Source organism: Salipiger pallidus (assembly GCF_014643635.1).
GTDB classification, from domain to species: Bacteria; Pseudomonadota; Alphaproteobacteria; order Rhodobacterales; family Rhodobacteraceae; genus Salipiger; species Salipiger pallidus.
On the sequence record NZ_BMJV01000006.1, the window covers coordinates 1 to 115,343 of the forward strand.

At 63.7% G+C, this 115,343-nt stretch carries 92 protein-coding genes and 7 pseudogenes (1 of these 99 running past the window's edge); 42 read left to right on the forward strand and 57 right to left on the reverse strand.

Annotated elements, in window-relative coordinates:
- Window positions 1-206: 206 nt before the first annotated feature.
- Window positions 207-893, reverse strand: coding sequence for an RraA family protein (locus IEX41_RS14215; RefSeq protein WP_229673241.1), 687 nt, complete (start codon window positions 891-893; stop codon window positions 207-209).
- Window positions 890-1,900: a hydroxyacid dehydrogenase gene (locus IEX41_RS14220; protein WP_188790934.1), complete on the reverse strand. Its 1,011-nt coding sequence runs from the start codon at window positions 1,898-1,900 to the stop codon at window positions 890-892. The genes IEX41_RS14215 and IEX41_RS14220 overlap by 4 nt, the downstream gene beginning before the upstream one ends.
- A 188-nt stretch (window positions 1,901-2,088) precedes the next feature.
- Here IEX41_RS14220 and IEX41_RS14225 point away from each other — a divergent pair, with 188 nt between their 5' ends.
- Complete coding sequence (locus IEX41_RS14225; protein WP_188790935.1) at window positions 2,089-2,985, forward strand: LysR substrate-binding domain-containing protein; 897 nt, start codon at window positions 2,089-2,091, stop codon at window positions 2,983-2,985.
- 442 nt (window positions 2,986-3,427) lie between these two features.
- On the opposite strand, the gene rsgA is transcribed toward IEX41_RS14225, so the two are convergent.
- Both rsgA and IEX41_RS14235 read right to left on the reverse strand, forming a co-directional pair.
- Window positions 3,428-4,432 carry a ribosome small subunit-dependent GTPase A gene (gene rsgA / locus IEX41_RS14230; protein ID WP_308421507.1) on the reverse strand — a complete coding sequence of 335 codons (1,005 nt, stop codon included), beginning with the start codon at window positions 4,430-4,432 and terminating at the stop codon, window positions 3,428-3,430.
- 423 nt (window positions 4,433-4,855) lie between these two features.
- Window positions 4,856-5,119: a hypothetical protein gene (locus IEX41_RS14235; RefSeq protein WP_188790937.1), complete on the reverse strand. Its 264-nt coding sequence runs from the start codon at window positions 5,117-5,119 to the stop codon at window positions 4,856-4,858.
- Between the two features lie 10 nt (window positions 5,120-5,129).
- Here IEX41_RS14235 and IEX41_RS14240 point away from each other — a divergent pair, with 10 nt between their 5' ends.
- Window positions 5,130-5,396, forward strand: coding sequence for a hypothetical protein (locus tag IEX41_RS14240; protein ID WP_188790938.1), 267 nt, complete (start codon window positions 5,130-5,132; stop codon window positions 5,394-5,396).
- Window positions 5,397-5,501: 105 nt separating this feature from the next.
- On the opposite strand, the pseudogene IEX41_RS14245 reads toward IEX41_RS14240, so the two are convergent.
- Window positions 5,502-5,717 (reverse strand): annotated as a pseudogene (locus IEX41_RS14245) (IS5/IS1182 family transposase); the annotation flags it as partial.
- Between the two features lie 5 nt (window positions 5,718-5,722).
- Between IEX41_RS14245 and IEX41_RS14250 the strand changes: the two are divergent.
- The 3 genes and pseudogenes from IEX41_RS14250 to IEX41_RS14260 all read left to right on the forward strand — a co-directional run.
- A pseudogene (locus IEX41_RS14250) lies at window positions 5,723-6,173 on the forward strand (transposase); the annotation flags it as partial.
- A gap of 432 nt (window positions 6,174-6,605) precedes the next feature.
- Complete coding sequence (locus IEX41_RS14255) at window positions 6,606-7,811, forward strand: AGE family epimerase/isomerase (RefSeq protein WP_188790939.1); 1,206 nt, start codon at window positions 6,606-6,608, stop codon at window positions 7,809-7,811.
- A 59-nt stretch (window positions 7,812-7,870) separates the two neighbouring features.
- On the forward strand, window positions 7,871-8,215 hold the full coding sequence (locus IEX41_RS14260) for a DUF2794 domain-containing protein (protein WP_188790940.1): 345 nt from the start codon (window positions 7,871-7,873) through the stop codon (window positions 8,213-8,215).
- A gap of 269 nt (window positions 8,216-8,484) precedes the next feature.
- On the opposite strand, the gene speB is transcribed toward IEX41_RS14260, so the two are convergent.
- From speB to IEX41_RS14275, 3 genes are all read right to left on the reverse strand, one after another.
- On the reverse strand, window positions 8,485-9,441 hold the full coding sequence (gene speB, locus IEX41_RS14265; protein ID WP_188790941.1) for an agmatinase: 957 nt from the start codon (window positions 9,439-9,441) through the stop codon (window positions 8,485-8,487).
- Window positions 9,442-9,538: 97 nt separating this feature from the next.
- Window positions 9,539-10,240, reverse strand: coding sequence for a DUF599 domain-containing protein (locus IEX41_RS14270; RefSeq protein ID WP_188790942.1), 702 nt, complete (start codon window positions 10,238-10,240; stop codon window positions 9,539-9,541).
- A 13-nt stretch (window positions 10,241-10,253) separates the two neighbouring features.
- Window positions 10,254-10,664 (reverse strand): CopD family protein, encoded by a 411-nt coding sequence (locus IEX41_RS14275; protein ID WP_188790943.1) that lies wholly within the window; start codon window positions 10,662-10,664, stop codon window positions 10,254-10,256.
- A 187-nt stretch (window positions 10,665-10,851) separates the two neighbouring features.
- Here IEX41_RS14275 and IEX41_RS14280 point away from each other — a divergent pair, with 187 nt between their 5' ends.
- From IEX41_RS14280 to IEX41_RS14310, 7 genes are all read left to right on the forward strand, one after another.
- A complete protein-coding gene (locus IEX41_RS14280) occupies window positions 10,852-12,288 on the forward strand; it encodes an FAD-linked oxidase C-terminal domain-containing protein (RefSeq protein WP_188790944.1) in 1,437 nt (478 codons plus the stop codon).
- A 105-nt stretch (window positions 12,289-12,393) separates the two neighbouring features.
- Window positions 12,394-13,518, forward strand: a complete 1,125-nt coding sequence (locus IEX41_RS14285; protein WP_188790945.1) for an FAD-binding protein — start codon at window positions 12,394-12,396, stop codon at window positions 13,516-13,518.
- On the forward strand, window positions 13,515-13,859 hold the full coding sequence (locus IEX41_RS14290; RefSeq protein ID WP_188790946.1) for a hypothetical protein: 345 nt from the start codon (window positions 13,515-13,517) through the stop codon (window positions 13,857-13,859). Before IEX41_RS14285 ends, IEX41_RS14290 begins: the two co-directional genes overlap by 4 nt.
- 14 nt (window positions 13,860-13,873) lie before the next feature.
- Window positions 13,874-15,226 carry a glycolate oxidase subunit GlcF gene (glcF, locus tag IEX41_RS14295; RefSeq protein WP_188790947.1) on the forward strand — a complete coding sequence of 451 codons (1,353 nt, stop codon included), beginning with the start codon at window positions 13,874-13,876 and terminating at the stop codon, window positions 15,224-15,226.
- Between the two features lie 92 nt (window positions 15,227-15,318).
- Window positions 15,319-16,101 carry a trypsin-like serine peptidase gene (locus tag IEX41_RS14300; RefSeq protein ID WP_229673242.1) on the forward strand — a complete coding sequence of 261 codons (783 nt, stop codon included), beginning with the start codon at window positions 15,319-15,321 and terminating at the stop codon, window positions 16,099-16,101.
- A gap of 71 nt (window positions 16,102-16,172) precedes the next feature.
- Window positions 16,173-16,916, forward strand: a complete 744-nt coding sequence (locus IEX41_RS14305; RefSeq protein ID WP_188790948.1) for a trypsin-like serine peptidase — start codon at window positions 16,173-16,175, stop codon at window positions 16,914-16,916.
- Window positions 16,917-17,229: 313 nt separating this feature from the next.
- On the forward strand, window positions 17,230-17,703 hold the full coding sequence (locus IEX41_RS14310) for an Hsp20 family protein (RefSeq protein ID WP_188790949.1): 474 nt from the start codon (window positions 17,230-17,232) through the stop codon (window positions 17,701-17,703).
- Between the two features lie 150 nt (window positions 17,704-17,853).
- Here the strand turns inward: IEX41_RS14310 and IEX41_RS14315 are convergent, their stop codons facing one another.
- Window positions 17,854-20,016 carry an esterase-like activity of phytase family protein gene (locus tag IEX41_RS14315; RefSeq protein ID WP_188790950.1) on the reverse strand — a complete coding sequence of 721 codons (2,163 nt, stop codon included), beginning with the start codon at window positions 20,014-20,016 and terminating at the stop codon, window positions 17,854-17,856.
- A gap of 103 nt (window positions 20,017-20,119) precedes the next feature.
- Entirely contained in the window at window positions 20,120-20,905 is a 786-nt protein-coding gene (locus tag IEX41_RS14320; protein WP_188790951.1) for a hormone-sensitive lipase, read from the reverse strand.
- Between the two features lie 82 nt (window positions 20,906-20,987).
- Here IEX41_RS14320 and IEX41_RS14325 point away from each other — a divergent pair, with 82 nt between their 5' ends.
- The 3 genes from IEX41_RS14325 (at window position 20,988) to IEX41_RS14335 (ending at window position 24,335) form a co-directional block, all read left to right on the forward strand.
- A complete protein-coding gene (locus IEX41_RS14325; RefSeq protein ID WP_188790952.1) occupies window positions 20,988-22,469 on the forward strand; it encodes an NAD-dependent succinate-semialdehyde dehydrogenase in 1,482 nt (493 codons plus the stop codon).
- Window positions 22,469-22,825 carry a hypothetical protein gene (locus tag IEX41_RS14330; protein WP_229673243.1) on the forward strand — a complete coding sequence of 119 codons (357 nt, stop codon included), beginning with the start codon at window positions 22,469-22,471 and terminating at the stop codon, window positions 22,823-22,825. The genes IEX41_RS14325 and IEX41_RS14330 overlap by 1 nt, the downstream gene beginning before the upstream one ends.
- Before the next feature lie 307 nt (window positions 22,826-23,132).
- A complete protein-coding gene (locus tag IEX41_RS14335) occupies window positions 23,133-24,335 on the forward strand; it encodes an aminopeptidase P family protein (RefSeq protein ID WP_188790953.1) in 1,203 nt (400 codons plus the stop codon).
- A 125-nt stretch (window positions 24,336-24,460) separates the two neighbouring features.
- Here IEX41_RS14335 and IEX41_RS14340 read toward each other — a convergent pair whose 3' ends face one another.
- Complete coding sequence (locus IEX41_RS14340) at window positions 24,461-25,015, reverse strand: hypothetical protein (protein ID WP_188790954.1); 555 nt, start codon at window positions 25,013-25,015, stop codon at window positions 24,461-24,463.
- 340 nt (window positions 25,016-25,355) lie between these two features.
- On the opposite strand from IEX41_RS14340, the gene IEX41_RS14345 reads away from it, so the two are divergent.
- Window positions 25,356-25,970, forward strand: a complete 615-nt coding sequence (locus IEX41_RS14345; RefSeq protein ID WP_188790955.1) for a DUF1523 family protein — start codon at window positions 25,356-25,358, stop codon at window positions 25,968-25,970.
- Between the two features lie 23 nt (window positions 25,971-25,993).
- Here IEX41_RS14345 and IEX41_RS14350 read toward each other — a convergent pair whose 3' ends face one another.
- The 5 genes from IEX41_RS14350 to IEX41_RS14370 form a co-directional block, all read right to left on the reverse strand.
- Complete coding sequence (locus IEX41_RS14350) at window positions 25,994-26,761, reverse strand: SDR family oxidoreductase (protein WP_188790956.1); 768 nt, start codon at window positions 26,759-26,761, stop codon at window positions 25,994-25,996.
- Window positions 26,758-28,266, reverse strand: a complete 1,509-nt coding sequence (locus IEX41_RS14355; RefSeq protein ID WP_373285647.1) for a GMC oxidoreductase — start codon at window positions 28,264-28,266, stop codon at window positions 26,758-26,760. Before IEX41_RS14355 ends, IEX41_RS14350 begins: the two co-directional genes overlap by 4 nt.
- Before the next feature lie 50 nt (window positions 28,267-28,316).
- Window positions 28,317-30,350, reverse strand: coding sequence for an acyltransferase family protein (locus IEX41_RS14360; RefSeq protein WP_188791269.1), 2,034 nt, complete (start codon window positions 30,348-30,350; stop codon window positions 28,317-28,319).
- Between the two features lie 192 nt (window positions 30,351-30,542).
- Complete coding sequence (locus tag IEX41_RS14365; RefSeq protein ID WP_188790958.1) at window positions 30,543-31,865, reverse strand: glycosyltransferase; 1,323 nt, start codon at window positions 31,863-31,865, stop codon at window positions 30,543-30,545.
- Window positions 31,866-31,876: 11 nt separating this feature from the next.
- Entirely contained in the window at window positions 31,877-33,277 is a 1,401-nt protein-coding gene (locus IEX41_RS14370; protein WP_188790959.1) for a hypothetical protein, read from the reverse strand.
- A gap of 288 nt (window positions 33,278-33,565) precedes the next feature.
- Here IEX41_RS14370 and IEX41_RS14375 point away from each other — a divergent pair, with 288 nt between their 5' ends.
- The 6 genes from IEX41_RS14375 (at window position 33,566) to IEX41_RS14400 (ending at window position 41,338) form a co-directional block, all read left to right on the forward strand.
- The gene (locus tag IEX41_RS14375) at window positions 33,566-34,801 is read left to right on the forward strand and encodes a glycosyltransferase family 4 protein (protein WP_188790960.1); all 1,236 of its coding nucleotides are present in this window, start codon (window positions 33,566-33,568) and stop codon (window positions 34,799-34,801) included.
- Between the two features lie 114 nt (window positions 34,802-34,915).
- On the forward strand, window positions 34,916-37,726 hold the full coding sequence (locus IEX41_RS14380) for a molybdopterin-dependent oxidoreductase (RefSeq protein ID WP_188790961.1): 2,811 nt from the start codon (window positions 34,916-34,918) through the stop codon (window positions 37,724-37,726).
- Window positions 37,727-37,828: 102 nt separating this feature from the next.
- Window positions 37,829-38,416 (forward strand): DUF6882 domain-containing protein, encoded by a 588-nt coding sequence (locus tag IEX41_RS14385; protein ID WP_188790962.1) that lies wholly within the window; start codon window positions 37,829-37,831, stop codon window positions 38,414-38,416.
- A 259-nt stretch (window positions 38,417-38,675) separates the two neighbouring features.
- Window positions 38,676-39,488 (forward strand): 4Fe-4S dicluster domain-containing protein, encoded by an 813-nt coding sequence (locus tag IEX41_RS14390; RefSeq protein ID WP_188790963.1) that lies wholly within the window; start codon window positions 38,676-38,678, stop codon window positions 39,486-39,488.
- Complete coding sequence (locus IEX41_RS14395) at window positions 39,488-40,357, forward strand: dimethyl sulfoxide reductase anchor subunit family protein (protein WP_188790964.1); 870 nt, start codon at window positions 39,488-39,490, stop codon at window positions 40,355-40,357. The genes IEX41_RS14390 and IEX41_RS14395 overlap by 1 nt, the downstream gene beginning before the upstream one ends.
- Window positions 40,358-41,338 (forward strand): nuclear transport factor 2 family protein, encoded by a 981-nt coding sequence (locus tag IEX41_RS14400; protein ID WP_188790965.1) that lies wholly within the window; start codon window positions 40,358-40,360, stop codon window positions 41,336-41,338.
- 45 nt (window positions 41,339-41,383) lie between these two features.
- Here IEX41_RS14400 and IEX41_RS14405 read toward each other — a convergent pair whose 3' ends face one another.
- On the reverse strand, window positions 41,384-42,148 hold the full coding sequence (locus IEX41_RS14405) for a WecB/TagA/CpsF family glycosyltransferase (protein ID WP_188790966.1): 765 nt from the start codon (window positions 42,146-42,148) through the stop codon (window positions 41,384-41,386).
- A 374-nt stretch (window positions 42,149-42,522) separates the two neighbouring features.
- On the opposite strand from IEX41_RS14405, the gene IEX41_RS14410 reads away from it, so the two are divergent.
- The 6 genes from IEX41_RS14410 to IEX41_RS14435 all read left to right on the forward strand — a co-directional run bounded on the left by IEX41_RS14410 (window position 42,523) and on the right by IEX41_RS14435 (window position 50,874).
- The gene (locus tag IEX41_RS14410; protein ID WP_188790967.1) at window positions 42,523-43,650 is read left to right on the forward strand and encodes a Gfo/Idh/MocA family protein; all 1,128 of its coding nucleotides are present in this window, start codon (window positions 42,523-42,525) and stop codon (window positions 43,648-43,650) included.
- Between the two features lie 34 nt (window positions 43,651-43,684).
- Window positions 43,685-44,638, forward strand: a complete 954-nt coding sequence (locus tag IEX41_RS14415; protein WP_188790968.1) for an NAD-dependent epimerase/dehydratase family protein — start codon at window positions 43,685-43,687, stop codon at window positions 44,636-44,638.
- On the forward strand, window positions 44,635-45,873 hold the full coding sequence (locus tag IEX41_RS14420; RefSeq protein WP_188790969.1) for a glycosyltransferase: 1,239 nt from the start codon (window positions 44,635-44,637) through the stop codon (window positions 45,871-45,873). The genes IEX41_RS14415 and IEX41_RS14420 overlap by 4 nt, the downstream gene beginning before the upstream one ends.
- Complete coding sequence (locus tag IEX41_RS14425; protein ID WP_188790970.1) at window positions 45,870-46,841, forward strand: glycosyltransferase family 2 protein; 972 nt, start codon at window positions 45,870-45,872, stop codon at window positions 46,839-46,841. The genes IEX41_RS14420 and IEX41_RS14425 overlap by 4 nt, the downstream gene beginning before the upstream one ends.
- Before the next feature lie 10 nt (window positions 46,842-46,851).
- Window positions 46,852-48,942, forward strand: a complete 2,091-nt coding sequence (locus IEX41_RS14430) for an NAD-dependent epimerase/dehydratase family protein (protein WP_188790971.1) — start codon at window positions 46,852-46,854, stop codon at window positions 48,940-48,942.
- Between the two features lie 234 nt (window positions 48,943-49,176).
- The gene (locus IEX41_RS14435) at window positions 49,177-50,874 is read left to right on the forward strand and encodes a CpsD/CapB family tyrosine-protein kinase (protein WP_188790972.1); all 1,698 of its coding nucleotides are present in this window, start codon (window positions 49,177-49,179) and stop codon (window positions 50,872-50,874) included.
- A 21-nt stretch (window positions 50,875-50,895) separates the two neighbouring features.
- Here the strand turns inward: IEX41_RS14435 and IEX41_RS14440 are convergent, their stop codons facing one another.
- Window positions 50,896-51,306 (reverse strand): winged helix-turn-helix transcriptional regulator, encoded by a 411-nt coding sequence (locus tag IEX41_RS14440; protein ID WP_188790973.1) that lies wholly within the window; start codon window positions 51,304-51,306, stop codon window positions 50,896-50,898.
- A gap of 103 nt (window positions 51,307-51,409) precedes the next feature.
- Between IEX41_RS14440 and IEX41_RS14445 the strand changes: the two genes are divergently transcribed.
- Window positions 51,410-52,156 carry an SDR family oxidoreductase gene (locus IEX41_RS14445; RefSeq protein ID WP_188790974.1) on the forward strand — a complete coding sequence of 249 codons (747 nt, stop codon included), beginning with the start codon at window positions 51,410-51,412 and terminating at the stop codon, window positions 52,154-52,156.
- 112 nt (window positions 52,157-52,268) lie between these two features.
- Here the strand turns inward: IEX41_RS14445 and IEX41_RS14450 are convergent, their stop codons facing one another.
- The 7 genes from IEX41_RS14450 to IEX41_RS14480 form a co-directional block, all read right to left on the reverse strand.
- The gene (locus IEX41_RS14450; RefSeq protein ID WP_188790975.1) at window positions 52,269-53,591 is read right to left on the reverse strand and encodes a GumC family protein; all 1,323 of its coding nucleotides are present in this window, start codon (window positions 53,589-53,591) and stop codon (window positions 52,269-52,271) included.
- Between the two features lie 182 nt (window positions 53,592-53,773).
- Window positions 53,774-54,430 carry a 4'-phosphopantetheinyl transferase family protein gene (locus IEX41_RS14455; RefSeq protein WP_188790976.1) on the reverse strand — a complete coding sequence of 219 codons (657 nt, stop codon included), beginning with the start codon at window positions 54,428-54,430 and terminating at the stop codon, window positions 53,774-53,776.
- A gap of 3 nt (window positions 54,431-54,433) precedes the next feature.
- Window positions 54,434-59,125 (reverse strand): MupA/Atu3671 family FMN-dependent luciferase-like monooxygenase, encoded by a 4,692-nt coding sequence (locus tag IEX41_RS14460; RefSeq protein WP_188790977.1) that lies wholly within the window; start codon window positions 59,123-59,125, stop codon window positions 54,434-54,436.
- Between the two features lie 7 nt (window positions 59,126-59,132).
- Window positions 59,133-60,143 (reverse strand): glycosyltransferase family 2 protein, encoded by a 1,011-nt coding sequence (locus IEX41_RS14465; RefSeq protein WP_188790978.1) that lies wholly within the window; start codon window positions 60,141-60,143, stop codon window positions 59,133-59,135.
- A 4-nt stretch (window positions 60,144-60,147) separates the two neighbouring features.
- Window positions 60,148-66,597: a type I polyketide synthase gene (locus IEX41_RS14470; RefSeq protein ID WP_188790979.1), complete on the reverse strand. Its 6,450-nt coding sequence runs from the start codon at window positions 66,595-66,597 to the stop codon at window positions 60,148-60,150.
- Between the two features lie 183 nt (window positions 66,598-66,780).
- Window positions 66,781-68,148 (reverse strand): oligosaccharide flippase family protein, encoded by a 1,368-nt coding sequence (locus IEX41_RS14475; protein WP_188790980.1) that lies wholly within the window; start codon window positions 68,146-68,148, stop codon window positions 66,781-66,783.
- Window positions 68,145-69,002 (reverse strand): glycosyltransferase family 2 protein, encoded by an 858-nt coding sequence (locus IEX41_RS14480; protein ID WP_188790981.1) that lies wholly within the window; start codon window positions 69,000-69,002, stop codon window positions 68,145-68,147. Before IEX41_RS14480 ends, IEX41_RS14475 begins: the two co-directional genes overlap by 4 nt.
- A gap of 147 nt (window positions 69,003-69,149) precedes the next feature.
- Between IEX41_RS14480 and epsE the strand changes: the two genes are divergently transcribed.
- On the forward strand, window positions 69,150-70,358 hold the full coding sequence (gene epsE / locus IEX41_RS14485) for an exopolysaccharide biosynthesis GT4 family glycosyltransferase EpsE (protein WP_229673245.1): 1,209 nt from the start codon (window positions 69,150-69,152) through the stop codon (window positions 70,356-70,358).
- Between the two features lie 33 nt (window positions 70,359-70,391).
- Here epsE and IEX41_RS14490 read toward each other — a convergent pair whose 3' ends face one another.
- The gene (locus IEX41_RS14490; protein ID WP_229673247.1) at window positions 70,392-73,454 is read right to left on the reverse strand and encodes a calcium-binding protein; all 3,063 of its coding nucleotides are present in this window, start codon (window positions 73,452-73,454) and stop codon (window positions 70,392-70,394) included.
- 326 nt (window positions 73,455-73,780) lie between these two features.
- Here IEX41_RS14490 and IEX41_RS14495 point away from each other — a divergent pair, with 326 nt between their 5' ends.
- Window positions 73,781-75,349 carry a 2-isopropylmalate synthase gene (locus IEX41_RS14495; RefSeq protein ID WP_188790982.1) on the forward strand — a complete coding sequence of 523 codons (1,569 nt, stop codon included), beginning with the start codon at window positions 73,781-73,783 and terminating at the stop codon, window positions 75,347-75,349.
- 70 nt (window positions 75,350-75,419) lie between these two features.
- Here IEX41_RS14495 and IEX41_RS14500 read toward each other — a convergent pair whose 3' ends face one another.
- Both IEX41_RS14500 and IEX41_RS14505 read right to left on the reverse strand, forming a co-directional pair.
- Window positions 75,420-76,436, reverse strand: coding sequence for a hypothetical protein (locus tag IEX41_RS14500; RefSeq protein ID WP_188790983.1), 1,017 nt, complete (start codon window positions 76,434-76,436; stop codon window positions 75,420-75,422).
- Between the two features lie 206 nt (window positions 76,437-76,642).
- A complete protein-coding gene (locus tag IEX41_RS14505) occupies window positions 76,643-77,629 on the reverse strand; it encodes a 2-hydroxyacid dehydrogenase (RefSeq protein ID WP_188790984.1) in 987 nt (328 codons plus the stop codon).
- A 138-nt stretch (window positions 77,630-77,767) separates the two neighbouring features.
- Here IEX41_RS14505 and IEX41_RS14510 point away from each other — a divergent pair, with 138 nt between their 5' ends.
- Entirely contained in the window at window positions 77,768-78,262 is a 495-nt protein-coding gene (locus tag IEX41_RS14510; protein ID WP_188791272.1) for an SH3 domain-containing protein, read from the forward strand.
- Between the two features lie 361 nt (window positions 78,263-78,623).
- Here IEX41_RS14510 and IEX41_RS14515 read toward each other — a convergent pair whose 3' ends face one another.
- The 7 genes from IEX41_RS14515 to IEX41_RS14545 all read right to left on the reverse strand — a co-directional run bounded on the left by IEX41_RS14515 (window position 78,624) and on the right by IEX41_RS14545 (window position 84,560).
- A complete protein-coding gene (locus IEX41_RS14515) occupies window positions 78,624-80,798 on the reverse strand; it encodes a xanthine dehydrogenase family protein molybdopterin-binding subunit (protein ID WP_188790985.1) in 2,175 nt (724 codons plus the stop codon).
- 1 nt (window position 80,799) lies between these two features.
- Window positions 80,800-81,750: an FAD binding domain-containing protein gene (locus IEX41_RS14520; protein WP_188790986.1), complete on the reverse strand. Its 951-nt coding sequence runs from the start codon at window positions 81,748-81,750 to the stop codon at window positions 80,800-80,802.
- On the reverse strand, window positions 81,747-82,385 hold the full coding sequence (gene paoA / locus IEX41_RS14525) for an aldehyde dehydrogenase iron-sulfur subunit PaoA (protein ID WP_188790987.1): 639 nt from the start codon (window positions 82,383-82,385) through the stop codon (window positions 81,747-81,749). The genes IEX41_RS14520 and paoA overlap by 4 nt, the downstream gene beginning before the upstream one ends.
- Window positions 82,386-82,482: 97 nt before the next feature.
- Window positions 82,483-82,857, reverse strand: coding sequence for a hypothetical protein (locus IEX41_RS14530; protein ID WP_188790988.1), 375 nt, complete (start codon window positions 82,855-82,857; stop codon window positions 82,483-82,485).
- A 370-nt stretch (window positions 82,858-83,227) separates the two neighbouring features.
- Complete coding sequence (locus IEX41_RS21775; protein WP_308421509.1) at window positions 83,228-83,416, reverse strand: cupin domain-containing protein; 189 nt, start codon at window positions 83,414-83,416, stop codon at window positions 83,228-83,230.
- Window positions 83,417-83,653: 237 nt separating this feature from the next.
- Window positions 83,654-83,911 carry an NAD(P)-binding domain-containing protein gene (locus tag IEX41_RS14540; protein WP_188790989.1) on the reverse strand — a complete coding sequence of 86 codons (258 nt, stop codon included), beginning with the start codon at window positions 83,909-83,911 and terminating at the stop codon, window positions 83,654-83,656.
- Between the two features lie 151 nt (window positions 83,912-84,062).
- A complete protein-coding gene (locus tag IEX41_RS14545) occupies window positions 84,063-84,560 on the reverse strand; it encodes an SDR family NAD(P)-dependent oxidoreductase (protein ID WP_188791273.1) in 498 nt (165 codons plus the stop codon).
- Between the two features lie 381 nt (window positions 84,561-84,941).
- Between IEX41_RS14545 and IEX41_RS21910 the strand changes: the two genes are divergently transcribed.
- Entirely contained in the window at window positions 84,942-85,121 is a 180-nt protein-coding gene (locus tag IEX41_RS21910; protein WP_373285648.1) for a MerR family DNA-binding transcriptional regulator, read from the forward strand.
- Window positions 85,122-85,259: 138 nt separating this feature from the next.
- On the opposite strand, the gene IEX41_RS14555 is transcribed toward IEX41_RS21910, so the two are convergent.
- From IEX41_RS14555 to IEX41_RS14615, 13 genes are all read right to left on the reverse strand, one after another.
- Window positions 85,260-85,685 (reverse strand): hypothetical protein, encoded by a 426-nt coding sequence (locus IEX41_RS14555; protein ID WP_188790991.1) that lies wholly within the window; start codon window positions 85,683-85,685, stop codon window positions 85,260-85,262.
- The gene (locus IEX41_RS14560) at window positions 85,682-86,776 is read right to left on the reverse strand and encodes an EscU/YscU/HrcU family type III secretion system export apparatus switch protein (RefSeq protein WP_188790992.1); all 1,095 of its coding nucleotides are present in this window, start codon (window positions 86,774-86,776) and stop codon (window positions 85,682-85,684) included. The genes IEX41_RS14555 and IEX41_RS14560 overlap by 4 nt, the downstream gene beginning before the upstream one ends.
- 6 nt (window positions 86,777-86,782) lie before the next feature.
- Window positions 86,783-87,547 (reverse strand): flagellar biosynthetic protein FliR, encoded by a 765-nt coding sequence (locus IEX41_RS14565; protein ID WP_188790993.1) that lies wholly within the window; start codon window positions 87,545-87,547, stop codon window positions 86,783-86,785.
- Window positions 87,544-89,625, reverse strand: a complete 2,082-nt coding sequence (flhA, locus tag IEX41_RS14570) for a flagellar biosynthesis protein FlhA (protein WP_188790994.1) — start codon at window positions 89,623-89,625, stop codon at window positions 87,544-87,546. The genes IEX41_RS14565 and flhA overlap by 4 nt, the downstream gene beginning before the upstream one ends.
- Window positions 89,626-89,861: 236 nt before the next feature.
- Window positions 89,862-90,680, reverse strand: a complete 819-nt coding sequence (locus tag IEX41_RS21565; RefSeq protein ID WP_229673251.1) for a DDE-type integrase/transposase/recombinase — start codon at window positions 90,678-90,680, stop codon at window positions 89,862-89,864.
- Between the two features lie 120 nt (window positions 90,681-90,800).
- Entirely contained in the window at window positions 90,801-91,118 is a 318-nt protein-coding gene (locus tag IEX41_RS14580; RefSeq protein WP_188790995.1) for a transposase, read from the reverse strand.
- A gap of 296 nt (window positions 91,119-91,414) precedes the next feature.
- Window positions 91,415-92,227, reverse strand: coding sequence for a DUF1217 domain-containing protein (locus IEX41_RS14585; protein WP_188790996.1), 813 nt, complete (start codon window positions 92,225-92,227; stop codon window positions 91,415-91,417).
- Window positions 92,148-92,606, reverse strand: coding sequence for a DUF1217 domain-containing protein (locus IEX41_RS14590; protein ID WP_188790997.1), 459 nt, complete (start codon window positions 92,604-92,606; stop codon window positions 92,148-92,150). Before IEX41_RS14590 ends, IEX41_RS14585 begins: the two co-directional genes overlap by 80 nt.
- Window positions 92,603-93,007 carry a flagellar biosynthesis repressor FlbT gene (gene flbT, locus IEX41_RS14595; RefSeq protein WP_188790998.1) on the reverse strand — a complete coding sequence of 135 codons (405 nt, stop codon included), beginning with the start codon at window positions 93,005-93,007 and terminating at the stop codon, window positions 92,603-92,605. Before flbT ends, IEX41_RS14590 begins: the two co-directional genes overlap by 4 nt.
- Entirely contained in the window at window positions 93,004-93,381 is a 378-nt protein-coding gene (gene flaF, locus IEX41_RS14600) for a flagellar biosynthesis regulator FlaF (RefSeq protein ID WP_188790999.1), read from the reverse strand. The genes flbT and flaF overlap by 4 nt, the downstream gene beginning before the upstream one ends.
- An 83-nt stretch (window positions 93,382-93,464) precedes the next feature.
- Window positions 93,465-94,760, reverse strand: coding sequence for a flagellin N-terminal helical domain-containing protein (locus IEX41_RS14605; protein ID WP_188791000.1), 1,296 nt, complete (start codon window positions 94,758-94,760; stop codon window positions 93,465-93,467).
- Between the two features lie 208 nt (window positions 94,761-94,968).
- Window positions 94,969-95,334, reverse strand: coding sequence for a flagellar protein FlgN (locus IEX41_RS14610; RefSeq protein WP_188791001.1), 366 nt, complete (start codon window positions 95,332-95,334; stop codon window positions 94,969-94,971).
- Window positions 95,327-95,587 (reverse strand): rod-binding protein, encoded by a 261-nt coding sequence (locus IEX41_RS14615; protein WP_229673253.1) that lies wholly within the window; start codon window positions 95,585-95,587, stop codon window positions 95,327-95,329. The genes IEX41_RS14610 and IEX41_RS14615 overlap by 8 nt, the downstream gene beginning before the upstream one ends.
- A gap of 108 nt (window positions 95,588-95,695) precedes the next feature.
- Between IEX41_RS14615 and IEX41_RS14620 the strand changes: the two genes are divergently transcribed.
- The 6 genes and pseudogenes from IEX41_RS14620 to IEX41_RS21570 all read left to right on the forward strand — a co-directional run.
- Complete coding sequence (locus IEX41_RS14620) at window positions 95,696-99,115, forward strand: flagellar hook-length control protein FliK (RefSeq protein WP_188791002.1); 3,420 nt, start codon at window positions 95,696-95,698, stop codon at window positions 99,113-99,115.
- A 10-nt stretch (window positions 99,116-99,125) separates the two neighbouring features.
- The gene (locus IEX41_RS14625; protein ID WP_188791003.1) at window positions 99,126-99,800 is read left to right on the forward strand and encodes a flagellar hook capping FlgD N-terminal domain-containing protein; all 675 of its coding nucleotides are present in this window, start codon (window positions 99,126-99,128) and stop codon (window positions 99,798-99,800) included.
- A 176-nt stretch (window positions 99,801-99,976) separates the two neighbouring features.
- Window positions 99,977-101,115: pseudogene (locus IEX41_RS14630) on the forward strand (IS3 family transposase).
- A gap of 168 nt (window positions 101,116-101,283) precedes the next feature.
- Window positions 101,284-102,153, forward strand: a complete 870-nt coding sequence (motA, locus tag IEX41_RS14635) for a flagellar motor stator protein MotA (RefSeq protein WP_188791004.1) — start codon at window positions 101,284-101,286, stop codon at window positions 102,151-102,153.
- The gene (locus tag IEX41_RS14640) at window positions 102,150-104,438 is read left to right on the forward strand and encodes a hypothetical protein (RefSeq protein ID WP_188791005.1); all 2,289 of its coding nucleotides are present in this window, start codon (window positions 102,150-102,152) and stop codon (window positions 104,436-104,438) included. Before motA ends, IEX41_RS14640 begins: the two co-directional genes overlap by 4 nt.
- A 214-nt stretch (window positions 104,439-104,652) precedes the next feature.
- Window positions 104,653-105,140: pseudogene (locus IEX41_RS21570) on the forward strand (transposase); the annotation flags it as partial.
- 89 nt (window positions 105,141-105,229) lie between these two features.
- Here IEX41_RS21570 and IEX41_RS14650 read toward each other — a convergent pair.
- Window positions 105,230-106,356: pseudogene (locus tag IEX41_RS14650) on the reverse strand (DDE-type integrase/transposase/recombinase).
- A 109-nt stretch (window positions 106,357-106,465) separates the two neighbouring features.
- Between IEX41_RS14650 and IEX41_RS14655 the strand changes: the two are divergent.
- The 3 genes and pseudogenes from IEX41_RS14655 to IEX41_RS14665 all read left to right on the forward strand — a co-directional run.
- A pseudogene (locus IEX41_RS14655) lies at window positions 106,466-106,878 on the forward strand (transposase); the annotation flags it as partial.
- A gap of 225 nt (window positions 106,879-107,103) precedes the next feature.
- Window positions 107,104-108,270 carry a nucleotide sugar dehydrogenase gene (locus IEX41_RS14660; protein ID WP_188791007.1) on the forward strand — a complete coding sequence of 389 codons (1,167 nt, stop codon included), beginning with the start codon at window positions 107,104-107,106 and terminating at the stop codon, window positions 108,268-108,270.
- Complete coding sequence (locus tag IEX41_RS14665) at window positions 108,270-109,286, forward strand: NAD-dependent epimerase/dehydratase family protein (RefSeq protein WP_188791008.1); 1,017 nt, start codon at window positions 108,270-108,272, stop codon at window positions 109,284-109,286. Before IEX41_RS14660 ends, IEX41_RS14665 begins: the two co-directional genes overlap by 1 nt.
- A gap of 23 nt (window positions 109,287-109,309) precedes the next feature.
- On the opposite strand, the pseudogene IEX41_RS14670 reads toward IEX41_RS14665, so the two are convergent.
- The 8 genes and pseudogenes from IEX41_RS14670 to IEX41_RS14705 all read right to left on the reverse strand — a co-directional run.
- Window positions 109,310-110,067: pseudogene (locus IEX41_RS14670) on the reverse strand (IS5 family transposase).
- Window positions 110,068-110,181: 114 nt separating this feature from the next.
- A complete protein-coding gene (gene kdsA, locus IEX41_RS14675) occupies window positions 110,182-111,006 on the reverse strand; it encodes a 3-deoxy-8-phosphooctulonate synthase (protein WP_188791009.1) in 825 nt (274 codons plus the stop codon).
- Complete coding sequence (locus IEX41_RS14680) at window positions 111,003-111,797, reverse strand: 3-deoxy-manno-octulosonate cytidylyltransferase (protein WP_188791010.1); 795 nt, start codon at window positions 111,795-111,797, stop codon at window positions 111,003-111,005. Before IEX41_RS14680 ends, kdsA begins: the two co-directional genes overlap by 4 nt.
- On the reverse strand, window positions 111,794-112,768 hold the full coding sequence (locus tag IEX41_RS14685) for a KpsF/GutQ family sugar-phosphate isomerase (protein ID WP_188791011.1): 975 nt from the start codon (window positions 112,766-112,768) through the stop codon (window positions 111,794-111,796). The genes IEX41_RS14680 and IEX41_RS14685 overlap by 4 nt, the downstream gene beginning before the upstream one ends.
- A gap of 72 nt (window positions 112,769-112,840) precedes the next feature.
- Window positions 112,841-113,062 carry a hypothetical protein gene (locus IEX41_RS14690; RefSeq protein ID WP_188791012.1) on the reverse strand — a complete coding sequence of 74 codons (222 nt, stop codon included), beginning with the start codon at window positions 113,060-113,062 and terminating at the stop codon, window positions 112,841-112,843.
- A 232-nt stretch (window positions 113,063-113,294) separates the two neighbouring features.
- Complete coding sequence (locus IEX41_RS14695) at window positions 113,295-113,441, reverse strand: hypothetical protein (RefSeq protein ID WP_188791013.1); 147 nt, start codon at window positions 113,439-113,441, stop codon at window positions 113,295-113,297.
- Between the two features lie 169 nt (window positions 113,442-113,610).
- Window positions 113,611-113,961, reverse strand: a complete 351-nt coding sequence (locus IEX41_RS14700) for a hypothetical protein (protein ID WP_188791014.1) — start codon at window positions 113,959-113,961, stop codon at window positions 113,611-113,613.
- 444 nt (window positions 113,962-114,405) lie between these two features.
- On the reverse strand, window positions 114,406-115,343 hold the 3' portion of the coding sequence (locus IEX41_RS14705) for a flagellar basal body P-ring protein FlgI (protein WP_188791015.1). 172 nt of this gene lie beyond the right edge of the window; the window shows 938 of its 1,110 coding nt (coding positions 173-1,110); its start codon lies beyond the right edge, outside the window; its stop codon occupies window positions 114,406-114,408.

Below are 115,343 nucleotides of genomic sequence, written 5' to 3' on the forward strand. Positions count from 1 at the left end.
ATTGAAGGTCGCAACCAGAGGCCGGATACACGAAGGAACTCGACCGCAATGCTGTTGCCAAAGTCAAAAAATCGCTTGCAGCCCCGGGGGCGTCCATACACGGGATATTCGGCCAGCGCGGCCCCTGCGGACAGGATCATCGCGCCTGCGATGGCGGTTTTCTTGAAGATGTTGAGCATGTTACTCCTCCGTTTCATGCGTGTGTTTCAGTCGTCGAGCAGGGCGCAGCCGCGTTCCTTGAGCGCGCGGTCGACCCAGGTCCGGTCGTTGGTGCCGGCCTCGATGTCTGCCATTTGTTTGATTTCTTTCGCAGACTTGTCCTGAGTGGCTTTCAGGATCGTCTCGGCCCCGTCGATCGGCACGCAGAGCACACCATCGCTGTCGCCGATGACGATGTCGCCGGGGTGGAACACCATGCCGTCGATGGCGATGGGCACGTTCACCTCTCCGGGGCCGTCCTTGTAAGGGCCGCGATGGGTGACACCCGCCGCCCAGGTGGGCAGGTTGGTTTCGCGGAAATTGTCCAAATCACGAATCGCGCCGTCAATGACAAAGCCGACAACACCTTTCTTGATTGCGTAGGCCAGCATCAGCTCGCCCATCAGCGCGTTGTCCAGCGCGCCGCCCGCATCGACGACGATCACGTCGCCGGGCACGGCCCGGTCGATGGCCGCGTGGAGCATAAGGTTATCGCCGGGGCGCGCCTTGACGGTCAGGGCGACGCCCGCCATGCCACCCGACGTGTGCATCGGGCGCAGGCGCGACCCGGCGGCTGTCATGCGCGACATGCTGTCAGACACGTTGGCGACGGGCAGCTTGGCGAATTCGGCGACGATCTCAGGAGCGGCGACGCGGTCGCGTTTGAGGATACGGAACCCGGTGGTCATGGTCATTTCTCCATACTGGCCGGCTCGGCCTGTGCGGCGGCCAGCAATTTTCGATTGATGATGCGTTCGGGAGCGACGGGCTGCCCGTCGAGGATCTGAAAGATCCCGCGCACGGCATCGACGCCGACCCGTGCCCCCGCTTGGCGGGTGACTCCCCCGATATGCGGGGTCAGCACGATGCGTGGCTCGGCAAAGAACGGATGGTCGGCCTCAGGCGGCTCAACCGCGAAAGTGTCGAGGCCCGCGCCCGCCAGATGGCCGCTCTGGATCGCGGCCAGAAGCGCCGGCTCGTCGATCAGCCCGCCACGAGCAGTGTTGACCACGAATGCGCCTTCCGGCATCCGGGCGATTGCTTGCGCATTCAGGATCTGCCGCGTCTGGGGGGTCAGCGGGCAATGCAGGCTCAGCACATTGGCCCCCGCTAGAAGCTCGTCGAAGCTGTCGCAGCGGGTGACGCCGAGTTCCTCGAAGGCGCTATCCGGCGCGTACGGATCGTAACCGATGAGGGTCAGCCCCAAACCCTTGGCCATGCGACCCGTGGCCTGTGCGATCGCACCCATGCCCATCAGCCCCATGGTGGATCCGGCAATCTCGCGTCCCGCAAAGCCCGGCTTTTCCCAGCGACCGTCCCGCAGCCCAGCATCAAGCGGCAGGATCCGCTTGGCGCAAGACAGAAGCAGCGCGATGGCATGTTCGGCAACGGACACGGCGTTGGCACCGGTCGCGACCAGCACTGGAATACCCCGATCGGCAGCGGCCTGGATGTCGATATTGTCGACCCCGACACCGTGCTTCGAAATCACCTTGAGCTGCGGCGCCGCGTCCATGACGGCGGCGTCAAGACGCCCCATGCGCGACACGATCCCTTCGGCGCCTGTCTTCTGAAGATACTCGGAAATCACCGCGCTGTCAGCATAGGGCGGGGTATGCACCGTCTTGTAACCGTGATCCTCCACCAGCTGGGCGGCGGACGGATCGAGGTCAGGCCCCGTAACGAGGATTGTCTTGCTCATCGCACATGTCTCCACAGCGTCCCGAAGCCTCGGGGCGCGCCATTTCGTGTCTCTGTTTTTCGATTGGCCCAAAGCGGTCTCCCGAACCTGCTATGGGTGTCCTCCTTGGTTGGGAACCGTATCGCCAAGAATGACTTCACAAAAGCGCGTATTTCTGGTTGTTAGATTTAGAAAAAGTGGATTTGACCATGGACACACGGCAGCTCAAGACCCTTATGGCGATTCAATCGCATGGCACCTTCGCGCAGGCGGCAGACCTTGTCGGCCTGACACCTTCAGCCGTCAGCCAGCAGGTTCATGCGCTCGAGGAGGAACTGCGCGTGACCATCTTCGACCGCACCAAAAGACCACCTCGGATCACGCCTGAAGGCCTCCAGGTCATTCAAATGGCGGAAGATATCCTGCGCCGTGCCGAGGACGCGAAGGCCAGTTTGCGCGGCGACCAGATCGCCGGGACGCTTATGCTGGGATCAGTCCGCTCGAGTGCGCTGAACCTGCTGCCACGCGCCATGGTGCAGATGCGCGGACGCTACCCGGACCTGAAGCCAAGCTTGCGAGTGTCCCTTTCCTCAACCTTGATCGCGGACGTGGCCGGCGGACGGCTCGACGCCGCTATCGTCGCGGAACACCTCGGAATTCCCAGCACCCTGCGCTGGAGCCCCTTCCTTCGTGAACCGCTTTGGCTGATCGTGCCGCGTGGCATGGAAGCGAGCGACCCAATCGAACTGTTGAACACGCGACCCTACATCCGTTTCCGAAGCGCCGTGCCGCTGGCGAACCTGATCGATACAGAGTTGTCCCGTCTCGGCGTTGTAACCAACGACGTCGCCGAAATTGACACCATCGGATCGATCGTCACAGGCGTCCGGCAAGGTCTGGGCATCTCGGTTGTGCCGCATGTTGCTCTGCAGGACCCCGAGGATCTGAACATCACGCGCATGGCCTTCGGCGTTCCGCAGGTGACCCGCCAGATCGGCATCGTCGAAAGGACTGCTGCGCCGCGTGCTGAAATCATCGCCCTTCTGCACGCAGTCCTCGCGGACCTCTGCGGTGACCACGGAGTGGTTAGGCCCACAAGATCCTGACCGTGGCCGCTTTGTCGATCACCGTAACGATACGCCAGGCCCCAGGTTCTTTGAAAGCGTCAGTTGACAGAACTGCACAGTGTGACTGTCACAGATCTCCAAACCTCTCACTGTGAATGCCATCACTTTGGACCGAGAGCAGTCATGATCTCAAGAGGCCGAAAACGGCCACCCGATCGTTACGCAAAGGTCCGCCTTGGGCCGTCAGGGTCCGCAGGCCTGGCGGACCAGGGCGAGGGGCCTGCCGCGCCGCCGCAGGTCCGCTCTGAGCCCTTTCATACGTATGTCGCTAATCTGATGAACTTCAGTATGGGCGGCAGCCGATCGCTATCCGACCGTCGCTACACTCCTAAGCGAGAAGTATCGGGTAGTTCGGCAAGCTGCTTTCGCAGCTTGCCTAGAGATCGCCGGATCATTCGGATCCGGCTTTTGCCCTCAGCGCCTACCACTTCTCTTTCTGTTGGATGGATCGGTGCATCTTGTGCCTTGACCTGTCATGCGCCTTGCGTTCGGCTAGGGTCGCCGAATTGAAGCGCTCTTCGGCAGCAAGTTTGCGCCACCGCATCATACGGGACATATCGAGAGCACCTTCGTCGAGGGCCTGCCGAATGGCACATCCAGGCTCACTCTCATGCTGACAATCCCTGAAACGGCACTGTCCCGCCAGGGTGACCAGATCGTCGAACAGCTCTGAGATGCCTGTTCCGACATCGGTGAGCTGAAGCTCTCGCATACCGGGCGTGTCGAGAACGGCGCATCCATCGGACGTGAAGTGGAGCTGCCGTCGCGTTGTCGTATGGCGGCCTTTGCTGTCGTCTTCGCGAATGCCTGCCGTCTCGGCCACACCCTTCTTCATGAGCGCATTTACCAGCGTCGACTTACCGACACCGGACGATCCAAGAAAGGCGATGGTCTGACCCGTGGCGCACCACGGCGACAGCCTGGCGACTATGTCGTCACGCAGAGCGTCGAGGGCTTCGACCAGCACCCGGTCGGAGATCGCGCGCGCCGCAGCGAGCTGGGGAGCAGGATCCACGCACAGATCGGCCTTGGTCAGCAGGATGACGGGGGTTACATCGGCTTCGAATGCCAGGGCGATGTAGCGCTCCAGTCGTGCGATGTTGAAGTCCTTGTTGCAGGACGAGACGATGAAGACTGTGTCCACATTGGAGGCGATCAGCTGGAGCTTGCGATCATGACCGGGCGCGCGCCGCTCGAACACGCTGCTGCGGTTCAACACTGTGCTGCGCGTGGGTGCGGTTCGGTCCAGCAAAAGCCAGTCGCCAACGGTTGTGTCGGGGATGGGCGGTATGATCGTGTCGATCCCGTCTCCCAGCAAACGCAGGCCAGTTCTGTGAACCTCACAAACGCGCGCGGGTGGCGTAGCGATGAGAGTTTCGACGTCGCACTGCTGGATGAAAAAGGATCTCCAGCCCAGTTTACGCAAGGTTTCGGGTCCTTGCCCGGACAAGGGTTTCGAGGCCGCGGACGGCAAGAAGCGAGAATAGTCTCGTGTCATTGTAGTGAGCTTTCGTGTTCGAAAGGCGGGGGATCCCGCTCTGCAAAAGTGCTTTCGGATAAGGATGCAAACCATTTGGCACCGTCCCGGTTCAGGCGGTGGATCCAACTCGACTGATTTTGCATCGGGAGGGCGCTATGCCTCCCCACTTTAACAGGTCATCAAACCTCCGTGACACTGGTTCGTCCTTAAAAGAAACAGGCCCCGCTTGCAAGAGTGGGGCCCTGAGCTGACAGAACAGGTCCCCAAGTCTCGGAATGCACCACCCGTGGCATAAAGCTGGGTTCTGCCGCGCCGCTTGCGTTACACTGCGAACGCAGCGAACGGCAGCTTTGTCCGCACACCGGACCTTCAGGACCGTTCGAAAACGGTCCTTTTCGCCGGCAGCAGAAACCGTTGAGTTTTGGCACATCCTTTGGTGCGGAGAATGTCCGGAAAGGTGACGGGTTTTCGATGCGGGCCGTGGTGCAACAGTACCGCGTGGCGAGTGGTCTGTTGCGAAGCGGTGTGATTTGATCCCCAGCACGGTGTCGGATTGGAGGCGGCTGGCGCGGCAAGCCAGAAACTGCGTGTCTTGGTGATCAGGATCGAAGCGATCGTCTTGATGCTGGTCATAGCAATATCCATGAAAAAGGCCGCCCGAATGGGCGGCCGAAATGCACTGGATCGGATGGTTCTGGCGTCAGTCGCCGGAAGCGTAGAGCAATGCGATGTCACGGTGGTGCAAAGCGCATTCGGGATCTTCGCGTACAAGGACCGCAGCCTCGGCCTCAAGGATGACATTGCAGCCGTTTTCGAAGCTGTATTGCCGCTGGCCGGTTGGCAGGACGCTTTGCACCGGGACTTCGTCCATCGGACGTTCGCCTTGGGGCGCGGGATCTGCGCAACCTGACACGAGTGCGCAGAATGGGAGTATCAGAAGGGCTGGTTTCATCATGAATCTCTCGTAATGCTGTCTGATCCAACTTGCGTTGCCGGGGTTTAGTTTCCTTCTAGGTCATGTTGATGAAAGGCGGACCCAGAGGCGGATAGATGTGATGTCGACGAAGCCCAGGAAGCTTTCAGCGGTTTTGTCGTATCGTGTGGCGACGCGCCGTGCGTTTTTCAGCTTGTTGAAGCACCGTTCAACAAGGTTTCGCAATGAGTACAGCGAGTGATCTACACCGACGCGCATCTTGCGTGATTTGCGCATAGGAATTTGGGCGAGCACGTCGGGGTCGTTTGCAGGAGATCTCCGGCAGCCACATCGGCGATGCGCAGATCCTACCCAACTTTCTCGCCCAAATCTCTGCGGTTCAGGCAATCGGCAGCGTCACGGCATATGGCGCCTACGACACGCGCAAGTATCATGATATTATTGCCGAGTGCGGCGCCGCTGCGGTCATCCCGCCTCGCAAGAATGCGAAACCGTGGAAGACGGTCGCTGACGGAGCCGTAGCGCGCAACGAGACCCTGCGCACATCCAAGTCTCGGCCGCGCCCTGTGGCGACGGTGGAGCGGCTACAAACACTTGAGACGCGTTGAGACGAAGATGCACTGTGAGAAACTGCTGGGCCAGCGGCTCACGGCAAGGGACTTCGACCGCGGGGTCGCCAAGCTCTAGGTCCGCTTCGCCGCCCCGAACGGATACACCGCTCTCGGCATCGCGATCACCGAGCCTGTGGGATAAATCTGTCCGAGGAAGGGTTTACCTCGACCATAAGCGGATTTTCACAAACAGAAGGCCCTTGAGGGGAGCACGAGAAAAGGCCGGAGAGAGGATAGGGGGGGGGATCGCGTCAGGGCTGTCCGACCTCGCGTGTCACGGGATCACTGGCGCGGACTGCTTGCAGCTGACCGCCGCGCCGCGCGACCTTGGTGATGAGCGCCCTCGTCGCCGGTACGCTGCGGTGGCATCACCAGATGTGCCAGGGTGAAACCGCGTTAGCAGTTTCGCCATTTGTTTCTCGAATGTTCTGCCAAACTTTAACGCCAATTTATTTGTTTTCATTAAGTAATCGCCAGTTTTAGATTCTGGCGCCTTTGGCGTGGGGATAGGAGTCCCTTCATTCGCACCACTTCCCCCTTGCACAAACGCCGCTCTCGGCGCAACGCTGCGGTCATGACCAGCCCGCTTTCAGATCCCTCCCGCATCGCCCGGCAGAAGGCTCTTGCCCTGCGTAACCTCGACCTCTTCCGCGCGAGCCTGCGGCCCGATGGCCACTTTGCCGCGCTGGACCGCGATGGCACGCCGAAGCCCGGCCCGCAGGAGCTTATCGCCATCAGCCGGCTGGTGCACAGCTACGCGCTTGGCCATATCGCCGGGGCGCCGGACTGCGAAACAATCATCGACACCGGGGTGCGGACCCTGTGGCGCACTCTTGGGGACGATCTGCATGGCGGATACCTTGCCGCGGTGGAGGGCGACGGCCCGGTGCGCTCGGACAAGCTGGCCTACGGCCACGCCTTCGTTCTGCTGGCCGCCTCGAGCGCCGAGGCCGCCGGCCACCCAGATGCCGCGCGCCTGCGCCAGGACGTGACCGGGGTGCTCGAGGACCGGTTCCTCGACCCGGCGCGGGGCCTTTACGAGGACGAGTTCCGGCGCGACTGGACTCGCTTCTCGCAATACCGGGGCATGAACGCCAACATGCACGCCACCGAGGCGCACCTCGCCGCCTTTGAGATCACCGGGGACCAGCGGCACCTTGACCGGGCGCAGACCATCCTGCGCTTTTTCGTGGACGAGATCGCCGCCACTCGTGGCTGGCGCCTGACCGAACACTACCACCCGGACTGGAGCGTTGACGAAAGCTACGAGGGCGATCCGATGTTCCGCCCGGCGGGCACCACACCGGGGCACAGCGTGGAATTTGGACGACTTTTGTTGCAGGCTTGGGACCTTGCAGGACGACCGAAGGATGACAGCGAGGCCAAGGCACGCGCCCTTATCGAAACGGCGTTGAAGGACGCATGGCAGCCCGGCGGCGGCATGGCCTACACGCTGGACTTCGACGGCACCGTGCTGCGCCCGGATCGTCTGTGGTGGCCCGTGACCGAAGGCATTGGCGCCGTGGCGAGCCTGTTGAAGCTAGGCGGCACGGCATCCGACCGGGAGTGGTACGTCCGGCTGTGGGACAGTGCCGAGGCGCTGTTCATCGATGACACCCACGGCGGCTGGTTCCCGGAAGCTCAGGGCACCGAAGCCAAGGCATCCTTGTTCGAGGGCAAGCCCGACATCTACCACGCGCTTCAGGCCGAGCTTCTGCCGCTGCATGACGGCCTGTCCGGCCATTACACCGGGCTGAAAGGTGTGCTCGGGTCCGAGTGAAACAGGCTGTTTGCACGGAAGGCCTTGATTTGTAGCAGGGTGAGGTTCAGCTTTAGGAAATGAACAGCCTTACGCCTTTCCCGGGGCCCGGCCACTCTCCGGATGTGGTCGCCTTCCACCGGACCGAGCTTAACGTGATACTGTCTCTCTACGGCCGTATGGTGGCTGCCGGAGAATGGCGCGATTATGGCATTTCAAGCCTGCGGGACGTGGCGGTGTTTTCCGTCTTCCGCAGGACCGCTGAACACCCGCTCTACCGCATCGAAAAGCGCCCCAAGCTGCGCAACCGGCAGGGCGAATACGCGGTGATCGGGATGGACGGGCAAATCTTGAAGCGCGGGCATGAGCTGCGCACGGTGCTGCGGGTTCTCGAACGCAAGCTGATCCGTCCCGTCAGCGACTGACTTGTTGGCGCAGGTAGGCCATAGAGCCGCCGGCAGCTTGAACGCCTTAAAGTGGCGCAAATCGGTTGGCTGGAGAGCGCCAAACCCAAGGGTGCGTAAATCGTCCCCCGGAAAGGTGGCTCCACACGTCAGCCCGGACGAACAACCGGACTTTCGGCCGGAAGGATATCGGAACCGGTTTCCAAAGTGACGCACGGACCAACGGCGGCACCGCAGATCCGAACCAGCCGCAGGAGGAGCGCCCGGGACCGCTGGCCCGGGCGCAGCGCTTACTTCGACAGCATCGCGCAGAGCAGCTCGAACATGATCGTCACGCCAAGGAAGGCGGTGCCGCCGGACTGATCGAACGGCGGTGAAACCTCGACCATATCGGCACCGACGATGTTCAGCCCCGCCAGCTCGCGCACCACCTGCAGCGCCTGGTAGCTGTTCGGGCCGCCGATCTCGGGCGTGCCGGTGCCGGGGGCAAAGGTCGGGTCCACGAAGTCGATGTCATAGCTGACATAGGTGTCCTCCTGCCCGACAATCTCGCGCGCCTCGGCCATCACGTCCTCGGGACCGCGGGCATGGAACTCCTCGACGGTGATGATCCGGATGCCGACGGCCTTGGCGAAATCGCGGTCCTCAAGATCGTACATCGGGCCACGGATACCGATCTGGACGACACGCTTGGGGTCGAGCAACTCTTCTTCCACAGCGCGGCGGAAGGGCGTGCCGTGAGTGAATTTCTGCCCGTTGAAGTAGCTGTCCCAAAGGTCCGTATGGCTGTCGAAATGCACCATCCCGAGAGGCTTGGCCTTGCCAAGGGCGCGCAGCACCGGCAGCGAGGTCAGGTGATCGCCGCCAGCGGTCAAGGGCCGGATGCCCGCCGCCACGACGCCCTCATAGAAGGCGGTGATGCGGGCCATGCTGTCCTGAATGTCGGCGGGGTTCGGCCCCACGTCGCCAAGGTCCGCACAGGCTGCGGCATCGAAGGGGCGCAGGCCGGTAACGCCGTGCTGGGCGCGGATCATGGTCGAGGCATCGCGCAGCTGGCGCGGGCCGTGGCGCGGGCCGGGACGGTTGGTGGTGCCGCTGTCCCATGGCACACCGATGAGGCCGACCTCGACGTCGCCAAAACGCTCGTGACCGGGCTGGACCAGCGGCAGGCGCATGAAGGTGGGCACGCCGGCAAAGCGCGGCAGGTCCATGCCGGAAATCGGTTGGAAGAAGGGGTCGCTGGTCATGGGAACCTCCGGGCAGTTGCGGTTTGCGGGACAGCAAATCCCTTACCAAGGGATTTGCAAGCCAAATGGTCCCCCACCCGCCAGCGGCCGCACGGGATCACTCGTGCGGATCGTCCTGCATCAGGATTTCGCGCGATTGGGAGGCAAATTCACGCCGCAGGATCACGATGAGCGTCACCAGCGTGGCGAGGATCAGCGCCTCGCCCCCCAGCAGCCATGCCGCCGAGGCGATGCCGAAATAGACCGAGCGCAGGCCCCGGTTGTAGCTGCGGGCGGCAAAGATGTTGATCTCGGCGGCCTTCGCGGCGCGGGCATAGGCCACCTTGGACTCATCGTTGGGGACCGATCCCATGACCACCGAGCAATATCCGAACAGCCGGTTCGACCAGACGAACTTGAGGAACGCGTTGGCTGCCAGCAGCAGCAGCAGGAACAGCTTGACCTCCCACACGAAGACCGGCGCGTCGGTGTCGGCGAAATCCCCCGCCACCCCGCGCAGCCGGTCCGCGTCCCCCAGAAGCGCGAAGATCCCTGAGATCGCGATCATCGCCGCCGAGGCGAAGAATGCCGTGCTCTGGCGCAGGGAGCCAACGATGTTCGCGTCGAAGATGCGCGGCTGGCGGGTGATGAAATGGTGCATCCAGCGGCGGCGGTAGCTTGTCATCAGCTTGGACACGGACATGCGGCGCGCTGGCGGGTTTTCGATCACCCACGAGCTGCCAAGCCAGCAGGCCAGTAGAAGCACCAGCGCGACGCCATCGATCACATCGAAATAGCCAAGGCGCACCATCCAGTTCACTCAGCCGTCTCCGTCAGAAGGGTTTGACCACGACGACCCAGAGCACGGCGATCACCCCGAGCACGCTGATCTCGTTGAAGATGCGAAGGAACATGTCTGATTCGCGGAACTCTCCGCGTTTGGCGCGGATCACCATGCGGCCGGTCCAGACGTAATGCGCCGCCAGCAGCGCCACCAGCGTCAGCTTTAGATGCACCCAAGGCGCCCATTGCCAGACGCTGCCCAGCCAAAGCCCCGTCGCCAGCGCGATCACTGCCAGCCCCGCCGAGAATCGGTAGAGCCGCACGGTCAGGTCCCCGAGCGGGCCGAAGGCTCCGGTGGCCGCGAAATCGCGCTTCCAGAAGATCAGGGCCCTCGGGACCGCGAAAATCGAGGTCATCCAGCCCATGACGCAGAGGATATGTATGATCTTGACCCAGTCCATGGGCCAGTAGTGCTATCGTTTTTGGGGCGGACGCAAGGCATGCCGTGCAACCGCCGGACAAACCGATGCGTGGTGGCCTCGGGAAAGGCTCTGGCCATACGTGTAAATTGGTTATATGAGTTTACCAATTGCCGTCATGCCCCATGGGCTGCGGCTGCTAGGGGTGTTTTCTGGAGGAGGACCACCGATGCAGATGCCCAAGCCCGACGCAGGGATCCTGGACCGCAAGGCGCGTATCGTCGCCCGCCTGCGCGAGGTGCTGCCCAAGGACGCGGTGATCGACGCCGAGGCCGAGGTGCGCGCCTATGAATGCGATGCGCTCACCGCCTACCGCTGCCCACCGCTCTGTGCGATCCTGCCCGCCAGCACCGAAGAGGTGTCCGCGGCGCTGAAGGTCTGCCACGAGGAAGGCGTGCCGGTGGTGCCGCGCGGTGCGGGGACCTCGCTTGCGGGGGGCTCGCTGCCCACGGCGGATTCGGTGATCCTAGGGGTGGCGCGGATGAACGCGGTACTCGAGACCAACTATCCCGACCGCTACATCCGTGTGCAGACCGGGCGCACCAATCTGTCGGTCACCGGCGCGGTCGAGGAGAACGATTTCTTTTACGCTCCCGACCCGTCGTCGCAGCTGGCCTGTGCCATCGCGGGCAATATCGCGATGAACTCGGGCGGGGCACATTGCCTGAAATACGGCGTGACGACGAACAACCTGCTTGGCGTCACCATGGTGCTGATGGACGGCACGGTGGTGGAACTGGGCGGCGCGCATCTCGATTCCGGGGGGCTGGATCTTCTGGGCGTGGTCTGTGGGTCCGAAGGGCAGCTTGGCGTGGTGACCGAGGCCACCCTGCGCATCCTGCGCAAGCCCGAGGGCGCGCGGCCGGTGCTCATTGCCTTCGGATCGAACGAAGTGGCCGGGGAATGCGTGTCGGACATCATCAAGGCGGGCGTGCTGCCCGTGGCGATCGAGTTCATGGACCGTCCCTGCATCGTCGCCTGCGAGGCCTTTGCCAAGGCAGGCTATCCCGATTGCGAGGCACTTCTGATCGTCGAGGTCGAGGGCTCTGAAGCGGAGATCGCCGAGCAGCTGGGGCTCATCACGCAGATCGCGCGGCGGCATGATCCGGTGGAATTGCGCGAGGCGAAGGACGCTGATGAGGCGGGCCGGATCTGGCTTGGCCGCAAGAGCGCCTTTGGGGCGATGGGGCAGATCAACGATTATCTCTGCCTCGATGGCACGATCCCGGTATCGGAGCTGCCCAAGGTGCTGCGGCGCATCCGCGAGCTGTCGAAGGACTTCGAACTGGAGGTCGCCAACGTGTTCCATGCGGGGGATGGCAACATGCACCCGCTGATCCTGTTCAACGCCAACCAGGAAGGGCAGCTGGCCCTGGCCGAGGGGCTTGGCGCCGAGATCCTGAAGCTGTGCGTCGAGGTGGGCGGGTGCCTGACCGGCGAGCATGGGGTGGGGATCGAGAAGCGTGACCTGATGTCGGTGCAATACCGGCCTGCGGATCTCGAGGCGCAGATGGCGGTGAAGGACGTGTTTGACCCGGCGTGGCTTTTGAATCCGGCAAAAGTGTTCCCGCTCGAGGCCTCAGCATCGCGGCGTGAGGTGGCGTGAGGTTGCCGCGATGACGGGTTGCGCCGCGTTTGCGGCGCCGCGTGAGGGGGCTCTGCCCCCGTCCCTTCGGGACTCCCCCGGGATATTTTACGTCAAAGGAAGAGCATGAGACCTGCGAGCATGGCCGAGCTGGCCGAGGAAATCAGGAATGCGGGCGGGCCCCTGCGGGTGCGTGGCGGCGGCACACGCGGCCTTGGCGGCGCGCCTGGTGAGTTGCTTGAGACTGGTGGGCTGAGTGGTATCCGGCTTTACGAGCCGGGGGCGCTGACGCTGGTGGTCGGCGCCGGAACGCCGCTGGCCGAGGTCGAGGAGGCGCTGTCTGCCGAGGGGCAGCGGCTGGCCTTCGAGCCGATGGATCATCGTGGATTGCTCGGCACGTCTGGCGCCCCGACTGTGGGCGGCATGGCGGCAGCGAACGTCTCGGGGCCGCGCCGGGTGCAGGCCGGGGCCTGCGGGGATTTCATGCTTGGGGTGCGCTTTGTCGACGGCTCCGGGCAGGAGGTGTCGAACGGTGGGCGGGTGATGAAAAACGTCACCGGGTATGATCTCGTGAAGCTGATGGCCGGGAGCCATGGCACGCTCGGTGTGCTCACTGAGGTGTCGTTCAAGGTGCTGCCGACGCCTGCTTCCGTGGCGACACTGGTGTTGCCGGGGCTTGGCCTCGAGGCGGCGGTGGAAGCCATGTCCCGGGCGCTTGGCTCCCCCTTCGACGTGAGCGGCGCAGCACATCTGCCCTCTGGCGCAGATGGTACGGCGCAGACGCTGGTGCGGGTCGAGGGGTTCTCGGAGTCGGTGGCCTATAGGTCCGCGCGGTTGTCGGAGATGTTTGCCCCTCTCGGGCCAGTCGTGGAGCGCGATCCCGACCTGTGCGACGCGCTCTGGCGCAGGGTACGCGACGTGGAGCCGTTCCACGGGCGACCCGGCGACGTATGGCGGATCTCGTGCAAGCCATCGGATGCTCTGGCGGTGGCGACGCGCATCAGCGCCGAGGATCTGCTGCTGGACTGGGGGGGCGGGCTGATCTGGGCGCTGGTGCCCGAGGGCACGGACCTGCGCGCCCGGCTGGCCCCCGAGGGCACGCCGCGCCTTGGCGGTCATGCCACGGTGGTGCGCGGCGGCGCGGGCCTGCCGGTGTTCGAGTCCGAGCCTGCCCCGGTGGCCGCGCTCAGCGCGGGGCTGCGCAAGCGCTTTGACCCGCGCGGCATCCTCAACCCCGGGCTCATGGCATGAGCCGCGAGACGGTCATCGTCTTTGTCCTGTGCTTTATCGCCGGGCCGCTGCTCTTCGCGCTGATCGTGCAATTGGGCCGGTCGCTGGCGCTGCTGCTGGCGGCAGCGCTTGGCACAGTGATGGCGGCGGTGGCAGCGTTGGTGCTGCAGGCGGACGGCCACGCCGCGCTCTCGCTGCTGACGCTGTGGCTGGCTTGGGTGCTGGCCGTCTCGGCTCTTGCCATTGCGCTGCGGCGCCGCGTGGCCCCGTCCGGCCCGCGCCGATGGGTGACCATCGCCGGACTGCTGGCAACCACCCTTCCCTGGTTCGGGCTTGCGCTGGCCCGGACGATGCTTTCCTGACGACAGGTTTCTTCATGCAGACGAACTTCACCGACGCGCAGCTTGCCGATCCCGGCACCGAACGCGCGAACGAGATCCTCCGGGCCTGCGTGCATTGCGGCTTTTGTACCGCCACCTGCCCCACTTATCAGGTGCTTGGCGACGAGCTGGACAGCCCGCGCGGGCGGATCTACCTCATCAAGGACATGCTCGAGAACGAGCGGGTGCCGGACGAGACCACCGTAAAGCACATTGACCGCTGCCTGAGCTGCCTTGCCTGCATGACAACCTGCCCGTCGGGGGTGCATTACATGCACCTTGTGGACCATGCCCGCGCCTATATCGAAAAGACCTACAAGCGCCCCCTGTCGGACCGCGCCCTGCGCTGGCTGCTGGCACGCATCCTGCCCTATCCCACCCGCTTCCGCGCCGCGCTCGCGGGGGCCAAGCTGGGGCGGCCCTTTGCGCGGTTCATGCCCGACAAGCGCCTGCGCGCCATGCTCGAGATGGCGCCGAGGCGCATCCCCGCGGTCAGCCGCAATGATGACCCGCAGAGCTTTGCCCCCACCGCGCCGCGTCGCCGCCGCGTGGCGCTGATGACCGGCTGTGCACAGAAGGCGCTCAACACCGACATCAATGATGCCACCATCCGCCTGCTGCGGCGGCTTGGCTGCGAGATCGTCGTAGCCAAGGGTGCAGGCTGCTGCGGCGCGCTGACCCATCACATGGGGCAGGAGGATCTCAGCCACGGCTCGGCGGCGGCCAACATCCGCGCGTGGTGCGCCGAGATCGACGGGGATGGCCTTGATGCCATCGTCATCAACACTTCTGGCTGCGGCACGACGGTGAAGGATTACGGCCACATGTTCCGCAACGATCCGCTGGCCGAGGACGCCGCGCGGGTGGCGGGGCTGGCGCGTGACGTGTCCGAGCTGCTGACCGAGCTGATGCCCGAGGCGGACGTGCAGTCGCGCAACCTTGCCAAGGCCGAGATCGCCGGGACCGACATGGCCAGCGCCGCGCCCGCGCCCGAGGGGCCGATCCGCGTGGCCTACCATGCCGCCTGCTCGCTCCAGCACGGCCAGAAGATCAAGACCCACCCCAAGGCGCTTCTGGCCGCAGCGGGCTTCGAGGTGGTCGAGCCCGCCGACAGCCACCTGTGCTGCGGCAGCGCGGGCACCTACAACCTGATGCAGCCCGAGATCTCGGGGCAGCTGAAGGAGCGCAAGGTGCGCACCCTCGAGGCCAAGAGCCCCGACATCATCGCCGCCGGGAACATCGGCTGCATGATGCAGATCGGGTCGGGCACCGGCGTGCCCGTGGTGCATACGGTCGAGCTTCTGGACTGGGCAACCGGGGGGCCGAAGCCGCGCGCACTGGCTGAATAAGGCGGGGGCCTTTCACCACCGGTCTGGTGGGCACGCCCAACTTTTGACAAAAGATACGGGTACTCACTGGACCGGAAGTGAAGGATTGCCCCGTGCGCGTACTGCTTTTGATCGTGTCCCTGTTTTTCTCGACCGCCGCAGCCGCGCAGGGAGGCCTGTTTTCCATGCAGAGCCGCGAAGACGGGCGACAGTGGGAAGCGGTTGGACGGCTGGAGCTGGCCGGCAAGGCCTTCTGCACCGGGGCGCTCATCGCGCCGGACCTGGTGCTGACCGCGGCGCATTGCCTTTACGATGCGGGCACCGGCGCAGCGGTTCCGGTGGACCAGATCCAGTTCCTCGCCGGGTGGCGCAACGGCCGCGCCGCCGCTTACCGGAGGGTGAAGCAGGCGGTGGCCCATCCGGATTATGAATTCGAGGCAAGTTCGCGCACCGACCGGGTGCAGAATGACCTTGGACTGATCCAGCTGCAGCTGCCCATCCGCAACAGTGCACTTGTGCCCTTCGGTACCGGCCCCCATCCCGAACGCGGCGCCGAGCTGAGCGTGGTGTCCTACGCCCATGACCGTTCGGAAGCGCCGTCACTGCAGGGGATGTGCCAAGTGCTTGACCGGCAGACGCGCATGCTCGTGCTGTCCTGCCCGGTGGATTTCGGCAGCTCCGGCTCGCCCGTCTTCGACACCGGAGAGGATGGCGTGCCGCGCATCGTGTCGGTGGTGTCGGCCAAGGCCGAGGCCGGGGGGAACGAGGTGTCGCTCGGCACCCAGGTGGAAGGATCGCTCGAGGCCCTGCGCGGCGCGCTGGAGGGGGATTCCGTCCGCCATGCGCTGGACGCCGGGGACCGGCGGGAAACGGGGGCGAAATTCATAAAACCCTGAGCATACTCGCCTGCGCCGCGATTGCGCTGGTGCCCGTCCGGGCGCTTGCGCAAGATGTCGTCTATGATGTCATGGACAGCCGCGGCACCCTGCTGGGCTGGGAAGCCGTGGGCCGCGTGGATCTGCCCGGAGGCTATTGCACCGGCGCTCTGGTGGCCAGCGACGTGGTGCTGACCGCCGCCCATTGTGTGCATGACCGCATGTCCGGCGCCCCCATTTCTCCCGAGGGCATCACCTTCCGCGCTGGCTATCATCATGGATCCGAGATCACCTCGCGGCGGGTGCTGCGTTGGGTCACGCCGCCCGAGTACGAGACCCATGCCAAGACCCCTGAGGGGATGCTGAACGCCGATGCGATTTCCACGGATGTGGCGCTTCTGAAGCTCGACAGTCCTGTGTCCAGCGCCGAGGCCGACCCGTTCCGCCTGCTCGAGCGGGCGGCGGACGGATCAGAAGTCAGCGTCGCCTCCTATGGGCAGGGTCGCGACCAAGTGCTGTCACGCGAGGCGGATTGCAACGTGCGGACGCGCTACGCGCAGGGCATCTACGGCTTTGACTGCACGGTGACCTTCGGGTCCTCCGGTGCGCCGGTATTCTCACGCGAAGACGGGCGGATGCGGATCCTCTCAGTGATCTCGTCGGTCTCGAACAGCGGTGAGTCCTTCGGCCCCGACATCACGGCGCGGGTGCCTGAGCTGAGCCGGCGCCTGAACCGCGAAAACGCCCGCCCCGTCTCTGGCACCGGGGCACGGCGCATAACCGTCGGTGGTAGCGGCGATCGCGGCAGCATCGGCGCGCGTTTCGTGAAGCCCTGAGCGCTTCCGGGGCCTCACCCGGTCATGCCGCCCCCCAAATATCCACTCCTGCGCTGCCTGCCTGACGCGCCAGCCGGGCCTGCGCCTGTTCACAGGCCAATGACGTGGCAACTGGCCCTGTCCAAGAGGCTCGCGCACGGGCCTGCCTGCCCAACCTGTCAGGCTCGCCCGTGGCGGCTCTTGAAACCTCTTTCCGGCCTCCCCAGATCCAGTACTGACCGGGGTGCCTGTGACAGGGCCCGGGTCGATCCCTGCGCCTGTCCCACTGCCGGGAAGGCGCGACACATATGGTTTCGCTCAATGGAGGATTCCCATGCGACATTTCGATCTTGCCCCGCTCTACCGGGCCACCGTCGGTTTCGACCAGATCGCCGACCTGATGGACCGGGCGCTGGCCAGTGACGTGGCCCAGAGCAGCTACCCCCCGTACAACATCGAGAAGACCGCCGACGATGCCTGGCGCATTTCCATCGCCGTGGCCGGTTTCTCGGAGGCCGACCTGTCGGTCGAGCTGAAAGACCAGCAACTGGTGGTTGCCGCGCGCCGTTCCGACGACAGCGAAGAGCGCACCTACCTGCACCGGGGCATCGCCACCCGCGCCTTCGAGCGCCGCTTTACCCTTGCGGACCATGTCCGCGTGCTGGGCGCCAGCCACGAGCATGGCATGCTGCACATCGACCTCAAGCGCGAGGTGCCCGAAGCGCTGAAACCGCGCCGGATCGAGATTGCCCGCAGCGGAACCCGCGCCATCGAAAAGGACGTGGTGGACGCCGAAAAGGTGAACTGAGTGCCTGATCCCCACCGCTGAACCAGCGGCAAGCCCCGGCCAAGGCCGGGGCTTACTTGTTTGTTGAGTGGGGGCGCTGCCCCCGTCGCCATGCGGCGCCTCCCCCGGCGTATTTCTCAAGAGAAGAAACCGGAGAAGGTGCCCTGTGGCTCAGTCTTCGAGCTGGAAGGACCAGAAGAACGTCTCGCCCGAGCTGTCGTCGACGCCGTCATTGTCGGTGGAGACCCAGGCAGTGCCCTCTTGGGTGATGGCGAGGCCTTCGATCTTGTCAGTGATGTAGCCATTCCACTGCGCGAGGTCGGGGATGAGATCGCGGACCTCTTCCTTAGAGACCACCGGAAGCTCGGAACCGAGGGTGGCGGGGGTCATCTCGGCGGCGGGTATACGGTAGATCTTCTTGGTGACGGCGTCCGCGCCGATCTGGTTGTCCCGTTCGATGACATACACGAAATCGCCGTGGGCGGTTATTTCAGACAGGCCGGTCCAGCCCTGTGCCGGCGCGGCCTTGGGGTAGAGCACGGCGCCCCATTCTCCGGTCTCGGGGGTGTAGGACACCAGTTTCACGTGGTTCTCCGGATCATCACCCCATTCGCGCTGCACTGCCATCCAGAGCGTCCCATTCAACATGGTGACGCCCTCGAAACCGTAGCGCTGCTCACCTGCGAGAAGCTCGGCGGGAAGGCCGATCTCCTGCTGGATCTCACCGTTCGCATCCACATGATAGAGAGCATGCGGGATCAGCCGGTCGGTTCGGCCCTCGGAGGCGAGCCAGAAGCCGCCCTGCCCGTCGGTGGTGATGCCCTCGAGGTCGAGCTTCTGCGCCGGGTGTCCCGCGCGAGTCACGTCGGTGGCCGCGGTGATGCGGGCCGGGGTCTGCGATGTGTCGATGGTGAAGATGCGCGGCTGGAAGCCGTAGAAGCTGTCGTTCACCGCATAGACCATGCCGTCATCCCCGGCGACCATGCCCGAGATCGCGCCCCAGCCGATGAGCTCGTCCGCCCCTTGCGAGGTCAGCGTAGGGTATTGCGCCGCGCCTTCGGCGTATTCGTAGATCATGACATGGCTGCGGATGCCGCCATCTTCGATCAGGTCTTCCTCGTTCGCCGTGACAAAGAGGCCACGCGACGGAATGGCGACCGCGCCTTCCGGAGCGATGCCCGAGGGCAGCAGCTGGGTCAGAACCGGGGCGGCGGGGTCGGTCATGTCGTAGACGCCGACCATCGAGGCACGCTCTGCCAGTACGAAGAGGTAGGGGGTGCCGTCAAAACGCGCAAATTCCATGCCCTCAGGTTCGGCACCCTTCGCATCCGACCGCTTGTCCGGGTAGTGGCCCGCCTCGATGATGGCATGTTCGAAGCTGGCGCCGCTGTCGTAGACCTCGGTCCCGTCCTTGGCGAAGACGGTGAAACCACGGGCGCCGCCGTCCATGTCGCCCTCGTTTGCAATGGCGAAGTGGGTATCGTCGATCCACTGCACGCCGTCTGGCTCGCGCAGGCGGCCCGGTTGGCTTTCGGTGAAGATCAGCGCTCCGCGTTCGTCAGTGGCGTCGATGCCGTCGAGGTCCGTGGCCCCGGCCGAGAAGTGCGACAGCACCTCGCCTGCCTTGTCCAGCACTACGATGTGGTTGTTTTCCTGCAGGGTGACGACGATCTCGCCAAGGGCGTTCACGTCCACGAATTCGGGCTCGGGATCCTCGGGGGCGATCGTAGCAAGGCCGGTCACGTCCGCCTTGACGAGGCTGTCGCAGTCCGCCGCACCGTCAACCACGTCAAGGATCGCCACGTAACCGCCGGGCATCTGGCCGACGCGGCCATCGCCGAGATCCTCGTCGCGCTCGTTCTCAATGGCGACGGTGACGAAGCTGCCGTCATGCGCCATGGCAGTGCTGTCAGGCTGGCCGCCAAGGTCGCACTCGCTGGTGATCTCGCCGGTGGTGGCGTCGAGAGTCACCAGCTTGCCCGAGGGATTGGTGAAGCTTTCCGAGGTGTTCACACCGGCAAACACCGATGTGCCATTCACGAAGACCGATGTCGGCTCGCCGCCCATCTCCGTGTTGCCCAGCGGCTGCGGGTTGGCCGGATCGGTGATGTCGATGCGACCGATGACACCGAGGGGGCTGTCGGAATAGACCAGCGTGTTGCCATCCTCGGTGGCGTAGATGATCTCGGCCGAGGTGCGGCGGGTGCGGTCCTCGCCCTCGGCCATGTTGGCCGGGGTCGCGAAGGACGCGATGCGGTTGAAGGTCATCTCGGCGCTGGCCGCATGGGCCGAAAGCGCCAGCACCGAGGTGGCGCAGAGCGTGCGAAGCATCATGGAACTGTCCCAACTGATTGTTCAGCGTGTTATGACGCGGTCCTTGCTCATGGCCGCATGACCCGTGCGTGACAGGCCCGTGACGGATTTACGAAACGTCCCCTCAGCCCAGAAGCGCATTCAGCATGGAGCTGCCGGGCGTGCCAAGACCGTCGATTACGTCGAAATGGTGCCGCCCGTCGTCGATGACCAGCGTTGCGTCCCATGCCTCGATGAGCCAGCGGGCCTGGTCGATGAAGGCGGGGCGTTCGTCGGCGCCGACCCAGACCGTGACAGGCACGGTGGGTGTGGCCATGGCGATCGGGCTTTCCCCCCATGCCTCGGACGCGTCGAGGTGCAGCGTGGCGTTCATGTCCGTGTGCAGCAAGGGGCGCAGGTCCGACAGGGGCGAGATCGGCATGACATGGGCGATGCGCGCGGCCACGTCATCGGGCAGCACCCCCGGCGCCGGCATCCGCGCCACGAGATGCCCGCCGGCGCTGTGCCCTGCAAGGCGGATGGGCCCGGGCACCTCGGCGGCGATGGCGGTGACGGCGGCGGCGATCTGGGCCGTGATCCCAGAGATACGGACATCGGGGCAGAGATCGTAGGACGGCATCGCCACCGCCCAGCCCGCCGCCAGCGAACCGGCAGCAAGGTGGGACCAGACCTCGCGCCCGAACTTCATCCAGTAGCCCCCATGCACGAAGACCACGACGCCGCGCGCCGTGCCCTCGGGCAGGAACAGGTCGAACCGCTCGCGAGCGCTCTGCCCGTAGGCCAGCCCTTCGCGCCTTCGCGCCCCGGGCAGCGCTGCGCGGAACTGCGCGGCCGCCTCAGTCCAGCGGGGCGGATAGGTCTCTGCTTGGGCGATGTACGGCCCATTGGCGTAGGCGTCGCTCAGATCCATGGCTTTTCTCCCTGCCGGCGCTAGACTTCGTTCCTGACTGATGATCTGCCAACGGCAGAAACACAACCGACAGGAGGCTTCCATGCTGGATCAGACCGAGACCAACCTTCCCTCACTCCTGGATGACCCGAGCCTGCTGCAGACCAAGGCCTACGTGAACGGCGAATGGATCACCGGCGCCGATGGCGAGTTCGAGGTGACCAACCCCGCTCGCGGCGATGTCATCGCCCGGGTCGCCAACCTCAGCCGTGCGCAGGTTGCCGGTGCCATCGATGGCGCCTACCTCGCTCAGAAGGCATGGGCCGCGAAGACCGCGAAAGAGCGCAGCCAGATCCTGCGCAAGTGGTTCGATCTCATCATGGCCAACCAGAAGGACCTCGGCACGATCCTCACCGCCGAGATGGGCAAGCCCCTGACCGAGGCCATGGGCGAGATCGCCTACGGCGCCTCCTTCATCGAATTCTACGCCGAAGAGGCCAAGCGCATCTACGGCGAGACGATCCCCGGCCATGCCCCCGACAAGCGCATCATGGTGATGAAGCAGCCCATCGGTGTTGCCGCATCCATCACGCCTTGGAACTTCCCCAACGCGATGATCACTCGCAAATGCGCGCCTGCGCTGGCGGCGGGCTGTTCCTTCGTGGGCCGGCCTGCGTCGGAAACGCCGCTCTCGGCGCTGGCGATCTGTGTGCTGGCAGAGCGCGCGGGCATTCCGGCGGGGGTGCTGAACATGGTGCCCTCGGCCAGTTCGTCCGAGGTCGGCAAGGAATTCTGCTCCAACCCCAAGGTGCGCAAGCTGACCTTCACCGGCTCCACCGGCGTGGGCCGGATCCTGCTCGCGCAGGCTGCCGATCAGGTGATGAAATGCTCCATGGAGCTGGGCGGCAACGCGCCCTTCATCGTCTTCGACGACGCCGATCTCGATGCGGCTGTGCAGGGCGCGATCATGTGCAAGTTCCGCAACAACGGCCAGACCTGCGTTTGTGCCAACCGCATCTACGTGCAGGCCGGTGTCTACGATGAATTCGCCGCCAAGCTGAAGGAAGCGGTGTCGAAAATGAAGGTCGGCGACGGCCTCGAAGAGGGCACCGACCTTGGCCCGCTCATCACCTCGAAAGCGATCAGGAAAGTGCAGGAGCACCTGGCCGACGCCAAGGAAAAAGGCGCCGAGATCATCCTTGGCGGCGCCGAGCAGCTGCAGGGGCCGGGCAACTTCCTGAGACCCACCATCGTCACCGGCGCGACGCGCGAGATGCAGTTCGCCACCGATGAGACCTTCGGCCCCCTCGCCCCGCTTTTCAAGTTCGAGGACGTGGACGAGGTGATCGAGTTGGCCAACGACACGATCTTCGGCCTTGCCTCCTACTTCTACGCCAAGGATCTCAGCCGCGTCTACAAGGTGGCCGAGGCACTGGAATACGGCATCGTTGGCGTGAACACCGGCATCATCTCGACCGAGGTCGCGCCCTTCGGCGGCGTCAAGCAATCCGGCCTTGGCCGCGAAGGCAGCCACCACGGCATCGAGGATTACCTCGAGATGAAATACGTCTGCCTCAGCGTATGATGACCACGGTTCCGGGGGCACGCGCCCCCGGCTCCACCCCTGACATGGACAGCCTCATCGCCGCCGCCCGCACCGGCGCGGGCACACCGTGGCTTGCACGGCTTCAGGCCGAGGAGCTTGCGCGGCATGCCCTGTCCCTCGGCCTTGGCGTGCGGCTGATGGAGGCCTCGGCCCACACCCTGCACGAGCCGCCCCGCGATGTGGGCTGGGAAATCCTTGGTGCCGATCCTGACGGGCAGAACTGGGATGACCACCACAACCCTGCCCGCGCTTTCAAGCTGTTCGAGGCCAAGCTCGCTGCCGCCCGGCGCGCTGGCGCGCGCCTGCAATACAAGCTCTGGCTCGGGCAACCCTGAGCCAAGAAGGCGCCCCAGCCTCGCCAGTCGTCACTCTGCCACTGGCACCATGTCCGGCCCTGCGCAGCGCCCGCCCCTCCTTCTCTTGAAAAATACGCCCGCCGAAGGCGTCCCCATCCCTCCGCCAGAACAGAGTCACGATTGCCGGGCGAGACCGAATCTGACATCTTTCCGGCAGGGTCGGCGATGGCGTCGCCGCAGCCAACACTTGGCAGGCCCATCACAGCCATCCTGAACGCCGGGATCTTGCTTTGCCACCGCGGCAGGGTCGGACCGGACCCTCCGCCTTTCCAAAGGAGGCCCGTTCATGGACCGTCCCGCAGCCTACAAGTTCCACCAGGGCGACCGCACGCTGCCCTTCGCCGCATCCGAATACGACGCCCGACTTGCCGGCCTGCGCGCCGCGATGGACGAGGCGGGCGTTTCAGCCTGCGTGCTCACCTCGATGCACAACATCGCCTATTACTCGGGCTTCCTCTACTGTGCGTTCGGGCGCCCCTATGCACTGGTGGTGACCGAAACCGACAGCGTCACCGTCAGCGCAGGCATCGACGCCGCACAGCCGTGGCGGCGCAGCCACGGGGACAACATCACCTACACCGACTGGGCCCGGAACAACTACTGGCGCGCCATCCTGTCGATCACCGGGCAGGGCGGTGTCATCGGTTACGAAGCCGATCACCTGAGCGTGGCGCAGCGCGAGCTGCTCGAGGACTGGCTCGAGCCGGTGGTCACCATCGACATCGCCCCCGCCACCATGCAGCAGCGCATGCACAAATCCCCCGCCGAGATCGCCCTCATCCGACAGGGCGCGCAGGTGGCCGACGTGGGCGGCTACGCCATCCGCGATGCCATCAGCGTCGGCGCGCGCGAGATCGACGTGGCCATGGCCGGACGTGATGCCATGGAGCTGGAGATCGCAAAGCGTTTCCCGCAGGCCGAGTACCGTGACACCTGGGTCTGGTTCCAGTCGGGCATCAACACCGACGGGGCCCACAACCCAGTGACCTCGCGCCGGATCGAACGCGGGGACATCCTGTCGCTCAATACCTTCCCGATGATCTCGGGCTATTACACCGCGCTGGAACGCACGCTCTTCGCGGGCGAAGTGGACGCCGCGTCGCTGAAGATCTGGGAGGCCAATGTCGCGGCGCATGAATACGGCATGTCGCTGCTGAAGCCCGGTGCGAGCTGCGCGCAGGTGACCGAGGCGATCAACGGCTTGCTCGCCGAGCGGGACCTGCTGCAATACCGCACCTTCGGTTACGGCCACAGCTTTGGCGTGATGTCGCATTACTATGGCCGCGAGGCCGGGCTGGAGCTGCGCGAGGACGTCGACACGGTGCTGGAGCCCGGCATGGTGATCAGCATGGAGCCGATGCTCACCATCCCCGAGGGTCAGCCGGGCGCGGGGGGATACCGCGAGCACGACATTCTCGTGATCACCGAAGACGGAGCCGAGAACATCACCGGCTATCCCTACGGGCCGGCGTCGAACGTCATCGGCTGAGACAACCCATCCAGCGGAGGGCTGACGCCCGCCGGAAGAGCGCAGGGCTGGCGCCCTGCGCCGTCAGGGGGCCAGCCCCCGTCCCTGCGGGCCTCCCCCCGGCGTACTTGGCAAGAGAAGAAGGGTCAGGAACCGAAGCCGGCCATGGCTTCGAAATCCATTGCCTCGAGCAGGGTCTTGCGGGTCTCCGCATCCGGGCCATCGAGCTGGATCAGGATGCGGTTGGCGACGAGGCCCATGGTCTGGTCGTCCTGAATCGCAAATTTCTGGCGGCCGATACGGTCGGTCCGGAGCCCCATGGCGCCAGCATTGGTGATTATCGCTGACATGCTCGCCACCATTGGATTGTCGGCAAACATCTGCAGGCTGTACACGTCGCCGTCGGGCGATGTGTAGGCAGCCTCGGTGGCGACGCCTCCGCCCATCATGGCCATGGCCGCGCCCGCGTCGGTGTCGATGTCCCGGGTCCAGCCCTCGGGCGCCTCCGGCAGGTAGCCTGCCAGCGCGTCGGTTTTCAGCTCCACCAGCCTCGCGCGGGCAAAATCGAGTTCATCGAGGGCGTATTGCACGTCACCTTCCTCGTAGGCGGTGATCGCCGATTGCAGCGTCTCGGTGATCTCGTCGGCGGACGCCGGGGCGGCGAGGAGGGCCAGGCTGAGCGTTGCGGCAGGGCGGAACATGGGCGAACCTTTCACTGGGGCATTGGTCCCGGCAAGCATGGCGCAAACTCCGGATCTTCCTCCAGGTGAGGAATTCCCCACTGTTTCACCCTGCCGGCGCTGCCGATGGCCCGAAAGTCGACCGATGCTGCCTCCCTCTCGGGCCGGTCACTGCGGCAGGCCGGCGGTGTGGAACAGTCACGGAGTTGTCCGTGGAAAGGTGCGCTCTGCCTCCGGCGACGTGCCCGTTAAGGGCCCTGCGGCCATTTCGCCGACAGTTTGGCATCGGCAGCATCCGGGGCGTGTAACTTTGCGCCTGATGACCTATATGAGGGGCAACGCCGAGTTATCGAGGGTCGACATGCGCTACGTGAAATGGGTTGTCATCGTGTTGTTCTGGTGCGTCGTGGCCGCCTTCCTGCATTACACGCTGCCCCAGCACGACATCGCACGCATCACCGACACCTACGAGCGGCGCGTCGATCCGGGCAACAACAGCCTGTTTTGGGCCGGAGCTTCCAGCGGTGACAATGCCGCCGTGACCGGGCGGGACGTGTTCTTCGTGCAGACGCGGCTCGCCGATGACGAGGTGATGGTCTACCGCAACGAGGACACCGGCTGGGGCTGGCCGCCGTTCTTCAAGTTCGACACCGCCAACGTGCAGGCCGAGGCAGCCGACTTGCGGTCCACCTCGGCAGCGCCGGAATGGGTCGCGATCAAGCACTACGGCTGGCGCAACGAACTGTTCTCGATCTACCCGAACCTGGTCAAGGTGACGCCCGTGGCCGGGCCGGATGCGCGGATCATCCCGTGGGGCAACATCATTATCCTGACCCTGCTCGTCGCGGTCGCCTGGGCGATCTGGGTGCGCTGGCGGCGTTTCCGCCGGGCGCGGATCGACCCGATGCTGGGTGACATGGGTGACAATTTCGACAGCGCGGGCGGACGTCTTCGCAGCATGTTCCGCCGATCCTGACAGCCGCCTGCCCTGCCTTCGTGTCAGGCGAGGCTGCGCGGACGGCGGCGGCGCATCAAGGCAAGGTCGCGCACCCTGCCCTTGATCCCGCGCGGTGGCAGCACCTCGGTCGCCATCTCGAACACCGCCCCGGTGAGGGCGGGATCGCAACGCAGGGCCAGCTCCACCCCCCATTTCGCTGACACCTCCGGGGGTACGCCGTCCGGAATGCCCATCCCGGTCTGCAACATGCCGGGCATCCAGTCACCGATGACGATGCCGGGGAGGCGGTCCGCGATATCCGCTATCAGTGCACGGGTGAAGATCCGCGCCGCACCCTTGGACACCGAGTAGGCCGACGCCCCCGGCAGCGGCGCGAGGTCGGCAAAGGTGGCGACGTTCAGGATACGGCCCATCCCGGTCCTGGCCATGCTGCCGAGCGCCGCACGCGAGCAGGCCACCACCCCGCCGAGGTTGATCGCCACCGTGTCCATGTAGCTCTCTGCCGTCTCCGACAGGATGTCCCGGCGCGGGTAGACCGCCGCGTTGTTGATGAGCAGCGCGATGGGGCCGTGGTCTGCATCGATCCTCGCGAATGCCTCGGCCACTGCGGCGCCGTCGCTCACGTCCAGCGGCAAGGGATGGAAGAGCGCCCCGGCCTCGGTGGCGGTGTCTTGCAACGCCTCGGCACGCCGCCCGGTGCCAACGACGGTAAAGCCCTGCGCCGTCAGTTCCCGCGACAGCGCGCGGCCAAGGCCGGAACCGGCGCCGGTGACGATGGCGACGCCGCTTTGCGGGGTGAGGCGTGTCATGCGGGCTCCTTAAGGATGGCATCCGCCACGCGCAGGGCGTTGGCGGCGATGGTCAGGCTGGGGTTCACCCCCATGGAGGTGGGCATGAAGGACGCATCCGCCACCCACAGGTTGCGCAGCCCGTGCGCCCGGCAATCCGGGTCCAGCACCGATGTCGCGGGGTCGCCGCCATAGCGCAAGGTGCCGCTGGGGTGGCCGAAGTTCAGCTCTGGCCCCATGCCGACAAAGACCCGGCGCTGCCCCCTGAAGGCCTTGCTGATTGCGCGGCGGAAGGCGCGGCGGCGGGCCAGCAGCTCGGGGTGCAGATCGTAGCGGATCGCGAGCCGCTCCGGCTGGGTGGGGTCATGCAGCACCCGGTTCTCGGCGTAGGGCAGGTCCTCGAGCAAGCCGACGAAGATCTGCGCCGAGCCGAAGACCTTCGCGGCCAGTGCGGCGGGGATGCGGGTCAGCTGGCCAAGCCCCGGCACCCGGGCGAGCGCCGAGCGGGCCAGCATCATGTTGAGGAAATGCACGATCTCACCGTAGGAGGCGCGGATGCCCATGGCCTGAATCATGCCCAGCCGCGCACCGTCCCGGTGGTAGAGGTCGCGCAGGGCGATGGCCTTGGTGGCCCCTGTGTCAGGGGTGCCACGCGGCGGCCAGAGGGCAACCATCTCGTTGAGGTGGAACATCAGGTTGCGCCCCACGAGGCCGGACCCATTGGCCATGCCATGCGGCCACGCCTCAGAGGCTGAGGCGTGCAGGAGGCGCGGAGAATTCAGCGCCCCGGCGGCAAGGATGACCTGCGCGCCACGGAACACCTGCAGCGCGCCGCCCAGACGCACCTCGACCCCGGTGACACTGTCCTTGCCGATCAGCCGCGTGACCTCGGCACGCTCGATCAGCGTGGCGTTGCCTGTGGCAAGTGCCGGCTCCACCCCGGCAGAGCGTCCGTCCATCTTGCAGCGGCGCGGGCATTTCGTGCCAAGACAGGCAAGGCAGCCCTCAGTCCGGTCGATGGCGGTGTGGGCGTGGTAGGGATGCAGCCCGGCGGCGCGCATCCGGGTCATGAGCGCCTCTTCCACAGCGTTCAGCGGTGGGGGTGGGTCCATGGGCAGGGGCGGTTCGGGCGACAGCGGGTCGGGGGTGCCATGCAGGCGGTACATCCGCGCGGCATGGTCGTACCATGGGCGCATCGCGTCATAGCCCACCGCCCAGCCTCCAGTGGGATGAGGGCGGCCTTCGGTATCCTCCAGATCGTGACGTTCAGGGCGTTCCAGCGCCGCCGCGTAGAATACCGACGAGCCGCCCACCCCGGCACCAAGCGGCGCGTGAAGGCTGGTTTCCCTCCCGTCCACGATGGCGTGCAGTGGCGTTGGCCAAAGGCCCCGTGCCAGCCGCGCCTCGGGGAGTATCGTCTCCGACAGGCCATTGCGCTCGGCCCGGTGGCCCGCCTGACCCAGTTCGAGGAACAGAACCTTGCGCCCGGCTTCGGCCAGAGCGCGGCCCATGGTGCCGCCGCCCATGCCGGTGCCGATGACGATGGCATCCCACTGCACCCCGGTCGCCGGATGGCTCACGAACCAGGGCCTTCTTCCAGCGCAAAGGCCGGGGCAAAGACCGGGGCCATAGCGCGTGCGGCAGTGTTGGTGACGTGGTTGTTGTCGAAATACCAGCCCGCCCCGTCATGCAGCGCCCGGCAGGTGCCGTCCGAACAGATCCACGGCCATGGATCGAGCAGCGTCACTGCTCCAGCGGCGGCCATCGCGCGCCACGGCGCCTCGGAGGCGATGACACGCTGGCTCAGGGCTGCCGCGGGGATCTCCGTGGCCGTGTCGGGTTTGCGGGCCAGCGGCCAGCCCCGATGCGCGGCCTCGCGTGATGCGAGGCGGCTGTCGTATTTCGTGATCTCGGGGGGCTGGCGCAACACAAGAACCTCGTCGAACCAGTCGAGCAGGTAGAGCACCGTGTCCTCGGCGGCTTCGGCGACCGTGTCCTGCTGCAGTTCGCCCACGCGGGTGGGTGCCATGGCGGGATGGACGGCGATGGTGTTGTGCGCATCGAGCCCGACACCCGAGCCGTTGGCATAATAGGCCCATCGGCCGATCAGCAGCACCTTCTCGAGGCTCGGCAGGCGGCCGAAGCTTTGCTTGATCTGCAGGTTGGCATTGGTGCAGGCGGCATCCTGCGCGAGGGTCGCGGCGCTTTCCACTTTGCGGATGTCGAACAGCGGGGGGCAACCGGCACGCCAGATGACAAGGCCGGGCACCCCCGCCTCCTGCGCGGCAAGATCAAGCCCGGCATGGAAGGCACGCACGTGGCTGTCGCCCCAGACCAGCACGCGAGGGGCGCCCTCGGGGCCGATGGGGCAGGTCTCGATCCCCATCAGGGGGCCTTCGGTTGGCGTGGTGCAGCGGCTCCAATCTTGCAGGAAATCGGCGGAGGCGGCGATGTGGGGCTGGGCCTCGGGGCCGAACCGCTCGGGCATGCCGTCCTTCAGGTACACCACGGCGCCAAGCCCCAGCGCCACGACCGAGGCGGTCACGGTGCCGCCCAGCAGCACCCAGCCCGGCATCCGCACCTGGCGCACAGGGAGTTCCACGAACCGCCAGGACACCCACGCAAGGCCGACGCTGAGCGCCATCCACAAAGCCGCTTCCAGCAGGTTCGCATACTCTCCGCGCAGGTAGACCGACAGCACCAGCACCGGCCAGTGCCAGAGGTAGAGCGAATACGAGATCCGCCCGACGAACACCGCCTCGGGCATGGTCAGCAGCCGGTTCACCGGGTTGCGCCCGGCACCGTTGGCCAGCAGCAGCACCGTTCCCAGCACCGGGAAGACCGCCAGAAGCCCGGGGAACAGCGGCCCCGACGGGATCAGCAGCACCGACGCCAGCACCAACGCCAGACCGATCCAGCTGAGCGCCGCGAAGCCCCGCCAGCGCCGCCCGGTCTCGGCCCCCCAGATCGCCAGAAGCACGCCGGACAGCATCTCCCACGCGCGGAACGGGAAGAGGAAGAAGGTCACCGTCTGATACTCTGCCGTCAGCAGGATGCAGCCCGCGAGCGACGCGATCCAGCAGCCCACGAGGGCCACGATCATCGCCCGATGGCTGCGTCGGAACAGCAGGATGAACAGTGGCAGGAAGATGTAGAACTGTTCTTCCACCGCCAGGGACCACGTGTGCAGAAGCGGCTTTTCGTCCGACGCGCTGTCGAAATAGCCCACCTGCCGGAAGAACAGCACGTTCGACAGGTAGACCGTGGCGGCGATGGCCTGCTTGCCGAATTCGCGGAATTCGAAGGGCAGCAGCAGCGCCCATGACAGGAGGCCCGTGACCGCCAGCATGGCAAAGAACGCCGGGGCAAGACGGCGGAATCGGCGCAGGTAGAAATGCTTCAGCCAGATGGTGCCGGTGGCGCGGTACTCCCGCCAGAGGATGCCGCCGATCAGGAACCCCGAGATGACGAAGAACACGTCCACCCCGACAAAGCCGCCATCGAGACCGGGAAAGCCGAAATGGTACAGCACCACCGCCAGCACCGCGACGGCGCGCAGCCCGTCGATATCGCTGCGGTACGGCAGTGGGCTATGCGGCCTGTCGGTCATGTGGTCCATGTCGTGCACGTCTTGACTGGTTTCATCGTGATCCTCCGGTTTCTCCGGATCGGGGCTGCGGGTCGGCCTTCAGCCGCCCGTATTCGTGGGTGTCATGGAGCGGCGATCTGCGCCGCGGCGCGCTCCATGGTCGGACACGGCCGGAATGGCCGGGTTTTCAGGCGACAATATGCCCAAGTTCGGTCAATAACCGAGCTCCTTCAAGGGTGCCCCGGACAGCAGCGCGTCATAGATGGCCCGGGTCTTGCGGCCCTTGGCCGACCACGGGAACAGCCGTTCGGCATAATCCTGTCCCAATTGCGCGCCCGCCCGCATCCTGTCGGGGTCCGTCAGGCAAGCCTCCATCGCGGCACGAAGGCTTCGGGTCATCTCGTCCGGGGGGGCCAAGGGAATGCACGCCCCCCGCCCCTCTGCAGCAAGGTCACCCGGCGCTCCGTAATCGGCGACCAGCGCGTACATGCCGCAGGCCATCGCTTCGATCACCACCCCTGCCCCAAGCTCGCGGATCGACGGGAAGACGAAAGCATCACAGCGGCGCATCATGTCCGCGACCTCGGCCTGGCTCTTGCGGCCGTGCAGGGTCACACAGCCTTCAAGACCGTGTTCGGCGATCACCGCCTCGATGCGGGCGCGCTCGGGACCGTCTCCGACCATGTGAAGATGGTGCTGCTGCAATGACCCGGATGCGGCAAAGACCCGCACGGGCAATTCGGGAAGCTTGTAAGGGACGAGCCGCCCGGCATAAAGGAAATGCACCTTGCCGTCCGCACCGCGCTGTCCCGCCAAAGCCGCACCCTGCGCATGGAAGATCGACGGATCAAAACCGATTTCGGGGAAGGACACGATGCGGTCCTCTTCGACACGCGACAGGTCCCGGCGGGTGTGGGAAAAGGCACAAAGGACCGCCGCCGCATCGTCATAGGTTGATCGGGCATAGGGCAGGTACTTGTAGAGATCGCGCAGGCGGCGCAGCTTTTCCTTTTCGCGGGCCTGCTCTTCGGCGAAGGCCGCAGGCCAGTCGAGATTGCCGTTCAGCGGCCCGATCACGAAGGGCTGTGTCACCTTGTGCGCCAGCCAGCTGGGAAGGGTGGGTGACATGGGCGTGATGCGGTGGACGACGTCGAACCGCGCCATATGGCCTTTGAAGTGGCGCCAGACTCCGTGTTCGAAGGCAAGGTAGGGCAGGTAGTTGAAAATCATCGAGGTGGACCACGCCACCTCCTCGCCGCCGCGCAGCCAGCGGGCGATGCGGAACATCGGGGCGGCGATCCATTCCGTGTCGATGTAGACGACATCCAGATCCGCGCCCGTGGCCGCGGCGGCCTTTTCGATGTTCTCGCGGTTGCGCACATGTGTCGCGACGGTCACATCCGCCAGCTTCGCGATCTCGAGCGCGTACTTGTACCCGACGATGGGCAGGGACGGCCATTCCGGATTGCATTCGTCCGCCAAAAGCAAAACGCGCGGCCGATGCGCCGCCGTCTGGTCACTGCTCGCCCCCTCCATGCCGTCACCTCTCACAATATCGATTTCCAGCCCTGCGCCTTGACCGGGCTCACGCGCTGTTGCCGGGGCGTGTCCTTCAGGGACTCGGCATATCCGGTCAGAGACCCGGCGATCATCCAGGTCAGGGGCGTCAGCGTGGCATTCGGCAACATGTCAAACACATTGATCGCCAGCATCAGCGAAAGCGGTGCAATGAAGGGAGAAATGGTGTCAGCCGGTGCAGACCGGGCCGCGCGCCACAGCATCACGAGGGGCAGCAGCAGCAATCCGAATTCGGCCAGAAAGCCCACCCAGCCATAGATCCCGATCAGGATGATCCAGCGCCCGTCGGTCACCGTCAGGATGATCCCCGTCACCGGATCAAGGATATGGTTGCGCCCCCAGCTGCCCCAGCCGAAGACCGGTTTCTCGTAGGCGCGATCCAGCAGCGTGTTCTCGTTCATGAAGCGGAACTCGAGGGAGCCCGCCCGGTCGTCATCCACCGCCGCAGCGGCGGCAATGATGCGGTCCTCGGGGATCACGTGAAGACCCTTGAGGATCGGGTACCCCATGGCCAGTGCCCCGATCAGGATCGCGATGCGTATCTGCTGCAACCGGCCCAGAACGGCCACCATGGGGATGAGCGCCACCGCGAAGATCAGCGAGCCCAGAGATTTCGCCGCCACCAGCACAAGCGTCAGGTAGCAGGCTGCCGCAAGGGTCTTGATGGTGCGCAGCCGATCATCCAGCCGCCACAGCGCGAACGCAGCCACCGCCGAGGTCATGATGAAGAACGCCACCCACAGCCCATGGTACAGGAACACCACCGGTCGATAACCGTTGGCGCGGATCGATTGGCCGAACAGGTGCTGGTAATAGCCGTAGATCCAGCGATTCAGCTGCGGAGACAGCCGCATCTCGACCACCATCAGCACCGAGTAGATCAGCCCGCAGACCATCAGCGCCACGAGGAGGTAGCGCTGCGCGCCCCCGTCCGCGAGATATTGCCGTGCCAGCAGGAACGGCAGGATCAGCAGAAACTGCTGCAAGGTCAGCGCGATGGCATCCTTGATGCCAAGCCCGGGCAGACCGATCTGGCCGAAAACCACCGGCTCGGTGTTGGTGAAGGCCGTCATCACCGGTGAAAAGATGAACGCCGCCAGCAGCACCCGTGCCACCAACGACTGCGGCAGGATCGCTCCCTGGGGGCCGTATTTCCACAGGCAGAAGGCAAAGGCAGTCAGCGCCGGAATGTTGTGCTTGTGCAGGGGCGGAGCAAGCGGCAGGTCGAAGACCGCGGGCGGTTCGGGCAGGAACAGGTAGCCCAGCATGATCGTCAGGATCAGCGCCCGGTCCACCGGCAGGCGGCGGAACAGCGCGATGCTGATGAACGGCCATGCGGCCAGCATGAGAAAGGCTAGAGGGTTCGGCATCCTGTGGCGTCGCCTGGTACTTTGGTCCGGCGAGGCCGGTTACGGGTCACACGGCAGTCCGCAGGCCCCCCAGGCCCGACTGCCCGCAGACCTTAGCAGGCTCACCTGCCCCTGTCCCCGAATTCACCGGGGCGCCAGACCAGAAAGGCGCATGTGTTGGCAGAATTGGCACAAACCGTCGAATGGCCCCGCAATCACCCTTCACCCGCCTGCACCGGGCCATTTAAATGCCCGATTGCCCACAAACACTTGGCAGCGGACCGGCAAATTGTGAAGGTAACGATTGTAATGGCCGACTCGCGTCTCAAGATTGCCTACCTGTGCGATTTTTCGCCTCTCGATCCGCACATGTACTCGGGCGGCAATCGACGGATGCATGACGCCCTTCAGCAGCACGTCGGTGACGTGACAATCCTGCCGCAGGGCTGGGGCCTGGCGGAACCACTGCGCCGTGCCATCGCCCGGATGCCCTTGCATATGGCGCTTAGGCTGCGCTGGCGCGCGCATCTCGCCCTGGCACCCCTGATCGCGCGCAAGGTCGAAACCGAGCTCAAGCGCGACCGTTACGACGTGCTGTTCACCACCTATGCCTTCCATGCCCTGAGCCGGGTAAGCCCCCCCTACCCGATGCTGACCGCATTCACCTCTGACGCAACCCAGACCATCTATCGCAATTCCGAGGTTGGACGGGCCCACCCCTCACGCTACCCCGGGGGACGCCTGCTCGATGCATGGGTTGAATCGCGCGAGCGCGAAGTGTTCCGCAACACCGACCTGCTGCTCTGGCCATCACGCTGGATCAAGGACGAGGCCGACGCTCTCTACGGGCTCGACCCCGACCGGAGCCTGGAGGTGCCGTGGGGGGCCGGGCTGAAGGACGCGCCCCCGGAGACCACCGTGCCGCCTCTGGGCCGCGACCATCCGCTCGAGCTGCTGATCGTGGGGCGCGACTGGTTCGCCAAGGGGGGGCCTACCGCCTTGGCCACGATGACTGCCCTGCGCGCTCGCGGCATCGACGCGCGCCTCACGGTGATTGGCTGCGTGCCGCCGTCTGAGCTTTGGTCGGACCATGTCACCGTGCACCCACAGCTCGACAAGACCGTGCCAGCCGAACTGGCCCTGTTCGACGATGCCTTCCGCCGGGCGCATTTCCTCATGCAGCCATCCTATGAAAGCTATGGTTTCGCCTTCTGCGAGGCTTCGGCCCATGCTCTGCCCGCGCTCTGCCTCGATGTGGGCGGGGTGCCGGTGCGGGACGGGATCAACGGACACGCCCTTGCCCCCGGCAGCGAGGCCACCGCTTTTGCCAACCTGATCGAGACCTACATCGACGCGCCCGAGCGCTACCGCGCGCTGGCCTGCACCGCCCGGCATGAATTCGACACCCGCCTCAACTGGGATGCCTGGGGGCGGAGCGTGGCGGGCAGCCTCCATGCGGCGCTCGCCAAACGCGACGGGCCCACGCAGGCCGAGCCCCCCTGCTCTGGCAGCTGCCCCGGCCCAATGGTGCACCCCGCCGAGTGACCGCACCTGGGTGGGATTTGCATCCCCGACGGCATGAGCGTCATTCGGCGCCCTTGCACCGAGACCTCTGGTCAGGGCCCCGACTTCGCTCTAGTTTTCCCCGACGGAGGAGCCATGAGCCCAGACCCGCAGATCGAGCTGTCACCAAAGATCGCGGACGAGGTCCGCAAGACCACCTGCTACATGTGCGCCTGTCGCTGTGGCATCGACGTGCATCTGAAGGACGGGCGTGTCAGGTATATTGACGGCAATCGCGATCACCCGATCAACAAGGGTGTGCTTTGCGCCAAGGGCGCGGCGGGGATCATGCAGGTCACTTCGCCTGCCCGCCTGCGGGCGCCCCTGCGCCGCACCGGACCGCGCGGGTCGGGACAGTTCGAAGAGATCACTTGGGACGAAGCGCTGGAAACCGCCGTCTCGTGGCTGAGACCCCTGCGCGACGCAGCGCCGGAGAAGCTTGCCTTCTTTACCGGACGTGACCAGTCCCAAAGCGTGACCGGCTGGTGGGCACAGCAGTTCGGCACCCCCAACTTCGCCTCGCATGGCGGCTTTTGTTCCGTGAACATGGCGGCGGCGGGCATCTACACGCTTGGCGGCTCGTTCTGGGAATTCGGCACGCCGGACTGGGAGCACGCGAAGCTTCTGATGATCTTTGGTGTGGCGGAGGATCACGACAGCAACCCCATCAAGCTCGGCCTCGCGAGGCTCAAGGAGCGTGGGGCGAAGGTGGTATCGGTGAACCCGGTGCGGTCGGGCTATGCGGCGATCTCAGACGAATGGGTGGGGATCACGCCGGGCACCGACGGGCTGTTCATCCTGTCGCTGGTGCACGAGCTCCTGCGCGCCGGGCGCATCGACCTCGAGTTCCTCGGGCGGTTCTCCAACGCGCCGGTGCTGATCGACAGCGACCCGCGCTCACCCACCCATGGCCAGTTCCTGCGTGACGAGCGCGGCAAGGAGCTGGTCATCGACCGCCGCACCGGCAAGGCCGCCCCCTGGGATGGCGAGGGTGTGGAGCCCGACCTGCGCGGCCGCCTGCGCCGCGCCGGGGTGACCCATGTCACCGTCATGCATCACATCGCGGAACGCTACCTGTCGGCCGAGTACGCCCCCGAGAAAGTCGCCCAGCGCTGCGGCATCCCGCCCGAACAGATCCGCCACGTGGCCGCCGCGCTGGCTCGCGCTGCCTTCGACGAGCCGGTGGTGCTCGACCGGCCATGGACCGACTTCCGGGGCAAGCGGCACGACACCATGCCCGGCCGCCCGGTGGCGATGCACGCCATGCGCGGCATCTCGGCCCATGCCAACGGGTTCCAGACCTGCCGGGCACTACACCTGCTGCAAACCCTTTTGGGCGCGGTGGAAACACCCGGCAGCTTCCGCTTCAAACCGCCCTACCCCAAGCCTGCGAGCGCCCACCCGCGCCCCCATTATCGCCACACGCCGGGCCAGCCGCTGGATGGCCCACACCTTGGCTATCCGCTTGGCCCCGAGGATCTGGCGCTTGCGGAAGACGGCAGCCCGGCGCGCATCGACAAGGCGTTTTCATGGGAGAACCCGCTGTCGGCGCATGGGCTGATGCACATGGTGATCTCGAACGCCCATGCCGGGGACCCGTACCCCATCGACACGCTGTTCCTCTACATGGCGAACATGGCGTGGAATTCGTCGATGAACACGCGCGGCACGATCCGGATGCTGACCGATGCGGACGAGGACGGCAATTACGTCATCCCCCGCGTCATCGTCTCGGACGCCTATTCCTCCGAGATGGTCGCCCACGCGGACCTCGTGCTGCCCGACACCACCTACCTCGAAAGGCACGACTGTATCTCGTTGCTCGACCGCCCGATTTCCGAGCCGGGGGCGGCGGCGGATGCGATCCGCTGGCCGGTGATCGAACCGGACCGCAACGTTCGGGCCTTCCAGTCGGTGCTGCTCGACCTCGGGGCGCGGCTGGGCTTGCCGGGGATGACCGACGCGGACGGCAGCCCGACCTACAGCGATTACGCCGACTACATCGTGAACCATGAACGCAAGCCGGGGATCGGGCCCCTCGCGGGCTGGCGCACCGGGACGAACGGCATCGGCCACGGGCGCGGCACCCCCAACGCGGCGCAGCTGGATCACTACATCGCGGCGGGTGGGTTCTTTACCGCACACATCCCGGACGAGGCCGCCTACTACAAACCATGGAACCGCGCCTACCAGGATTGGGCCATGGGCTTTGGCCTGCTTGATGCCCCGTCGCCGGCGCTGATCCAGCTCTGGTCCGAACCGCTGCGCCGGTTCCAGCATGCCGCCGAAGGGCACGGTGACCGCCAGCCCCCGGATCACCTGCGCGGGCGCATCAAGGCCACCTTTGATCCGCTCCCCATCTGGTACGCCCCCCTGTCGGACGCCTTTGAGGATCCGGCGGAATATCCCATCCATGCCATCACCCAGCGGCCCATGGCCATGTACCATTCCTGGGGCAGCCAGAACGCCTGGCTGCGGCAGATCCATGGGCAGCACCCGATGTACCTGCCGACCTACTGGTGGGAGAGGCTCGGGCTGTCGGACGGCGACTGGATCCGTGTGATTTCGAGCCATGCAGAGATCACGGTGCCCGCGGCCCACATGGCCGCGCTCAACAAGGACACGATCTGGACATGGAACGCCATCGGCAAGCGCAAGGGCACATGGGCACTGTCCGAGGGCGCGCCCGAAGCGACGAAGGGCTTTCTTTTGAACCACCTCATCCACGAATTGCTGCCCCCGCGCGGCGATGGCCACCGCTGGGCCAATTCAGACCCGATCACCGGGCAGGCGGCTTGGTTCGATTTGCGGGTACGGCTGGAACGATCTGTCCCGCCGAAGGAGAGCCTGCCAGTGTTCGGCCCCGTGGCCTCGCCCGTGGGCCGGGGAAAGGACAGGCGGCCGTGAAAGCTTGCGTTCATACCTGCGGCGAGACTTTCCCCCGCATCGCCGCACTCGCGCCGGAAACTCCGGGCAGGTTTGCTGCGTGTATTGAGTGGGAGAGCAGCGATGGCACAGTTCAGCAAGATTCAGATTCACAAGCGGGATGCGACGGCGGGACGCTACTGCGGAGAGGGCATCTGGGGCTGGTGCCGCGAGTCCTGCTCAGCTTTCGAGCTTCCGAAGGGCGAAGGCTTCATGGCGCTCACCCGGCGCATTGCGGCGGAGTTCGACGCGACCCTCCCCGAGCTTTACGACCTCTACCACCTGTCGGACCAAGAGGGCACCTGGGAGGTCTTTCCCGAACAGGGGCTGTTCAAGGTCACAACCGGTACGGGGCGCAGCTGGTACGCGCCCTATGGCCTCGTGGCGTCGTGGAACCGCGAGACGCACAGCTGGCTCTGGGGCTGGGGCATCCCGGCAAACCACCGCGTGCCCCCGGCGGTGCTGACTGTCCCCAGGCGCCTGCGCGAGACTGGCGCCATCCGCGGCTGGCGGGCGCTTACCGAACCCGCGCTTCTGGTGAACCAACACGAGGCATGGCAGCTGACGCAGCTGGCCGCCGATGCGTCCGACATGCCGCTGGTCTACCGGGCGCAGGTCAACGCGGTGAACCTGCACTTCTTCGCCATCGGCACGCCCAGCTGGTCCAGCTGACACGTGGCCGAGCGACACAACACAGACCAGAGCCAGGTATTCTCACGCCTGACAAACAGACCCCAGACAGACTGAAGCCAGCCCAACTGCCACTCGACCAATCGTCACTGGCCGTTTTGGCGCTGGGCGAGGTGTCACCGGGCAAGGTGTCACTGAAAGGCATACGGCCAGACCATCCACCATCGGCCGGCGGTTCTCCGTACCGTCTCGCATCAGCGTTCTTGGTCCCGTCCCGGTCATCGCAGAAGGAGCGCGCCGGATGACGATGCTCCCCCGTCCCGAAGACCGCAGCGGGCGCAAGCTTGGGCTGGTGATCGACCTCGACACCTGCGTCGGCTGTCATGCCTGTGTCATAGCCTGCAAGGGCTGGAACGATCAGGCCTACGGCGCCCCCCTGTCGGATAGCGATCCTTACGGCGACGCGCCCTCGGGCAGTTTTCTCAACCGGGTGCACAGCTACGAGGTCGCGCCCGACCCGCAGGCAGGCCCCGGTCCGCCATCAGGGCCACCGCCCGACCTGCGCGGCGGGCAGACCCCGACCCGGCATGTGCATTTCCCGAAGTCGTGTCTGCATTGCGACGATGCGCCCTGCGTGCCCGTCTGCCCCACGGGTGCCAGCTACAAGCGGGCCGAAGACGGCATCGTGCTGGTCAACGAGGACGCCTGTATCGGCTGCGGCCTCTGCGCCTGGGCCTGCCCCTACGGCGCTCGCGAAATGGACCCGAGCGCCGGGGTGATGAAGAAATGCACACTCTGCGTGGACCGCATCTATAACGAAACCCTCCCCGAGGAAGACCGCGAGCCCGCCTGCGTGCGCACCTGCCCCGCCAAGGCCCGCCATTTCGGAGACCTCGGCGATCCCGGCAGCGCTGTGTCGCAGCTGGTGGAGGACCGCGGCGGTGTGGCCCTGATGCCCGAACTTGGTGCCGCGCCGGTCAACCGCTATCTCCCCCCGCGTGAGCGAGACACGTGGGCCGGCGAAACCGACGTGCTTGCCCCCTGGCTCGAGCCGGTGGCCGAAGAACCGCAGGGCTTTCTGGGCTGGCTCGACCGGACCTTGGGCAAACTCTGATGAATCCGGCAAAATCCCTCATCTCGTTCACCACCCTGTCGGGGCTCGGCTTCGGACTGCTGTTCTGGCTGGGGGTCGATCCGTCGCCGCCCACGGGCTGGATCGCGGCGGTGTTCTTCGTCATCGCCTTCGCCCTGACGCTGGGCGGGCTCGCGTCCTCGGCCCTGCATCTGCGCCGTCCCGAGCGGGCGCTGAGGGCCTTCACCCAGTGGCGCAGCAGCTGGCTGTCGCGCGAGGCATGGCTGGCGGTGGCTGCGCTGATGGCGTCTGGCGCGCATGGGCTGGCGCTGACCCTCGGCGCGCCGATCCTGCCGCTGGGCTGGCTGGCGGCGCTTCTGGCGTTGGGCACCGTCGGCGCGACGGCGATGATCTACACTCAGTTGAGGACGGTGCCGCGATGGCACCACTGGTCTACCCCCGTCCTGTTCCTTGCCTTGGCGCTCACGGGGGGCGCGCTATTGTCCGGGCGCATCGTGATCGCGTCGGTGCTGCTGGCCGCGTTGGCTGTGCTGCAGGTGTGGGTCTGGCATGATGGCGACAAGCGCTTTGCCCGCAGCGGCACGACGCTTGGCACGGCGACGGGCCTTGGATCTCAGGGCACACCACGCGCGTTGTTCCCGCCCCACACCGGTGACAACTACCTGCTGTCCGAGATGGTCCATGTTGTGGGTCGCCGCCATGCCCGCAAGCTTCGCGTCATCGCCATCCTGTTGATGTCATTGATACCGATAGTGCTGCTGCAACTCCCCATGCCGCATGTTTTCGGCCTCATCGCCCTTGTGTCCCACGTGGTAGGCGTGCTTGTCTCGCGATGGTTGTTTTTCGCAGAGGCCGAACACGTCGTCGGGCTCTATTACGGGAGGCGCTGAATGCCCTTTCTTGCCGGGTTCGATGCCCGTTGGCAGGATGCCGCAGAATATCTTGACGCGCTGCGTCGCGACCTGTCCGAAGGGCGGCGGCTGGATCTTGTCCCCGATTACCTGTCTGACGACGTCGAGGTGCAGGACGGCGCCACCGTGCTTGCAGGCCCCGAAGCCGTGGGCACCGCCATCGCCGCACGGCTTGCCACGCTGCCGGGGCTAAGGATCACGCCCGAGGAAACGCTCTGGGCACCCGCCTCGCAAAACGCATTCGTCGCCTCGCAGCGCTTTCAGTGCCAGTCGCGGCATGATGGACAGGGTCTATATGCTGCGCCTACCGGTAAAATCATACGCTACATGCAGCTTTCAGACAGCCTCTGCGCCTGCGGACGGCTGAAGGCTCAATGGACCGTCCGCGACGAAGAGGCAGTGCTGAAGCAGATCGGCGTTCCCCTTGAGGATGCCGCCCGCTGGCGCCTTGCCACACCGCCCGGCTCCGAGCCCACGGCAGGCACCCCCGGCACCGGCAACGATGACGCGTGGGGCCATACGCTGGGCGATCTCATCTACCGCATCATGGGCGGAGAGCTGTCGGTGATCGCGCGCCATTATGACCCCGCGGCCGAGCTGTTTCACCCCGGTGCCACCATCGGCAGCGGCCCGCGCGAGGCCGAGGCGTTCTGGATGGGACTGCGCGCCGCCTTCCCCTCGGCCCGGTTCGACGTTCTTCACCTGCTGGGCGCGGACGAGCCACTGTCCCCGCCCCGCGCCGCTATCCGATGGGAGCTGACAGGCTGCCACGATGGCCATGGCGCCTTTGGCCCGCCCACCGGGGCGATGGTGCGCGTGCTGGGCATCACCCATGCGGAATTCGGGCCGAACGGACTGCGGCGGGAATGGACGCTGTACGACACGCCCGGCATTTACGCGCAGATCCTGCGCGCTGCCGGGTCGGCCGATGACGTCCCGCTGGAGCAGGACGAGGGCTGAGCCACTGCTCTGCCGACAGTGCTCTGCCCGTCTGTGCATCGCCTGTCAGTGCTGGGGGGCGCGGAACCGCTGCATCACCGCACTGGCCATCTGGCCCGGCAGGATGGCCATGCATTTCGCATAGCGTGGCCCAAGGCGGCGCGGGCTGTTGACCGCGCGCCACAGCCATTCCAGCGCATGATGCCGGACCCATTCCGGCGCACGGCGCTGCGTGCCCGCGAAGAAATCGAGCCCCGCGCCGATCGAGGCAAAACCCACCGTCGGTGCCAGCCGGCGCCCGGCGGCGGCGAACAGCTCTTGCTTGGGGGCACCCAGCGCCACGAAGCAAAGCCCGGCGCCCGAAGCGTTGATCTGCTCGAAAAGCTTCTCGGCCGCCGCGCCCTCCGGGTCGAAGCCCATGGGCGGCGACACCGTCAGCACCACCTCAAGGTCACGCACCTCACGTTCGAGGTAGCTCTTGGCGGCCTGCAGGGACTGCTCGGTGCTGCCCACCAGAGCCACGGTCGCGCCCTGCCGGGCGGCGACCCGGCACAGCGGCAGGATGGCGTCCGATCCGGGGATGAGGTCGACGGGGCGCTTTGCAAGGCGCGACATCCACACGATGGGATTACCATCCGCGGTGATCAGGTCATGGGCCTGGTAGGCCCGTCGGAAGGCAGGTGACGCGCGCATCTTCACGAGGTGGTCGAGATTGAGCGTCGCGAGCGCGAACCCCTGCTTCTGAGCCAACCGTTTCGTGACGAGGGCCTCAAGCGCCGACCATGTAGGAACGTTCACCGAAACCCGATTACCAAATGACCTGAATTCCATACGCCCAGTCTTTCCTCGCGCCCCCGCGCCAGTCTCAGGACGAGGATATAGCAGCCCGAAGGACTTTGTGGCGATCTTTTTGAAATTTTGTGGCAAAGGCAGTCCATAAGGGAAACAATCCAGTCAACTTTATGAAATTTCCTCCGGAACAGGGTCGAAACGCACTGCGGTCTTCGATGCGCCTGAATATCGTCATGTTTAAATGGTGAGTCGAAATCGCCCGGTCGCCGGCAGTTTGTCGGGATTGTGGCAAGGCAGAGGCAGGCCAGATACTGGGCAGACACTGGGCAGAGACTCGCCTCAAGCCGGGCAAAACGCCCCGACCCCGCGCAGGCGGGCGGAGTAACAATGCGCGAAGCGCGGAAAGGGGCGTCATGCGCCGGATAGCGATACTCGGGTGCGGTTTCGTCGCCGACCTCTACATGCGCTCGCTCGCGGCGATGGACGGGATCGAGGTGGCGTTGGTCTATGATCACGATGCGCCGCGGCTCGACCGGTTCTGCGCGCACTGGTCCCTTCCCTCCTCCGGATCGCTGATAGAGTTCCTCGGCAGCGTGCCGCCCGGCGCGGTGGTTCTGAATCTCACCAACCCTTCGGCCCACTACGAGCTGAACCGCGCCTGCCTCGAGGCCGGGCACCACGTCTATTCCGAAAAGCCGCTGGCCTTGGAGGTCTCCGAAGCGAAAGAGCTGCACGCCCTGGCCGCCCAGCGCGGCCTGCTGCTGGCCTCGGCCCCCTGTTCGGTGCTGGGTGAGGCGGCGCAGACCCTCGGCCATGCCATCCGTACCGGCACCGCCGGCACGCCCCGCGCCATCTACGCCGAGCTTGACGATGGCTTCGTGCCCCAGGCCGCCTATGACAAGTGGCTGTCAGAAACAGGTGCGCCGTGGCCCGCCGATGACGAATTCCGGGTCGGCTGCACGTTGGAGCACGCAGGATATTACCTTGCATGGCTGATCTCGTGGTTCGGCTCGGTCCGTACGGTGGTCGCCGCAAGCGCCGAAACGATCCCCGACAAGACCGGCAGTGGCCCGATGGCTCCGGACCTGTCCGTCGCCACGCTGTTCTTTGAAAACGGCCCGGTAACACGGCTGACCTGTTCCACCGTCGCGCCGCATGACCATTCCATCAAGGTGATCGGCGACAAGGGCGTGCTGCGCTGCAATGCGTCCTGGGACAATGCGGCCAAGGTCACCTACGCCCGCCGCTTGACCGTGCGGCGCCGCCTGATGGAACACCCGTTCCCGTCGCGCGTGCGGCTTGGCAACCGGACCACCCATCCAAAGGTGAAGCGCTGGGGTGCTGCCGCGATGAACTTCATGCTTGGCCCGGCCGAGATGTTCGACGCACTGGAGAAGGATCGCCCGTGCCGCCTGTCCGCCGATTTCGCCCTGCACATGACAGAGGTTACGCTTGCGATGCAGAAAGCCGGGGAAACCTCCGGGGCGCAGGCCATGACCACCCGCTGCGACGCCATGGAGCCGATGCCATGGGCCATGTAGCGGGCCATGCAGGGCGCGACATGAAGGGGCGGGCATGACCGGACGCGTCCTCATCACCGGGGCCAGCGGCTTCATCGGGCGCGCCTGCGTGGCCGAGGCACTGTCGCGGGGCCTCGAGGTGGTGGCCGTGGTGCGCGGCAGCGCGCCGGATTTGGGGCCGGATGTCACCGTGCTGCGCAGCAACCTCTCTCTACCCGGTTCGGTCAACCTCCTGAAACCGGCGCTGAAGGGCTGCACCGGGGTGATCCACGCCGCCGCCCATCTTGGCGGAGACGAAAGCGCCATCGAGGCCGACACCCTCACCGCCACCGGCAACCTTCTCGCGGCCCTGCCGCAGGACATGCGGCTGGTGCTGGTAAGCTCCATTACCGTCTATGACACCGGACGGGCGCAGCCCGGTGACAGCATCACCGAGGACTGGCCGCTTTTCCTGCCCGGACAGGCCCCCGATGCCTACGCCAACGCCAAGCTGGCGCAGGAAGCGCAGGCCCGCCTGCGCGGTGCTCCCCTGTGGATCCTGCGGCCCGGCGCTGTCTGGGGGCCGGGGCGGACATGGCATGCCCTGAACGGCGTCGACGCAGGCCCGCTGCACCTGACGCTGACCTCGGGCGGAGAGCTGCCCATAGCCCACGTAACCCGCACCGCCCATGCGCTGGTGGCCGCCGCGCTGACCGATCCCGGCGAGGTGCGGGCCATCAACGTCATCGACGACGACCGCCCCACCCGCGACCGCTTTGTCACCGCGCACCGCGCCGCCACCGGCTGGCCCCGGCTTGCCCTGCCCCTGCCATGGGGCGTATGGGCGGCGCTGGCACGGGCGCTGGTTCCGGTGGCCCACAAGGTGCCCGGCCTGCTGCGCGAGCCGGTGCTGAAGGCACGGATCATGCCCCTGCGCTGGCCCAACACCGCCCTGCGCGAGGCCCTTGGCGGGGCCGACACCGACCGGTTCGAGACACTGCTGCACGCCAGCCAGAAGGGGCCGCAATGAGCCTGCCTAAGCTTGCCTACCTCACCGGGGAATACCCCCGCGCCTCGGACACCTTCATCCAGCGCGAGGTTGCCGCCCTGCGCGCCCTCGGCCACGAGGTCGTCACCTGTTCGATACGCACCACCGGGGCAGAGCACCTCGTCGGCCCCGAACAGCGCGAGGAACACGGGCGCACCTTCAAGGTGCTGTCCGCCGCCAAGAGCCCCCTGCGGCTGGCCCGAGCGACCCTGCGCTTTGCCCTTGGCAGCCCGGTGCGCTTTGCCCGCAGCCTCTGCCTTGCGTGGAAAACCGCGCCCAGGGGCGTCAGGGGCCGGGCCTACAACCTCATCTACTTCCTCGAGGCGGCGGTGCTGGCGGACCGGCTTAAGGCGGAAGGGGTCGCGCATCTGCACAACCACATCGCCAAGGCGTCCTGCACCGTGGCCATGCTGGCGTCAGAGCTGTCGGGCATCCCCTACAGCTTCACCATCCACGGGCCGGACATCTTCTTCGAGCCCTACCACTGGCGCATCGACGAAAAGACCGCCCGCGCCAGCTTCGTGGCCTGCATCAGCGATTACTGCCGGTCGCAGCTCATGGTCTTCGCGGACCCGGCGCATTGGGACAAGCTGCACATCATCCACTGCGGCATCGACCCGGACCGCTACGCGCCCTCGGCCCACACCGGCCAGACCCTGCTGTTCGTCGGGCGGCTGGCGGGGGTGAAGGGCGTGCCCATCCTGCTTGATGCAGTGGCCGCGCTGAAAGACCGACACCCCCACTTGCGCCTTGCGCTGATCGGGGACGGCCCGGAACGCGCCGCGCTCGAGGCGCGGGCCAAACCGCTCGGGGAAACCGTGGTCTTTCTCGGCTACCAAAGTCAGGACGCGGTGGCCGAGGCGCTGTCGCAATCGGATGTCTTCGTCCTGCCCAGCTTTGCCGAGGGCGTGCCCGTGGTGCTGATGGAGGCGATGGCGGCGGGCGTTCCGGTGGTCGCCACGCAGATCGCCGGCATCCCCGAGCTGGTCAGCCACTGGGACAGCGGCATCCTCGTGCGTCCCGGCGACGTGGAGGCACTGACCGAGGCCATCGACCAGATGCTTGCCAGCGCCGACCAGCGCCGGGTCATGGGTGCCGTGGGCCGGGCCACGGTGGAGAGCGAATTCAACATCCGCACCGAAGCGGCGCGCCTGTCGCAGCTGTTCTGCAACTATGCGGACAAGCAGGCCCCGGCGACACGCGAGGTGCCGGAATGACCCTTCCGCCAGTGGACATCGTGCTGATCGGGCGCAACGAAGGCGCGCGGCTGGTGGCCGGGCTTGCCTCGGTGCTGGCGGACGGCACGGCGCGGCAGGTGGTCTATGTCGACAGCGGCTCCACCGATGACAGCGTGGCCGAGGCGGTACGGGCGGGCGCAACGGTCGTGCAGCTCGACATGTCGATGCCCTTCACCGCGGCGCGGGCGCGCAACGAAGGCTTTGCCGCACTGGAGGCTCCCGAACTGGTGCAGTTCATCGACGGCGATTGCACGCTGGTGCCGGGCTATCTGGAAAAGGCCCGCGCTTTCCTTGCTGAGCATCGCCGGATTGGCATGGTCACCGGTTGGCGGTCGGAAATTCACCGCAACGCCTCGCTCTACAACCAGCTGGCGGATTTCGAATGGCACCGCCCGGCGGGCGAGATCATGGCCTGCGGCGGCGACATGCTGGTCCGGGCAAAGGCTTTCCGCGCGGTGGGCGGGTTTGACCCATCGGTAATCGCCGCCGAGGACGACGAGTTCTGCACCCGCCTGCGCAAGGCCGGCTGGCAGCTTCACCGCATCCCCGAGGACATGACCCGCCACGACGCCGACACCCACCGCTTTTCCCAGTGGTGGAAACGGGCCATCCGCACCGGCCACGGCTTTGCGCAGGTGAACGCCCTGCACCCCGACTACTTCGCGACAGAATGCCGCCGGGTGATGATCTACGGCGCGCTGTTGCCGCTGGTCTTCGTCGCAGGCCTCATGATCTATCTCCCCGTAGCCCTGCTGGCGCTGGCGGCCTACGCCTTCAACTACGCGCGCACGACCCAAGGCCTCATCCGCGAGGGCCTGCGAGAGGGCGAAGCGATGCGGCACGCAAGCCTCATCACCCTGTCCAAGATCCCCAACATGATCGGCCTTGCCACCTACCACTGGCGCAAACGCCGGAACGCGCAGATGCGCATCATCGAGTACAAGTGAGAGGTTTCCCATGTCCGATACGCGCGTAGGCCTGATCGGGGCCGGTTACATCGCCACATGGCACGCGGATGCGCTGAAGGCGACGCCCGGGGTGCGGGTGGCCGCGATCTGTGACGTCTCGCAAACCGCGGCGCAGGGCATGGCCGACGCCTATGGCGCACAGCCCTTCACCTCCGTCGAGACGCTGATCGACAGCGGCACCTGCGACGCGGTGCATATCCTGACGCCCCCGCATCTGCACAAGCCGCTGGCAATCCAGTGCCTTGAGGCCGGGCTCCATGTACTGGTGGAAAAGCCCGTGGCCGAAAGCGCCGCAGACACAGCCGACATCCTTGCCGCCGCCGAAGCTTCGGGCAAACGCTTCCACGCGGGGCACAATTTCCTTGGGCTGCCGTCCTATGTGCGGATGAAGCAGATGATGCGGGACGGCGCGCTTGGCCGCGTCTCCGCCTGCGAGATTACCTATGCCCTGCCCCTCGGGCCGCTGCGGGCGGGGCCGTTCAACCTGTGGCTCCTGCGCGAGCCGAAGAACCTGCTGCTCGAGGTGGGGCCGCACCTCGTGGCCTTCGCCGTGGACCTCTTCGGCACGCCCGAGGTGAGTTTTGCCGAGGCCACCAAGCCGGTGATGCTGCCCGGAGACGACCCACGCCCGCAGGCCTTCCGCATTCTTGCCAAGGCAGGGGACGTGGACATCACCTTCACCGTGTCGCTGGTGGAAACGCAGGACGACCGGTCGGTGACCCTGCGCGGTTCGTCGGCGCGGGCGCGGCTGGATTTCGCCTCGGACGTCCTGATCGTCGAACGCGAAAACACCTCGGACCTCGTGGTGAACCCCCTTCGCAAGCAGCTCGACTTGTCGGCGCAGCACCTGAAGGCGGGGGTGAGGAACGCCTGGACGCAGGGCACATCCCTGAACCAGAAGGGGCCCTATGCGCTCAGCTTCCGGGGGATGGATGCGGCGATCTACGATCTTGGCAAACCGCAGGATCCTCGGTTCTCCGGGGCAAGCGCCGTCACCGTCATGCAGGTGATCGACGACGCACTGGCGCTGATGCCGCCCCAGGTGCTGGCGGTGAAGACCCCGGCGGTGAAGACGCGGGAGACGAAGCCCACCGCCATGGTGATCGGCGGCACCGGCTTTATCGGGCGGGCGCTGACCCGGCGGCTGGTGGCCGAGGGCCGGGACGTGCGCGTGCTGTCGCGCGGGCGCAGCGGGCCGTTCCCGGATCTGCCCGACGAGGTGGAAACCATTGGTATCAGCCTCCATGACAAGGACGCGCTGACCGAGGCGATGCAGGGCATTGACGTGGTCTTCAACCTTGCCAAGTCCATGGACAAGACATGGGCCGATGCGCTGGTGAATGACGTGGGCGTCTCCACCCGCATCGCCATGGCCTCCGAGGCGGCGGGGGTGAAGCGCCTCGTCTACACCGGCACCATCGCCAGCTACGACATGTCCGAACGGTCCGGGCAGATCACCGAGGATACACCCTTCGGCGATCTCGAGCAGCGCAACCTCTACGCCCGGTCCAAGGCCGAATGCGAGCGTCAGCTCATGAAGCTGTACAGCGAACGCGGCCTGCCGGTCACCATCGCCCGGCCCGGCATCGTGGTGGGCCATGGCGGCCCGCTTCAGCACTGGGGCATCGGGCGCTGGCATGGCGCGGGGGCGGTGCGCATCTGGGGGCCGGGGGACAACATCCTGCCCTTCGTGCTTGTTGATGACGTGGTCGACGGACTTGTCCGCATGGGCGACGCGCCCGAAGCAGTGGGCACCAGTTTCAACCTCGTGGGAGAGCCGATGATGACCGCCCGCGATTACTTTGACGCGATCAACGAGTCCCTCGGCGCGCGCATCCGTGTCACGTCGGGCAACCTCGTGGCGTTCTACCTGTCGGACGCAGTGAAATATGGCCTCAAGAAATACGCCCTGCGCAAGCGCGGCGTTGTACGCCCGTCGCTGGCCGACTGGAAGAGCCGCGCGCATTTCACCCCCTTCGTGAACGACAAGCCCAAGCGCCTGCTGGGCTGGCAGCCGGAATCCAACCGGGCGCGGTTCGTGCAGGAGGCGATCGGCAAGGCCAACCTGATGGGGTTTTGACCGGTCGTGGGATGTGGCGGGGTTGTAAACAATCCCCTAATACAAACCTTATTCCTGACAGATTCCTCTGCTTTACAAAGACCTGAGGTTAACGATCATATCCGGCTGTTATGTACGCCGGAAGTTGGGCAGACAGATGCTGATGAACGCATTACAATTCGCTCCGGGTGGCTCCTCCCGTCGACCGAAGATGGAACGGACGTCGTCTGACCTGCGGGGTACGGAGGCATGAACATGATTGAACGCCGCAAGTTCCGTCGCAGGAACCGCCCCTTGGACGAAGACACCCACGACCCTCAGAACGACGCCCCGATTCCGCCGCTGGAAACGCGCGAGGAGCGACTAGCCCGGCGCAACGCGGAAGCCGATGCAGAGGCGTCGCTCCCGGCGCAGCATGACGAGATCACCGCCGAAACCGAGCCGACCGCCGCGGCACAAGCCGCGGAGACGGACGCGTCCCCCAAGGCGGACACCGAAACAGAATCTGACCCTGCGGCGGAGCCCCAGACCGCCGAGCGCGACGCCCAGTATGCCGCCATCCGCGAGGCCGAGAAGGCACGCCGCACCGACCAGGCCCGCAAGGCGCTCGAAACACGCCGCGCCACCGCGGCCCGCGCCGCGCTGGAGGCACGACGCGCGCAAGAAGCCCTTCAGGCCAAACGTGATCGCCTGGCCGGAGAGGACCACGCCGCAAAGGAACAGCTTCTCACGCAGGAGGCCCAAGCCGCCGAGGAGCATCGCCTCGCGCAAGAGGCTCAAGCTGCCGAAGAACAGCGTCTCGCGCAGGAGGCCCAAGCCGCCGAAGAACAGCGTCTCGCGCAGGAGGCCCAAGCCGCCGAGGAACAGCGGCTCGCGCAAGAGGCTCAAGCCGCCGAAGAACAGCGTCTCGCGCAAGAGGCCCAAGCTGCCGAAGAACAGCGTCTCGCGCAAGAGGCTCAAGCCGCCGAAGAACAGCGTCTCGCGCAAGAGGCTCAAGCCGCCGAAGAACAGCGGCTTGCACGAAGGCTCCGCGAGACGGACGAGTCTCGCCGTGATGAAATGCCGTCTGTGCGGACAGCGCGCAGCACCGAGGCCAAGCTTCGCAAGATATTGACCACCGAGCCGCGAAACGAACAGCCGGCGTCCCAAGCTGCCGACGATCAGGACGAGCAGCAGCCCGGCGCGAAGCCATCTGCCTTCCCGCTCGTCTCAGTGGAGGATGAGATCCGACGCAACTGGGATTGCCTAGGTCGGTTCTCGGTCGACGCCGGCCACCTTGAACGCAACCGCATCGTGACCGCCGGGCGTGACGATCCGGCCCATGCCGCCTTCGACGTGCTGCGCACACGGCTGCTTCAGGCACTTTCGGAGCGGGGCTGGAAGCGGGTGGCCGTGACCTCTCCGTCACAAGGCTGCGGCAAGACCTTTACCGCTGCGAACCTTGCCATCAGCCTGTCCCGGCAACAGAACTGCCGGACGCTGCTGCTGGATTGCGACCTGCGCCGCCCGACTCTGCACAAGGTCATTGGCGTCGATGCGCCCGGATCCATGGGCGACGTGCTGCGCGGCCGGACCTTTCCGGAACAGCACCTGTTGCGGATGGGGGAAAACTCCATCCACGCGGGCGACAGCATCGCCTTCGGCTTCAACGGGGTCGCCGAACCCTATGCATCGGAGCTGCTGCAATCCCCCGAAGCCGCCGCCGCGCTGGACAGAATGGAAGACATGTTCAAGCCCGATGTGGTGCTGTTCGACCTGCCACCGGCGCTTTATTACGACGATGTCATCGCTTTCAAGGCCCGGTTCGACGGGGTGCTCCTGGTGCTCGGCGGCGGGCTCAGCACCCCAAAGGAAGTGCGCGAGGTCGAACGCCGCATGGGCGAAGACACTCCGCTGCTCGGCACCGTGCTGAACAAGGCCGAAGGCACGACGCTCAGCAAGTACACTTACTGAACCGTACCCATCGCGGCCCGATCAGACCTGCCCGGCCTCCTGCCGGGCGGTATAGTCCTGCCGCGCCCGGTCGATGGTTTCGAAATTGGCCTCGGCCCAGAGCCAGACCCCACAGAACGCCTTGCTGAGACCCAGACCAAGCTCGGTGAGCCGATATTCCACCTTGGGCGGCACCACCGGGTAGACCGTGCGCGTCACCAACCCGTCGCGCTCCATCGCGCGCAGGGTCTGGGTCAGCATCTTCTGGCTGATGCCGGTGCAGGCCTTTGCCAGCTCGCCAAAGCGGCAGCACTCCCGTTCGGTCAAAATCTCGATCAGCAGCATCGTCCACTTGTCAGCAACCCGGCCGATGATCTCTTCCACTAGCTGGTCTACTGCCGGATCCGTCCGGGGCAGATCCTGCAATTCGCGCCTCAGGCCGCTGTCGGTCATCTCCCATACTCTCTTTTCGGTAAGTATAAATCTTTCGGGTGCCTTCTTTCCCAAGGCTAGCACGGGGGACATGTTCCAGCCAGCACAAGCAAAGGACCGCACCATGACCTTCACCGACAAGACCATCCTCATCACCGGCGGCAATTCCGGCATCGGTCGCGCGCTGGCCGAGGCGCTGCAGGCGCAGGGCAACCGCATCATCATCACCGGCCGCAAGCAGGCCAGTCTTCAGGCCACGCTCGAGGCCAACCCCGGCATGGCCGGATTGGAACTGGACGTCACCGACGATGCCGCGCTGGCCGCGTTCCCCGATACGCTTCTGGAGGCGCATCCCGATCTGGACGCGGTGATCCTGAATGCCGGGATTATGGAGGCCGAAGACTACACCACCGACCCCGTCGATCTCGACAGTGCCGAACGGATCATCGCCACCAACTTCACGGCACCGATCCGCCTCACCGCCGCACTGCTACCGCATCTGCGCGGCCGCCCCGAGGCGGCGATCCTGACGGTGTCCTCGGGGCTGGCCTTTGTGCCCAAGGCCTCGACGCCGGTCTATTCCGCCACCAAGGCGGCGATCCACTCTTGGACCCAGTCCCTGCGCCACCAGCTGCGCGACACCTCGGTTGCGGTGCACGAGATCGCGCCGCCGCTGGTGGCCACCGAGCTGACGCCGGGCCAGTCTCAGGTGGCCGCCGCCATGCCGCTGGATGCCTTCATCAAAGAGGTCGTGGAGATCCTGTCCCGTGACGCCGTCCCGGACGAGGTACTGGTGTCACGCGTCGCCTTCCAGCGCAACGCCGAGGCCGAGGGACGACACGCCGAAGCCTTCGCCGCCATCAACGGCTGACCTCTGCCCCAATCCGGGCCCCGGCCAACGAACGCAAAGAGGCCCGGCCTGTCCTGGGCCGGGCCTCCTTTTTCGGTCGGACGGTGCGCTCAGCGCAGGCCGCCCGACACTCTCAGCGCAAGCTCCCCGGTGCGACCCGCTGGAACAGGCCACCAAGCGGAAGCGTATCGCCGATGACCCGCACGAGCCCCCAGACCGCGAGGAAGACAAGACCGAGGCTGACAAAGATGCCAAGCCCACGACGGCGGCGGTCCCGACGGGTGCGAATCTCGGGGATCGCGACCACCGGCTGCATCCCGAGGGCGCGCTCGAGCTGGGCAGCGCTTCGGATCACCGGGTTCGACAGCTCGGCGATGAAGGCGATGGCCAAGCCTGCGATCAGGCTGCCCACGGCACCGGCGGCCAGCAGCTTCTTGCGGCTTTTCGACGACGTCACTTCAGGCACCAGAGCGGTTTCGAGCACCTCGAAACGATCCATGGACTGGCGATCCTCAAGCATCTGCCCCATCTCGGCATCGGCCTTGCGGCGGGTGATGACGCCATACTGCTCCTGCAGCTGCGTCAACTGGCGCTCGAGGCCCGACAGTTCACGCTCGACCTCGGGGGCGCGACGGATGGTTTCCTCGATCTCGACGATGCGCTGGCCGACCAGCTCTTTCTGCTCGCGCAGGAGGGTGATCTGGCGCGACAGCACCTCGGCGCGCTGCCGCGAGGAATTGGCCTCCATGGCGACGATCTCGCGGTCCAGTTCCAGTTCGTTGTCCTGCAGCGTGGCCAGCTGGTCGCGCAGGCCGGTGACACCGGTGGGCAGGGCGTTGGCGTTCTGTTGCTTGTAGTCGGCGATGCGGGCCGCCATGCCATCGATATCCGCCGCAACGCGGGCTTCTTCGGCATCGAAGAAGCTCAGCGTTTCGCGGGCACGGGTGACTGACCGGTTACGGGATTGATCGATCACGGTGTACATCAGTTCGTTGGCGACATCCGCGGCCTTCTGCGCATCGTCCAGCGTGACCGTGATCAGTAGACCCGACGGCACTTCCTGCGTGGTGACATAGCTTTGCGGATTGGCACGGATCTGTTCGATACGAGCGGATTCGCGCATCCGGAAGACACGTTCGTTCAGCGTCATGTCCGGGTCGGAGGTGAAGAGATCATGCTTGTCCATGATCTCGACAAGGTTGTCGCGAGACATCAGGCGTTGCTCGATCAGGCGCACGCGGCGGGCGGCATCCTGGTTCAGGGCGGTGGTGCCAGCCATGGTCTCGGGAACCCGGCTTTCCTCGATCTGCACAACCGCGGTCGCTTCGTAGAGTTTCCCCTGGCTCGCGGCGAACCACAGTGAAATGGCGCAGCCAAGAACGAAGATGCCAAGGATCAGGACGGCACGACGACGCAGCGCGGAGAGCACTTCGCCAAAAGACTGGAACTGGTTCATCATACTGCTCCCGCAACGTGTAGCCCCCACCTTGCGTCGAAGACTGCCCACACGAGCGCCGCCTTCCTGACACAATCTAGCCAAGCTGCCCCAAAGTTGCCACGAATTATGCCTCATTTGACGGAAACAGTCCGTTCTCGATTACGGGATCACGGTCACATTTTCGCCATTACTCCAAGAGCTTAGCGCACCAAGCAGGCAGAAACCTGAATATCTTCAATGACTTGCTGAGCCATCGGGAATTCAGCGTCAATTCCGGGCCCGACGTCCGTGGTCATCCGCATCAGAGATTGGGGCAGGAATGAGGCCATAGCATCGAATCCAAAGACGCATTTGGTCCGGGGAAATTGGGCTTTGTAGGCCGCTTCCTTCGCGCCGAAGATACGCGTGGCCGCCCTGGCGCGGGGCAGATCAAGGCGGGAGAGCTCTTCTTCCGAAGCGATTTCGGGAATCGCGTCGGAGGGCAGATCGGTGTCCGGCTCGAGGTCGATGCCGATGGCCTGCCAGTCACGCGCATGCCCCACCACCGCAAGACAGAGCCCGCCGCCATGGCTGATGCTGCCAACAACGCCGTCGGGCCAGCGCGGTGAGCGGTCGGGATTCATGGGGATCGGCGCACCGGGGAGGCCGATCGCGGCCATGGCGCGGCGGGCGGCTATCCGGCCACCGGCGAACTCGGCCAGCCGTGCGGGCACCGCCCGACGCAGGGCGGCGCGCTCTTGCGGGAAGAGCGCCCCGGGGTCGTTGGTGGGCAGAGCAACGGCAAAGCCAAGGCCCGCGAAAATGCCCGTGTCGACCAGCGCCCGTTCGAAGCGGCTGGCCCTGTGCTCGGTCGCCATGGCTCAGGCGCTGCGCCTGGCCCGCATTTCGCGGCGGCGGGCCATGGCCTCCTGACGGGCGCGGGCCCGGTCGTTGGCGGGCGCCTCTGCCGGAGCCGGGCGCGGTGCGGGGGCCTTCTGCGGCGGCGTCGTCGTGGCGACAGAGGGCGTGGGCGCGGACACCGGGTTCGGCAGTTTCGCGGGAGCAGCCGGCCCGGATTGCAGCGCCGCAACGCGCGCGGTCAGGTCCTCGAGCACCGGGAAGCGGAAGATGTCGGTGATCGACAGCGCCTTGGCCCCCAGCTCATCGCGGATCGCCCGATGCGCCTGCACCGCCAGCAGCGAATGGCCGCCAAGATCGAAGAAGCTGTCTCGCCCCTCGATGTCAGCCACGCCAAGCACCGACGCCCAGACCTGGGCGATGCGCATCTGAAGTGCGCCCACGTCCTCGGCCGCGCCTGTCTCATCCCGCGCGGGCTGTGCCGCCAGAGGCATCGCGCGCGCCTGCCCCGAAGTGGCGGGCGTCGCTGGCGGCCACGCGACCCTTGCGGATGTGGCGGCCTTGGCCACGGGTTTGGGCAGCGCCTTGCGATCCACCTTCTTGTTCGGGGTCAGCGGGAAGCTGTCCAGACGCATTACTTGCCCCGGCACCATGAAACGCGGCAGATCTGCCGCCATGCCGGCCCGCAGCGCCGCCTCGTCGAGGTCGTTTTCAGCGGTGTAGTAGCCCACCAGCCGGATGTCGCCCGGCGTGTCTTCGCGGGCGGCAACGACCGCTTGCGTGATGCCGGGCTGGGCCTCCATGACGGCCTCGATCTCGCCCAGTTCGATGCGGAAGCCACGCAGCTTCACCTGATGATCGACGCGGCCTATGAAGTCGATCCGCCCGTCCATGCGACGCCGTACCAGATCGCCGGTGCGGTACATCCGGCCTGTGTGGAACGGGTTCGGCACGAAGCGCTCAGTCGTCAGCTCTTCGCGGCCCCAGTAGCCGCGGGTCACGCCCTCGCCGCCGATCCAGAGCTCGCCGGGCATGCCGACGCCCACCGGCTGCAGGTCATCGTCCAGAACGTAAAGCTGCTGGTTCGCGAGCGGCTTGCCGATGTTCACCACGCCATCCCCGGCCTGTGCCACCTCGGTCGAGGACCAGATGGTGGTCTCGGTGGGGCCGTACATGTTGGTCACGCTCGCATCGGTGATCCGGCTGAATTCCTGCACCAGAGCGCCGGGCAGAGGCTCACCGCCAAGGAACAGGTGCCGCACCTTCGACAGGGCAAACCGCGCCTCGTCGTTCATGGCGATCATGCGGGCCATGGACGGGGTGCATTGCAGATGCGTGACGCCATGCCGGATGATCTGCGCCGCGATCGAGAAATCGCCCGCATCCAGCTCCGGCGCGGTGTTGGCGGCCTTGACCACCTGCGCCAGCGGCTTCAGCCCCTCCATCACCTGCGCGCGGGGGATGCCGTAGTCGATGAGGCAGGCAATCTCGCCCACGCCGATGCGCTTGAGCTCTTCCGTCCGCTCCAGCGCGTCCTCGATGGTGCCGAAAAGGCCGCTGTCGTTGAAATAGCGCTCGAAGGCGAAGTCGAGGATCGCATCAAGATCCTCGGGCGTGACGCTTTCGAGGTCGAGCTCGAAGGGGTTGTTCACCCCCTCGGGCCGCTTGAAGGCCGGGAAGGCCCAGGCGTATTGCTTGATCAGCCCCGCAGCTGAGCGCAGGTAGTCCTTCATCGGCTCGCGGGCGATCTCGCGCGCCTCGTCGCGGGTGGCGGCAAGGCAGGTGTGCAGCATTAGCGACACGGTGAAATCCGCCGGATCATGCCCGGCCTCGCGCAGCGCTTCGTGGTAGATGCGGATCTTGCCGGCCACCTCATCGATACTCTGGCCCAGCAGGTGAGTGAGAACGTTGCAGCCTAGCCGCCCCGCCTCTTTCCAGGTTTCGGGGTTGCCCGCGGTGGTCACCCAGATCGGCAGCTCGGAGGACACCGGGCGCGGCTGTGTCACCACCTCGTGCAGCGTGCCGTCCTTGCGCGGGAAGGCCACCGCCTCGCCGCGCCACAGGCGGCGGACCTCGTCAATGGAGCGGGTCAGCGCCGCCTTGTTCTCGGGCGGGGTGTTTTCCGGGCGCAGGACGAAATCGTCCGGCTGCCAGCCACTGGCCATCGCAAGCCCGGTGCGCCCGTTGGTGAGGTTGTCGATCACCGCCCATTCCTCGGCGATGCGGGCGGAATGGTGCAGCGGCGCCACCACGGACCCGGCGCGCACGCCGATGTTGCGAGTCACGGCAGCCACGGCGGCGCCGGTCACCGAAGGGTTCGGATAGGGACCGCCAAAGGCGTGGAAGTGCCGCTCCGGCGTCCAGACCGCGCAGAACCCGTTGCGGTCGGCGAACTGCGCCCCTTCCAGCAGCAGGGCGTATTTGTCCCGGCCCGCGCCGTCGTCATTGCCCCAGTAGTAGATGGAAAACTCCATGCCGTGATCCGACAGCGGCATCGGCCCCGCCGATATGAGCGTGCGGTCCTCGTCCGAGGTCAGCACCACCTTGAAGCCGCGCGCCGTGGTGTAGAACAGCTCGAGCACCGAGATGTCGAAGGACAGGGACGTCACCGCCAGCCACGTTCCCGCCGGATCGTGGGGCACGTTGTCGTCCATCCCGAGGTAGAAATTCACCACGTTGCGGTGTTCGATCATCACCCCCTTGGGGGTGCCGGTCGAGCCGCTGGTGTAGATGACATAGGCCAGATCCTCGGGGCCCGAGGTGGGGCCAACCGGCGTCCACGGCGCCTGCGACAGGCGCGGGTCGCCGTCGAGGACAAGGATCTGCGCGTCATGGTCCGGCAGGTCCGGGACAAGGCCGGACTGGGTGACGATCACCGGGGTCCTGCTGTCGGCGATGTAGTGGCGCAGGCGGTCCGCGGGATAGCTCGGGTCCAGCGGCAGGTAGGCCCCGCCCGCCTTGAGGATGCCGAGCGCCGCGACCATGAGGTCCACCGACCGGCGGGTAAAGAGGCCCACCACGGTGCCCGCCCCAACGCCCATGCCGCGCAGCACATGCGCCGCCTGATTGGCGCGGGCATCAAGCTGGGCATAGCTGAGCGACTGATCCTCGAAGACCAGCGCGATGGCGTCGGGAGTCTTGGCCACCTGCGCCTCGAAGGCGGCCTGCATGGTGAGGCTGCGGTCATGATCGCGCGCGGTGTCGTTCCAGTGGCTCAGAACCATGTCACGCTCTGCCTGCGGCAGCATCGCCTCCGGCGCGGTGGCAAGCAGCTCCAACCGGGCGGCAAGCAGCCCGCCCTGCGCCTGCGGCATCCGCCCGGTGTCAGTGTGCAGGGATGCGCCGGTGCCGGTCAGCTCTACCGTCACCGCGGTGCCGGGGATGTGGCCCGCACCGACGCTCAGGCCGATATGCGGCACGGTGGGCGCACCGGCAAGCGCGGGGTCACGGGCGGGAAGGTCTGTGGCAAAGCCCGCACGGCTCTGCACGGCGTTGAGGTCGAGCCCATCAGGCGTGACCCGCAGTGGCATCCATGGCGAGATGACGCCGGTTGCAGCGCTTTCAGCCAGCGCGGCATCCGCATAGGCGATGTCCGCAGCCTCCTGCCCGTCCACAGCGCCCGCAAGCCGCAGCGCCCATGCTGCCACGAGCGCCTCGGGGGCGGCGGGTAGGGTCAGTGCGTGGGTGACGATCTCGCCCCCCGGTTTGCCAAGGCCCTGAACCTCGGCCGGGGCCAGATCCGCCAGCCGCCTGCGCCAGAATGTTTCATGTGGAGCGGCGGCGCGAATGGCAGCGTCGATCTGCGCCCGCTCTGCCTCGGGGATCAGATCCAGCGTCTCGCCGGGGCGCGCCACCTGCGAGACCAGCGCCAGATCGCCGCAGACATGGGTGAAATGCGCCAGCCGGATCGCGCCGCTGCCGCAGGCCACGGTGAGGTGATCGTCCGTCGCCTCGAGGATCTCGCCCGGAGCGCCCTGCCCCTCCACCACCTTGGCCTCGTGCACCAGCCAGAGTGTGCCGTGGCTGCGCAGCTTGGGCGCGGAGAGCGGGTTGGCATAGCCGCCATGATCCAGCGCGCGGACCATGCGGGCCAGATCACCGGCAGGCTTGGTGAAATCCAGCAGGCCATGCCCCGAGGGCCGGTCCGCCAGCGCGTGGTAGCTGCGGAAGCTCAGGTCTTGCGGCACCCGGCGCAGGCCCGACTCCAGCTGCTCCATCAGGTCGCCAAAGCTGTCGATGGCGGCGGCATAGGCCTTGGTGTTGAGGGTCAGCGCCGTGTCCGCGCCGGTTATGTCGAAGCCGCGCGACACGAGGATGTCGCCCTCGTCCACGCCACCCTCGATCATGTGCCAGGTGATGCCGTGGCGGGTTTCCCCGGCCAACAGCGCCCAGACCGGAGCGTTGAGCCCCGCGTGGCGCGGTAGCGGCCCGTCGTGGAAGTTGATCGCGCCCTTGCCGGGCATCTGCAGCACCGCAGCGGGGATGATGTCGAGGTTGGCGATGGACAGCAGCCAGTCGAACTTGAGGCCCGACAGGCGCTCCGCCAGCCCCTTGCCCGGAGCGATCACGAGAAGGCCGTAGCCTTCGGCCCATGTGGCGATGCCCTCGTTGCGGGTGACGACCGCACGAATGGGATGCCCCGCCGCGATCAGCTTTTCACCGCATTGCACGAGCAGGGATTCGTTACCGATCAGAACACTGGAAAACTGGGCCATGTCGCCTTTACCTCACCTGAACCTCGGCGGCGGGGCGGCTTGCCCCTTCCGCATCGCGCCTGCCCGGCAGAGGCCGGAAGAACGCCTTGAAATCGTGCCAGAGCAAGTCCCGCAGGAAATGGTCCGGGTCCGCCTTGGGCTTTCGCTGAACCACCCGGCGCAGGCGCCACAGTGCCCCGCCCGCAGCATGGGCCAGCGTCGCCAGCATTGCCGTGCCGCGCCCGTGGGATTTGCAGTAGTAATACCACCGGCTGTCGAGCCAGAAGCCCGGCACCCTGTCCCAGCGCTTCATTCCCGTGGACACCGAGCCGATATGTGCCACCCGGCTTTGCGGGATGTAATGCGTCTCGTACCCCGCCCGCGCGGCGCGCAGGCAGAGGTCGGTTTCCTCGAAATAAAGGAAAAACGTCTCGTCAAAGAGGCCGATTTCGTCCAGCACCCCCTGCCGCATCATCAGCGACGCCCCCGCCAGCCAATCGACCCGCTGCGCACTTGCCGGCATGTCGAGCCAGACCCGATGCCGCGCCAGCAGCCGCGAGAGCGGGCCGAAGCGCGCCGATTGCTCAAGCTCGGAGGCGGGCGACGGGAAGCGGAAGGCGGTGTGGTGGGGCGTGCCGTCCTCGCCGTGGATGTAGCTGCCCGCAAACCCGGCTTCGGGGTGGGTTTGGAGGTACTCCAGCAGCATCCGCAGCGCATCCGGCGCGGGGAAGGCATCGGAGTTCAGAAGGTAGACGTAATCGGGGACGGTCCCGTCCGACATCGCCGCGCGGATGCCGGTGTTGTTGCCCGCGCCATAGCCGCCGTTGTGGCCCGACTGGATCAGCCGGATGGGGGCGCCCTGCGCCCATGGCTCGGAAAGCGCGGCCTGCATCGCCTCGAAGGACCCGTCGCCGCTGTCGTTGTCGACGATGACCAGCTCGGCATCGAGCCCCTCCATCGCCGCAAGCGCCGCGCGGACGGAGCGCAGCGTCATCTCCGCCGTCCGGTAGTTCAGCGATACGACCAGAAGCTTCGCCATGCACCTACTCCGCCGCCCGGTGGCCGGGGAAGTCGACGACCTCGGCCCCGTTCATCTGCGCCTCGGCCCCGGTGATCGCCTCGCGCATCAGCGCGGCAAGCACCCGAACGTTGGGCTCGAGCACCATGGAATCGTGATCGCCGGGCACCTCGTGCACTTCGACATGCGGGACGAACTGGGTCCAGTCGTTGTCATGCATGACATAGGCGCGTTCTGAATTCACCATGCGGCCCCCAGTGACCTGCCACTTGCCCACCAGAGGCGGACGGTAGAGCACCAGCCGGCCATCCCAAGGGGTCACCTCATAGGCGGTCACGGCGGCAAGGAAGGCTGCCTCGATCTCGGCGTTGTGGAAGCTGTGCTGCGCCCCTGTCTCGCCGGTGTCGCGGCGTTTGGCGATTTCCCAGCGGATGCGGTTGCGGGCCCAGATCAGCGGGTAGAACGGTCCCTTTGCCTTGGCCTCCTGAAGCTGGATCAACAGCCGGTCGCGCGGCTCGAGCGGGCGGCGCACCGGTAGCGGGGTATCAAGGAGAACGCACAGCGCCACCTCTTCCCCTGCGGCTTCAAGCTGCCGCGCGATCTCGAATGCGGTGATGCCGCCGCCCGAGAAACCGCCGACCATGTAGGGGCCATGGGGCTGCACCTGCCGCATCTCGGCGATGTAGTCGCGAGCCATCTCGGAGATGCTGTCATGCGGATCTTCTGCGCCATAAAGCCCCCGTGCCTGAAGGCCGTAGAAGGGCCGGTCCGCCCCTAGCAAATGCGCAAGATGGCGCAGGTTCAGCACGTTGCCGAACATCCCCGCGACAAGGAAGAACGGGGTTCGCGGCCCACCCTCGCCGTCGTGCATGGCGACGATGTGGCGGAATCGCCGTTCAGGTTTCGGGGCCTCGGTCGCCCCCTCCTCAGGCGCATCGGTGTGGCCAGTCTCGGCAGCGATGAGCGCGGCGCATTTGCGGATCGTCGGAGCCTCGAACAGGACCGAGATCGGGAAGTCCACGCGGAAGGTCTTGCGCACCATGGCAAACAGCCGCACCGCGATAAGGGAATGCCCGCCAAGGTCGAAGAAGCTGTCCTCGACACCTGGGTTCTGCACACCCAGCAGATCCTCCCAGAAGCTGGCGAGGGTGCGTTCGATGTCGTTCTCGGGCGCAACGAAATCGCCTTCGAGCTGCGGGCGGTCGAACTTCTGCGCGGTACCCGCATCCTCGGACGAGGCGGCGGTCTGGCGGGTGAGCTGCGAAAGGTCCATGGACGACACCACCACCTGCGCATCCCCCAGCCCGAGCGCGCGGTGGAAGGCCTCCACGCCCTCGGCGGGCAGAATGCCTTGGCTGAGGTTGTGCGCCAGACGCTCCTCGGAGGCCGAGAGGGGCTGCGCGGCGTCCCTCGGGGCGTCGGTTTCCAGCTCTGCGGCGGTGAGGCGCGGCGCGGCCTGCAGCACATCCGCCGAGGCCAGCTTGTGGATGGTGAAGCCCGAGAACTCGACCAGCACGGTGCCGTCGGGATCAGTTAGCGTGATGTCGAAGCTGGCCGAAGCCGCATCGGCGCGGTTGTCGGCGGCATTGCGGACCCAGGACACGATGCGATCCGTCAGCGGAGCATGGACACGGACGCGGGAATAGCTCACCGGCACCCAGAGGTGAGTGGGCTGCCAACCCTCGATCAGCTCCATCGCCCAGCCGGTCGCGATGTCCAGAAGCGCCGGGTGCAGCAGGCAGCCATCTCCCTTTGCGCTCTCGGCAAGAGACAGGTCCGCGATGCCTTCGCCATGGCCAAGGGCACGGGAATCCAGCACTTTCCAGCGCAGACCGAAGGCAAGCTGCACCTCCTGCGCCGCCGCCAGCTTGCCGCCCTGCGCCACCACGGGCGCGGCGCAGCGGGCGCGGATCGCAGCAAGATCCAGCGGCGCGGGCCTCTGCATCGGCAGCAGTGCAAGCCGCGCCTGCGCACAAAGCGCATGGCCCCGCTTGCCGCCCAGAGTAGCATCCGCCAGCAGATCGAAGCCATAGCCTTCGTCCCGCCGGGTCAGCCGCAGGCGCACGTCCCGCGCACCGCCATCGGCCACCCGCAGCGGGCGGAGGAAGGCCATGTCGCGGATCTCGAACCCCTGCGCCTCGCCCTGCGCCCGCAGCGCCTCGGCAGCAAGGGACAGGTAGCCGGTGCCGGGCAGAAGCGCGTCTCCGGCGCGGGTGCGGTGTTCGTTGATGAACCAGTCCGCGTCGGAATAGCGCGCGGTGAAGAGGCGATTGCCCTGAGCGTCGAAGGTCTTGTCGTCCAGCATCGGCACGCCTGCGGGCTCGATCGGCGCTTTCGGCACCTCGCCCTTGCGCGCCGCGACGGCCTCGGCGGCCATGCCGACCTCGTTCCAGATGCCCCAGTTGATCGCGACCACGCGGGTTTTCCCGCCCGCCCGCGACCGGGCGAAGGCGTTGAGGTATTCGTTGGCGGCGACGTAATCCACCTGCCCCGCAGGCGCTGTCACGGTGGAGGACGAGGCAAAGAGCACCATCCAGTCGGCGGTGCCATCGGCGAACACCTCGCCCAGCGCCTCGGTGCCGTGGATCTTGGGGGTAAAGACGTTCTCGACGCTCGACGGCGATTTGGTGAGCAGCGGGCCGTCGTCGATGACGCCCGCACCGTGGATCACCCCGGTGATGCGGCCAAAACGGGCCTCGGCCTCGGCTTTGACCTGCGCGAGGCGAGCCTTGTTGCAAACGTCCGCGGCGGCGATCATCACCTCTGCGCCCGAAGCCTCGAGGTCCTGCACCGCTCGGATCCGGCGCGAGGTGGCATCCTGGGGCGCGTGGCGCGCAAGGTAGTCGTCCCAATGCGCGCGCTCGGGCAGCGCACTGCGGGCCACCAGCACGAGGTTCGCACCCTTCGCGGCCATGTCACGCGCCAGCGCAAGGCCGATGCCGCCAAAGCCGCCGGTGATGAGCACGGTGCCGCCCTGTGCCACTTCGGGCACCGGCGGCAGGGCGACGGGCTTCATGGCACATTCAAACCGCTTGGCCCCGCGCAAGGCGGCGATGGCATCGGAGGGCTCGGAAAGCAGCTCTTCGAGCGTCTGGCTGGTGAGCGCCTCCATCTGCGCCTCATACACCCCATGGGCGCGGCGCTGGCGCAGCAAGCCCGCGGCCTCCTCGACAGGCAGCTCGAGGTCCAGCGTCGACACGCTCACCCCAGGCAATTCGCGCGGGATGACGCGGGCGGGACCGGCGAGGGTCGCCTTGGCGGGATGGGGCAGCGCCTCGTCCCGGACGCGGGCGGCGCCGGTGCTGAAGACCGTAAGATGCAGCGGGCGCGGCAGGTTTTCCTCGGCCAGGGCCTGCGCGAGGAAGAGCAGCGCATAGAAGCCCTGTTCCTGCACCCGGTGGAAGAAGCTCGATCCGGGGCGGTGGCTTTCGCCTTTGGTCACCAGCCAGAAATGCGCGATCCGTGTCGGCACATGGCCCTGCTGAGCCAGATCGCGCAGCAACAGGTCATAGCCTTCGCGGCCTCTCTCGGGGGCGATGATGTAGGACGTATTGGACAGCCGCGTGAAGCTGTCGCCGGGGCGCAGTTCGATCACCGTGTGACCGGCGGCGGTGAGGCGCGCGGCGGCGCGGGCGGCGAGCCCGGCTTCGTCCATGAACATCAGCCAGGTCTGCGGGTCGGCCTCGGACAGGCCATGCTCCACATCCACCTCGACCTGCGCGGCGCGGGGGCGCCAGACCGGCTTCCAGCCCCAGCCCTCCACGTCGTCGGTGCGGGTGAGGAACTGCGGCGCGCTGTCCGTCTGCGCCTTGCCCGGCGCGATGAAATAAGGGGCGCGCTGGAAGGCATAGGTGGGCAGCACCACGCGGTTGCGCGGCGCCTCGCCCCAGACCTGATCCCAGTCGAAGGATGCGCCCAGCGCCCAGAGACGGCCCAGCACCTCGAACATGTGCTTGTCGTCGGCAATAGCATCGTCGCGGTGGCGCAGGGAGGACAGCACCTGCTGCCCCGGCACGTCCGGATGCTGCCGCGCCAGCGCTGACAGCGCCTTGCCCGGTCCGACCTCGAGGAAGATGCGGTTCGGTTTCGCCAACGCGCCGATGCCGTCGGCGAACATCACCGCGCCGCGCAGGTGTTCCACCCAGTAATCAGGCGACATCGCCTGTTCCGGCGTCATGAGCTGGCCGGTGCGGTTCGAAGTCAGGGGGATCTGCGGCGCATGGAGGTCGATCGTACGCAGGTAATCGCGGAACTGCTCCAGCACCGGCTCGAGCATCCGGCTGTGCGCCGCGATGTCGATGGCGATGCGCTGGCAGTCGATGCCGTCCGCCTTCAGCCGCGCCTCGAGCCGGTCAAGCGCCGCGACGGGGCCGGAGGCCACGGACAGCTCGGGGGCGTTCTCGGCCCCGAGGTCGAGGTCATCGCCCAGCCGGGGCCGCAGCTTGTCGGCGGGGAGGTGCACCGACAGCATCCCGCCTTCGGGCACGCTGTCCATCAGCCGCCCGCGCAGGGCAACCAGACCGATGCAGTCCTCGAAGCTCATGACGCCGGCGACACAGGCGGCGGTGTTCTCGCCCATGGAATGGCCCGACAGCGCGGCGGGCGTGATCCCCCAGCTTATCCAGAGCTGCGCCAGCGCATATTCGGTGATCATGATGAGCGGCAGTTGCAGTGACGGGCGCTTCAGCGCCACATCGGCCCCGGCCACGTCGCCCTCCGGCAGCCAGAGGGCGCGGATGTCCGCGTCCGAGATGCCAGACAGCACCTCGAGGCCGCGGTCCATCCAGTCGGCAAAGACCGGCTCCGTCTCGTAGAGATCGCGGGCCATCCCGGCATATTGCGCGCCGCCGCCGGGGAACATGAAGGCCACGTCCGCCCGTTGCAGCGCGGTATGGGTGTGGACACGGCGGGGCGCGTCCTCCTCGAGCAGGCGGGCGGCTTCCTCGTGGGTTTCGGCCACCACGATGCGGCGGCGGTCAAAGGCGCGGCGGCCCGTCTGAAGCGTCCATGCGATGTCCGCAAGCGGCTGCTCGGGGTGGTCGCGCAGGTGCTGGGCAAGGCGCTTGGCCCCGTCATCCAGCGCCGCCTTGCTGCGGGCCGAGAGGGTGAGGATCTGGAACGGCCAGTCGCTTTGTCCCGAAGGCGCGCGGTCCGGGGCCTGCTGCAGCACCACATGGGCGTTGGTGCCCCCGACGCCAAGCGAGTTCACCCCGGCGCGGCGCGGATGCGTGGTCTGGGGCCATGGGGTTAGCCGGTCATTCACAACGAAAGGCGAGCCGTCAAAGCCGATTGCGGGGTTGGGCGCCTCAAAGCCCAGGGAGGGCGGCATCTCCGCATGGTGCAGCGACAGCGACGCCTTGATGAGGCTTGCCACCCCCGCCGCCGTGTCGAGGTGGCCGATGTTGGTTTTGACCGACCCGATGCGGCAGTGGCCCACGGCGTCGGATGTCTCGCGAAACGCCTGGGTCATGGCGGCGACCTCGATGGGATCGCCAAGATAGGTGCCGGTGCCGTGGCATTCCACGTAATCCACCGTGTCCGAGGTGACGCCCGCCACCGCCTGCGCTTCGGCAACGGCCTGCGCCTGCCCGTCCACCGACGGCGCAAGGTAGCCCGCCTTCTGCGCCCCGTCGTTGTTGACGGCGCTTCCCTTGATGACGGCCCAGACGTGATCGCCATCGGCAATGGCATCCTTCAGCCGCCTCAGTACCACCACGCCGGCCCCCGAGCCAAAGACCGTGCCCTGCGCGCGGTGGTCGAAAGCATGGCAGGCCCCGTCCGGCGACAGGATCTCGTTCTCCTTGTTGAGATAGCCCCGGTTCTGAGGCAGCTCGATGGTGGCGCCGCCCGCCAACGCCATGTCGCATTCACCGTTCAGCAGCGCCTGCACCGCGTAATGGGTCGCCACCAGCGAGGTGGAACAGGCGGTCTGAACGTTGATCGACGGCCCGTGCAGATCAAGCACGTGACTCAGACGAGTGGTCATGAAGTCCTTGTCGTTGCCAGTGTGGCGCAGCAGGAACATGCCCGTATTCTCGACCAGATCCGGGTTCGAACAGATGTTGAAGTAGAAATACGACCCCATGCCGCAGCCGGCAAAGACACCCACCTGCCCACCGAAGCTTTCGGGCACATGCCCGGCGGTTTCCAGCGCTTCCCACGCGGTCTCGAGGAACTGGCGATGCTGGGGATCCATGATTGCCGCTTCCTTCGGGGAAAAGCCGAAGAACTCCGCATCGAACATCTCGAAATCGTCGAGGGAGGCTGCGAAGGGAACGTAATCCTTGTGGCGCATGAGGCCCGGATCCTCGCCCGCCTCGCGCAACTCTTCCTCGGTCAGGCGGCGGATCGACGAGCGGCCCGCCCTCAGGTTGTCCCAGTACTCCGAAATGGTCTGCGCCCCAGGAAGATGCGCCGCCATTCCGACTATGGCGATATCGTTCTCGGACATATCCGACAGAGGATAAGAACTCATGACCAAGTACCCCGTCACTGAAGTATTAACGCTTGGGTAACCGTTGAATACGGGAGAATTAGGGCGGTTTCTGGGACTTCTCCCAGGGGTCGCCATGTTTCAAACGGAATGCACGCGCCACTCTAATGGCAGGTAGCGGAATACACCAAACAAGTTGAAGTGTCTGCAGACTGGACCTGAAATCTATCCGCCGAGTGCGGCCAGGTCCATGATCTCTGACTTGTTCACAAGCACCGCGAGTGTGGCTAGCGCCACGGCCGCAGCTGCGAAGACCGCGTCATGCAGCGGATCCCACGCCCCCATGCGCCGGGCCAGCCAGACCACAACGGGGTAGGCCAGCACGTAGGCTGCCCCGATGCCCAGCAGCGCCCCGAACAGCCCCGCCATCTCGAGCCCTACGAGGATGCAGCCCACCATCAGCACCGCTCGCGCCAATGCGAGGACAAAGAAGGTCCGGCTGTCGCCCGCCGCCAGCGCTGCCTGATCATAGGTCTGCACGATGATCTGGGGCATCTGCACGCAGGCGACGATGACCACGACACCCCCCGCCACTTGGTAGCGCGGATCATAAAGCAGGTTCACCAGAACATCCCCCACGGCGGCAAAGACCCCCACCAGCACGATCAGGACCGAGGTCACGAGAAAGCGCATCTTGCGCAGCCTCAGGAAGTTGCGGCGGTTCTCGCGGGGCGGGGTCTCGCGGTAGATGGGGATAAGGATGCGGCGGGTCACCATGCCCCCCAGCAGCATGGGGAAGGAGGCAAGGAAATAGCCGATATTGTAGATCCCCAGCAAGTCGAGACTGAGGTACTTGCCCATCAGGATCTTGTCCGCCTGGCTGAAGAAGAAGCCGCAGACCGTAGACAGGAAAATCCACTTGCCGAAAGTCACCAGCTCGCCCAGCGCCTCGCGCTCCCAGCGCAGGCGGTTGGGCGCGCCCGGCAGGAACAGCCAGGTCAGGGCAACCTCGAGCACGGTCGCAAAGATCCCGCTCAGCACCAGCGCCCAGACCGACCCGGTGAGCCATGCCAGAAGCACCGCGGCCCCAATGCCGCTGACCTGCGTGGTCATGTCGAGCAAGGTCATCCGCCCGATCAGCAGGTGCCGGTTGGCGGTGTCCACCTTGGTGGGCCGGAAGCCGGCGATGAACAGGGCAATGCTCGCGGTGGGCAGGATATGGAGCAACTGCGGCTCACCGTAGAACTGCGCCAGCGGCCACGACAGCGCGCAGCCGGTGAGGAACAGCCCGAAGCCGCGCAGCACCTGCAGCGTCCACGCGGTATCGAGGAAGGCGCGATCATCACCACGCTTGCTCTGCAGGATCGAGGTGGTGGTGCCCACGTCGGAAAACTGCTGAAGCCCCATCATGATGACCGACACCAGCGCCATGAGGCCGAAGGCCTCGGGGAACAGCAGGCGGGTCAGGATGAGGTTCGACGCCAGCCGCACGCCCTGGCTGAAGCCGAAGCCACCGATGGTCAGCAGCGAGGACCGCATGGCCCGCGCGGAAAGGGAGGTGCCGGAAAACCGGTCGGCCATGGCACTGATCATCGGCTGCGGCTCCAGTCCGCGCCGGCGGGTCTGCGGCGCACGGCAAAGGCTACCCCGGAATAGACCGCAAAGGCCAGCGGGTTGCGCAGGGCAAGCGCCAGCTTGGCACCGAGCGGAAAGGCGGGCTTGTCATCATTGCCGAGAAGCTCTGGGAAGCGCTGTTCGATCTCGTGAACGCCCCGGTCCTGCCGGCCCCGCACCTTGACGAGGTTCGCAAAGCCCTCTGCGATGGGCCAGTCATAGGTGGCAGGAACGCGGATGCGTTCTTCGGGGGCAAAGTTCAGGCGCACGAAGGTGTCGTCTGAGATGATCTCGGGGAAGGCCCCCCAGCGGGCGCGACCGGCGGCGTTCACCGCGAAGATGCCGCAGCCCGGCACGCCCGAGGCCATGAACGGCACCCTCCGCCAGACCGCGGCATAGGCGCGCGACACCGGCCCGCGGGCGGTGATCCGCACGGTGCCACTGGCATAGCGTGGGGCTTCGGTGGACAGGGCGGTGTGCAGCTGCGACAGCAGCGCGGGGCTTACCGTGACATCCGCATCAAGATAGACGCGGACCGGCGCGGCAGCCACCGCATCCCCGGCATCAAGCGCCGCAAGCTTGCCTCCCTCGGGGCGGTCGATCACCTGAAGCCGCCACCCCCGGTCGGCAAAGGCGGCGATCTCGGCGCGGGCACGGTCTGCGGTGTCGTCCTGACAGCCGTTTGCAACGACAATCACCTGCACTGGAGACGGGTCATTCCACGCGGATCGGCCCAAAGCGCGAAGGCAGCCACCGATGAGCTCCGCCTCGTTATTTGCAGGTAGTATCACCGAAACGGCGGTCGTTCCGGGATTCTCCGAAGCACCAATCATGATTCGTACCAAAGCCGCCACACATGAGCGATTTCATCGCCCGAACGCCGGCTGAGTGCCAGCAAACTATGGTCAAATTAAGAAAGAGCATGGAAGTTACCCCAACCTCCGGACACGAAACCGGGGAGTCAAACGGCGGGGGAATGCGTGTCGCAGCGACTGCGGATCGGTTATCTTGTGCCCCAGTTTCCGGGGCAGACGCATATCTTTTTCTGGCGCGAGGTGCAGGTGCTCGAACGGATGGGCCACACGGTCGATCTGCTTTCGACGCGCATGCCGCCTTCGGGCCTGATCTCGCACGACTGGTCGCAGGATGCCATCGCCCGGACCACCTACCTTGGGGACGTGAAGCCCTTGGCGGCGCTGCAGGCGCTGGGCGGGCTGCTGCCGAAGGGGCTTCCAGTCTGGATCGCCGCCGAGGGGCCGCGCTTTGGCAGGGATGTCGCGCTGGTACTGGCGGCGGCGCAGGCGCTGGTGCGGCACGCCCGGGCGCGTGGGCTCGATCACGTGCACGCCCATTCCTGCGGCCGCGCAGCCCTCATTGCCGCGCTGGCCCATCACCTTGGCGGGCCGACCTATTCGGTGACCCTGCACGGCCCCCTGTCGGACTATGGCCCGGGACAGCGCTTCAAGTGGCGCGGTGCAAGCTTTGCCACGATCATCACCCGGAAACTGCTGCATGAGATGCAGGAGGAGATGCCCGAGGCACTTCCCGAACGGCTCCTGGTGCGCCCCATGGGGGTCGACACCGACGTTCTGCGCCGCACCGAACCCTACGAGCCGCCGCAGAAGGGCCGGCCTGTGCAGCTGTTCTCCTGCGGGCGGCTCAACGTGGTGAAGGGGCATCAGGACCTGATGTACGCGGTGCGCCAGCTGCTCGACCAGGGCGTGGACGTCCGGCTCGAGATCGCGGGCGAGGATGACGCAGGCGGTGATGGCTTCCGCAAGGAGCTCGAGGCGCACCTGCGCAAGCTGCGACTTCAGGACCACGTGAAACTGCTGGGCGCCATCGATGCGGGCGAGGTCAAGGCAAAGCTGCTGGCGGCGCAGGTTTTCGTGCTGGCATCGTGGCATGAGCCGCTGGGCGTGGCCTACATGGAGGCGATGGCCTGCGGCGTGCCGGTGATCGGCACCGATGCGGGCGGCGTGCGTGAGCTGATCGAGGACGGGCACACCGGCAAGCTGGTGCCGCCCAAGGATCCCACCTCGCTGGCACGCGCTATCAAGGACCTTGCGCAGAACCCCGAAACCGCCACCCGGCTCAGCGCCGCCGGTCGGGACCTCGTGCAGCAGAAATTCCGGGCGAGCCTCGGCGCGGAAACCCTCGTGGACGAGATCCTAAGGCTCCGCAGCTGAGCCGGGAGCAAATTCCCTTGCAGGGACTTTGCGTCAAAGACCGTCGGTGGACACCCGCGCCTCTGGGCTGTCAGCGAACCCGAGGGTCTCGACCGAGAACATAGACACCGGCCCCTCCGGCCCCTCGGCGATGAGGCGCTCGCTTTCACGGGCAAAGCTGTAGTCCGCCTGCGTTCCCGGCAGGACCGCATGATCCGTGCCCGCCCCGCCGTGCAGGTGGTCGCCGCCACCCCCGGAGACAAGAACGTCATCCCCCGGCCCGCCAAGCAGGATGTCGACCGCAGCGCCCCCCTCCAGGGTCTCGCTGCCACCGCCCGCACGGCGCAGCACACCCCCTACGAAGGCCTGCGGATCACGCTCTTCCCAGCCCGAGGGGCCGGTGGCGTTGTAGTTCGCCAGCATGTCCCAGCGGGGGTTGGAATCGCTCAGGTGCCGCAGCGCGCCCCAGCTGCCCCATTTCGATGGCTTGGCCACGTCCACGAAAGCACTGAACAGGGTGCCCCCGTTCGATGCCCACCCGGTCAGCAGCGTCTCGTAAAGCTTGGCCATCTCTGGGGTATAGTTGAATTCCTCAAAGAAGGCGGCAAGCCGTTCATCCTCGACCCGGGCCGCCTGCGCGGTGACATGGGTGCCTCCCTCGTACATCACCAGCCGCAGGCCCGCCGCCTCCGCAGCCCCGGCATGGTAGGGAAAGATCTCGTCGGTCAGCTCGGCCAGCGAGCCGTCCATCAGCGCCAGCGCCACCGGCGCAATCGCCCCGTCGAAACGCCGCGCCTTTACGTATTCCCGCAAGGCCACCCGTTGCAGCCCCTCGGCCTCGCCCTGAGCCACGGCCTGCGCCTCGGACCTGTCGAGCCAGCCGTCGAGCTGCGCCGCCATTTCCTCGCCGCCCATCTCGTAGCCGAAATACCCGGCAACGGCGTAGGCATCGAATTCCTCCACCGGCATGTTGCCAAGGGTAAGGTAGGCCAGAGGCGCAACGAGGATGTTCTCTTCCAGTCCCGGCCAGCCCGTGTGGGTGGACACCACCCGGACCAGCCGGTCCTTTGAAGCGTCTGCGAAGACATCCGACCAGATCCGCATCACCTGTGCCGACCGCATTGCGTAAAACTGCATCCATCCCGCCTCGGACCGCCCCCAGAGCGCATCGGCCTGCGCCTCGGCCCAGGCGGCCTGCGGAAAGATGTGGTTCCAGACCTCGTTGGAATACTCGACATAGGCCTTCAGGCGCGGATCAAGCCGCGCCTCCACGTATTCAGCGAAGTTTCGGATATAATCGTCATCGGCCATATGAGGCATGGTAAACCACGGATCCGCACCGACCTGGTTGGCCAGGTGCACCATGACCTCCACCGGAGCCCCCCAGGCGGACCATGTGTAATCAGAAACCCTTGGGCGTTCATCCCAGCTTTGGATCGGAGAGCCGTTGGTGAACATCCAGTCCATGAAGCGCAGGCTGCGCAGGTCACCGATACGCGCGATCCACTCGGGGTTGAAGATCACCCCCGCCTCGTAGAGCGGCCACTGGTCCTCACGCACCACGACGATATTGCGGATCGGATCGTCGGGATCGATGGCGCTGATCGACAGCCCCACCGCCCCGTCGCCTGGACTGTAGAAGAATTCAGCCTCGCCTTCCCCGTACCGCACCCGCCGGGCAAGACCGGCCAGCTCGAGATCACCGCGCCCGTCCCAGCTCACCCGGTAGGTGCCGCGCAGGTGCTCGGACTCCTCGGGCTGGTCGGTGAGGATCAGCGCCTCCAGCCGTTCGACCCCCTCGGGGATGCGCAGCGGCCAGCCATCGTCATCAAGAACACCGTCCGCGCGCATCTCATCGATGCCGACCCCACCCCATTGTCCGGGAAGGTGACCGGTCCATTGCCGGGCGGTCTTCATGATGTCGACGAAGGGCATCTGGGTCGACCAGTCCGAGATTCCGTCAAGCCCCATGCCCAGCGCCGGCAGGCCCTCGGGCACAGCCCCGGGATCGGGCAGCGCCACGAGGCCGCGCGGCGGCAGCGGCTCATCAGTGACGGAGGCAGAGGCGGTCTCCGTGCCGGCCGCCCCCGCTTTGGCCACCTCTTCGGCGCCGGTTTCGGTGACGCTGTCGGAAGCGGCGGCACCGACGTCTTCACTGTTCCCTTCACTGGCCCCTGCTTGCCGCACGGCGTCACCGGGCGCGGCGGCGCTGTCGAAGACGCCGGAAGCCGAGACCCGATCCCAGATCAGCGCGGCAACGTCGGGCCAGGCGGCGGCCACCTCCGGCGCGATGCCGTCGGGCACCGCGAACTTAGCAGGCGGCGGGGTCTCGAAAACCGACGCATAGGCGATGGCCCCCGCCAGCAGATAGAGGGTCGGCGTGCCGTGGGGGTCCGCATCCACGTAGAGCGCTTCCGGCTCGACCTCGGCAAGCGGGCCACTCTCGGCCAGCAGGGCCGAAAGGATCCGCGCCACCGGGATCATGCGGATGTCCGCGTCAGGGCGGGCCTCGCGCAGGTTGGACAGGTAGGTGTCAAACCACGCGGCATAATCGCCGGTGCCGTTGTCATGGTACCTGCGGTACTCCCGGCGGGATGGGGGGAAGTCGCCGGGCATCTCGGCCCAGCCTTCATAAAGGTAGACCGGCGTGTCGGGCATCCGCTGCTGCAGCCAGTCCACGAGGGTCAGCGTGGCACCAACGGGGCTCTGGTTCGTGGGGTTCTCCCCTTCGAAGGGCGCATCCGGGGGCTGGTACTGAATGAAGTTGGCGGGGGTGATGAAAACGCCGCTCCAGCCCGCGTCACCGAAGGCCCCGCGCCCGGCGTCCCAGTGCCCCGGCACACCCGGAATCGACCAGTTCGGCCGTGGCGGCAGGGCCGAGGCGAAGTCGCGCAGGAACCCCCACTGACCTTCGAGGGCAAAGCGCTTGCCATCCGCCTCGGCCAGCCGGGCCATCCAGTAGGGCGCGTTGGAATGTGCCTCGTCTCCGAGGTAGTGCACGAGGCTGTTGCCGAAGGCGTAGATCGCCGCCTCATCTCGTTCTTCAGCCAATGCCGCTGACGAGAGCATAACCGGGGCCAGCACCATGGCCGCCGCCCTCAACACCTGTCGGATCACGATTGTCTCCCCGTCCTGTATCGCCCCCTGTCAATATGGACGAGCCGGCGCACGGCTCAAGCCCTGCGACAGCGCCGCATGAGAAACTCCGCGGTTTCCCTGATTTTGCGGGTTTTCAAGAGAAGAATTGCGCGTATAGTCCGGCCCATGATGACTCTTGGCCATATCGCTCTGACGGACCGTGCAACCAGCGCGGCTCTTGCGCTTGGCCTGCGTCTTCTCCTAATCCGCCTCTGAGCGCGCAGTCCCGGCGCGATCGCTCAGAGGAGGCACCCGTTTCGCGCCGGCGAAACCCACAGGACGAAGACCATCAGGATTCATAAGACATGACCGATCAAGCCAAAGACCGCGTGTACATCTTCGACACGACGCTCCGCGACGGCGAACAATCGCCCGGCGCAACCATGACCCACGACGAAAAGCTCGAAATCGCAGAGCTTCTCGAGGATATGGGGGTCGATATCATTGAGGCGGGCTTCCCAATCGCCTCCGAAGGCGACTTCCGCGCCGTCAAGGAGATCGCCGAGCGTAGCCGCAACGCCGTCATCTGCGGGCTCGCGCGGGCCCAGCCGGCCGACATCGACCGCTGCTACGAGGCGGTCAAGCACGCGGCGCGGCCGCGCATCCACACGTTCATCGGCACCTCGCCGCTGCACCGCGCCATCCCGAACCTTTCCATGGACGAGATGGCCGACCGTATCCATGAAACGGTGAGCCATGCGCGCAACCTTTGCGACAACGTGCAATGGTCCCCCATGGACGCGACGCGGACGGAATGGGATTACCTCTGCCGCACCATCGAAATCGCCATCAAGGCTGGTGCGACCACCATCAACATCCCCGACACCGTGGGCTATACCGCCCCGCTCGAAAGCGCGGACCTCATCCGCCGGCTGATCGAACGGGTGCCCAGCGCCGACGAGGTGATCTTTGCCACCCACTGCCACAACGACCTTGGCATGGCGACGGCGAACAGCCTTGCCGCCGTCGAGGCAGGGGCACGCCAGATCGAATGCACCATCAACGGCCTTGGCGAGCGGGCGGGCAATACGGCCCTCGAAGAGGTGGTGATGGCGCTCAAGGTGCGCGGCGACATCATGCCCTTCGACACCGGCATCGACACCCGCAAGATCATGCATATCTCGCGCCGTGTCGCCACGGTGTCCGGCTTCCAGGTGCAGCCGAACAAGGCCATCGTCGGCAAGAACGCTTTCGCGCATGAATCCGGTATCCACCAGGACGGCATGCTCAAGAACGCCGAGACCTTCGAGATCATGCGCCCCGAGGACGTGGGCCTTGCGGGCACCTCGCTTCCCCTTGGCAAGCATTCGGGTCGCGCCGCGCTGCGCGCCAAGCTCAAGGAGCTTGGTACCGAGGTCGGAGACAACCAACTCAAGGACATCTTCGTGCGGTTCAAGGATCTTGCCGACCGCAAGAAGGAGGTCTTCGACGAGGACATCCTTGCCCTTGTCACCGCCCACATGGCGGATGAGCAGGAAAACCACCTCGAGATCGTGTCGCTCAAGGTGATCTGCGGCACCGCCGGGCAGGCGGAGGCCATGCTCGAGATGGAAGTGGGCGGCCAGGAAGTCAGCGCCGACGAATTCGGCGACGGCCCCGTGGACGCGACCTTCAAGGCGGTGCGCAAGCTTTACCCGAACGCCGCACGGCTTCAGCTCTACCAGGTGAACGCCGTGACCGAGGGCACAGACGCCCAGGCCACCGTGTCCGTGCGCCTCGAGGAAGACGGCAAGATCGCCACTGGCCAGTCGGCGGACACCGACACAGTCGTCGCGTCGGCCCGTGCCTATGTGAACGCGCTCAACCGTCTTCACGTGCGCCGCAACAAGACCGGCAGCGATGCCAAGGAAATCAGCTACAAGGACGTGACCTGACAGGTCATCACCCTGCCTGAAACGAAAACGCCCGCCGGGACACCGGGGGGCGTTTTTTCGGTCCCGGAGGTCACCACGCGGCATCATTGGCGTACTGCAGGGCGTAATCCGAAGAGAGCTCTGCCAGCAAACCATCCGCAACGGCCGCATCCTCTTCGGCGTCATGCCCGGAATCGGTGGCATCATGCAGGACAAGGACGTCCGTTTCGGGGGCGGTGATTTCATCGAACGGCAGATCTGCATCCCAACGCCCCTGCTCACCCTGCGCAGCTATCTCCCGCTCCTCGGGACTGCGGAAGACGAAGGTATCGGTCTGCGGATCATCGAACAGCGCCAGAAGCCAATCCCTTCCGCCACTGTCCTCATCGCCCGGGACCGACTGCGCCGGGGTCGTGGTGAAGGCATCACCCCCTACGAGGAAATGCGACAGTTCGGTCTGGGCATCCCCCATGTGTAGGCGCTGTTCCATCTCGCCCAGCGACAGGGCGGCAGGAGTTTCCGGGCCGACAAGTGCTCTGGTGTATGACCCCGGAACGTCGGGAAGATCCGCCGCACCGCTTACGGGCCCGGCCTCCAAGGACGGGCCCTCAGCGCCTGTCACGATATCGTCGAGCACATCCTCGTGGATCGAAAGCCCGGGGCGCTGTTCATCGCCCCCATCGGCCAGAACGGCAGGCATGTCATGCGGGCCTTGGTCATCCAGTGCGTGAAGTTCCAGCGCATAGCCAAGGCTGACCGCCGCGTTACGAAGACCTCGCACGCTACCGTCGCCCTCAAAGCGCGCGGCACCGGAACAGCCGAAACGGCGATGCCCCTCCGTTACGTCATCCGCGGCGGCAAGCGCATCGCGGTATTGCTCGTCAGCCATCATCTTCCAGCCGGCGACGCCTACCTCGGTGCCACCGTACTGCACGGCAAGCGCCGCGGTCGCGTCATCTCCGAAGGCGGTGTGGACCTTCTGCCTCTGAAACCGCACATCAAGCTGCGCGATGTCCATGTCGTCAAAGGCCTCGGGGCCGGTCAGCCCCTTGCCCGTGTCTGCCGCAGTCAGCCAAAGCGGCGAAGAGAGTATCGAAATCTGTTCCACGTTACGTCACCTGTTACCCACACATTCGTGATGAGGCTGAAGATGACAGGAAGGAATGACCGAACCCGCCAACGCAATGTGGCGATTCCGTGGCGCATACCCCCGATTTTCCTGAACACTGACAGACCGTTATAACGTTTTACCGTCAATCATGGCAGTATTGCGACGTTTTAATCCGTGAACGACCTGCAGTTTGGCGGCCCGTGTCAGAGCATCGCGGGCACGACCTGATCGGGCGGACGGTGGCCATCGGCAAAGGTCTTTACGTTCAGCAGCACCTTCTCACCCATCTCGATTCGGCCCTCATTGGTGGCCGAGCCCATGTGCGGCAGCATCACCACGTTGGGCATGTTGACGAGATCCGGGTTGCCGGTGATGCCGTGCTGGTAGACATCAAGGCCCGCGCCCGCGATCTCGCCCGCCTTGAGCATCCGCGTGAGGGCGCTTTCGTCGATGACCTCGCCGCGCGAGGTGTTGACGATCACCGCCGAGGGTTTGAGCAGCTTCAGCCGCCGCGCGTTCAGCAGGTGGAAGGTTGAGGGGGTGTGCGGACAGTTGACCGAGATCACGTCCATCCGCGCCACCATCTGGTCAAGGCTTTCCCACCACGTCGCCTCGACCGTCTCTTCGGTTTCGGGGCGCAGGCGGCGGCGGTTGTGGTAGTGGATCTGCATTCCGAAGGCGTGGGCGCGTTTCGCCACCGCCTGCCCGATGCGCCCCATCCCGAGGATGCCCAGCCGCTTGCCCCCCAGCCGTGTGCCCACGAAGCCGGTCGGCGACCAGCCGTCCCAGTCGCCTCGCTGCATGACCGCAAGGCCTTCCTGCATACGCCGGGTGACGGCCAGCATCAGGGCCATGACCATGTCGGCGGTATCGTCGGTCATCACGCCCGGGGTGTTGGACACCAGGATGCCGCGCCGGCGGGCGGTTTCCACGTCGATGTGATCGACCCCGGCGCCGTAGTTGGCGATCAGCCGCAGGCGGGCGTCCGCCTGCCCGATAAGCCCCGCGTCGATCTGGTCGGTGATGGTGGGCACCAGCACGTCGCACGATTGCATCGCTTCGGCCAGCTCGGAGCGGGTCATGGGCGCGTCACTGTCCCTCAGCCGCACGTCGAACAGCTCGCTCAGCCGGGTTTCGACGGCCTCAGGCAGGCGTCGCGTGACGACAACACTCAGTCGCTTGTGCGGCATGGTCCCCCTCCGGTCTCTTTCCATGTCCCCTGTCGGATGGCAGAGTGTCCCAAGGCGAGGCAGCGCACAAGAACCCCGCCGGAAAAACCTGAGCAGGATGCGGACATGACCGGATTTCCCTGGGGCCGTCTTTCCCGGATGCTGGCCCGGATGGTGGCGACCGCCGCGGTGGCCCTGATGGCCGCGCCCGTGGCCGCCGAAGAGGTGCGCGGCCCGGTGACCAACCTTCCTCTGCCGCGCTACGTGTCGCTGAAGGCGAGCGAAAGCAACGTGCGGCGCGGACCGTCTCTGACCCATAGGATCGACTGGATCTACAAGCGCCGCGACATGCCTCTCGAGATCACCGCCGAGCATGGCCACTGGCGCCGGGTGCAGGATTCCGACGGGGCCGGCGGCTGGGTTCACTATTCTCTGCTGTCGGGTGTCCGCACGGTTCTCGTGCAGCAGGACATGCTCGAACTGCATGCCCGCGCCGACGAGAACGCACCGGTGACCGCCAAGCTGGCGCTTGGGGTCATCGCCTACCTTGGCGACTGTGTTGAAACCTGGTGCGTGCTCGAGGCGGGCGGATACGAGGGCTGGGCCCCCAAGACCGCGGTCTGGGGCGTCGACCCCGAAGAATTGCGCAACTGACTCTGGACATGAAAGATCCCTGCCCGACACGATGGCAAGACAGGGACGAGGACGCGATCTGCAGTGCCCAGAGAGAAGCGGGACCGCGGAACATTCATCGGTGATGATGCCCCAGGTCCTGAAGGCTTTGAGCGAGGGGCGAAGCGGCATACGGTCGTCCCCTGAGGCGTTCCGCATGAGATAAGCGCTGCGCTTCGGGGTATGATACGGCGGATGTCGGACGAGATCATGAGCGCCGTTCATCAAAGCCGCGCTGCATGGTGTCCGTAAAAGCGGCGCGGTATCGACAGAGGGCGCAAAATGAAAAAAGAGGCGCCGGAGCGCCTCTTCTCCCATGGTTTCGCCGAACTGGACCCGAGGATCAGACCTCGGGCAGCTGGTCCAGCATGAGGTCCAGCGTCAGCGGATATTCCCGCAGGCGGATTCCCGTGGCGTTGTAGACGGCGTTGGCCACGGCGGCGGCAACACCGCACAGCCCCAGTTCGCCTACGCCCTTCGCCTTCAATGGCGAGGCGACATCATCAAGCGTATCGAGGAATATCACCTCCTGCTCGGGGATGTCCGCGTGCACGGCAACCTCGTAGCTTGCGAGGTCGTGGTTGGCGAACATGCCGCGCCCGGTATCAAGCGCCATGTCCTCGGACAGGGCCGCACCAACGCCCATGACCATGCCGCCGATGACCTGGCTGCGCGCGGTCACCGGATTGATGATCCGGCCCGCATCACAGACTGCCAACATGCGGCGCACGCGGGTTTCGCCGGTGTAGACGTTGACGCCCACCTCGACAAAATGCGCGCCGAACGTGGCCTTCTGGAATTCACCCATAAAGTCGCCCCACTGGATCGAATCCACGGCTTCAACGTCCAGCTCTAGGAACGACTGGCGTTCGTTGCCGCTGCCGACCTGACCGTCAGCAAAGGTCGCCTCCTCGAGGCCGAGTTGTTGGGCGATCTTCTCGCGCAGCGCCATGCAAGCGGCGTAGACGCCCGTCGAGGACGACACTGCGCCGAACTGGCCGCCTGACCCCGAGGACACCGGGTAGGCGCTGTTGCCAAGACGCATTTCCACATCATCCATGGTCAGGCTCATGGTCTCGGCGGCGGTCTGGGCGAGGATCGTGTAAGAGCCGGTGCCGATGTCGGTCATGTCCGTCTCGATCACCAGCTTGCCGTTCTCGATGGCCGCGCGGGCCCCAGAGGGCAGCGCCAGCGCACCGCGGAAGGCCCCGGCAACGCCCTGCCCGATCAGCCAGTCGCCCTCGCGGCGGCTGCCCGGCGCGGGGCGCGAGCTGTCCCAGCCAAACGCTTCCGCGCCCTGTTCGAGGCATTCCGCGAAATGCCGCTCCGAGAAGGGCATGTCAGGGTTCGACGGGGTCACCTGCGTGTCGTTGGCAAGGCGGAAAGCCACAGGGTCCATCTCGAGCGCCTCGGCCATCTCGTCCATGGCGATCTCAAGCGCCATGAGGCCGGCCGCTTCGCCGGGCGCGCGCATGTCCGCGGTTTCCGGCAGGGGCATTTCGGCAAGGTGGTTCTTCACGTGCATCGCTTCGGACGCGTAGAACAGCGGGGTCTGGGCCGTCGCGTTCTCGCCCCGTCCGCCGGGCAGGCAGTAGGACACGTTCTCGTGTGAGATGCCGCGCAGGCTGCCGTCCGGATTTGCCGCAAGGCGGATGCGCTGAACGGTCGCCGACCGGTGGGTGGCGTTGTTCATCATCATCGGACGCGGCAGCGCCAGCTTGACCGGGGCCCCGGCCGCACGGCTGCCAAGCGCCGCAAGGACGGTGTCCGCCCGCAGCCAGAGCTTGCCGCCAAAACCGCCACCGACATAGGGCGATTCAATGCGCACCCGCTCCTTGTTGATGCCCAGCGTGGTCGCGAGCGACCCGTGGGTCCAGTTGATCATCTGGTTGGAAATCCAGCCGGTCAGATCGCCACCGTCGGACCAGTCGACGATCGAGGCGAAGGGCTCCATCATCTGGTGGCTTTCGCCGGGGGTGTGGTACATCTGGTCGATGGTGACCGCCCCGTCACTGAAGGCAGCTTCCATGTCGCCGTACTGCGTGTCCGGCTCGCCGGTGCCTTCCATCCGCTCGAACGCGGCGTCGAGGCTGTAATCGACGGCCTCGCCTTCCTCGTAGCTCACGGTGATGAGGTTCGCGGCGGCTCGGGCCTGCTCGAAGCTGTCGGCCACGACCACGGCGATGGCCTGGTGGTAGTGCATCACCTCGGAGCCGCCGAAGAGGCGCGCCACGTTGTTCATGCCCAGCTCGAGCGGGTCGATGTCCAGCGTGGTTACCACGGCGCGCACGCCCGGCGCGGCCTTGGCAGCCTCGGTGTCCATGGCGGTGATGGTGCCGTGGCCGATGGTGGCGCCGACCGGGTAGCCGTAAAGCTGGCCCTCGACCACGTCATGACGCTCGTAGGCGTAGGGCGCGGCGCCGGTGACCTTGAGCGGACCGTCGATCCTAGTGTGGTCCTTGCCAACGATGGTCGCGCTGTCGAACAGGTTCGTCCCTGCGGGTTCGTTGAACTGCATCTCAGGCCTCCTTCAGCATGGCTGCGAGCGTGCGCTCGGCGAGGGTGATCTTGAAGGCGTTCTCCTCGGTGGGGTTCGCCCCTTCGAGAAGCTTGGCGATGACCGCGCGGGCGCCATTGGGCAGCTCGGCATCGGCCTCGGCACTGCGCCAAGGCTTGGGAGCCACGCCGCCAAGCGCAACGCGTCCGGTGCCGTCCGGCTGACGGATCAACGCAACGGAGACCAGCGCAAAGGCATAAGACGCCCGGTCACGCACCTTGTGGTAGCTTTGCACGCCGCCAACCGGCGCGGGCAGTACCACGTGGGTGATCAGCTCGCCGTCCATGAGGGCGTTCTCCTGCTCGGGCGTGTCGCCAGGCAGCAGGTGGAATTCCTCGAGCGGGATCTGGCGGGTGTTGCCCGAGGGCGTCACGGTTTCCACCACGGCGTCCAGCGCGCGCATGGCCACGGCCATGTCCGAGGGATGCGTCGCGATGCAGGATTCGGACGTGCCGATCACGCCAAGCTGGCGGCTGAATGCACCTTCGCTGAGCGCACCGCAGCCCGAGCCGGGGGCGCGTTTGTTGCAGGGCATGGCGGTGTCGTAGAAATACGGGCACCGGGTGCGCTGCAGCAGGTTGCCGCCCGTGGTCGCCTTGTTGCGCAGCTGCCCGGAGGCACCGGCGGCAATGGCTCGGGTCAGCACCGCGTAATCGCGGCGGATGCGGTCGTCGGCCATCAGCGTGGTGTTGGTCACCAGCGTGCCAATGCGCAGGCCGCCTTCGTCGGTTTCGGTGATCTCGTCGAGGCCGAGACCGTTGACGTCGATCAAGTGCACCGGCGCTTCGATCTGCAGCTTCATGAGGTCGAGCAGGTTGGTTCCCCCGGCGACGAACTTGGCCCCCTCTACCTCCGCGGCACGGGCCGCTGCGGCTGCGGCATCAGTGGGTTTCTCGTAGCTGAAGGCTTTCATGCGCTCTCCTCCGCGACCTGCGTGATGGCGGCCAGAATGTTGGAATAGGCGCCGCAGCGACAGATGTTGCCGGACATGCGCTCGCGGATTTCTTCGTCGGTGATGGCAATCTCGGCCGTCAGGTCGCCCGTGACATGGGACGGGATGCCGGCGCGGATCTCTTCAATGACGGACCGTGCGGACTGGATCTGGCCAGGAGTGCAGTAGCCGCACTGAAAGCCGTCGTTCTCGACAAAGGCGGTCTGCATCGGGTCCATGGCCTCGGGTGTGCCGATGCCCTCGATGGTCTCGATCTCGTCTCCGTCATGCATGACGGCCAGCGACAGGCAGGAGTTCACGCGGTTGCCGTTCACACTGCAGGTGCAGGCCCCGCACTGGCCGTGATCGCAGCCCTTCTTGGTGCCGGTCAGCTGCAGGTGTTCGCGCAGCGCATCCAAAAGCGTGGTGCGGTTGTCGACGGTGACCTCGCGGGCCTCGCCGTTGACGGTCAGCGATACGGTGGTGGTTTCCGAACCGGCGGGGGTGGCACCGGATTGCGCACCAGCCTTGCCGGTGAAGCCTGCGGAGACGGCTGCGGCGGCGGATCCTGCCAGCAGCGTGCGCCGGCGGACCTGGAATTCGATGGGTGGGGGCATGGTGCGTCCTTCCTGTCATTCTTGTGGGCGGCGGTCCTTCACCGTTGAAAGATAGCCCGTGGTTCCGCATTTAAAGTCTCGGTGCCCAGCTGATTGCCTAATGGCAGTCATGAGCGAGATTCATCGATCCGCCGGACGAGCCTGCCGACGGTCGCGAACGGCCATCGCTGCAAGGCAAGGACGGCTGAAAGTCATGGTCATCCAGATCGCCTGATGCCGGTGCTTTAAGAGGTCTCCGGGCCGGGTGCCGGAGATCAGGATCGAGATCAGCGCGATGCCCAGCGCCGAGCCGGTGTCGTGGGGTATTGTTGCCAGCCGATCGCATGACGGCACGATCTGCATGGCCGGGCGAGGCGCTGAGGATGCCGTTCGACACCCCCGCCAGAAGCGGCCCCGGCAGCACCGCCCACCACGCCATCCCCTGGCCGGTGAACAGCAGCAGCCGGGCCACCACACAGCCGAGGATCAGCATGGACCCGCTTTGCGCCAACGCCTCCTCCACCGAGAACAGCGCGGTGGCCCAGAGCCCCCGACAAAGCTGCGCCGCCGGCCCGGCGTGGCACCGAAGGCCCCTGCGGTCAGCAGCCCGCCGGCATGGCGCTCATCACCCGGGCCTGCTCTCCGCTGCAGAGGCCCTGCGACAGCTTCATCGCCTCCAGCGCCGTCAGCGGCGGCGAGAAGGTCGCAAGCGACACCAGCCACCAGTGCCGCCACGGCAAGGGGGGCGGTCGGTCATGTCTTTGGGTCTTTCGGGACGGATCGCCCCAGAAATGCAGAAGGCCGCCCCTCGGGGGCCATAACGGGTCCATCATCACCGGAGGGTGGACCTCCGGCCTGCGGCATCAGCCGTTGTACTCTTCGTCCGAGACCTTCTCCATCCAGGTCACCGGCGAGCCGTCGATGCTTTCCTGAACGGCGATATGGCTCATGGCGTTCTCGGGCGAGGCGCCGTGCCAGTGCCTTTCACCGGCGGCAAAGAACACCACGTCGCCCACGGTCACTTCCTTGATCGGGCCGCCTTCGCGCTGCACGCGGCCACGGCCATAAGTGATGATGATGGTCTGGCCGGCGGGGTGCGTGTGCCCGGCTCAAAGGTCACGTGGGCGCCGGAGGTGCGGCCCGGTTCGTCGGCCTGGAACATCTTCTCGAGACGAACGGTCCCCGAGAAAGTTCCTTCCGAGCCTTACATCGACGGGGTCCCTCCGCGGCGAGTGATTTTCATGGCTTGGTCCTTTATGTTCTGCGCCTCAGTGCACCTTTATCACTCTTTAGGCCCACGACGCCGGCCTGGGCTGGATATGGGCCAGCTCGTCCATCGCTAGGGCGAAGGATTCGACATTGCGCACATTGTGCAGCCCGCCGGTCTCCGCCCGCTCGAACCCAATGACGCGGGCGAGGCCGAAGGCGACCTCCTTGGCCCGGGCGTCGTCGCCGTAGAGCATGACATGCGGCGGCTCGATACTGCCCTTCGCGCCGTGGACGGTGTGGAAGCTTTCGGACAGCGTGGTCGACAAGGCTGATTTCATCTTTGGCCTCCTCTGCCTGCTGGACCCGAAAGCATGTCCGTCATCGGAAGGTATCTCTTTCGCCTGCGGCAAAGGAAAAGGGCTGCCGAGGTCTTCCCCGTCACGAAACGGCTTCATCAATCGGTGAATGCGGGGGGCGCACGGCCTCCTATCAACAAGGCAAAACGCCTTGATCGTTGCAGAATGTGCTCGTGGTCACGTCCGCGTCTAGCGCCACGCGCAGCGTGTAGGCGGCGGCCCGTTGCGTGGTGCGGTCGGGCCGAAAACCGGTGACTTCCATCGCGGTGAAGCCGGGGCAGATGGCGCTGATCTTGCCCCTCTGCCCCACCAGCGCCACCAGCTGGCTGACCGTCAGCGCGTTCAGCACCGCCCTGAAGGCCGCGTAGGTGGTCAGCAGCATTTGCCTGCATTGCCGCCCCGGCTCATGGCGCAGGCCGAGGGACGCCAATGCTGACGACAAATGCACGATGCGGTCATCGTCGCTGGCCGTCAGCAGAAGCAGTATCCCACCGGCCACGCACAAGGTGCCCCCAAAGTTAAGCTGAAGCGTGCGCTTCATGTTCTTGACCGACGACAGGTGCGGGTCAAAAGCAAGGTCAGTGCCCGCGTTGTTCACTGAGAGTTCTAGGCGACCGAATTCGGCCTCAATCCGTGCCTTGGCCCCGGTGACGCTGGCCTAGCCTGTGGCGGCGATTTGCAAGGGAAGTGACCGCAAGACCTTCCTTGATCAAGGGTGCGGCGGCGACCTTGCCCTTCTCCAGATCACGGCCGCCAGCAGGGTGTTCACCTTGGCGGGCGCCAGCCGGGCGACGATGCCCCGGTTTGCGCCGGCGACCAGCGCGATATTCTGTGGTTCGGTCGTATGGCGGAGACACCCCCTATCCTGCGGCCCGGCTCGGAGGGAGGAAGCGCCGAATCCGATTCACTCCGACGGGGGTGCCAGAAGACTTGCGGGGCAAAGCCGGATGCCCTCATGGAACCTCAAATTAACTTGGGATGAAGTGAAGTTTGCAGGATGCCGACAACGGCTATGCCCCGCTTTCCGAGTGTCGGACATGTGGCCCGGCGTAGCGGCGTCGCCGTCTCCCCGCTACGTCTTTACGACGGCGAGGGCCTGATCGCGTCACAGCGCAGTGACGGAAACCAGCGCGCTAACGGACGCGGCGAGCTGCGCCGCATCCTGTCGTCACGCAGCAAGGCGCGGCGATGAAACGGGCAGAGGATCTGCCTTTGCCTTCCCTCATGCAACCGGCACCGCCAGTCCTGATCGCCGGCGGCAGGATACACGCAGCCATGAGGACTGCTCTTCAATAAAACTCGAACCCGTTGCGGTGGATGCGCTTGCCGCTCAAGGATCCGCATCACGGCTGAACAGTCGCGACAGGTCTTCAAGCGTTCGCTCCTCTCTCTTGTGGCGCGCCTCAGCAAGGTCCGTCCTGCCTTGTGCGACGAGGCTCCGGGCAGCCTCGTCCCGGGAGAAGGCCTTGCGCGCCGCAACGAGGCTGTGCGCCTGCTTGGCCCGGCTGAGGGCGATCTCTCGGTTGATCTCTCCACGCCGTCGGGCCAGCCACCCCTGCCAGAGCGTGTCCGCGCCCATGAGCCTGCGAGTGTCGAGGGAGTCGGTCTGCGCATGTGCCGCCTGTCTCATGGCGTCGATGCGGCCCAGTTCCGCCGCGAGGCCGGCTTCTTCGGCGCGGTCGCGGCGGTAGCCTTCGAGAGCACGTTCCCGAATGAGGGAGGTCACATTCAGCAATGCCTTGAGGTCTTCGCTCATCTCTTGCCCTTCAGGCTGTCACCCATCTTGCGCCGCATGTCCTCGGCAAAGCGGATCGCCGCAGCGACGGGTTTGTAATGTTCCGGCTGGATCTGAACACCGATTTCGGTTGTGGCGTGCAAGGCACGGGCAGTGGGCGGATCATGGTGAATGGGAACCCCGTTTTCTTCCGCCACCTCGCGGATCTTCAGCGCTACAGCGTCAAGGCCCTTGGCTACGCAAACCGGCGCTTCGCCCCCCTTCCGGCTCCATTTGAGGGCGACGGCGTAGTGGGTCGGGTTCACGATGATCACATCAGCGTCGGGCACATCGCCCATCATCTGGTTCAGTGCCAGCTCCTGCGCGCGGGCGCGGCGGTGCTGCTTGAACATCGGATCACCTTCGGATTCCTTGTATTCGTCCCGCAACTCCTTCTGGGACATACGATTGCGCCGCATGTGTTCGGCCCGTTGCCACAGGTAATCGATCGCCCCGAGCCCGACCGCGATGATCGCGGCGATGGACAGAAGCTGCACCATAAGCCTGCCAAGCACCACCGCAGCCTCACGATGGCTCGACCGCACCAGCCCAGCGATCTCATCCAGGCGTCCCGAGAGGAAGACCCCGAGCAGCACCGAATAGAGCACCAGCTTCGCAAAGCTCTTGACGAACTCGAACAGGCCGCGACGCCCGAATTTGTTCTTTGCGTTCTCGATGATTGACAGGCGGTTGAACTTGAACGCCAGCTTGGAGCCCGTGAAGACAAGCCCCTGGGTCGCGAACAACGCCAGAAGCACCATAATCGCCGGGATCACCAACCACGGCAGCACCGGAGTAAGCACTGCAAGGATCAGGCCACCAGTCGGCGCTGCGGAGTGGCCGGAAAAGAACAGCGACCTGAGCCGGTCCGGCTGTTCGATGAGCGGCATCAACACCGTTCCGAACTGCATCAACGACATGCTGCCCAGCACGACCGCCGTCCCCAGCATGGACAGGTAGAGCACGGCCGTCAGCAGATCCGTAGATCGCGGAATTTCCCCTTTCTTGCGTGCATCCTCCAGCTTTCGCTGAGAGGCCTCATGTGACTTTTCTCCGCTGTCCTCCTCCGCCATGCCGACCTACCACCCGGGGTTCGACAGGAAAGCGTCCATCCTGGACAGCCAGACCGCGAGCATTACCGGTGCGCTCAGGAACAGCAGGCCGAGAGCCCCGAGGGTGATGACCGGGGCGCCGACGAAGGCCACCATGAGCTGTGGCATGGCCTTGTTTATGAAGCCAAGCGTGAGATTGTAGAGCACTGACAGCACCACGAATGGCGCGGCCAGCGTGAAGGCCAGCGCAAAGCTCCGTGTGACTTGCGTGCGCCCCGCTTCGGCAATGGCTGCGGGGTCGGGAAAGCTCAGAGCCGGCAAAAGATCGTATGACAGGATCAGGAAGGAAGCGACCTTAGCGTGGAAGCCGCTCAGCATCAGCAGGGCGAGCGCCGAGACATTCAGGAGATGTCCGATGGCCGGCATCGGGTCAGCCCCACTGTTGCCCAGCAGCTGCGCCAGCGACGTGGATTGCGCCGCGATGCTGCCGGCTACCTGGAGTCCATGGATGATCAGGCGAAGCCATATGCCCAGGACAAGACCGTTCACACTTTCGGTCAGGATCGCCAGAAGCAGTTGCGGCAAGCTGTCCGGAGGGGTGATGAGTTCGGCGGTGGCCGGCAGGATGGCAACGGTCAGCATGAAGCCGATGACGACGCGGACACGGGCGGAAACGACCTGCTCACCAAAGCCCGGCAGGAACGAAACCATCGCGACCACTCGAAAGAACACCACGGCCGCCAGCCAGAGCAGTGCGCTTCCCTCTTCTATCAGCTCTGGCAAAAAGCTCATCCGGCCACCACGCCGACAAGGGAAGGCCGCGCTTCAATGCCGATTTCCTCGAATGACAGGACCGGGTTGCTGATCCCCTTCGCAGACAGGATCGTGCGAAGGAAACGGCGGCGACGGGCGCTTGTGACGAGGGCCGGAAAAATCCCCCTGTTTCCTGCCAGGTTGATCTCGGACGCGACACCGGTGGTGAGGGAGTCGAACAGATCCGGTGGCAGTGCCACATCGAGCCCGCCTCGCGCGCTTTCCACCTGGTAAGTCGAGAAGGTATCTTCCCATTCGGGAGCAAGCTGGATCAGTGGGATCGTTCCGTCATTGCGCCGCATGGCCGCCACCAGCTGGAAGCCAAGCCGTTGGCGGACATGTTCGCAGATCTGATCGACTCCGATCTGCTGGCCCTTGACCTCCGAGATCGCCTCGAGGACGAGGGGCAAGTTGCGGACGCTGACCTGCTCCTCGAGCAGCAGGCGCAAAACCTGGTGTAGCGTGTCAATCGACACTTTTTCGGGGATGAGCTCATCGAGAAGGCGCCGGTTCGCTTCGGCCCTGGAGGTATTGGTGAGCGACACCATCTCATCGAGCAATCGGCGCAATGCCTTGAGCGTCAGAAGCCGGCCGAAATTGCGCTTAATGACCTCGAGCAGGTGAGTCGCAAGAACCTCGGTCGGTGTTATTATGGTCGCACCGGTGATCGCAGCACGGTCCTGATCTTGCGGCTTGATCCAGCGTGCGGGCGCCCCGTAGACAGGTTCGTCCACGTCGCGACCGGACGGAAGACGTGTCTTGTCATCGCCGATGAGGGCCAGCACCATGTCTGGATTGATTTCGCCCCGCGCCACCTCGACCCCATGGATGCGGATTACGTAGATCCCGGTATCAAGGGCTGGCGCATCAGTAAGCCGGATCTCCGGCAGGACGACGCCAAAGCCCGATGCCACATGCCGCCGCATGTTCCCGATACGGACATCCAGTCCAACACCGGGATCCAGAACCATGTTCACGAGATCCGGTGCAAATTCGACATGGATCTCGTCGACATCCAGTATGTCACCGATTGGTCGCTCCGTCGGGGCATCGACCACCTCAGCTCCTTCTGAAAGCTCTGGCTCATCCGGGGTGCGCCGCGCCATGTAGATGGCGAGGCCGCCAAGAACACCTGCACCGAGTATGAACGGCAAGAATGGCAGACCTGGCACAAGCGCGAACAGCGCCATAAGCACACCAACGGTGCCAAGCGCCGCAGGATGCCGTGCCAACTGCCCGGCCACGGCGGCATCCGTCGCCCCGATCGCCCCACCGCGGGCCAGCAAGAGCCCCGATGCGATCGAGATGATGACCGCCGGGATCTGCGTCACGAGCCCATCGCCAACTGTAAGTATCGCGTAGGTTTCAAAGGCATTCGACAGGGCCATCCCTTGCCCGAACACCCCCATGGCCATGCCCATCACAAAGTTCAGAAGAGTTATCAAAAGGCCTGCCACAGCGTCGCCTTTCACGAACTTGGACGCACCATCTAGAGAGCCGAAAAATGTGGTTTCCTGCTGTTCACGTTCGCGACGCAGTTTAGCTTCCGCATGATCGATGGCTCCTGCGGCCATGTCGCTGTCGATCGCAAGCTGCTTGCCCGGCATCGCGTCAAGCGCAAACCGGGCTCCCACCTCGGCCATACGCGCCGCACCCTTGGTGATCACTGCGAAATTGACGATCATCAGAACCCCGAAGACCACCAGGCCCAGGAAAACGCTGCCCCCCATCACGAAGTTCGCAAAGCCTTCGATCACGTTCCCTGCGGCGGAAGTTCCGGTATGCCCCTGCCCGATGATGAGCTTCGTCGAGCTGACGTTCAGCGAAAGGCGTAGCATCAAAGACGCCAGCAAGATGGTCGGGAACGCCGAAAAATCGAGAGGCCGCTCGATGAAAAGTGTCACGGTGAAAATCAAGATGGCCAGCCCGAAAGATGCTGCAAGCCCCACATCCAGCACCCAGTACGGTACGGGCAGAATCATCATCACGATGACGGCCATGAGGGCTACCGCGAGCAGAACTGTCGGTCGGAACAAGGTCGAAGTGGCTTTTTCCATCTTCAGCTACGCCCGAAAACGCCGGTTCTGCGCCATTTTTGAAGGGCTACCCCCGATTGCCCTCCTTCTGGAAGACCCATCGCCAAAATCATCTTCATCCCCTCAAGCCGAACTCATGGCTCCTGTCTAAGAGAGAAACGATTGATACTTAGTTATTTTGAGCACCTCCCTGATGATCGAACACTGACGTGAGCTTCGGTCTGACGTTTTCACGTCTCCAAGAACGAGGCGATAATTCATGTTGAAACGAAGAACCCTGGCTCAGGCTCTAAGGCTCGGGTGGCGCTGAGAGTAGTGAAAAGCGAGCGCACCGTGTCGAAGCTGGGCGCGGAATACGTCGCGCATCCAATGATGATCCAGTCACCGATGGCGCGCATCACTTGCTGGATGGTCTCAAAACGGTGGCGATGCACGCATTGCTTCTTCAGCGTCCGGATGAAGCGTTCGACCATGTCGTTCTGCTGGGGACAGTGTGGCGTGATGAACGCCTGCTTCAGGCCGTAGCTGCGGGCGATCCTGGTGAAGTGGTGGCTGGTGAAGATCAGACCGTTGTCCGACCTCAGCAGGAACTCTTCCTCGACCTTGCTCAAAGTGCCGAACCGGGCGATCAGGGCGTGTTCGAGGGCGGCGCTGGCGGTCGTGGCTTTGCCGGACTTCGACAGGTGCCAGCCCAGCAACTCGCTGGTGTGGCAGTCGATCAGTGAGGAGGGTCTTGAAACGGTCCGGGGGACCGTTTCACCGACGAACGCCAAGGAAGCCCAGCCGTCCTTGTCCGTCCAGATACGGGCGAGATCCGTCGACCAGCGCTCGTTCGGCGCAGCCGCAACCGACGGCACGGCCTGGATGCGGGGCCGCATGCCACGGCACGCTTGCGCACCCGTCGCCCGGCAGGCGCATGCGCAGCATGCTGCCGAGAGGGGCCAGCCCTTGATCTGGAAGATCCGCTGCATGGTGTTCTTGTTGAACTCCAGGAGCCAAGCCACGGTCCGATAGCCAAAGAACGGCTCTTCCTCGATCAGCTTCTTGATCGGCTCGGAAAAGCGGGCCTCGACCATAGGCGCAGCCTTCACCGGCTTGTAGTAGACCGTCCGCCTCGGGATGCCGAAACCAGGCACACAGCTTGGCGACCGACACAACGACGCCCTCGGCAATGAGGCCCTGCTGGATGCGACGGATCACTTCCCGTCCTGCGCATCCAGCAGGGCTTGAAGCTTTCTTCGCGCCCGCAGCTCCAGCACGGCCTCGCCATAGGCGTCCTGCAGGTCCCGGAGCTGCTTCTCGTATTGCTCGCGGATGTCGAGCGGTTTGGCGCGCAGCGAGTTCTCGATGCCGCGCTTGGCATCCTCTACCCCGCCCTCGATCTCGGAGAGCGTCAGGTCGAAGGACCGGCTTGCCTCCGACACGGTCGTCTTGCCTTGGGTGGTCTCAATGACGAGCCTCGTCTTACGCTTCGCCGTCCACCGTATGATGCTGTCGTCCATCGTCTTACTCATGGCTACATTCTCCCTTGTAGCATGAGCAGGTCTTCAGTGGGTCGATGCAGCTGCGCGTTACCGCCAGCACGTCTCCCGCGTCACTTCAGGAATTCGCCAACACAACTTTCTGATACTCTTCTCCCCAGGCATGAGATGGAGCTCACCTCGTACCCGAACCCATCATCGAAAGTATGGGGTCGAGACGACGCTTACAAGAGATCAGATCAGATATGGTCACCGCTTGTTTTCAAGCGGTGAATTAGCGGCATCTAACCAACTCAATGAGTTCCGAGTGTAAACATTATAGTGAACATTTACGACTTCAACAAGTTCAATGCGATAGAGCCACCACCCGTACTATCAGTACTGGAAGCTAGATCTTGCAAGAGGTAGGCGCCGATCAGTTTCTGAACATTTCCCATATCCTCCAGATCGCTAAATGAAGAAATACCAAATTTTCGTTCAGATTTTTCCTTTAAAACATCTATCTGCTTGTCTATATCTATTTGACTGAAACCGTTTGGAAGATTCAACGCTTTCTCAAACACCGTGCGCATAGATTGACTGCCAAGCACACTGTACCACTTGGCATTTTCACTTATGTCACTTGAGGATAGGTCTGGAATAGATCTCTGAAATTTCAAAGCTATTCCAATGGATGGATCCACGCCTCCAACCGCGCCCTCAAAGAGCTGCCATCTGTATTGATTTTCAATGTTGTCTACAAAAGATGCATTTTGTAGGGCAGTAGTCGGAACAGCTTTATCAAATTCAAACGCATGCGCCAACATCTTCAGCTTCGTGTCTGCCAAAATGTTTGCCAACGCCCCAGGATCACTCGAACCCTCCTCCAGTACACGCCTCAGAACAGTTTGACTATTCCTCCTGTCCTCTATACCGAAGGCTTTAATAACAATTTCTTTTAGAACATAATCGTTCAGCAGGTCTTCAGCTGAACTAACTTCCCCTATCGCTTCAAAGAAATAACTTTTATTGCTTCGGATACTCTCCCTAGCTTCCTGCTCAAAAGTAGCGGCGTAGGTGGGGTCATTCAGATATTGATCTCCTTTGTGTCTCCTCAAGATCTGAAAGCATGGATGCTTCATATCTTTGAAAGATAGAGACACCAAACCCCTCCTCTTGCGTCTTGTGAAAAACTGTTTCACTGAAATCAAGGATATTCGCCAAAGCAGTATAGGCACTGTTGCCCAGCCTACTTACAAGAGAGCCCTCCGCATCAGGGTCTTCTTCGAGGACTCTTTGAATAAGAAATTTGCTTTCAATTTGATCTTGTAGGCCGAAAGCTGATAGCGTGACATTAAGGAGGCGGCGGTTCTCGACGAGATTTTCAGCGGTCGCAATCGACCCAATGTTCTCTCGGAAATACTTTGATTCTCGAGCAATCTCGGGACTATTATCAAAGGCTGCCTTCTGGGTGGAGATTGTTCTTTGCAGCATTTGCCAGCCGACGAGGCCACTTCCGGAGATCATAGGCGTATAAGTCATTGCTTGGCAGCGGCGAGTAGCCGGTCCTCTCTTGGTATGAGTGCCCTGAGCGCCTTGAGGCACTGGTAGAATTGACCTTCCAGCAAAGATTCGGTGGCATTACTCAGAATCTTTCGGCTGTCTGTGTCTGTAAGAATTTGACTGAGCTCTTCAATGTTTTGAAGGAGCTGAAGTTTGGCCGCACCCGCGTCGGCATCACCGGTCAAAACCAATTGCGCCGTGTAGCACAAGCGCCGTACCGGCGTCCGCGCATCTTCTGGATGGATCGCGTCCCTTAGTCGGAGAATGTTTGCATTCGGTGTCACTATGGACAGGCGACTGCGTCTGTCACCATTCTCGATGACGGCGCCGTTTATCAATACACGTTCGCGAGGCCCCAATTTTAGGACGAGCCCGGTCATTTACTTATGCTCCTGCCGCTCAAGCCACGCATGATTGAGGCGTTTACTTCTAGGATCGGAGCGAGACGAGCCTTACGCTGCAAAATCTTGCCAGTTTGGGCTTGCACAAATTCAGAAAGATAGAAGATCTGTGCGCGCAGGTCTTGTGGCAGCTCGTTCTTTTCATCTGCGACATCGACTGCGAGCGCTATCCAGAGGCGGCGGTTCTCATACAAGGCTTCAACGAGTCGCGGATAGGACTTTGGCCCATCTTCGGCGGCGGCCTTGATCTGGTGAGTGACGCGGGCGAAGAGTTCGTACTCGATACCTCGGTCGGTCCGGGTAGTTGTAACGGATTGGGCGTAGGCGCGGTGCGCCATTGTCTGAGCATTCACGGCAGAACCTTCTGACTCTGTTTCTAAGACTGATGATGGTCATGAAACCGGAGGCCGGAATAACCGGCCTCCAAGACTCTGCCTTAGCGGAAGAGCGAGAGCAGAGACTGCGGTGCCTGGTTGGCGATCGAGAGTGCTTGAACACCCAGCTGTTGCTGCACCTGAAGGGCCTGCAGACGCGCAGATGCCTCTTCCATGTCAGCGTCAACAAGGGTGCCGATGCCGGACTTCAGCGCATCAGTGAGACCCGAGATGAAATCAGTCTGGGTTTCAATTCGGCCTTGGACCGAACCGAACGAGGAGGCCGAGTCGATGGCCGTCTGGATCAGCCCTTCGATTGAAGTGAGCGCGGTGTCGACACCTGACTGAGTGGTCACGTCGATATCCGACAACGCCTCCAAGCGCCCACCGATTGTCGTCCCGGCACCTGTTGTCGCGTCTGCAACAACCGTGTCGAAGCTAAGCTGGATCGTATTCGTACCATCTGTTCCACCGGCGAAAGACAGGGTATCGCCATTGCGCGAGACTGAGAGTGTCGCCGCATCTATACCTTCCTCCGCCAGGTACTGGTTGAATGAAGCCTCGAGACCGGCCGCAACGTCGTCCATCGTGTCACCGTCACGTGCAACGAACTTGATCTCCGTGGTGGCCATACCGGCCTGCGTGTTGGCACCGGTGGTATTCAAGCCAGTCAAGGTACCCACGCCGACGACCCGGATAGCATAGCCCGTGCCAGCGGTAGGGGCGATACCGTTGGTCCCTAGGTCCATACTGCCAGTCGTGGTCGCATTCAGCGTGACTTGGTCAGCACCGGTACCTTCCGTGTAGGTACCGCCTGTGGCTGCAATCGAGCTTGCACTGGTGCCGAGGTCCTGTTTCGCAACGTTGATGTCGGAGGCAGCAACTCCGGTCGCCGACCGATCAAGCGATGCCAGCACGTTGACTGAACCGGTTCCGGCTTCGAAATTGGTATTGTCGATCAGGTTCAGGCCGTTGAACTGAGCGGCGCCCACGACCGCCGAGATCTGATCGCGAAGAGCATCGATATCGACCTGAATCTTGTCCCGGTCGACGTTCTCTTCCTGTGCCGCGACGATCTTGCCCTTCACCTCGGTGAGCAGGTCAGTCACCGTCTCGGCGGCCTGGCGAGCAACCGCAACCGTCGACTCGCCGAGGTTCAGGCTATCGGAAATACCTTTAAAGCCTTTTACGTCAGCTTCCATGGTCTTGGAGATGGCCCAGACTGCGGCATTGTCCTTGGCGCTTGCGACGGATTTACCGGTCGAGATTTCAGCTTGGGTGGTGGCAAGGTTACCATTGATGGATTTGAGGGTTTGCAGCGCCACCATGGCGCCATTGTTCGTCAGGATGCTAGACATGGATATTTCGTCCTTACAATCATGCGGTGCTTTGCACCGATTGGGAGTTGTGCCGGAACCGGCGTCCTTGACGTCTTTCTGACGAAGGCAGTCGGAGCGTCACGCTCCCTGCGCCATCCAACTGGATGCGAGTTACAGAATGGACCTTGAATCCTAACGTTGCGCTAAAGTCAGTCTGTGCAATTGCTCCAAATCAACTCAAAATTGCTCAAGCTCGCTTTTCCAGAGTACTCTTTTCGGTGTCCTCGATAGTCTCCCGTTTGCCATGCGCGTCGTAGATGTTCATTGATTTCCTTACTTCACGCATTGCATCAAGGCGTCCGGCGACGATCCGGATCCCCGCCAAGGCGTGATCAAACAGCTCCTGGTTCCTGTGAAGTTTCACTTGAAGAGGTTGCAGTGTTTCTGGTGTGACAGGGTCGCTTTCGGGCATGTCGTCCAGCAATGCAGCCTTTTCCTCCATTAGCGGAGCAAGGGCCGCGAGATCACCATCGAGAAGCGCAGCCCTTTCCCGATCAAGAATGCTCTCGAGGGCAAGCAGTGTCTGTGCGATAGCAAGTCGTTGCTCAGTCATTCATTTGCTCCTTCATCGCGTGAAAAATGGCCTCAGCGAGGCCGATACCGCCATTTTCAACCAATGCCTCAGCATGCTCTTGCCGAAGAAGAGAAGAAAACTGTTCCTCGCCAACGCCGCCACCGAAGGCTCCGGGGGTTTCGCCAAGGCCGGCCGCCTTGAGCATTTCTGATAGAAAGTTCGCCTCAAGGGCAGCGGCAGCTTTTCGAAGTCTATGATCCGCCGGAAAAGAGAGTGATAGGTCGACTTCCATGTGAACCTCCATTTCGACTCAACCAACTACATTTGACTGCCCAGCGGTAAAGAAGCGGTAATGATATTCTCCTAAAGTCCATGCGAAGGAAGAACTCCCGGAGACACCATGTTGAGTCACATTTCAGGGCTTTTGGGGATCGTGGCTGCCCAAGACGCCCGATCTATCGGTTCAGCCAGGCAAGAAGACATGCTCTTTGAGCACGTATTTCACGATTTGAATGGCGGCGGGCAGGCACTGAGCGCTGAGATGGGGGACAGCCTCGGACCGGAGACGACGCCTGAAACCGAGGTGTCCTTGACCAGTCCTGATGACGGAGAGAACGCAGAAGAGGCCGCAGAGATCGGTCCACCCCACTCTGATTCAAAGGAAGAGCTGTCTGTGCTCGGTGGGCAGAGGCTTGATCGAGCCGGGCCGACCGCAGGCGCACTGCCTTCAGCGATTGATAAATCAGCATCTCAGGTAGAGCACGAGCACATACCTTTTCCATCCAGCGAAACAGGTCATATCCCGGATGCGTCGGCTCTGCGACGGGAAGTTGAAGCACATTCAAAGCTGGGTGCTTCCTCCGAGCGTGCTCCGGTTGCCGCACCGTTTCCAGAGCGTGAGGTAGGATCAACCGAGTTTGGTCAGCCTTCAGAGAAGAACAAAAATGGTGAAGTTGACACAAAGACGCCCGGGATGCGGGAACAGAATAGTAGCACCAAAGCTGTTTCAGTTTCGAACCTTGAGGCAGACGTATTGAGCTCATTGGAAACTGTGGGGCATGCCGAGCAAAGGGATAAGCAGGGGCAGGATCTACCGATTCGTTCCTTCGCATCTCAACTTGATAAGAAAGGTAGGTTCCCCGCTGCCCCCCTCGGCGTGGCCGACCAAGCTAGAAGACTGGAAATGGGAGCAAAGAAATCAGGAGAAGCCGCCGCCTACTTGTATTCTAACGGCGAGACTGACGTGACGAACACGTCCGCTCCAAGCTCGCCAGGCGGTTTCGCAGCTACAACCAACGTTGGAGATGAAACCCGGTTTGAAGCGAACGCTCCTGCTCGCGCGAAGTCATTGATCCACCACGAGCGCATGGGGCTTGGGCCGTCTGCAGGCCGTCCTTTTGAGGTACTTGAGATCGACGGAGTGAAGCTTGCCGCCAAAGCGACTGCAGCGCTGTCTCCAGAACCCGTAGTGGTGGCAGATGCAGACAGACGAACAGTTCAACCAGGGCACCATGCCCTGTTTGGTTCAGGACCTCTCATAGCCTCGTCTTCCAGCAAGGCCATTTCAACGCCGTCCGACAGCACATCCGTGCCCATCTCGAAGCGCGCCCATGATGCAGGCACGAACGCCAAGACGACTGACGGGAAACTGAAGGCAGCCGCGCCCCGAGACATTTCATTGGCACTAGGATCACACCTCTTGAAGCCAGAACATGCGCAAGTCCTCACTGCGCACGATCCAGCGAGAGCTCAACCCATGCCGCCTCATACTTGGGAAAGCGTGCCTACCGTCGCCATCGATGCAACCGAAGGGCCCTTTCATCGCAAGTTAATCCCAGCTGGTACGCTGACCTCGCTACGAGGCACCACCGAGGACCATGTGTCACCCGCGGGCCAAAATGGCGGGTACGCTGATAACGGTCCTTTTGGTGGACATCATGGTGATAAGGGACGGCCACAAACTCAATCGTTGGTTAACATGACCGGCATTTCACCGGGTCAGCAGTCCGAGGCCCTCGATAAGTCTTTGAAGGGAAATTATCTGCTACGCCGCGTGGGTGGTGCTGCAGCATCAGTAGAGGTCAATGAAGCCAAACGGACTTTGTCACCCCAAGATCCCCCTTCACCGTCAAAGCAAGCCGGAATCGGTAGCACTTCGGCACAGGGCGACGTTACGGAGCACGCTTACCAAAAGCCGTCGGCTCCATCTGTCCGCTCCCAGCGGCTCGAAACGTCCTTCTACACTCAACGTAAAAATGGGGAAACGAGCGCACTTGGGACAGAGCGATCAACACCTGCGCAACCAGATGCGACGTCAGCTGGCAACCTCATAGCTCCGGCAGATAGCGACCGGCTGGACTTGGGGAACGATGCGGAAGCCTTGCCCGGAAAGACCCGCAACATCGTAGAACCGAAACGTGACGATACGAGTTTGGTTGCCAAAAGCGCACTGGACAGAGCAAGACTGCCTCGTGACGCCGCCAGGATAAATCTTGCTTCGGTAGCCATGCAGGCAATGTCCCAAGAAAGAAGACCGGAAGATCTAGGAACCAAACCGGCCGGCGCCTTCATACTTGAGACACCTGCCAAGCCTAGGGCGGCTTTCGGGCCGGTAGCGGGACGCAGGACCGGCTCAGGACTGGCAACAAGTCCGCTGCCTCCCAAGGCAGGCGTTGCCTCATCGACCGAACGAGCTCCGCTGGCCACTGAAGTGCAGTTCCAAGGCGCTGTGAAGACAGAGACGAAACAATCTTCGGTCTTGGCCCCTAAGCTCGGAAGCAGATCTGGGGCTTGGAAAACGGCAGCGGAAGAAAGTGCGTTGGGCAGATTGAACGCTTCGGAACCGCCCGAGGCCTTAACAAGCGAGAGGACTTTTGTGTCTGAAGAGGCCGCTGCAAAGGTCGGGCTGAAAATGCGATCAAGCCAAACACCCTACACTGAGACAATGGATAGCCCATACAAATCCTGGGAAGCGGCAATCGTGAAGGCGTGGCCCGAAAATCTTGTTTCCAGCGAGGCTGGAACAATCGAAGCTAAGCCGACCGCAAGGGCCGTCGACATGAAAGCGGTGTCAGCTGCGCCATCGGCAGGCGTGGCCATGTCCGGCGCGCCGCCGATTGCTACCCAGAGTGATGTCAGCAATGTATTCAAATCGTCCCGAAACGACCGCGATGCCGAAGCCGGCGCAGTTCTTAAGAAAGGTCAAGTGGCGGATATCCCTAAGACAGATGCATGCTCGGTTTCGATGTACCAACCGAATGTGACGACAACGCCGGCGTTTCCTTCCGTGGGCACGGCTGGTCAGATGCTTCTCCTGAATGACCAGTTGCCAGAGCGTGATGCAGAGTCATGGTTCGGCCCTCCCGACCAGCGGACTGGGACGACGCCCCCGCCCATCGCAATCGACGGGAAGGTCCCCACCGACCCTTTGGGGACAAACCTAGTCCGACAGATCAGCGAGGCGGTACAGTCCGGTGGCAGTAAAGCTGAGGACGGAATTGAACTGCGCCTGAACCCGGAAGAACTGGGTCATGTACGCTTTCGGATGGTCAATGGCGAGCAGGGGTTCATCATTCAGATTTCGGCTGATCGGCCCGAAACTCTCGAACTACTGCGCAGACACATCGAACAGCTTGGCAAATCGCTGTCCGAGTTGGGCTACGACAACCCCGGCTTCGAATTCGGGGGAGATGCTTCAAAGTCTGATTCGCATGGCAAAAACCCTCAGCCATTGACTGAGCAGCAGGTCGCTATGGAACCAGCACCTGTCACGCATCCGCAACTGAAGATCACCGACGGTGGTCTCGACCTTCGTATTTAGGGAGTACCCGATGGAAACCTCCAGTGTCTCGCCTGCCAACACAACGAGTGCCTCCAGCGGAGGTAGCGAAGCAAGTGAGTCGGCTGTCATCAGCTCTGACTTCGAAACCTTTCTCAAAATGCTGACGACGCAGATGCAGAACCAAGACCCTCTCAACCCTGTAGATTCGGCGGACTATGCGACTCAACTTGCGACCTTTTCTTCCGTTGAGCAGCAAGTCCAGACGAACGACATTCTGCGTGAGCTAACAGGAAAACTCACAGGGAGTGCTTTTCAGTCCATGGCGAACTGGATCGGAAAGGAGGCACTTGCCGAGGCTCCCGTGTATTATGCGGGCCAGGCGATTGTGTTGCGGCCAGAATATTCCACCGGAGCAGATAGAGCCACGCTGGTTGTCAGTGATTCCAACGGGACTGAGGTTCAGCAGCTCGAACTAGACATGTCGCAGCCCCTCGTGGCCTGGACCGGCATCGACGAGAATGGGCAACCGCTGCCTGCGGGCACCTACAGCTTTGAGGTGGCAAGCCACTCCGGAGGTACGGAAATTGGGCGGCAGGCCGCCAAAGCCTATAATCCGATCGTAGAGGTGCGCCAAGACGGCGACATCGTAAAGCTGACCCTTTCCGACGGCACGGAAGTGGACGCCACCGATATCACGGCACTCCGCTCAGGTGTCTCATCTTAATGAAGTAAAGCCGCGACATGGTAAGCGTTTTCTCCCCCCTGAAAAATGGACCGCTTGTTAGGTGTTCAGTCCCGGCATCTGGTGGAACGGAGAGGTGGCCAGGGAAATCTGGACAGGCGGGACAAGTGGATTTTCCGCGCGATAGCTGCATGATGCTTCGAGCGAGGAGAAGACCCATGGCAAGACGACCGCGCCGGAATCACAGCCCGGCGTTCAAGGGGAAAGTGGCGGTGGCTGCGATCAAGGGCGAGAGAGCCTTGGTCTAGCTGGCGCAGGATTTCGACTTGCGCCCGAACCAGATCAAGCAGTGGCGCGACCAGCTAATGGAGTGCGCGACCGGTGTTTTCGGCGAGGCTCCGAAGGGTGATCCCGGCCCCAAGACCGAAGTAAAAACCCTGCATGCGAAGATCGGGGAGCTAACGCTGGAGAACGATTTTTTGTCCGGCCCGCTCGGCAAGGCGGGTTTTCTGCCGAGCGCAAAAAAATGATCGACCGAAATGCAAAGCTGAGCTTGTCGCGCCGGGCCAAGGCCCTCAGGATCAGCCGGCGCAGCATCTACTACCAGCCTCAGCCGGTCGGCGATGCTGATCTGAAGCTCATGCACCGGATCGAAAAGTTGCACATGGAGTTCCCATTCGCCGGCAGCAGAATGCTGAAGGGACTGCTGGTCCAAGAGGGGGCCGTCGTGGGACGCCTGCACGTCGCCTTGCTCATGAAACGCTTGGGCATCGAGGCGTTGTATCGCAAGCCCAACACCTCGAAACCGGTCCCGGGTCACAAGATCTACCCCTACCTGCTCAGGAACCTACCCATCATCCGTCCAAATCACGTCTGGGCGATGGATATCACGTACATCGCCATGGCGCGGGGCTCCATCTACATTGTTGCCGTGGTCGACTGGGCGACGCGCCGCATCCTGGCTTGGCGGGTATCGATCACGCTCGATGCGGGATTCTGCATCGAGGCGCTGGAGGAGGCCTTAGCGAAACATGGCCAACCCGAGATCTTCAACTTGGATCAGGGTAGCCAGTTCACGTCCGCCGACTTCATCACGGTCTTCGCGGCCAGACGGATCAAGATCAGCATGGACGGCAAAGGCGCGTGGCGCGACAACGTCTTCGTCGAAAGGCTATGGCGGAGCATCAAGTACGAAGAGGTCTACCTTCGGGGCTACGCCAGCGTCTCGGAAGCACGCGCTGGCATCGGCCGCGACATCGGTTTCAACAACGGCCGCCGCCCTCATTCATAGCTTCCCGACAGAACGCCCAATCAAGCCTACGTCAACCCGCTGCTGCCCGAGCTGGCAGCGGCATAACCGAGGCGGAAAACCACTTAGAAAACGCCCTGACCCTGTCCAGACAAACCGATCCACCTCTGCCTCTAGCAGAAAGACCCTTCAGGAGAGAATTCCTACTAGTCGATACAGGTATTTTTAACTTTTGTCACTCTAATATATAATGGCAACTGGTGAAGGAGAGTCCCATTGCTGGGCGTTATCGGGATTGTCGTAATTTTCGCCATGGTATTCGGAGGTTATGTTTTAGCGGGCGGCAAGATGTCGATCATACTTAAGGCACTGCCTTTTGAAATGATGATGATTGGTGGAGCAGCTGCAGGTACATTCCTTATCAGTAACGATGGCAGTGCAGTAAAGCACACACTGAAAGATATTGGGAAAGTCTTCAAAGGTCCGAAATGGAAGTCTGAAGATTACAAGAACCTTCTCTGTCTTCTTTTCGAGTTAATCCGCCTGGCGCGGCAGAGCCCTGTCGCGATAGAGGAGCATGTCGAGTCTCCGGCAGAGTCTTCAATTTTCTCCAAATACCCAAAAATACAAGGGGACAAGATCGCACTCGAACTGATCTGCGACACCATGCGCTCCATGTCCATGAATTATGATGACCCCCATCAGGTTGAAGAGGTTCTGGACAAGCGGATTGAAGCGCTTGAGCACCACAGGTTGCATTCCAGTCATGCGCTTCAGGCGCTTGCTGATGCACTTCCTGCGCTCGGTATTGTGGCCGCTGTACTCGGTGTCATCAAGACCATGGCATCTATTGACCAACCGCCAGAAGTTCTCGGGAAGATGATTGGAGGCGCGTTGGTAGGTACATTCTTGGGCGTGTTTCTTGCCTACGGCTTCTTTGGACCTTTTGCAGGTAAGGTAAAATCCGTCGTGGAAGAGGACCTACATTTCTATCAACTCATCCGCGAGGTATTGGTGGCAAACCTCCACAACCATGCAACCAATATCTGCATCGAGGTTGGGCGCCAGAACGCACCTACACACTTCCGTCCAAGCTTTGTGGATCTAGAAGAGGCCTTAAAAACAGTGAAGCAGACCGCAGCATGAGAAAAACGTTTCTATTTCTATCTTCACTTATCGTGCTGCCGATAGATTCTCGCGCCGCGGAGGTCCGCTTTAGATCAGGGGAACATGATACCTTTACAAGATTAGCCTTTGATTTAGACGGAGAGACAACGTGGTCAGTAAGTCGTATTGAAGAGAATAATTTTCTCATAAAATTTAATAGTGCTCCGCAAGATTTTGACTTCTCATCCTTCCGAAAAAAATTGAATGCCGGAAGGGTAGGAGATGTGAGTGTCCTCCTAGGCAACACAGCAGTTTCCATCGACCTAAACTGCAACTGCGATATAGATTCCAGCCTCTCCAATGCACGCATGGGGGTTATTGATATCAAAGAAAAATCCACAGAAATTACCAATATGCCTGACGCTGAGATAGATACAACTGAAGAGATCACAACGGAAAAAACAAGCGTCCCTCCAGAAATTATACATTCTGAAAAGCTAGATCCTTCATATACCCCCCCAAGATTTGGATCCCAAAGAGGGGCGCTGGATCCAACATATGAACCTACACCCCAATTTCGCCCAGTGCAATATGCAATTCCTCAACCTGATGAAACCCAAGAATTACCATTAGATCAACTCGCACCTAGCCTTTTCGGAGGAATATTGGCTGAGCAGCTGGCCGAAGCGGCAACAAAAGGGCTACTGGACCCTACCATACAATTTCAGGCCTCAACGTTAGAGGGCTTACAAATTTCAGAAAAATCAGAGATCAAGGGTCAGAAGGTCACAAATCAGGCAGCCCAAGAGGATTTTTTACATTCTAACGTCGCCTCACAGTTGGATACTAGTGTAGGGAAATCACTCATTAGATTCGGTGAAGATTTTTGTGAGAAAGACGATAATCTATCCGTAAGCGAGTGGGGCGGAGAAAATGCAATAAATGATCTGATACCACAGCTTCGTGCTGATCTGTTTTCAGAGTTTGACCGCCTTGATGAAGCCACGCTCTTGCGACTGGTAAAAGCTTATATTCATGTCGGCTTCGGCATGGAAGCGCGTGCGCTTATGGAAATGTTGAGCGGTGGCCCTGACCCAGTCCTTAGCGCGCTTGCTATGATAGTTGACGGGCAACCAGATCGCGCAGGAGTGTTTGTGGGACAGGCCCATTGTCCAGGTCATGCGGCGATGTGGGCATTGGCGGGCTCTACGGAGCTACCGGAAGGCACTACTATAAATAGCGCTTCAGTTCGCCGAAGCTTTGATCAGATACCTCTCGACCTTCGCCTTCAGCTAGGTCCGAAACTTGCAACAAGGCTAGCTGAAGAAGGTAGGATCAATGAAGCGCGCACTCTTCTTTCTCAGCTTGCGCGCGCCACCGGAGATGAAACTCAAAACATGCGGTATGTTAGCGCGCTCATCGACGGGCTTGAGGGCCAAGAGAAGCAAGCCGAGAATACCTTGAATGGGATCGCGCGAAGCGCTAGTGAATATTCGCCTGAAGCGATTACTGCAGCCATTGATATCGCAACTAAGCAGGGACAGGGAGTTGACCAGCGCGTGGCTGATTTATCTACATCTTATTCGGTGGATTATCGAGATACGGAAATTGGCGCTGATCTATGGCTATCTAGCATCCGCGCTTCTTCACTCAATGGGAAATATGAAACAGCTCTCAAACACCTCACAAATGACGACCGCCATCCCTCAGATATAAAGCGTCAAGCTGCATCTGACTTAGTAAAGTTATTACTGAAAGACGAAAATGACCAAGCTTTCCTGCAGGTTATTTTCAACCACGAAGAAATTTTTCATGATTTTTCATCAACAGAAAATGCTTTGGGTGTAGCTCGCCGTCTCCTAGCACTTGGCTTGGCTGATCAGGCCGAAAAGTGGTTACACTTTGAAGGTGTTGATCGCAACAATCGAGACGTAAAATTATTGCTGTCTGAAATTTACTTGACGAAAGGTGAGCCTGAAATGGCATTGGTGCGAGCGTCTGGATTGCGTGGTGATGATGCGCTCAAGCTTCGGGCCGAAGCCTATCAACTTATGGGGAATTTTAATTCAGCAGGTCTGCTATGGGATGAGTTGGGAGATGTCGAAAGAAAAACCGCAGCAGATTGGCTTTCTGGAAATTGGCAGACCTTAACTAATGATGAAAGTGTTCGAGGTGAATTTTCAAGGCTGGCGCAAGAAGAGCTGCCGAATATTAGCGAAAATTTCCCAAGCATCGATATCAGCAACACCCTTTCATCTTCGAGTCGGGACGCTATAAATTCTCTAAGATCACTTCTTAATTCAAGGTTAGAGCTGCGCGAGTGAGGCCTATGTTGGGAGCATATTGTAGCCTTATAGCTTTTAGCTACCTCTGTTGCGCAAACTTCGAGTGGATTGGCTCCTTTAGTCCTGAGTGGTAGCTTGCCCGCAGGAAGAGCCCCCCCAGCTATAGGACCATGAACCGGCCTGCCTACGAGGGATTGCTACGCAGTGCTGTAAGGGGAGACACCGCGCGAATCCAGCGTGCTAGATCAATGCCATGCCGAAGGCCTCTCCCACCCGCTATCGCTGGATAAACTGGTCCGACTACAACGCCACGCTCCGCCAGCGGCATCGCTCTGGATCTGGTTTGATCCCGGACAGTCTGGCAGGTAGGAAAGTCCAGCAATGGGGGGGTGGCCCGAGACGTTCTCTGGTGCAGCGGTCCAAGTGTACTTTCACGCTGAATGTGTTCTTCGGCAAACACTTGGGCTGGTCGAGAGCCCGATGCGGATGGCTGGGCTCGACTGGCCGCTGCCGGACTAGCCGACGCTGTGTCGGCGGCAGTGACCGTTCGGGGTAGCCCCCTACAGTTGCCCAGGCATGCCCTTGCACCTCCTTGTCGACAGCACCGGCATCAAGTTCCGTGGCGATGGTGCCTCGCTAGCCCGCAAGCATGATCCGTCACGTCGCAGGCAATGGCGCAAGGTTCACATCGCCATGGACACGCAAGCCCGGGACATACACGCGGTCGAGCTGACCAGCTCCACTCGGGTCGCTCATTCAAAACAAGAGGCGGCTGGTTGGTGCGCTGCTCCCCGACTTTGGACCGCCGGAAGCTGGATTTTCCGGCTCTTTCACAATGACGGGCTGGTGACGCCTTCGGGATAATGCATGGCGATCAGGACGTTATACCCGATCGCACTATGGGCCTGTCCTCGTTGTAGCTCCTACGCCAATCCTCCAGCTTTTCGCGGGCGTCGGCAAGGCTCACGAACCAGGGGACGTTCAGACATTCGGCCCTGAGCTTTCTGTTGAAGGTGAGGAGGGATCAGCAAACAGTCCGGGGACTGTTTGCCCCGACGCAAGATGAACCCGTGTCGGTCGGTTTTCCCGGCCGTGAGAAGTCCAGCGTGACGTCGCTGACATAGGTCCAAAGATTGACGTCGCGAGAGATAAACTCGCTGCCGTTGTCGACCCTGATCGTTCTCGGATACCCGATCTGCCCGCAGATCCGTTCGAGCGTCTGCACGACGTCCTCGCCCCGGTAGGTGAAGCGTGAATCGGCTGCCGGGAAGAGCCGTGAGTGCGTGTCGACAACGGTCAGGATGCTCAGCTTATTGCCCAAGGCGAGCTGGCCGTGGACAAAATTCATCGCCCAGACTTAGTTGGGTCCGACGCAGCTTGGCTTTCACACGCCACTTCAGCTGTTTGTCCCTTAGCTGCAGGCCCGACTCGTCGTAAATGCTGCGCGTCTTCTTCATTTTGATGACCCAGCCCTCGCGTCTCAGCAAGACGTGAACACGCCGATAACCATAGCGCACACGCGTCCCTGCAATCTCCTTGACCGCCGCTCAACAGCAGCTTGGTCCGTCCGCCGGGACTTGTAATGGTAGCTGGACGTGACGAAGCAGATGGCCCCACAAGCCCTCCGTATCGACCCGCCCCATCCGTCGCACATCCCGGTGACGAGTTCGCGCAAACGGCCAAGCTTCGGAGCTTTCGCCGGATAACGTCCTGAAGAATTCCTCGGTCCAGCGTTAGATCGGCCAAGATTTTCTTTAACCGGGTGTTCTCATCCTCCAGCGCTTTCACTCGGAGCATCTCATCCGGCAGTATGCCGCCATACTTTTTCTTCCAGTTGAAATAGATCGCTTGACTGATCCCGGCCTTACCGCAGATCTCCGCGGCAGGCGTTCCCCGTTCGTTCGCCCTGCTTCAGATTGAACGCTTCCTGCGCCTCCATGAACTTTGATGCTCTCATGCGGTTCCGCTCCTCTCCCAGCAGGAAAGCTTAGCCCAAAAACCCGATTTCGAACGGCCCAGTTTTCAGGGGGCAGATCAGAGGTCAACTCGAGCCACCAGAGCGACAGCCCCTGCTGCCCAAATTGCTGCCGCTAATTCCTGAGGATGAAGAGATCGCCATCGCCACCGCGGACGGCGCAAACGACACGCGACGTCACCATACGGCCATCATCGCGCGCGGCGCCGATGAAGTCACACCCATCCGCTGGAACGTCCGCGCCTGCAAAAAAGACTGCCCCGAAGCATGGGCGCGCAACGAGATCTTGCGGGCGACGGCGCACCTCGGCAGGGCGCTCTGGAAGAGGTAGGCCGGCTACCATGCCCGGGGCGGGTCTGGGCCCAGATGAACCGCCTGAAGCTCTTTGGCGAGCGAATCATGACACGAGAACCCGACCGCCAGACCGCCAAAATCAAGATCCGCACCGCCATCATGAACCGCTTCTCGGCCCTAGGCAGGGCTCAGATCAAGGCCGTCGCCTGAAGGGCCACGGGAAAGGCGACAGTAAGCACGAACGCTAAATTGCGTAACAACGCCGATCGAAATCAACTCAAGGAAGAATACACTTCAGGGAAATCTACGTAAACACATAGTGTAATCGTTAATTGCAAGATTGTCTTGTTGGATTTACCAGATGGTAAGCATCACTGATCTTTCGGCTTTGCCACTGGACAATGGCTGCTGGACTGCTGCCAAAAGGAATTCAACATGAAGATTGCGGTTGCCGGACTTGGCTATGTGGGCCTTTCAAACGCGGTTCTGCTGGCTCAGAAGCACAGCGTGGTAGCGGTCGATATCTCGAACGAGCGCGTGTCGCTGGTCAACGACCGCAAGAGCCCCATCGTCGATGCTGAGATTGAGGACTTCCTCGCCACCCGCACACTGGACCTGACTGCGACCACTGACGCGATGGCCGCCTACACGGATGCCGAGTACGTTATCGTCGCGACCCCCACCAACTATGATGCACGCAGCAACTACTTCGACACGTCCAGCGTCGAAACGGTCATCGCGCAGGTGATCGAGGCCAATCCCCGCGCCACCATCGTCATCAAGTCGACAATCCCGGTGGGCTACGTTCGCGCCCTGCGGCGAGAGATGGAGACGGATCAGGTGATCTTCAGCCCTGAGTTCCTGCGTGAGGGCAGGGCGCTCTACGACAACCTGCACCCCTCCCGGATCATAGTGGGTGAGCGCTCCGAGCGGGCGCGTATCTTTGCGGACCTTTTGCTCGAGGGTGCGCAGGAAACCGAGGTACCGGTGCTCTTCACCGACCCCGACGAGGCCGAGGCGATCAAGCTCTTCGCCAACACCTACCTTGCCATGCGGGTCGCGTTCTTCAACGAGCTCGACAGCTATTCGCTGGCGGGAGGCATGGACAGCCGCCAAATCATCGAAGGAGTGAGCCTCGATCCGCGCATCGGCGGGCATTACAACAACCCCTCCTTCGGCTACGGCGGCTACTGCCTGCCCAAGGACACCAAGCAACTTCTGGCCAACTACAGCCATGTGCCACAGAACCTGATCCGGGCGATCGTGGACGCCAACCGCACGCGAAAGGATTTCCTCAGCGACCAGATCCTGATGCGGGGCCCGAAGGTGGTGGGTATTTACCGGCTGGTGATGAAGGCAGGCTCGGACAATTTCCGGCAGTCTTCGATCCAGGGCATCATGAAGCGGCTCAAAGCCAAGGGCGTCGAGGTCATCGTGTACGAGCCGGTGCTCGATGAGGCCGAGTTCTTCCGTAGCCGCGTGGAAAACGATCTTGCCGCCTTCAAGGCCGAGGCTGATCTCATCGTCGCCAACCGCCTGACGGACGACATCCGCGATGTCGCGGACAAGGTGTTCACCCGCGACCTCTTTGGAGAGGACTGATGAGTAAAGGTACAGTCCTGATCACCGGATCCTCCGGGTTCATCGGCTTCCATCTGGGGCGCAAGCTCTTGGAAGATGGTTTTCAGGTTGTTGGTATCGACAATCTGTCAGACTATTATGATGTGCAATTGAAGCTGCGTCGGCAGGAAATGCTTCTGGATCATCCAGAATTTACCGTGATCAATGACAGCATTGAAACGCCGGGCCGCATGATGGACCTCTTTGCGGAGTATCGGCCTGATTTTGTTGTTCATCTCGCTGCGCAGGCCGGTGTACGATATTCCATTGAAAATCCCCGAGCCTATCTCGAGAGTAATATCATCGGGACATTCGAGATTCTTGAAGCGGCCCGAGCCTATCCTCCAAAACATATGCTGTTTGCATCTACCTCATCGGCTTTTGGGGCGAACAAGAGCATGCCTTACAGGGAAACCGACAAGGCCGATCACCAGATGTCCTTTTATGCGGCTACCAAGAAATCAACGGAAAACATGGCGCATTCTTATGCGCATCTGTTTAATTTGCCGATTACGATGTTCCGCTTCTTCACCGTATATGGCCCCTGGGGTCGTCCGGACATGGCGCTATTCAAGTTTACGAAGGCAATAAGCGACGGCCTGCCAATAGATGTTTATAACTATGGCGACATGAAGCGTGATTTCACATATATTTCTGACCTCGTCGAAGCCATATCTCTGCTCATGCCGATCATTCCCAGCGCACCGGCTGACGGTGTTGTCCCTGATGGTGACAGCCTGTCCCCGGTAGCACCGCACAGGGTGGTAAACATCGGCAATTCAGAGGCGGTGGCGCTGACTGATTTCATCGATGCCATTGAAACATCTATCGGGCGCAAGGCGGATCGTAACCTCATGCCTATGCAGGCCGGGGACGTGCCGGCGACATGGGCGGATTCTAAATTGCTGAAAACCTTGACTGGCTATGCCCCCAAAACCTCGGTGAGGTCAGGTGTACAGGCCTTCGTTGATTGGTACCGGGAATATTACGAAAGCTGACTAGGCTCTGGACTCATTGAGTTTCACAGCCAGTAAATGACGATTGCTGCGAGTGCGATTGCCGAAAAGACGGTTTGTGGACATCGGTCATAATGGGCCGCTACGCGTCTCCAGTCCTTGAGTCCGCCAAACATGATCTCGATTGGGTCACGCCTCTTATATCTGCGCTTGTGCTAGCGGACATGTGTCTTCCGCTGCTTTCCGCCAGGGAGGCAATGGCGTATCTTCTTGTCCTGCAATGCTTTTCTGAAACAGCCGGCATTGTATCCGCGATCTCCGAGAAGCCACGTCACGTTGGGCAGCCCACTGACGAGCGCACGTGCCCCGATGTGGTCGCTGACGGGACCAGCGGTCAGGAACAGGTCCATGGGCCGGCCTTGGCTGTCGCAGATGGGGTGCAAGTTCGTGTTGATGCCTCCCATCGTCCTTCCAATCAGGCGACCACACCCCCCTTTTCGACGCTCAGGCTGGACGCCGTACGATGAGCATTCAGATGAGTTGCTTGGATCATCACGGTCATCTTCTCGCCGTGCTCTGCGGCCAGCCCCGTCATGATCCGGGCGAAGACACCCCGGTCGCTCCACCACTTCCCACGGTTATAGAGCGTCTTGTGCGGGGCATATTCTCATGGTGCGTCACGCCACCGCAAACCGTTGCGATTGATGAAGATAATGCCATCCAACACCCACCGGGCGTCGACACGAGGCCTGCCCTGTGACTTCGGGAAATACGGCTCCAGACGCGGCATCTGCGCATCGCTAAACCAGAGAAGACCAGACATGCTCACCGCCCTTTTTTGAACGGTGACTCACGCGCGCCCAACCAAATCGATGGATTCTGACCCTAGCGTACTTGGTATCTCGGCCTTTTCCCGAAAAACAGTCGGCTCAGGACGTCAGGCCAGTCCCTTTGTCACCCGGTCATGTGCCACGAGGCGGGTCAGCACCCCGCGCAGATCCGACAGCGGTACCATGTTCGGCCCATCCGATGGCGCGCGGTCGGGGTCTTCGTGGACCTCCATGAACACCGCCCCGACCCCGACCGCCACCGCGGCCCGCGCCAGAACCGGAACGAACTCCCGCTGCCCACCGCTCGCACCGCCCTGTCCGCCGGGCTGCTGCACCGAATGGGTGGCGTCAAACACCACCGGGTAGCCGGTCTCGGCCATCACCGGCAGACCGCGGAAATCGCTCACCAGCGTGTTGTAGCCAAAGCTCGTGCCGCGATCGCACAGAAGGATGTTTTCGTTGCCGGTGCTGGCGATCTTGGCCGCCACATGCGGCATGTCCCAAGGGGCGAGGAACTGGCCCTTCTTGACATTGATCGCCCGGCCCGTCTCGCCCGCCGCAAGCAGCAGGTCGGTCTGGCGGCACAGGAACGCAGGGATCTGCAGGATGTCGACGACCTCGGCGGCGCGCTGCACCTGCGGAATGTCATGCACGTCGGTGACGACCGGGCAGCCGAATTCCTCGCGGATGGCGGCGAGCACCTCGAGCCCCTTCTCGATCCCGAGGCCGCGCTGGCCCGTGAGCGACGTGCGGTTGGCCTTGTCGTAGCTGGCCTTGAACACGAAAGGCACACCGAGTTCGGCAGCAACAGAGCCTATTTCCGAGGCCAGCATCCGCGCATGGTCAAGGCTTTCGAGCTGGCAGGGACCGGCAAGCAGGGCAAAGGGCAATTCGTTGGAAATGGCGACATCGCCAAGGGTCACGGTCTTCATGACTGGCCTTTCAGGATCACGGATTCGATGCGCGAAACATCCTCGGGGTTGTTGAGTTCCCAGAACAGGCGGCCGCGGGCGTCAACCTCGACGCAGGCCAGCGGCAGGCCGTTTTCCAGGAAGCGCAGCTGTTCGAGCCCCTCGAGCGTCTCGAGCGGACCCACTGGCCAGCCGGCGTATTGCGCCAGCGCATCGGGGCGGTAGGCGTAGACGCCCACGTGGTGGAACACCGGCACCTCTGCGTCGGCAAACTCGGTATCGCCGGTGTAGGGAATTACTTCCTTCGAGAAGTAGAGCGCGCGGCCCCCCTGCCCGAACACCGCCGTGGTGCCCCCCACGCGGCCCGCGCGGCGATCCTCGCGGAACATCTCCAGCGTCTGGGCATCGCAGCGCAGCACCGGCGTGGCGGCGGGGATCGCAGGGTCCGCCTGCATCGCGGCGATGAGATCCGACAGGAACCACGGCGGGGTCAGCGGCGCGTCGCCTTGCAGGTTCACCACGATTTCAGGCTCTATTCCCGCCCGATCCAGTGCCTCGGCGCAGCGCTCGGTGCCGTTGCGGCACGCGTCCGAGGTCATGATGACCTCGGCGCCGAAACCCCGGGCCTCGTCCGCGATGCGGTCGTCGTCGGTGACGACGAAAACCGCGTCCGCCTCCGGGACCTGGCAGCCGGCCTCCCAGGTCATCTGGATCAGGCTCTTGTCCGAGCCGTCCGGTTGGCGCAGCCGGGCCAGAGGTTTGCCCGGGTAGCGGGTCGAGGCGTAGCGGGCGGGGATGAGAATGGCGATCATGCGATACCTGCGCGAAGACAGTCGTGAAGATGCAGCACGCCGCAGGGCGCACCGGTGTCGTCGACCACGAACAGCGCCGTGATCTTGCTTTCGTTCATAAGCCGCAGCGCCTCGGAGGCCAGCATGCCGGGCTGAACGGTGCGGGGGCTGCGGGTGGCGACGGTGCCGGCGGTGCGCTCCATCAGCCCCCGCAGGTTGCGCCGTAGGTCACCGTCGGTGATGACCCCGGTGAGGCGGCCGGCTTCGGTGATCCCGGCCATTCCGAAGCCCTTGGAGGTCATCTCGAGCAAAGCCTGAGACATGGGCGCCTCGGGGGGGACCAGCGGCAACGCCTCGCCGCCATGCATCAGCGCCTCGACCCGCATCAGCTGCGCGCCAAGCTTGCCGCCGGGGTGGAAAACCTGGAAATCCTCGCGACGGAAGCCGCGGCGGTGCATCAGGGCCACCGCCAGCGCATCCCCCAGCGCCAGCGTCGCGGTGGTCGAGGTGGTGGGCGCCACCCCGATGGCGCAGGCCTCGGGGGAGTCGGGCAGCGGCAGCACCACGTCCGCCTGCTGGCCCAGGGTACTGCCCGGGCGCCGCGTGATGGCAATGAGCGGGATGGCAAAGCGGCGGGCATAGGTCACGAGGTCCGCCAGCTCCGATGTCTCGCCGGAGTTCGACAGCACGAGGCAGAGATCGGCGGTGGTGATCATCCCCAGGTCGCCGTGGCTGGCCTCGGTCGGGTGGACGAACTGTGCCGGCGCGCCGGTCGAGGCGAAGGTCGCGGCGATCTTGCGCCCCACGTGGCCGGACTTGCCCACGCCGCTCACCACGATGCGCCCGCGCACGGCGGCCAGCAGATCGAGCGCCCGGGCATGGGCCCCGTCCAGGGTGGCGCCCATGAGCTGCAGCGCCTGTGCCTCGGTCTCGAGCACGCGGCGTATCTGGCCAAGGGCATCCTCGGCGGCGATGCTGGGCTGGTCTGTCATGGGGTTGCATTCATTCACGTTGGCCATCAGCCGTGAGACTATCCTATCCCCCGGCCCTGCGAAAGTGACGGTTCAGTCCCCGCCGAAAAGGACGCGGGTGAAAACCTTATCACTGACATCGCGAATGTCATCGGTCAGGCCATTGGCCACGATGAGATCCACCTTAGTCTTGAAGGTCACGAGATCGTTCAACACCCGGATGCGCAAGAAGCCTGGCTCGTCCAGCACTGGCTCGTGGACAATAGCCCTGTCCCACTTGGCCTTGAGGCCCTTCTTGATGACCTGGATCTCCAACTTTCAGAAACAGTCCGACCTTGCCTTTCTCACCAGCCGATCGATGCCCACCACTTTAGGGCCACGCATAAGGATCAGGTCACTAGGAAATCCTTGCGGGTGTGGTTGGTATCCAAGCTGGCCCGGAGCAGTTCTGCCGGACGTGGCTGTAGTTGGCCAGAGGCTGCCTGGTCTCCTTCAGGCAGTCGTCGGCTTAGCTTAAAGTGGGGCCAATACCCGCCGATCTACGGATCTAGACTGACCATTTCAATGATCTGCCGGCTGTCCATGCCCGCGCCAGCGAATTGCTGTCGAGTTCATTGAAGACGGGCAGCGGCTCCAGCCGCTCGCAGGCAATGCGCTCCGGCGGCAACATCTCCTTCAGTTCGATCTGGTGCACAGGGTGATCTAACGCCAGGGTCTACAACCAGCGCCGATAACGCATCGCCCACGGCTTTGAGCGTTGATAGGCCCGCCTATGACGCAGAGCGAAAGCCTAGACGAGCTGACGCTTGTGGCGCTGATCCTCCGCGGCGCTCTCTTCGGCACGGACCAGATCACGCATTGCCTCATGCATCTCGTCGGGTACCCGACTGGCGCAATGCCTCGGCTCGCATAAGGCAAGCAAAACGCATGGCATCAGGTTGATCGGTCTCGAGCCGCTCTCCATCCCTGACAGGCATCAGGGAGGGCTGCTTGAAGCGCAGGCTGGTCAACTGACAACCATTTACGCCCATCTGAGAGACAAGCGGCGATCTGGGACGGGTTGATCTACTGGTGGCGCCCATGATGATGCCGATGACTTCTCGGACGAGATAGCGCTTGGGGCTTCGAATGGCCGCCAGCTTCGAGTGCCAGCTGCGATGCGTTTGGGAACGTACCGAACCCACCAAGAAGAGCGGCGCGACGTGCTCGATCACATCGAGACGTTTTTCAGCCCAAAGCGCAAGCGCACGTGGAACGGAATGCTGCCACCTGTCGAGTTCGAGCGGCAGCAGAAACTGAGGACCGAGGTCGTTTAAGAAACTTGGGGCTATTCACTACAACAACGAGCGCCACAAGATACGCAATGGCCTCATGAACCCCACCCAAAAATTGAGAATGGTCGCGTAAATTCCACGTCCAAACCCCATAAAAAGAGGTGATTACTCAGCCATTTCATGTTCCCGTAGATGGGGACGGATATGCTCGTGCAGGGCGGTTACCACACGAGATTTATGGGATGGATCCGTCACGCAGTTTGCGCAACAGCGTCCACTTCACCGTTTGACTTTGTCGTCAATCTTAATACCCATTGCAGCATTCTCGAATCTACCATGAGTATATTTTCACTTTTCCAATGCACCCGATGCCATCAGCATATGTCACATAACGACAAACTCTGCATGCAGCGCGCCCGCTGCCTTAATACTCTTCAAGATGTCAATCATGTCACGGGGGGACACGCCTAAGGCATTTAGGCCCGCAATCACTTCCGAAAGCGATGTACCCTCAGGCACCTCTGCCAATCCTATACCAGGTTCTTCCAAAATTTCCGCGTTTGTGCGGGGAACAACAACTGTTTCTCCCTCAGCGAAGGGACTGGGTTGTACAGTGAGCGGTACTTCTTCGATCCGAAGTGTCAGGTTTCCTTGCGAAACTGCCACACGGGAAATCCGCACGTCGTCCCCCATCACGATTGTGCCGGACCGTTGATCTACAACCACTCGAGCACGCCTTTCAGGTTCGACCGAAAGATTTTCGATAGCGACCACAGCACGCGCCGGTGAGGCTGCACCGGTTTGGGTGAGATCGACAGAAATTGTTCCAGCATCAAGCATGACCGCAGCAGAACGACCAACGGTTCGGTTGATCGCCTGCTCGATACGTGCCGCCGTGGTGAAATCCGGCTCCCTCAGGGCGAGTCTTAAAGTTGAAAGCTGTGTAAAATCAAACTCAACCTCTCGCTCGATCCTGGCCCCTGCAGGAATGACCCCAGAAGTCGGAACGCCCTGTACCACTCCGCCAGCATCACCTTGCGCTTCGACTCCACCGGCGATGATGGTCCCTTGAGCGACCGCATAAATGTCTCCATCTGCAGCATTCAATGGCGTCATGATCAGTGTGCCCCCAAGTAGGCTCTGAGCATCACCGATAGCGGACACTGTTACATCAATCTGGCTTCCCGTTCTGGCAAACGGAGGCAACCGTCCAGTCACGAAAACTGCGGCAACGTTTCGAGGACGAAACTGCTCACCTGTCACGTTCACACCCAGACGCTCGAGGATATTCTGCATGATTTCTTCAGTAAAAGGTGCGTTTC

Coding starts and splice junctions, on each gene's coding strand:
- IEX41_RS14215 (WP_229673241.1), bottom strand. CDS start 893: ATGACCATGACCACCGGGTTCCGTATCCTCAAACGCGACCGCGTCGCC.
- IEX41_RS14220 (WP_188790934.1), bottom strand. CDS start 1,900: ATGAGCAAGACAATCCTCGTTACGGGGCCTGACCTCGATCCGTCCGCC.
- IEX41_RS14225 (WP_188790935.1), top strand. CDS start 2,089: ATGGACACACGGCAGCTCAAGACCCTTATGGCGATTCAATCGCATGGC.
- IEX41_RS14235 (WP_188790937.1), bottom strand. CDS start 5,119: ATGACCAGCATCAAGACGATCGCTTCGATCCTGATCACCAAGACACGC.
- IEX41_RS14240 (WP_188790938.1), top strand. CDS start 5,130: ATGAAAAAGGCCGCCCGAATGGGCGGCCGAAATGCACTGGATCGGATG.
- IEX41_RS14255 (WP_188790939.1), top strand. CDS start 6,606: ATGACCAGCCCGCTTTCAGATCCCTCCCGCATCGCCCGGCAGAAGGCT.
- IEX41_RS14260 (WP_188790940.1), top strand. CDS start 7,871: ATGAACAGCCTTACGCCTTTCCCGGGGCCCGGCCACTCTCCGGATGTG.
- speB (WP_188790941.1), bottom strand. CDS start 9,441: ATGACCAGCGACCCCTTCTTCCAACCGATTTCCGGCATGGACCTGCCG.
- IEX41_RS14275 (WP_188790943.1), bottom strand. CDS start 10,664: ATGGACTGGGTCAAGATCATACATATCCTCTGCGTCATGGGCTGGATG.
- IEX41_RS14280 (WP_188790944.1), top strand. CDS start 10,852: ATGCAGATGCCCAAGCCCGACGCAGGGATCCTGGACCGCAAGGCGCGT.
- IEX41_RS14285 (WP_188790945.1), top strand. CDS start 12,394: ATGAGACCTGCGAGCATGGCCGAGCTGGCCGAGGAAATCAGGAATGCG.
- IEX41_RS14290 (WP_188790946.1), top strand. CDS start 13,515: ATGAGCCGCGAGACGGTCATCGTCTTTGTCCTGTGCTTTATCGCCGGG.
- glcF (WP_188790947.1), top strand. CDS start 13,874: ATGCAGACGAACTTCACCGACGCGCAGCTTGCCGATCCCGGCACCGAA.
- IEX41_RS14305 (WP_188790948.1), top strand. CDS start 16,173: ATGGACAGCCGCGGCACCCTGCTGGGCTGGGAAGCCGTGGGCCGCGTG.
- IEX41_RS14310 (WP_188790949.1), top strand. CDS start 17,230: ATGCGACATTTCGATCTTGCCCCGCTCTACCGGGCCACCGTCGGTTTC.
- IEX41_RS14315 (WP_188790950.1), bottom strand. CDS start 20,016: ATGATGCTTCGCACGCTCTGCGCCACCTCGGTGCTGGCGCTTTCGGCC.
- IEX41_RS14320 (WP_188790951.1), bottom strand. CDS start 20,905: ATGGATCTGAGCGACGCCTACGCCAATGGGCCGTACATCGCCCAAGCA.
- IEX41_RS14325 (WP_188790952.1), top strand. CDS start 20,988: ATGCTGGATCAGACCGAGACCAACCTTCCCTCACTCCTGGATGACCCG.
- IEX41_RS14330 (WP_229673243.1), top strand. CDS start 22,469: ATGACCACGGTTCCGGGGGCACGCGCCCCCGGCTCCACCCCTGACATG.
- IEX41_RS14335 (WP_188790953.1), top strand. CDS start 23,133: ATGGACCGTCCCGCAGCCTACAAGTTCCACCAGGGCGACCGCACGCTG.
- IEX41_RS14340 (WP_188790954.1), bottom strand. CDS start 25,015: ATGTTCCGCCCTGCCGCAACGCTCAGCCTGGCCCTCCTCGCCGCCCCG.
- IEX41_RS14345 (WP_188790955.1), top strand. CDS start 25,356: ATGCGCTACGTGAAATGGGTTGTCATCGTGTTGTTCTGGTGCGTCGTG.
- IEX41_RS14350 (WP_188790956.1), bottom strand. CDS start 26,761: ATGACACGCCTCACCCCGCAAAGCGGCGTCGCCATCGTCACCGGCGCC.
- IEX41_RS14355 (WP_373285647.1), bottom strand. CDS start 28,266: ATGGGCGGCGGCACCATGGGCCGCGCTCTGGCCGAAGCCGGGCGCAAG.
- IEX41_RS14360 (WP_188791269.1), bottom strand. CDS start 30,350: ATGACCGACAGGCCGCATAGCCCACTGCCGTACCGCAGCGATATCGAC.
- IEX41_RS14365 (WP_188790958.1), bottom strand. CDS start 31,865: ATGGAGGGGGCGAGCAGTGACCAGACGGCGGCGCATCGGCCGCGCGTT.
- IEX41_RS14370 (WP_188790959.1), bottom strand. CDS start 33,277: ATGCCGAACCCTCTAGCCTTTCTCATGCTGGCCGCATGGCCGTTCATC.
- IEX41_RS14375 (WP_188790960.1), top strand. CDS start 33,566: ATGGCCGACTCGCGTCTCAAGATTGCCTACCTGTGCGATTTTTCGCCT.
- IEX41_RS14380 (WP_188790961.1), top strand. CDS start 34,916: ATGAGCCCAGACCCGCAGATCGAGCTGTCACCAAAGATCGCGGACGAG.
- IEX41_RS14385 (WP_188790962.1), top strand. CDS start 37,829: ATGGCACAGTTCAGCAAGATTCAGATTCACAAGCGGGATGCGACGGCG.
- IEX41_RS14390 (WP_188790963.1), top strand. CDS start 38,676: ATGACGATGCTCCCCCGTCCCGAAGACCGCAGCGGGCGCAAGCTTGGG.
- IEX41_RS14395 (WP_188790964.1), top strand. CDS start 39,488: ATGAATCCGGCAAAATCCCTCATCTCGTTCACCACCCTGTCGGGGCTC.
- IEX41_RS14400 (WP_188790965.1), top strand. CDS start 40,358: ATGCCCTTTCTTGCCGGGTTCGATGCCCGTTGGCAGGATGCCGCAGAA.
- IEX41_RS14405 (WP_188790966.1), bottom strand. CDS start 42,148: ATGGAATTCAGGTCATTTGGTAATCGGGTTTCGGTGAACGTTCCTACA.
- IEX41_RS14410 (WP_188790967.1), top strand. CDS start 42,523: ATGCGCCGGATAGCGATACTCGGGTGCGGTTTCGTCGCCGACCTCTAC.
- IEX41_RS14415 (WP_188790968.1), top strand. CDS start 43,685: ATGACCGGACGCGTCCTCATCACCGGGGCCAGCGGCTTCATCGGGCGC.
- IEX41_RS14420 (WP_188790969.1), top strand. CDS start 44,635: ATGAGCCTGCCTAAGCTTGCCTACCTCACCGGGGAATACCCCCGCGCC.
- IEX41_RS14425 (WP_188790970.1), top strand. CDS start 45,870: ATGACCCTTCCGCCAGTGGACATCGTGCTGATCGGGCGCAACGAAGGC.
- IEX41_RS14430 (WP_188790971.1), top strand. CDS start 46,852: ATGTCCGATACGCGCGTAGGCCTGATCGGGGCCGGTTACATCGCCACA.
- IEX41_RS14435 (WP_188790972.1), top strand. CDS start 49,177: ATGATTGAACGCCGCAAGTTCCGTCGCAGGAACCGCCCCTTGGACGAA.
- IEX41_RS14440 (WP_188790973.1), bottom strand. CDS start 51,306: ATGACCGACAGCGGCCTGAGGCGCGAATTGCAGGATCTGCCCCGGACG.
- IEX41_RS14445 (WP_188790974.1), top strand. CDS start 51,410: ATGACCTTCACCGACAAGACCATCCTCATCACCGGCGGCAATTCCGGC.
- IEX41_RS14450 (WP_188790975.1), bottom strand. CDS start 53,591: ATGAACCAGTTCCAGTCTTTTGGCGAAGTGCTCTCCGCGCTGCGTCGT.
- IEX41_RS14455 (WP_188790976.1), bottom strand. CDS start 54,430: ATGGCGACCGAGCACAGGGCCAGCCGCTTCGAACGGGCGCTGGTCGAC.
- IEX41_RS14460 (WP_188790977.1), bottom strand. CDS start 59,125: ATGGCCCAGTTTTCCAGTGTTCTGATCGGTAACGAATCCCTGCTCGTG.
- IEX41_RS14465 (WP_188790978.1), bottom strand. CDS start 60,143: ATGGCGAAGCTTCTGGTCGTATCGCTGAACTACCGGACGGCGGAGATG.
- IEX41_RS14470 (WP_188790979.1), bottom strand. CDS start 66,597: ATGAGTTCTTATCCTCTGTCGGATATGTCCGAGAACGATATCGCCATA.
- IEX41_RS14475 (WP_188790980.1), bottom strand. CDS start 68,148: ATGATCAGTGCCATGGCCGACCGGTTTTCCGGCACCTCCCTTTCCGCG.
- IEX41_RS14480 (WP_188790981.1), bottom strand. CDS start 69,002: ATGATTGGTGCTTCGGAGAATCCCGGAACGACCGCCGTTTCGGTGATA.
- IEX41_RS14495 (WP_188790982.1), top strand. CDS start 73,781: ATGACCGATCAAGCCAAAGACCGCGTGTACATCTTCGACACGACGCTC.
- IEX41_RS14505 (WP_188790984.1), bottom strand. CDS start 77,629: ATGCCGCACAAGCGACTGAGTGTTGTCGTCACGCGACGCCTGCCTGAG.
- IEX41_RS14510 (WP_188791272.1), top strand. CDS start 77,768: ATGCTGGCCCGGATGGTGGCGACCGCCGCGGTGGCCCTGATGGCCGCG.
- IEX41_RS14515 (WP_188790985.1), bottom strand. CDS start 80,798: ATGCAGTTCAACGAACCCGCAGGGACGAACCTGTTCGACAGCGCGACC.
- IEX41_RS14520 (WP_188790986.1), bottom strand. CDS start 81,750: ATGAAAGCCTTCAGCTACGAGAAACCCACTGATGCCGCAGCCGCAGCG.
- paoA (WP_188790987.1), bottom strand. CDS start 82,385: ATGCCCCCACCCATCGAATTCCAGGTCCGCCGGCGCACGCTGCTGGCA.
- IEX41_RS14530 (WP_188790988.1), bottom strand. CDS start 82,857: ATGCTGATCCTCGGCTGTGTGGTGGCCCGGCTGCTGCTGTTCACCGGC.
- IEX41_RS14540 (WP_188790989.1), bottom strand. CDS start 83,911: ATGAAATCAGCCTTGTCGACCACGCTGTCCGAAAGCTTCCACACCGTC.
- IEX41_RS21910 (WP_373285648.1), top strand. CDS start 84,942: ATGCCCCGCTTTCCGAGTGTCGGACATGTGGCCCGGCGTAGCGGCGTC.
- IEX41_RS14555 (WP_188790991.1), bottom strand. CDS start 85,685: ATGAGCGAAGACCTCAAGGCATTGCTGAATGTGACCTCCCTCATTCGG.
- IEX41_RS14560 (WP_188790992.1), bottom strand. CDS start 86,776: ATGGCGGAGGAGGACAGCGGAGAAAAGTCACATGAGGCCTCTCAGCGA.
- IEX41_RS14565 (WP_188790993.1), bottom strand. CDS start 87,547: ATGAGCTTTTTGCCAGAGCTGATAGAAGAGGGAAGCGCACTGCTCTGG.
- flhA (WP_188790994.1), bottom strand. CDS start 89,625: ATGGAAAAAGCCACTTCGACCTTGTTCCGACCGACAGTTCTGCTCGCG.
- IEX41_RS21565 (WP_229673251.1), bottom strand. CDS start 90,680: ATGGTCGAGGCCCGCTTTTCCGAGCCGATCAAGAAGCTGATCGAGGAA.
- IEX41_RS14580 (WP_188790995.1), bottom strand. CDS start 91,118: ATGAGTAAGACGATGGACGACAGCATCATACGGTGGACGGCGAAGCGT.
- IEX41_RS14590 (WP_188790997.1), bottom strand. CDS start 92,606: ATGACTTATACGCCTATGATCTCCGGAAGTGGCCTCGTCGGCTGGCAA.
- flbT (WP_188790998.1), bottom strand. CDS start 93,007: ATGACCGGGCTCGTCCTAAAATTGGGGCCTCGCGAACGTGTATTGATA.
- IEX41_RS14605 (WP_188791000.1), bottom strand. CDS start 94,760: ATGTCTAGCATCCTGACGAACAATGGCGCCATGGTGGCGCTGCAAACC.
- IEX41_RS14610 (WP_188791001.1), bottom strand. CDS start 95,334: ATGACTGAGCAACGACTTGCTATCGCACAGACACTGCTTGCCCTCGAG.
- IEX41_RS14615 (WP_229673253.1), bottom strand. CDS start 95,587: ATGGAAGTCGACCTATCACTCTCTTTTCCGGCGGATCATAGACTTCGA.
- IEX41_RS14620 (WP_188791002.1), top strand. CDS start 95,696: ATGTTGAGTCACATTTCAGGGCTTTTGGGGATCGTGGCTGCCCAAGAC.
- IEX41_RS14625 (WP_188791003.1), top strand. CDS start 99,126: ATGGAAACCTCCAGTGTCTCGCCTGCCAACACAACGAGTGCCTCCAGC.
- IEX41_RS14640 (WP_188791005.1), top strand. CDS start 102,150: ATGAGAAAAACGTTTCTATTTCTATCTTCACTTATCGTGCTGCCGATA.
- IEX41_RS14660 (WP_188791007.1), top strand. CDS start 107,104: ATGAAGATTGCGGTTGCCGGACTTGGCTATGTGGGCCTTTCAAACGCG.
- IEX41_RS14665 (WP_188791008.1), top strand. CDS start 108,270: ATGAGTAAAGGTACAGTCCTGATCACCGGATCCTCCGGGTTCATCGGC.
- kdsA (WP_188791009.1), bottom strand. CDS start 111,006: ATGAAGACCGTGACCCTTGGCGATGTCGCCATTTCCAACGAATTGCCC.
- IEX41_RS14680 (WP_188791010.1), bottom strand. CDS start 111,797: ATGATCGCCATTCTCATCCCCGCCCGCTACGCCTCGACCCGCTACCCG.
- IEX41_RS14685 (WP_188791011.1), bottom strand. CDS start 112,768: ATGACAGACCAGCCCAGCATCGCCGCCGAGGATGCCCTTGGCCAGATA.